The sequence below is a fragment of the Rapidithrix thailandica genome (assembly GCF_039710355.1).
GTDB lineage: Bacteria > Bacteroidota > Bacteroidia > Cytophagales > Flammeovirgaceae > Rapidithrix > Rapidithrix thailandica.
Map to the genome: position 1 here is coordinate 1 of NZ_JBDKWZ010000013.1, position 115,343 is coordinate 115,343.

Sequence of the window (115,343 nt, forward strand, 5' to 3'; positions counted from 1 at the left end):
TTCCGAACAGAGAAGTTAAGCCCTGTCGCGCTGATGGTACTGCCGTAACAGGTGGGAGAGTAAGTCATCGCCAGTCTTGTCTTTTTTTACAGCAGCCTATCTCAAGATAGGCTGCTTTTTTTTACCCCCGCCACTTGATGTTGCAGCCAAGACTCGGTCGCTGATTCGCTGAAATATACCCTTTCTAATAAGGTGCTGCTCTTATGGTTCTAAAAAGTATCAGTATACAAAAGGTTTTGGAGTAAAAAAAATATGTGCCTCATCTCCGGAAGGAGGAAGCACATCTGGTTGTGTAATTTTTTTCAATAGCAAACCTCCGTTATTCTTGCCCTATTTTGTTTAAGAGTTTTTTTCTGAATTGTCTTTCGGCAAAATATAACGCAGCCACTTGCCGGACGGAAATAACCTTTAAAAACTTATCAAAATATTTTCTGTTGATTTCAACCTCTTCTTCTTTCAGTTGAAACATAGTTTCGATATCGCTTTTGAGTTGGGCATCACTTTTGGCCAAAACCCCCACTTTCAGTTTATGGATCTTTCTTTGATTCATTCTTTTCTCTTTTTCAAACTCCTCATAAATAGGAAAAAACTGAATGGAATCTTCCTGGCTTAGAGCAAGGGTTTCTTTAATGAATTTGACCTTGATTTGATGTATCCTGTCAGCTCTGGATTGGGCCTGAATGGTTGTGGATACAGCAAATAACAATAACAGACTTAGAGTGTATTTCATAAGATTATAATATTTCTTCTTCAACAAATGCTTCGTCAATAATATCTTCAATATTTAATTGATCGAATTCCGAATGTTCCAGTGAGAGGTTATGCTGTTTGTATGTTTCAAGGATTTCTTCCTCGCTGACTTCATTCAAAAGTAAATACGCTTGTATTTCTTCTTGCTTCAAACCCGAAAGCAGCTCTTCCCATTGGGTTTCAACAGTGTGGGAGTTGCTTGGCTGGTCATTAAGATAGAAATGCGAGATGCCGATATAAATACAGGCAAAGAGTGCAAAGGCAGGCAGCGTAAGCTTTAGAAGAGGTAGTTGCCAAAATGCCTTTTGGGGAGATGGTGTTGTAATCCTTTGCTGTATTTTGTACGGAAGTTTATCAAAATAATCATCCGGTACTTTGAATATGTTCTTTTTGTCAAAATCTTCAATTTTCATAAGTCCTCGAAATTAACAGGGTGATCATCTGCGACAAGGATAATTCTCCCGGGAGATAAATTTATTTACCCATCCATAGCTCCTTACATTCTTTAGATGGAATATTTTCCCAAAAGTTTAATGCTTTTTTAAGTATTCTTCAATTTTTTTTACTGCGTGATGGTAAGATGCCTTTAGAGCGCCAACCGAGGTTCCAAGAATTTCCGACATGTCTTGATAGGACATATCATCAAAGTACTTCATATTAAAAACCAGTCGCTGTTTATCCGGTAATTTGAGTAGAGCTTTCCGGAGTTTGAGTTGGACTTCATCACCGGACAGATAAGCATTTTGCTCCAGCTTTTCTGCCAATTCACTGGCTATATCGTGAATTGGCAGAAAAAACCGCTTTCGCTTTTTCGTCAGAAAATTGAGACATTCATTGGTGGCAATGCGGTAAATCCAGGTATACAGTTGTGATTGTTGCCGGAACGTATTGAGCTTTTCCCATACTTTAATGAACACCTCTTGAGTTAAGTCGTCTGCATCTTCATGGCTGATGACCATTTTACGAATATGCCAATACACTTTTTCCTGATACTTTTTCACTAATAGGTGAAATGCATAGTGTTGGGTATCGGCCTGACAAAATTTTTCTAATAACTCAAAGTCTTTTAAAGACATGGATAATCGTTTAGCGGCACATAAGATCTTTAAGGCAAGAATTAGACAGAATTATTGCAAGAAGGTTTAATGGAGGCCAAAGAAATTCTTAGAAAGGATAAGGAGTACATACAAAAACAGCGTCAAAGTTTCCTCTGACGCTGTTTTTGTATCAAAATGTGGATGGTTTTATTTTCCCGTTTTCTCTTTAAACATTTTGAATCGGCTAGGCAATGTCTTTTTAGGCCAATAATTATTGCTCATATCCGTATCGGCTGTTTCCAACATTGGATCCAAAGCGATGTTGGTAATTTTTTTATTTCTGACAAATACTTTCGAAATGTTTTCATCATTGTAACGCCATACTTCCGCCGGAAGCTTGATCAGTTCATTACTACCGTCTTCGTAGGTAAACTCTAAAATGACAGGCATTACCAAGCCTCCCTTATTTGTGAAAGAGAGCTCATAGAAGTTGGTGTTATCTTTAATTTGTGCTTTTTGCTTGTCTTCCAATTTGCCATAGAACGCTTGGTATTTTTCAGGATCATCCAATTCTTCTTCAGGAATGTTGCCTTTTGCAGAACCTTCTTCTCCTTCAAATTTATACCGTACTACTTTGTCCAAGCTAACATCCACATGGTCGACAGTGTAGAACCAACCTCTCCAGAACCAGTCCAGATCTACTGCAGAAGCGTCTTCCATAGTACGGAAAAAGTCTGTAGGTGTCGGATGCTTGAAAGCCCATCTTTGCGAGTATTCTTTGAAAGCGACATCAAACAAGTCACGACCCATTACCGTTTCCCGGAGGATATTTAAAGCCGTAGCAGGTTTGGTATAGGCATTCGGTCCGAAGTTTTGAATCTGTTCGGAGTTGGTCATGATAGGACTCAGGTTCTTTTTGCTCATGTTCATATAAGGAACAATGTTCTGAGGCTTCGCCCGGCTGGCAGGAAATGGCTCGCCAAACTCATCTTCAAAGGCCACCTCTGTCAGGTATTCCACAAAGGTATTCAGACCTTCATCCATCCAAGTCCACTGTCTTTCGTCCGAATTGATAATCATTGGGAAGAAGTTGTGCCCGACTTCGTGGATAATCACTCCGATCATTCCGTATTTTGTCCGGTCGGTATAATTTCCTTTTTCATCACAACGGCCATAGTTAAAGCAAATCATCGGGTACTCCATACCGATACGAGCTGCATTTACGGAAATAGCTTTATGATAAGGATAGTCAATGGTATGTTTCGAATAAACTTTTAAAGTATGTGCTACTACCCGGGTAGAGTACTTTTCCCAAAGAGGGTTTCCTTCTTTGGGGTAATACGACATGGCCATGATGGTTTTTCCGCCGATATTCACACCCATTGCATCCCAGATGAATTTACGGGAAGAAGCAAAGGCAAAGTCTCTTACATCTTCGGCATGAAATACCCAGGTCTTTTTACCGGTTAGTTTTTTCTTCTCTTTTTTCTGAGCTTCTTTCTGGCTAACGATCATTACCGGATCTTTGGCCGTTTCAGCATCTTTCAGCAATTTCATTTGCTCGTAGCTCAATACATCTACAGGGTTTTGCAATTTACCTGTTGCACCTACGATGTGGTCTTCAGGAACGGTGATGCTTACTTTATAATCGCCAAAAGGAAGCGAAAACTCTCCTGATCCCAAGAATTGTTTGTTTTGCCAACCTTCGTAATCGTTGTACACACACATTCTGGGAAAGAACTGAGCAATGGTATATAAATAGTTGTCGTCTTTTTCGAAATATTCATACCCTGAGCGGCCACCTAATTCCATCCGGTCATTGATGTTGAAGTACCAGTCAATTTGAAAGGCAAATTGGTCTCCGGTATAAAGCGTTTTAGGCAAGTCAATCCGCATCATCGTTTTATTGATGGTATAGGGAAGGTCTTTTCCTTGCACGTCTTTGACAGCATTGATTTTAAATCCACCGTCAAAGTCTTTCGGCAAGACTTTGCCCATGGTATAGGCATTCATTTTAGGGCGCATGGAGTTGTTAGCCGTACTATAAGAATCCGAATCCTTAGCCCTTACATTTTGGTCCAATTGTACCCAAAGATAAGTGAGAGGGTCCGGCGAGTGGTTGGTATACGTAATGGTTTCGTGTCCGGTAATCGACTGCTTGTCATCGTTGAGCTCAATATCCATTTCATAGTCGGCCTGGTTTTGCCAGTACTCCGGACCCGGAGCACCACTGGCCGTCCGGTATTTATTCGGGCTTCTCAGCAAAGGCCCTAACTGCTCAAACTTATCAGAATGTTGCCTTTCCTGTGCATAGGCTTGCCAACACACCGCAAAAGCAAAAATGAGTGCAAGTGCTTTTTTCATTGTGTAAGGATTGATTTACTGTTCGAATAAATTATCATAGAGAGTTACTCCACCCCCTTTAGGAAAGAGTATTATTTAAATCTTAGGAGATCTACTTCAAATCTACAGGAAGATTATAGCAATGAAGGACAAATCTCTGAAAAATTTCAAGAAAGAGAACCTTGGGAGGTCAAAAAACTAGATTTACGGTAGTAAAAAGCCCCGGATCAATTTCCGGGGCTTTTAAGAATTAGTTATTAGCTAAATTTTGTGTGCGGTTGTTAAATTCTTTCAGACCCGAATCTAAAAAGTCAACAAAGTTATTCACATCCAAATCATAGGCTTGTGGTTTCACCAACAGGTTACCTTCGTAGTCTAAGAGAACATAGAAGGGTTGGGCGTTATTTCTAAACCGGTCAATTTGAATGGCCATGTTCTTTTGCCCAATGGTTTTCTTTACCTTGTTATCGTATGCGGAAGTAATCCAGTCGCTTTCAGGCAAAGCAGTAGGGTCGTCCACATATAAAGCAATGACTACATAGTCCTTTTTCAAACGTTCCAAAACAGGCTTTGCCACCCATACATTGTCTTCCATTTTCCGGCAATTGGCGCAGCCATGCCCGGTGAAATCGATGAATACCGGTTTGCCCGCCTTTTTCGCTGCGGCTAAACCTTGTTCAAGCTCGAAATACCCGTTTAACCCGTGTGGGAGTTCAAACTTATCCTTGTATTTCACTTCTTCATCAGAGGCTAATTGGTAGGTGTTGCCTTCCGTTTGTGTAGGGGCATTGTCTCTTACTACTTGGTGTAAGTCAAAACTATGACGTGTTTGAGGAGGTAAGATTCCTGACAAGACTTTTAAAGGAGCTCCGAACATACCTGGGATCAAATAAATCACAAAGGTGAAGCTAAGCAATGCTAACAGTAACCTGGGAACACTGACATTACTGATAGGGCTATCGTGTGGCAGGCGGATTTTACCTAGATAATATAAGCCCATAAAGGTGAAAATGGCAATCCAAATGGCCACATTGATATCCCTGTCCAAAATACCCCAGTGGTAAACCAAGTCCACCATACTCAGGAATTTGAAGGCAAAGGCCAATTCAATAAAACCTAAAGTCACTTTGACGGAGTTCAACCAACCACCGGATTTTGGCAATTTGTTCATTGTTTGAGGGAAGAATGCAAAGAAGGTAAATGGCAAGGCAAAAGCCATGGCAAAGGCAAACATCCCCGCAGCCGGGCGGATAATCTCTCCACCGGCCGAGTATAACAAAATACTTCCCACAATAGGCCCGGTACAAGAGAAAGAAACCAATACCAACGTAAAAGCCATAAAGAAGGAACCTAAAAAGCCTCCCTTTTCCGCTTGTTGGTCGATTTTATTCACTAAAGAGTTTGGTAATACAATTTCGAACATTCCGAAGAATGACAAAGCAAAAACAATAAAAATGCTAAAAAACAACAGGTTGGGCAGCCAGTGGGTACTGATAATATTGGCTGCTTCCGGGCCCGCAATGGGTGTCAGGATAAACCCTACAATGGTATAGATCAGGATGATGGAAATACCATAGGCCAAAGCCTGGGCTCTTCCCTTGGCTTTGTTTTCACTCCCTTTGGTGAAAAAGGAAACGGTCAAGGGAATCATCGGAAAGACACAAGGAGTGAAGATGGCCGCCAAACCACCCAAAAAGGCAAAAAGCATAAAGGATAATAAGTCTTTGTGCCCTTCGTCTATTTCAGGATTGACTTCTTCGAAATTGGTGATAGAAGGCGAAGAACTGCTTTTCTCTACTTTTTCTTTTGAAGTAGTAGTCACAGGTGTTTCCTGTGGAGTTTCAGTTACTGCCTTCTCCTCTTCACTTTCCGTTTGGGGAGTGTTTTCGTTTGAACTTGTAAGCTCTTTTTCTTCAAAAGCTTCTTCTTCTTTTACCGGGGCAGCAGCAATGGCAATGTCATTTGAGCCAAAAGAAAATTCATCATCGGAGTTGATGCATTTACCATCAATATCGCTACAGGTTTGAAAACTAACTTGTACATTCACTGTAAAATCTTTTTTCAAGACTTTTACCTTCTGTCTGAATTCTCCTTTAGTATAAAATTTAGAGATATCACCTTCCCACAAATCATCGTATTGGGTTTTGGCTCCGATGGGTTTGATCTCTCCTACTAATTCGTAGGAATCATTTTTTTCAAATTGAAAAGTAGTGACCAGAGGGCCTAAGTCCGGATCAAAATCCGAAGAATACAGGTACCAATCCCTTTGAATATCTGCCAGGAAAATCAACTCGATTGTCTCTCCAACTTTTGCCTCTTTTTTTGATACATCGGTTCTCCATGTGGTCGGTTCCAGTATCTGGGAAAATCCTTGTGCAGAAGCCAGGAGCAGAAAAATCCCTGCAAAGAATGCTGTTATCTTATGTTGCCTACTGCCCTGATATTTCATTGCTTTTATTGGTTTGTTTAAAGAATGAGAAAATGATTAATATGGATATATGATAATTCTTTCAAATTTAGTACATAATGCCAAAATTCTAACTACACACGATTGAAATCGGTTCGGCAAACCGGGTGAGCTGTTGCTATCATTCAATGAATTGTAAACTCACAGAAGTGAACTGAAAGGGAGGCCACGTTCCCTGATATTGCTCGATTTTTATTAGAGAAGTAGTTGGTAATTACCCAAGAATTATCTTGTCTGTAAGGCTATGGGCAACACCTTGTGAAGGTGTGGGATGTAGGGTACTCAATGACTTGATTGAGAGCTTTTAATAAAGAATTCCTTGGCTTTTTTAACTGCAATGAAGTTAGCCGCTTACATTGTTCATTAAAAACTCTACTTCCTTAAACTTAAAATAATAGACTTTACTCTTAAGGTCCAGGTCGTGTATGGCCAATTGCCCGGATTGATTAATGCCAAGCACCTGCCCCCGGAAGGTTCTCCCGGAAGCTACTTCTCTGTACTTGCGGATTGCCTGAAAGCCCAACAACTCCTTTTGATAAGTTGCTTTTAGCTGGCCCCATTCCAACCTTTTTAATTCCAGGTATCTATGTTCCAACAGAGGCAAAAGCTCTTCGAGCAGATCGTTCAATACATAGGTTTTTCCCGTAAATTGTGATAGAGAGCCAGCCCTAGAATGTGTAAATTGTTGTTGGTTGATATTCAGCCCTATGCCGGCGATGGAATATTCCAAGGTATGCCCTTGCAATTGATTTTCGATTAGAATACCACAAAGTTTTTTTTCCCGGAAATAGAGATCGTTCGGCCATTTTACTTTTACCTCTGGAGACAGGTGCTGGCTCAGAAAATCCCGGATGCCTAAACTTACCGCCATACTCAATTGAAATTGATCGACAGGTTGGAGAAAAGTAGGAGTGAAAACCAAGGAGAAGGTTAGGTTTTGATAAGGGGAGGATTCCCAGCTATTTCCCCGTTGTCCGCGGGCGGCTGTTTGTTCGGAAGTGATCACAAGGCTCCCTTCCCCGGCTTCCCCTTTCCGGATGAAGTCGGCGGCTATGTCATTAGTTGACTGACATGATGGCAGGTAAATAACTTTTTTGCCCAGAAACGAAGTATTGGTAAAACTTTTATACAAGTATTTTTTAGTTTTGTGTATACTGCAATGCTGCAGAAGAGTAAAACAGAAGTTAATTGATTTTTTTATTAAGAAAAACCTAATTAAGTTCGAGCATATCCCTGGCAGAAGGCGATTTTTTAAGCCCATCTCTGAAAGGAAGACACCATTCCTCTTTAAAGCGTGTGGTAAAAGTAGTAATCTACAGAATTTTAAAAAAGCGAATGATCAAACAAGTCAAAGAAGTAGATTCAAAAGAATTGGCAGAAGCGATAATCTTTGGGATGCAAGAGAAAAAGGCCCAGGATGTAGTGGTGATGGATTTGCGCAAAATAAAAAATGCAATTGCGGATTATTTTGTGATTTGTTCGGGAAGCTCAGATACACAAGTGCAAGCCTTGGCATCGAGTGTGGAAGAACAAGTGTATAAGAAACATCAGGAAGATCCCTGGAAAAAAGAAGGCGTATCCAATTGTGAATGGGTATTGTTAGATTATGTGGACGTAGTGGTGCACATCTTCCTGAAAGACAAACGGCAGTTTTACGGACTGGAAGAACTTTGGGGAGATGCTGAGATCATCAGCTTGGAAAACAAATAGTCGGGAATTAATGTTCTACCAACGGAATACTAGATAGAAGAAGATAATTTCAAAATATTTGAGGATTGAAATATGGCAAATAACCCAAAAAAGAATCTTATCCCTAAAAATAACTCTCCTAAAAACAACTACCAGGTGTGGCTGTTGGTGTCTTTGATCATTGTGATCATCGGTTTGACCTATTTTAGCCGTAGCAAAGACCTGGTAAGCATTAACATGAAGCGCTTTGAGGAGATGCTTGTTGCAGGTGATGTGTCCAAAGTGACCGTAGTGAACAAAGAGTTTGTGGAGGTTACCTTGAATCAGGAAGCGGTGAAAAAAGACCGCTATAAAAATGAAATCGGGCAAGGGAGTCCTTTTTCCATTACACAAGGTCCTCATTACACCATGCGGATCCTGTCTCCGGAGAAGTTTGTAGAGGAATTTGAAAAGTTCCAACAACAGCTTCCGGAGAATAAACAAATTGGCTTGAATGTAGAAAAAAGGGAGGACTTTAGTGGCTGGTTTGTTTCCTGGGCCATTTTCTTCTTATTGATTTTCGGTTTCTGGCTGTTGATGAGAAGGATGACCACCGGAGGGGCCGGAGGACAGATTTTCAACATTGGCAAATCACGCGCAGCATTGTTTGATGCTGAGAATAAGGTGAAGATTACCTTTAGTGATGTCGCCGGCCTGGATGAAGCCAAAGAAGAAGTGGAAGAAGTGGTGCAATTCCTGAGAAACCCTTCCAAATACACTAACCTGGGAGGTAAAATTCCGAAAGGAGTATTGCTGGTAGGCCCTCCGGGTACAGGTAAAACCCTATTGGCCAAAGCGGTAGCAGGAGAGTCGGGTGTCCCTTTCTTTAGCCTTTCGGGTTCCGACTTTGTGGAGATGTTTGTTGGGGTAGGAGCCGCCCGTGTACGTGACCTATTCAAACAGGCCAAAGAAAAAGCGCCTTGTATTATCTTTATTGATGAAATTGATGCTATCGGACGTTCCAGAGGAAAAGGACAAATGCCTGGAGCTAACGATGAACGCGAAAATACCTTGAACTCTTTGTTGGTGGAAATGGATGGTTTTGCCACGGATTCGGGAGTCATCATTATGGGGGCTACCAACCGCCCTGATGTATTGGATTCTGCTTTGTTACGTCCCGGACGTTTCGATCGCCAGATCAGTATAGACAAACCGGACATCAAAGGAAGAGAAACCATCTTTAAAGTGCATTTGCGTCCGATCAAGTTGGATAACGATGTGAATCCTAAAAAATTAGCAGCGTTGACTCCAGGGTTTGCCGGAGCCGAAATCGCCAATGTTTGTAACGAAGCGGCATTGATCGCTGCCCGTAAGGACAAGAAAGCTGTGGAAATGGACGATTTCCAAAGTGCTATTGACCGGGTGATTGGCGGTTTGGAGAAAAAGAACAAAATTATTTCTCCGGATGAAAAGAAAATTGTAGCCTACCACGAAGCAGGTCATGCCGTGTCAGGTTGGTTCTTAGAGCATGCCGATCCTTTGGTGAAAGTAAGTATTGTTCCTAGGGGAGTGGCAGCATTGGGGTATGCTCAATATTTACCCAAAGAGCAGTTCTTATATACCACCGAGCAAATGCTGGACGAAATCTGTATGTCTTTAGGAGGTAGAGCCGCTGAAGAAATTATCTTTAATAAGATTTCTACAGGAGCACTTAGCGACTTGGAACGCACCACCAAAATGGCCTATAGCATGGTGTCAGTGTATGGTATGAATGAAGAAATCGGGCATATTTCTTTCTACGATCCGAAACGCTCCGATTATGCTTTTGACAAACCGTATTCGGAAGCAACAGCTACCAAAATTGATCAAGAGGTGAAGAAACTGATTGATGCGGCTTATGAGCGTACAAAACAGTTGCTACTCGAAAAAAGAGATGCCTTGGAAGCAATTGCTCAAGAACTTTTGGAAAAAGAGATCATTTTCCAAAATGACTTGGAGCGCTTAATCGGAAAACGACCTTTCGAGCATAAAACCGTTTACCAAGAGTTTACCGAAGAGCATGACAATGGAGAAGCTGATGAGGAAGCAAAAAAATCTTTGAATCAAGGTGAAGAAGACAAAGAAAAATTAGAAAAATCAGAGCAAAAATAAAGAACCAATTGTCTTTAAAATATCAGAGCCGCTTTCTTTCGAAAGCGGCTTTTTTATTATTTATCCTAGAAAGGAGCGGAAGAAAGCCAAAATGCAAAAGAACCGTTGGCGATACCCTAATGAGTCAGAAGTACTAAAGGGTCTTGCCCAAGTAATAGAACCATACTCTGATATAATTCCGGTTCCTGTGTTTTAAATTGTTCGGGCTTTTCAAAAAAGCACTCTACCGCTACGGCAAAAAATTCGTGATCGTTTACCTGACCATAAGCCCGGAAAATACTCTTCTCTCCCGATGCAATACGTTCCCGTTTTTTCGTACTGAGCGAAAGCCACTTTTCCAATTGATGTGTGGGCAAAAATTTATATTCTTTATTCAAAATCCGGTTTTCCAACTTTAAGGCATGTGCCATTTCATGCAAGCCCAAGTTGACTCCATCGTGTGGATGTATATACCCCTCTATAAAATTTTTCCATGAGAGGACGATAATTCCCAGCCATGGGTTGACCTCCCCTTGATGGTAGTTGTGGTTAATGGTAGAGTAGTAATCGTCCGGATAAATCAGAATTTTCCGGAAGTGCTTCAAGTAAATATCGGGAAGTCCAAACGTCAACTGAACTGCCGAAGCGGCAATTAATGCTTTCATTTCATCTGTGACCTGGGGGAACCCGCGAGGAAAAAACTGTTTGCTGGAGATGAAATACTGAACTCTTCTTTCAAAGAGCTGCTGTTTTTTGGAGGGTAATCTTTTGTAATAAAGAAAATGCTCGATTAAGGCAGTTTTATAATTCTCCTTTAAACGGATAAATGGGTTATGGATAAACTTTGAGCTATTTTGGTAAAATAGGTACAATGAAATAGTACTGACAAGGATTAGAATGAAATACATAGAAATTATCAAATTAATAAGATGGAAGGCACAGAGGGTTATGTTTACTAAGTACTTGCCTTTAGGTATACTATAAGGCAAATATATATTCAATTTGTACGGGAATGAATATGGTGAGAGTTTTCATTTACAAACTTTCAAAATGTGGTAAAGGAATGCTTGGTAAAAGAAATATGAGAAAAAGCATCTTTGTTTTATCAAAATTGACAACAAAAAATATTTGTTTGGTCTCTCAATTAATTATTTTTATTGGTAATAAAAGCAAGCAAAAATTTTGGGGAGGAAGAAAATGGAAATTACGCTAAAGAAGGGAGATATTACCCAACTTAAGGTGGATGCCATCGTCAATGCGGCAAATACATCTCTTTTAGGAGGTGGAGGGGTAGATGGTGCAATTCACCAGGCTGCTGGGCCGGAATTGTTGCAAGAGTGTAAAACTCTTAACGGCTGTCCCACAGGCATGGCCAAAATCACCAAAGGGTATCAGCTTCCTGCATCTTATGTGATTCACACAGTAGGGCCGGTTTGGAAAGGAGGCAACCACAAAGAAGCCGAGTTATTGGCCAATGCTTATGCTCACAGTTTGAAATTGGCTGAAAAACATCAACTAAAGTCTGTGGTTTTTCCCAATATTAGTACGGGAGTATATGCTTTTCCGAAAGAAGAGGCCGCCCGGATTGCCCTACAAACTGTGAAAGCCTTTGCTAATGAACAAAGTTCTTTGGAACAAGTGATTTTTGTTTGCTTTGATGAAGAGAATTATAAAATTTACGACCAATTAATTAGAGAGCTTGACTAAAAGTACAAGAAAGAGCTTTGCCGGTTAAACAGTCCAAAGCCTTTCCTTTGAAACTCATTAACATAAAAATATCCTATGAACTACCAAGCTGACTTAATCCCAACCCAACAACTTTTTCAACGGTTGATTGATAAGTATGCCACAGAGAACGGAACAGACTGGGTAAAGCAAAAAGCAGAGGCATATAAACAAAGTCCTGCGAATCGTACTTTTTTCCTGATGTTTAGTGCCGCCCCACGTTTTGTCGGCAAAGAACCCATCCCATTTACAACAGAGGAGTTAGCAGAAGCCCAAGCTTTACGTAAGGGATTTGACCTCACTGGTTGGACTATGGACCAATTGGTACGGGTATATTTTGTATTGCACCTTCCGCATAAAGACCAATCGGCCTATGTGCAATTGCTAAATCAAGTATTTGAGATGGCCGATATGCATGAGTTGGTAGCCTTGTACACGGCATTGCCTATATTGCCCCACCCTGAAGCTTTGGCAAAAAGGGCGGCAGAAGGGATTCGTACCAACATGACTGTGGTATTGGATGCCATATGCCTGAATAACCCTTATCCGGCTGAATATTTGGACGAGATAGCCTGGAACCAACTGGTATTGAAATCGGTCTTTACCGAGCGCCCCCTTTACAAAATTTTAGGGGCCGATTCACGGGCGAATGCCCATTTGGCCCATATGCTTTCCGATTATGCTCATGAGCGATGGGCTGCTTCAAGGTTGGTGACTCCGGAGCTGTGGCGTTTTACGGGTCAATTCCTCAATGAGTCGTTACTTCAGGATATGAAGACCTTAGTTGCCAAAGAAGATCCACATGAACGATATGCTGCAATTCTGGCTTGTATGGAGAGTTCTTCCGGCTTGGCAAAAGATCTGCTGAAACACCATCAGGACCTTGTAAAAGAAGTACAAGAAAAACAATTGGATTGGGACCGCCTGGGTGCTGCATATGAAGTTGATAAAGGACCTTTGCCAACAGGTTATCAACAAGCGGGTAGCGGAGTGTCAGTTTCCGATCCGGAAGCATAAGGCAAAAGCTATTCTGTAAAATAAAAGAGGTTTTGACCTTTATCTTTCTCTCTGCATTGTGAGTTTTTCAAAACTAGAAAATGCGGAGATTCCTCATTGATCTTCAATTAAAAAAAATCTAACTATGAACTTAGACAATATCCGGGGAATGAAGTTTTTGGATTCCCATATTCACATGACTTCCCGCACGACTGATGACTATGAAGCCATGAGTAAGGCGGGAGTAGTGGCCATTATCGAGCCTTCATTTTGGTTGGGGCAGCCGCGTACGGAAGTGGGCTCTTTTAAAGATTATTTTAGCAGCCTGGTAGGATGGGAGCGCTTTAGGGCAAGTCAGTTTGGCATTCATCATTATTGTACCATTGGCTTAAACTCTAAAGAAGCGAACAATGAAGCATTGGCTGAACAGGTGATGGAAATATTGCCGATGTATGTTTGCAAAGAAGGAGTTGTAGGGGTTGGAGAAATCGGCTATGATGACCAAACTCCGGCGGAAGACAAATACTTCAGAGCTCAATTGGAGTTGGCAAAAGAAGTGAATTTACCGGTACAAATTCACACACCTCACCGCGATAAACGGGCAGGAACCTCCCGTTCTATGGATGTGGTGGAAGAACACGGCATTCCTCCCCATATGGTGGTGATCGATCATAATAATGAAGAAACCGTGAAAGAAGTACTGGACAGGGGATTTTGGGCAGCCTTTACCATTTACCCTAAAACAAAAATGGGGAAAGAGCGAATGGTAGAAGTATTGAAAAAGTATGGGCCAGAGCGCATTATTGTGGACAGTTCTGCTGATTGGGGAGTAAGCGATCCCCTGTCTGTACCTAAAACTGCCTCCTTGATGTTAAGTCACGGAATCCCGAAAGAGCATGTCGAGCAAGTCTGTTATCAAAACCCTCTGGAGGTGTATAAACAAAGTGGACAGATAGATGAAAATGATTGGTTGAACCCTCAGGGAGTGGATCAGAGAGAGTTGTATAATGGTAACAGTGTGTTGAGAGGTCAGGAACCGATGGTGAATAAGTAAACGATACTGGAATATTTTAATACAAATGTATACATCCTGTACCGGGCTTTTGAAGGCTTGAGGCAGGATGTGTTTTTTCCTCAGATCAGGTTTGTAATCTTTCAGGTGAAATAAGCTTTTAGAGGTTGTAATATGGTTTCTAAAACTGTTATTTAGGAAAATGACAGGCGAGCTTATTTTCTTTCTATCTTTGAAAGATTCAGGAGGGTTTGTCATTTACCTTTGTAAAAATAATCCTACAAAACACAAAAAAGCCTTTTGTGAAAAAGGCCGCTCAATACTATGAAAACAGTTATCGCTTATTTAAGATTAATGCGCCCGGCAAATATTCTCACAGCCATTGCTGATATCATGTTGGGGTATGCCGTTACCGGATCTGTCATTGAAATTTGGAACAGTGAGGAAAAATGGCTGATTAACCCGGATATTTCAGCGTTGCTCTGGTTAGTTATTGCCACAATAGGCCTTTATGGAGGGGGAGTGGTGTTTAACGATGTGTTTGATGCCGAGCTGGACAAAGTAGAGCGCCCCGAACGTCCGATTCCCAGCGGTAAGGCCAGTATCGCGGGAGGAAGTATATTAGGAGCGTTACTCTTGTTGACAGGCGTGCTTGCTGCTTGGCAAGTATCGGCCGTCAGTGCAATATTAGCGTGCGTCACAGCTGCACTCGCTTTAATTTATGATAAAATAGGCAAGCATCACGACTTTTTTGGCCCGTTGAATATGGGGGCTTGCCGGGGAACCAACCTTTTGTTAGGGATGAGTGCCGTAACGGCAACCGTATATCAGTATTGGTACATTGCCTTGATTCCTGTAGTATATATTTCAGCCATCACAATGATTAGCCGGGGCGAGGTACACGGTAAAAACCTAAAGGCCTTGCAAGGGGGGATGGGGTTGTATTTGTTGGTGGTGTTGAGCATTGCCGTTATGGGAGTGTTGGAGCAATATCATTGGCATGCCGCTCTTCCCTTCCTGATGCTTTTTGCCTATCTGATCTTTCCACCCTTGGTTAAAGCCATTCGCAAACAGCGCCCCCAACTTATCGGACGGGCGGTCAAAGCCGGAGTACTTTCGCTGATTGTAATGGATTCAGCCATTGCGGCAGGGTTTGCCGGAATACAATACGGCTTGTTGATTTTATTACTTTTACCGGTTTCGATGTTGCTTGCCAAGGCTTTTGCCGTAACCTAAGCCTTGACAGACCAAGTTTTATAACATTTCAAAGTCAATAGTGCGTTTGGCGATATTGGTATTCTTTACCAATATTTTCACTGGATCACCAATGGCATAGGTTTGCTTATATTTCTTACCAATGACTTGTTTATTTTCTTCATCATAATAATAAAAATCATCTTGCATGGATGAAAGCCGTACCATACCCTCGCATTTGGTGGTATTGAGTTCCACATAAATGCCCCACTCGGTTACTCCGGAGACGATGCCTTCCATCTCTTCATCGATATAGTTCTGCATAAACTCTACCTGCTTGAACTTAATGGAAGCCCGTTCCGCTTCTACCGCCCTTCTTTCCCGCTCGGAGGAGTGTTTGCAACGCTCTTCAAATTCGGCCTTGTCGGCAGCGTTTCCTCCGTCCAGGTACTGTTGCAAAAGGCGGTGTGCCATCATGTCCGGATATCTTCGGATAGGAGAGGTAAAGTGAGAATAATGTTTAAAGCCCAAACCATAATGCCCGAGAGGTTGGGTGGTGTACACGGCTTTGGCCATGGCCCGGATTGCCTGACTTTCGATGATGTTTTGTTCGGGTTTTCCTTCCAGTTCTTTTGCCAGTTGGTTCAACGAACTGGCCAAGTTCGTTTCGTTAAGGTTTAATTCATAACCAAAACGTTTGGCAAAATTGGAGAAATTAGCCACTTTTTCCGGGTCCGGATTGTCGTGAGTCCGGTATACCATCGTTTTGGGTTTGCCTTTCTCCTTTTGTCTGAAAACAAATTCAGCCACTTTTTTATTAGCCAGCAGCATAAACTCTTCAATCAGCTTGTGAGCATCTTTTCTGACTTTCGGGAAAAGCCCCAATGGGCTGCCGGTTTCATCCAAATGGAATACTAATTCTACCGACTCAAAAGAAATGGCTCCGTGTGCAAAGCGCTCTTTCTGGAGTTTTTTAGCCAATTCATTCAAGGTATTGATTTCCGTAGTAAAATCTCCTTCTCCCGTTTCAATGGCTTCCTGTGCTTCTTCGTAAGTAAACCTCCGGTCAGAGTGAATCACTGTACGGCCAAACCATTCGCTTTGTACCTGGGCATATTCATCTAATACGAAGACGGCTGAAAACGTTAACTTGTCTTCATGAGGGCGCAATGAGCACAATTGGTTAGAGAGCTTTTCCGGTAACATCGGTACGGTGCGGTCCACCAGATATACCGAGGTAGCCCGGTTGTATGCTTCCATTTCCAATTCGGTATTGGGCTTTACATAGTGGGTGACATCGGCAATATGGATTCCTATTTCCCAATGACCTTCAGCCGTTTTGCGAATTGAGAGTGCGTCATCAAAATCTTTGGCGTTAAAAGGGTCAATGGTGAAGGTCGTAACCTCCCGCATATCCCTGCGTTTATCGATTTCTTTTTGAGAAATTTTGTCGGGGATATTGGCTGCGGCTAACTCCACATGCTCCGGGAAATTGAACGGTAATCCGTACTCAAACATGATGGCATGGATTTCTGTTTCGTTTTCTCCGGACTTTCCTAATACTCTCTTGACAATTCCTACCGGGTTTTTGTCGGTAGGCGACCATTCGGTAATTTCTACAATCACGCGCTCACCATGCTGTGCTTCTTGTATATCATCCAGATTGACAAACACATCGAAGTGCATTTTTCGATCGTCTACAATAACAAAGGCAAAGCGGGATGAAATTTCGATAGTACCGACAAATTCACTTCTGGAGCGTTTGACTACTTCCGTAACTTCTCCCTCCAGGCGGTTTCTGCGATTGTTGTAGAAGGTGCGAATTTGTACCCGGTCGCCATCCAAAGCACGGTTGAGGTTATTTGAACTGACCCAAATATCTTTTTCCATCCCTTCAACCAGGATATAGGCATAGTGAGGGTTAACATAATCGACCACGCCTTCAAACGAATCCGCCTCTCGGGTTCCTTGAAAGTAGGTGCCCTTTATCCGTTTGATAAAGCCCTCATCAGCCAGGTGTAATATAAAATGTAAAAACTCCTTGCGGGACTTTTTGTCTTTGACTTTAAATGTTTTATATAACGTTTTAATGGATTGCTTTTGGGGGGCTACATTGTTGAGGAAGGAGATGATTTGATTACCTAATTGGGCGGTTACTTTTACCCGTTTGGTAGTTTTCTTTTTCTGTTTTGTTTTATTCTGTCGCTTCATGCGCTTTGGGTGTTAATAAGTTAGTTCTAAAAAATTATTTACAAATTGGTAGGTGTAAATTGCCTAAAATCAAGACAAATCACAAGTCTTTTTAATATCATTGAGGTGCTTGAAAGAAGAGGGAGAAGGATCCCGCATGCCAACGCCTACATTTTTCTGACGGGCTAAAGATACGATAATTTAAGGGACATAAACAAGTAATTGAAGAAATATCAAAAAAATATTCTCAACAATTACCTAGTGTAGGTGAGTTATTTGGCTTATTGTCTTCCTCGAAAAAAGATGGCAAGAGATAGGTAATGCCTTTTCAAAGACATTACCTATCTCCCGCCATATAAGCTTATTGTTTGGCCGATCCTTGCTGCCGGCTTGTTCTAAAGCTGATTTCTTTTGTGGAACTATTGCCTAAGTAGTCCACAGCCCTGATTTTCAAACGATATTTTTTATTGGGCTTAAGTCTGGAAATTTGCCCGGAGTACAGTCGTTCAGCTTGATCATTAAGGGAGTAGTAGATGTTTTCTAAGCCTGCGTATGTATCCGTGGCGGAAAGGAAAATACCTACATGAGCCGGATAAATATCCAGGTTGCCTTTGGTATCAATTGCGCCTACACTGAAGTTAATAAAGATTTTAGGGGCAGAATGATCCGTAAAGAAAAAGAGCCTTTCGACGTTCCGGTTATTCACATTGTCATAGCCAAAAAACTCCAATTGATGTAAGCCCTCTTTTGCCTGGGTTAAAGGCTGGGTGTATTCCGTTTCGGAGAGTTCCCCGTCAAAACTGTAGGTGATTTTCTGTAAACCGGACTCTCCGTCCACCGCTGCAAGTTGGATGGTATTGTTAGGGCCAATCAATAGAGTATCCTTCCGGTATAAGTGTTTTCCATTGATGGAATGTGAAAGTGTGGGGCCGGTAAGGTCTACATATACTTTACTTACATTATGTTTAAACTCTTCATAGCCGGTAGCATTCCCGGATTGTGTCTGGTTGTTCAGGTTATCAACCGAATAGTAGCGGATGTAATGTTCTCCGGTCACATTGGGTAAGTAAAAAGGATTTTGATATTCGAGGAATTCCCCGTTGTCAATAGAATATTTGATTTCTTTGACCCCTACTTTGTTGTCGATGGCAGTCAGTTTAAGTTTGGTCCTTCCGGAAAAATATATCTGGTTGTTGGCCAGGTAGCGATCACCTAATATATCTGCTGCCATCAAAGGAGCGCTTTTATCCAGGTAAAATTCAAAAGTCTTTTCTTGTTCCTTATTCCCTACTTCATCTTCAGAATAATAAGTAATCCGGTGATGGCCTTCTTCCAGAAATGCAAAGTCAATTCCTTTTCCATTGTACACTTTGTACGTCCCTTCGTCAAATTTGTAATAAGTTGCTTTGACTCCGGAGAGTTTGTCATTTTTTAAAAGGTAAATCTTGCTTGAAAGGGAGATTACATTCTCCTTGGTAATGCCATTGACGTTCAGATTGGATACCGGAGCTTCCAAATCTACAATAAATTGTTTCTGCTCGACCGGACTGGCATTGCCCACAAAGTCTACAGCATAAAATTTAACCTCAAACTCTCCTTGTTGGTCCATTTGTACAGGCTCGGTATACGCTATGAAACGTTCGGAGTTGACAGCATAGTAGATTTGTTTTACCCCGGACATTTTATCTTCGGATTGTAGTTGTATGGATAGAGACGAACCATAATAGGTCTTCCCGGCAGCTTGATGTATCTGGGCATCCTGAAACGTATTCTTTATGGAAGGGGCCATGCCATCGGCATAAATCTCCAACATTACCTCTTGATGAGGGGTCACGGTATTTTGAGTCTCTTTATCTACGGCATACCGGGTGCGTATATAATTTAAGCCTTCGGTATCCAGGTAGAGAGGGTCGGCATATTGAGGTTTGGCAGCCCGCGTAAGGCGTTGTTGGGCCGAGTCCGGAGTGCTGGATACCCAAAGGTATACCGGAAGTTTTTTGTTCCAATATAACCTGCCGGCCGAATCTAGGTGATGGGTGGCCTCATGCGGTTGGGCCTGTGCCCAACCTCCACACAAGATTAGAAATAAGTTGGTTAGAAGTAGTTTATTCATAGGACTTAAATGTTAATTCAACGGTAGTGCCCTGGTTAGGTTGGCTTTCTACATGAATCGCACCTTGGCTTATCCTGACAAGCTCAGCACTGAGTACAATGCCTAGTCCGGTTCCTTTTTCTTTGGCTGTGCCATAGGTGGATTTATTACTACTGAAATCAAACAGGGAGTCAATTTTATCTTGTGTCATGCCGATGCCATTATCTGTAATGGACAGGCGTATTTTTTCTGAAAGTTGCGTTCCGCTGATTTTTACCTCTCCTCCGTGGGGGGTAAACTTGATGGCATTTTGCATCAGGTTTCTCACCACAATTTTCAACATATCCGGATCGGCCAAAGCATGAAGTGAAGCAGGGACTTCATTGGACAAACGGATGGACTTGGCTTCTGCCAAAGAGGCTAACAGCCGACTGTTTTGCTCTACTACTTCATACATAGCCACTTTATCAAATTGGGGCTTGAGCTCTTGCATCTGCGTTCTGGACCAATGCAAAAGATTTTCTAATAAATCGGCACTGGCCGAAAGCCGGGTTTTTAATTGTAGAAATATACGGGTGAGCTCTTCCGAAAAATCAAAATCATCGATGATATAAAAAAAACTCTGCAAAGAGCTGATCGGGCTCCTCAGGTCGTGCGCAATGATGGAAAAGATTTTGTTCTTTACCTCATTGGAATGTGCTAATTCTTGCTTTTGCTTCTCTATGGACAAGTTTTGCTCATGCAAGCGTTTGTTTTGCCTGGCGCCTTTGCGAAGAAAGAAAAATAACAGACCGGCAATCGACAGTAAAGAGAGTGAAACAATAATCGAAAGATTCCGGATATAGGCTTTCTCTTGTTTTAGTACCTGATTTTCTTTCTCTTTGAGCAAAGCCTCTGCCGACTGTATTTCCCGCTCGCGCTTGAGAAGCGTAACCTCCAGTTCTTTTTTGGAGAGGTGGGTATATAAGTTCTGGTTTATGGATTCTACTTCGTGGATTTCCTTTTCTTTTTCCTTGATCTCCATTTGTTTTTTTAAGAGTTCTAGCTCTTTGGCTTGTTTTTCGGCCAGTGCCAGCTTTTTTTGAATACTTTCCTCTTTCAGTTCTTGAGAAAGTTTATTGACCTTGTTGCGCTGTAACTGCTCATGAAAGGATTTGTATAATTCAAAATACTTTAAGGTCTGCTCCACATCTCCCTTTTTCTCATAAGTTTCCGATAGCATCCCATATACGCTTTTCATTTGATTCACATCATTGAGTTCCCGGGCTGTGGTAAGTGCTTGTTGTAAATCTTCGATAGCGAGATCGTATTTTTTTAGATTGCTGTAAGCAATAGAGCGGTTGATCAGGGCCGATATCATGCCCACAGGCTCATGGCCGGCTTTCCGGGCGGCCAGGGTTTTGGTGAAGTGTTTTAAAGAGCTTTCATAATCCTGTATATCTCCGTAAAGCATGCCCAGGTTGTTATGAATCATGGCCACACCATTTTCATTTTCCAACTTGGCATTGAGTGATAAGGAACGCTCGTAGTACTGAATAGCCTCATTATAATTGTTATGGTTCCAATAAATAAAAGCGGCATCATTCAGCATTCTGGATGCTTCCTTGTAATTATTTTTACTAAGGTATTCATGGTGTTTGGACAGGTAAGTAGCCACCTTCCCTGAGTCGCTTCTGGAAAGAGGCTGAATTTGGGTGTATCCCAATGAACGTAAACCTACTAATAGGAATAGCGTCAGGATTATAGGTCTCATTCGCAAAGAAGATAGTGTTAGTTTAAGCCTTAAGGTATACTGAAAATCCCTGATTTTTTGCTAGAAAAATTCAACGTTTAAGAGTGCAAATCTAAGTAGTAAAATGAGAAATAAAAGCAGAATGTGAAATAGTGTTTGGATTTATTATAAATTATTTTTTTGAACTGGTATGCAGTGTGTTAGTCCCATCCTTAAATGGTTTTTTTGCTTAAAAAATCAATTTGTTAAATTGTAAATGCCTTTTGGTTGGCATGTAAATTTACGATTTTAACGACTAACTGTCAACATCATGTGGTACCTGCTCCTGGCGGCATTGTGCACCTTTCTCACCTATTTTCATTTCAAGGTTTTTGCGCTGTATAATATAGCCACTCTTCCCGCCTTGTTGACTAACTATGTTGTATGTGTAATAGCGGGCTTGTTATTTTTCCCTATTGAGTCATGGGAGAGTTTGTTACATAAGGATTGGCTTTATTGGGCGGGGTTATTGGGAGCTTTGTTCATCTTGCATTATCTACTCTTGATTTATGCCACGGCCCGAGTAGGCTTAGCAATTATTACCATTGCCAGTAAAGTTTCCTTCACCTTGCCTGTAGTTATCAGCTTGGTCTATATTCCAAGTGTTTATAAAACCTTGTCGTGGCTTAATTATACAGGTGTGGTATTGTCCGTAATAGCAGTGCTATTTATCTCAATTCAAAGAAAATCCGGTAACGAGTCTACACTCTTCAAATTATCTTCATTACGTTGGGCATGGGTAGTTTTCCTTGTAGGAGGAGGTATCGACACACTGATTAATTTTATCAATTACCGATATTTATCAGAGGAAACGGAGGTAAGTTTTCCCATCGCCACCTTTGCATTTGCTCTGTTAACTGGCGTGGTAGCAACGGGGGTAAAACACTCTTTTCTATCTGGGTTCGGGCAAGTTGTGTTGTTAAAGTCATGCTTGGGGGGTGTGAGTTTGGGAGTCGTGAATTTTTTCTCTTTTTATTTCATTTTAAAAGCCCTCCGGTATTTTCAACACCAAGGTTCATTGGTTTTTCCCTTGCTCAATATTTTGGTGATTTTATTGATCGCAGGCATTTCCAAATGGGGCTTTCGTGAAAAACTCTCCCGGCTCAATTTTTTAGGGATTGCCCTGGCACTGTTGTCATTGTTATTTATTGCTTTGTAAATAAATGATTTGTAAAGTAGAGATGTATATTTTAATCGTGTCTACTGTTGAAAACAGGGTAAGGCTGAGGAGAAGAGTGACTTTGACTTGCTAATTAGCTTTCCGTTTTTGTTTGCCATACAGCAATTAACAACTTCGATTAAATTAATATTCCGGTAACAGCATTTCACTTCAAGCTTTCTAATTTCGCTATGTGGAATAAAAGGAAGTGCTGGCAATGAAAAATTACTTTCAGGCAATACAACAAGGCCAAATGGAAGGTTTGGAAAAGCTTTACGAAAGCTATTACCAACGCCTATGCCGTTTTGCTCATTGTTACCTCCATCAGGCTGAAGTGGCTGAAGATGTGGTATCCGAGATATTTTTACAGCTCTGGGAAAAACGCCATACATTGATCGTTCCTGAAAAAGTGGAAACCTATCTATTTGCCGCCACCCGGAACAAATGCCTGAATTACTTGCGGGACCATCAAAAAACGGAAGATTTCTCTCAAGTACAATTGTCACTGACGCTTCCCTCACCGGAAAAAGGCTATATTCACAAAGAGCAACTCGAAAGAGCCCAAGCTTATATCAATACCTTTCCGGGACAACAAAAGAAAATCTTTATCCTCAGTAGAGTAGAGGGCTTTACCTATAAAGAAATTGCCCAAATACTCAACCTCTCTGAAAAGACGGTAGAACATCATATGGGGCAAGCCCTGAAAAAAATGGCCCGATTTCACGTTGCCCGTTCTCTTGAAATTAAGGATTGATGGGGTAAAATACTCCCGAATAATTAGCCGCAAAGCTAGGTTGAGCCTAAAAAAATAGGATACCTCTTTCATTTTCAACCTTCTTTAGCTTCTGTTAACTCTCTTTTAATTTTTCTGATTTTGATTTAACAAACAGTTCACGGAATTGACTAAGGGTAGAACAGGGGTTTTTGTGCCTTACTCATGAAAGCCGCCCATTGATGGGGCTGGTACTATACAACAAACGTAATGACGATGGAGGAGAATTATAAGGACGATCAACTGTGGGAACTGATGGCCAGGGTGCTGGATGGAGAGGCTACGGCATCACAGCGCAATCAATTGGAGCGGATACTGGAAAAGGAGCAGAAGTTAAAACGGAAGTTTGAAGAGTTGAAGGCTATCCGGAAAGCAAAAGTAGAGATCAACGATACGAACCAGTACAACAAAAGATCTTTTGATCAGCTAAAACAAAAACTTGAGACAACTCAACAAAGCACAAAACGAGATTTTAGTGCTTCGGGCTGGTGGCAGTGGGCTGCTGCAAGTGTGGTACTTCTTCTGGGACTGGGTTTATGGTGGCAAATGAACGGTACGGAGCCGGATTATTTAGAACTTACAGCCCCTGTGGGAGAAGTGGCTCAATACACCTTGCCGGATGGCTCGCAGGTATGGTTAAATGCAGGAAGCTCTTTGCACTACCGGAAGGATTTTCAAGATCACCGGGAGACCTTATTGCAAGGTGAAGGTTTTTTTGCGGTGCAGAAGGATGCCGAACATCCCTTTACGGTAAATACCGGCTCCTTAACGACCAGGGTATTGGGTACCTCTTTTCATATACAAGCTTACCCGGAAATGAAGGAAGAGGTGGAAGTAGCGCTGTTTACCGGGAAGGTAGAAGTGGAAAAACAAGGCGGAAAAGTTTTGGCCGTTTTGTCGCCAGGAGAGCAGTTACACTATCAACATGAAATAGTGGCCGTGTCAACATTTGAACAGACTACGGTAGGAGAGTGGCGTTATGGAAAGTTAAATTTTTACCAAGCTAGTTTTGAGGAAGTGATCGCAAAGTTGGAGAGGAAATTTGACGTGGAAATAACCACTCTCGGAACAGCTGGAGACGAGTTCCGGTTAACAGCTAAATTTGATGAAAAAGCCACTTTAAACGAAGTGCTGGAAGGCTTGGCTTACTTACAGTCTTTTGAGTATACGATCCATCAGCAAAACGTGGAGCTTAGGTTTTAAACATGCTTTTAGAATAAATTGAATTAAAACCCTATAAAAAAGGCGAAAGCTCAAGGCTCTCTTAATGTTGCGCAAAATAGAGAACTTGAGCCTTCACAAAACAAATTGAATCTTCTTTAAAATCTTCTGCAATTTATGAAAAAAATGCTACCATGGAAAGCCCATGTACAAAAATGGGTCCTGGCAATGCTATGCCTTATGCTATGTATTGCTCCGCTGACAGCACAACCTTCGGAGGCTCCGAAAGTCAGTATTCAGTTGGAAAATGTGACTACCGAAGCGTTGCTGGCAGAACTGGAAAATCAAACAAATTTTCATTTTGCCTATAACAAGGAAGCCGCTTTCCTTTTCAAGAAAGTAAGTATGCATGCTCGAGAACTTCCTTTGGAGGAGGTGTTGCGAAAATTGAGTGAGCGGCAAGGCCTTTCATATAAAACCATCAACAATACGATTTGGCTAAAAGCCGGAACTTCCCGGACCATCGAATTGATCAAAGGAAAAATCGTAGATGCGGAAGACAATAGCCCTTTGGTAGGAGCCAGTGTGGTGGTGAAGGGGACTTCCATAGGTACCATTAGTGATGTCAATGGTGAATTCCGCTTGGCCAACGTAGAGCAAGGGGTGACTTTGCTAGTGTCCTATATCGGCTATGAAGCTCAAGAGATTGAGGTGAATAGTGAGACCTTGCATATCGCTTTGAAAAGCAATACACGCCAACTTCAGGAAGTAGTTGTCGGTGCCTTGGGTATTGAACGGGAAACATACTCTTTGGGCTATGCCGTGCAAAAAGTAGGAGATGATGACATTTCGGAAGTGCGCTCAGGCAACTGGGTCAATACGCTGAAAGGAAAGGTAGCCGGCTTGAATTTTACCAATGCAGGTACCGGTCCGGCAGGAACTACCCGTATTACCTTACGGGGCGAAAATACCCTGAATTTTGCCAATAACGAAGCCATGATTGTGGTAGATGGTATTCCGGTGAACAGCGGTATGACAGGCAACGGGGAAGGCTCGTATTTGGGAGAAGACTTGCCTGTAGATTACGGGGATGGGATCAGCGATTTGAACCCGGACGATATTCAAAGCATCTCGGTACTCAAAGGCCCGACTGCTGCGGCTTTATACGGTTCGCGGGCGATGAACGGGGTCATCATGATTACCACCAAAACTGCGAAGAAAAATAAAAAATTAGGGGTGAACTTCAGTACGAGTTTCACCTTGGATAAAATTAACCGCTGGCCGGATTATCAAACGGAGTATGGCTCCGGAAGCCGGACGAAAAATCCTCCTCTATACTATTCTTTTGGCAAAACAGAAGATGGAAAAGGAACGCAATCCACACACTCTTGGGGACCCGGATTCGAAGGACAGGATTTTTATCAATATCCGGATACGGATGTCAGAACTGCTTGGCAAGCCCGCGACCATGTGAAAGGTTTCTTTGAAGAAGGAACCACGGTTAACCACAACCTTTCGGTCAGTGGTGCCGGAGAAATGGGAAGTATGCGCCTCTCTTTGTCGCATTTGAAAAATGACTGGATTGTGCCCAATACAGGTTTTGAAAAGAACAGTATTGCCTTGAATACGACTTTTCACCTGAACAAATACATTAAGATTAAGGCTCAGGGAAGCTATATCAAAAAGAAAAGTGATAACCTTCCGGCAGCAGGATACGGCTCGCATTCTCCCATGTATTTCTTTATGTGGAATACCAACAATATCGATGTGAATTGGTTGAAAGATTATTGGTTGGAAGAGAATGTGCTACAGGACAATGCCACCAACCCCAATGCCGATAATCCTTATTTCCAAAGTTATGAGCAAATTGATTCACAAGAGAAGGACAGGGTGATCGGAATGGTGTCAGCCCATATCCAAGCCACAGATGAAATTGATTTGATGCTTCGAACCGGTTTGGATCAATCTGAGGATTTCCGTAGAACGATTCGCCCGATGAGTAGTATTAAGTTTCCCCGGGGGATGTATCGTGAACAAACCGTTTTCTATCAAGAAAACAACTCGGATTTCTTAGCATCCTACAAACCCAAATGGGAAGAATTTGAATTCAAAGCTTCTGTGGGTGGGAACTACCGGAAGTTAATCAAGCGAAACTATAAACTCACAGCCAAGGAATTGAATATCCCCGGGGTGTATAATTTAGGAAATGCTACCACCATGCCCGTCCTGTCAAACTCCCGGTACCGTCATGATGTGTATAGTTTATATGCCTTGTTAAGCTTGGGTAGAAAATGGTGGTATTTGGATTTGACGGCCCGCAATGACTGGTCAAGTACCTTGCCTCAATCGCATAACTCTTTCTTTTACCCTTCTGCCAGTTTGAGTTTATTGGTTTCTGAAATGGTGGATTTAGGAGCGGTAGATTTATTGAAAGTCCGCCTTTCGGCAGCACAAGTGGGGAATGATACCCGCCCGTACAAGCTGGAACGCTACTATTCTTACAGCGAGTTTAATGCTTCCGTATACAATCCTTCGACCATCCCGAACAGCAATCTTTTGCCTGAGCAGGTTACTTCTTATGAGGCGGGAGTGGATTTGAGAATGTTCAAAGGAAGACTCAATTTTGATGCGACCGTGTACCACTCTCAGATCCATGATCAGATCATTGACATTCCTATTGACCCATCCAGTGGCTATAAGAAAGTATTGTTGAATGCCGGGCAAATTAACAATACCGGTTTGGAATTGACTGCAGGTTTCTCCGCGATCCGCACGGAAAAATTCCAATGGAAAACCAATATCAATTGGGCTACCAACCGGGGGAAAGTGGTGGAGTTGGCGGATGGAGTAGAGAATTATATCATGGCGGATGGAATCTATCACCGGGTAACGGTGGAAGCTCGTCCGGGAGAACGATTGGGAGATATTTACGGAAGAGGTTATAAGAGAGCACCTTCCGGAGAAATTATATACGAAGACGGTATGCCTGTGTTGGATACGGAAATCAAAAAAGTAGGAAATGCTTTTCCTGACTGGACCGGAGGCTTGTACAATGAATTTACTTATAAAGGCTTTCGCTTAGGGGTATTATTTGACGTGCGTAAAGGAGGAGATTTGTACTCGTTAACCTATGCCGCACTTTCGTACAGTGGCAAACTGACCAATTCTTTGGAAGGTCGCTATGATCAGAACCTGATTGGAAAGGGTGTGATTGACATGGGGGACGGCACCTATAAACCCAATGACCAACAACCGGATAATATTGGCTACTATTACAATGCCTTGTACAGCCGCGATAATGTGGAAGCAAACACCGTGGACGGTTCTTTTGTGAAACTACGGGAGGTCAGCCTGGGGTGGAATTTACCGAAGAAATGGTTGCAAAACATGTTCATTGACAAAGCTTCGGTATCCTTAAGCGGGCGCAACTTGTTCACTTGGTCTGACTATCCGGCTTTCGATCCGGAGGCGGCCACGATGGATGGCAGCTCTATCCGCCCTGGGTTTGAAACCGGACAATATCCTTCTACGGCTTCTTATACTTTAAAAGTCAATTTGAGTTTCTAAAAAAATAATCTAACACAAAACCCTGAAGGAGCCGTTTTTCGCAATTTCTCCTTCAGGGTGAACATAACCTCTAAAAAGAAGTATCATGAACATAAAAAATACCCTTCTGATGCTGATGAGCGCCTTCATGGTGTTTGCCTGTACCAGTGATTTTGAGGAAATTAATTCTGATCCGAACCGGATACAAGAGAGCCGTCCGGAAAATTTAATGGCCCCGGCTTTGTACGAATTGAACCGCTTGCAAATGCGCTCCGCACATCGCTTGAGTCATGAGTTTATGCAGTATTCCGTACAAACGAACGAAATCAATGAGTTCCACCGCTTTGTTATCCCAACGACTGAGAGTAATTACTTATGGGAAAATTATTATACGACCCTGACAGATGTACAGGACATTTTACTTCTGGGAGAAAAGAATGAAGCGCCTAATTATATAGCCGTTGCAAAAGTATTGCGTGCATGGATCTTTTCTAACCTCACGGATATGTTTGGCCCTATTCCGTTTACAGAGGCGCTGAAAGGGTATTCGGATAAAATTTACCAACCTGCCTTTGACTCTCAAGAGACTATTTATAAAGCCCTGTTGGCAGACTTGGAAGAAGCAAATACCCTTTTTGACGAGGGCAAACCAATAAATGCCGAAAGCGACTTATTGTTTTCCGGGTCTGTAAACAAATGGCGTAAGTTTGCCAATTCTCTTCGTTTGCGTTTGTTGATGCGGGTAGAGAAAAAAGCGGTAATGAATGTGCAAGCCCAAATCAAAGTTATGTTTGACAATCCGGACAAGTATCCTGTATTCAGTAGCAATGAAGAGGCTGCGGTAATGTATTATAGCGAAAACCTGCCTTTTGTCAATCCCTTGAGCAAGTACCGTGAGTTTGAGTTTAACGGCAACAGAGGATTGGCGGAAGCTTTTATAAACACTCTGAAGACCTTTAACGACCCTCGTTTGGAATTAATCGCGACAAAAACCAGTGAAGAGGAGTATACCGGAGTGGTGAGTGCCCGGGGAAAAGGAGAGGGTATTCCGGAGTCTTATTCTACTTATCGACCCGAATTACAAGCTACTACACAATCCGGGATTATTTTCCCTTATGCCGAAGTGGAATTTCTTTGGGCGGAAGCGGCCTTAAAAGGATGGATTAATAGCGATGCAGCTGCGCACTATCAAAAAGGAATTGAGGCATCGATGGCTTATTGGGGAGCAGAGATGCCCGGAGACTATATGAACCGGCCAGGGGTGACTTTTGATAACCAATTGGGAACATTGATCCGTCAAAAGTGGATTGCCTTGTTTTTCTGTGGTTTTGAATCCTGGTATGATTACCGGAGAACGGGATATCCGGTATTGGCAATAGGAGGCGGAGCGGAAAACGATGGCATTGTACCTACCCGGATGCCATATCCAAGTACCTTGCAGTCATTGAATGCCACAAATTATCAGAAGGCCGTAGAAATGCTAGGGGCAGATGACTTGCAAGTGAAATGCTGGTGGATGAAATAATTCCGTAAATTATCATCGGAGCCCGGTCATTGGTAGAGATACTTTACTTTTCATGATAGAGGACTCCTGTTTGGTGAATGAGTGAAATAGTGAATGAGTTACTCAAAAGCCTTTAGGTGAAAAGGCACTTATTGCTACAGGGAAAATTTAATGCCTTAAGATACTAAGTTGAGCATTTCTTGTCATTTCTCCCTAGCTTTCATTCATTTATTCACCATATTACTCATTCACTAAACAACTGAAATAAAGTGCTATCTTTAGAAAAAAATTAAAGAATCAAAATATCCTAAAAAATGCTATCTAAATTTATCCCCGTCAGCTGTTTGGCACTTTGGCTTTTTGGCTGTCAGTCCACACAACAAGAAAGTACTGAAATGAAAAGTTTGATTGTCGCCCACCGGGGAGCTTCCTTTGAAGCACCTGAAAACACCGTGGCCTCGGCCCAATTAGCCTGGCAGCAAAATGCCGATGCGGTAGAAGTGGATATTCATACCTCGAAAGACCAACGGATCATGGTGATTCATGATAAAAATACCAAACGGACCTGTGGAGCGGATATGTTGGTAAAAGAAACGCTTGCAGACTCCCTGAGAGCATTGGAGGCCGGTAGCTGGAAAGATGTAAAGTACGAGGGAGAACCTCTTCCCTTTTTGGAAGAAGTGATTGAAACCATTCCGGCAGGAAAAAAGCTATATGTAGAAATTAAGTGTGAAAAAACAGTAGTTCCCCTTTTGAAGGAAATGCTTGCTCAACATCCGAAAAAAGAACAAATTCTATTTATCGCTTTTGATTACGAAACAATTGTGGCTACTAAAGAGGCTTTTCCTGAAAACAAAGCTTATTGGCTAAGTAGTAAATTGCCGGAAGATTATAAGAGTTTGTTTGAAAAAGTGAAGAAAGACAAACTGGACGGGGTGGATCTGAGCCACAAAGTGATCGATGCGGAGGTCGTCAAAACAGCAGGGGAATTGGGCCTTGAGGTACATACCTGGACGGTAAATGACCTGGAAAGAGCCAACGAGTTACAGACAATTGGCGTGAAAAGCATCACTACGGATAAGCCCGGGGAAATTTTAGGTGGCTTACAATAAATAATATCCTTATAGAAAAGGTACAGGGTTCTGTATTTTTTTCTATGAAGTGAATTAAACTTTTTCTTTTTTTTGAAATGTTTCAAAAACGCCTCCTCTGTGTTACTTTTTTCAACAATAGCTTTGGCTATTCTTTTCAAAAAGTGCCTTGATGAGCTGGTTTTGATTCCATTTTCGGTCAAAAACTATAAGTTTAAACCACTTCTATGCTTTTTCATATGGCTGATTACTACCTTATCAGAAAGTTATTTGATTGGGTTGTGTAGAAGAGGCAGTAGGGTAGGTAGTCTGATTTTTCTTTCCTACTTGTGCTAATAAAGTGTGCCAGCGGATATACAAAAACATAGTTTGTTTCATTGTTACCATCCATTTCCACAACTAACTGTGTTCCGTTGGCACTCATACTATCTCACCGAAAAAATCTGAAAACATGCAGTCTGTTTACTTCATTTTAGTCTTATTTATAGGGCTTATTTCCTGTAAGTCCAGTGAAATGCAACCGGAAACCCAGGAGAATCAACTCAAATCTCCAGAAAACATTGCCGCCAGTGCCATAAGTGTTACCTATACTGCCGAAAGTGATTTTATCAACGGTATGGCTGGCTTTGGTTTTTTATCTGTAGACCAACTTAGCTTAAACCGTTCCGCTACGGCTAATGGTTATAATTCGGTATACGGATTCAATATCCCTGCAAATTATCAACAAGAAGGGTTTAAATGGAACAGTGGCGACCAAGCCACGGAAGATTGGCGACCACAAGGAATCAGTGGGTTTACCCAAAATGGAAGACGCTATTTGGTAGTCACTTGGTATGGAATCGGTCCCTCCAATATTGCAGGGGTTTATAATCAACATAAGGGGGTACGAATCTCATTGATCGATATTACCAATATGAACGATATCAAGTACCGTTTGCTGTTGTTGGTACAGGACAAAGATAATATGAGCAATTCTGACCTTTATAAATCCTCTAACCCTTATGAGCAATTGGAGGAATTTGCACCGGTTACCATTCATGCCGGAGGAGTGGCCTGTTATAACAATTTGATGTATGTAGCAGATACTAAACTAGGAATACGGGTATTTGATTTAAATAAGTTTGTTGAAGTCGAATCAGACCCAAGCAAAAACCGCATTGGAAAAGAAAGTGACGGCACATTGAAGGCATTCAATTACCGCTATGTGTTGCCACAAGTCGGTTATTATAAAATCACCAATGGCTCACCATTTTCTTGCATCTCTCTCGGAAACGTGCCTGGCTCTACTCAAAAAATGCTTTGGACAGGTCAGTATATCAAATCATCCAGCACCAAAACTCCGCAAATCTTTGGTTTCCGCCTGAATAGCCAAGGGCAAATCCAAACCCAAGTTGTGGCAGAAGTGATTACCCCAAAAGACAAATACGATCCGGTAGTTTATAATATGCAAGGCGTTTACCGGATGGGTGATATCACCTGGATGGCTATTACAGGCAAAAGCTCTTATCAAGGATCTACTGCCCGTATGTTGCGTTATCATGACGGTACGGAAGCCGGAGTGCGCTACCGCTGGCCTCATGGGGCAGAAGATTTGTACTATGAAGAAAGTACCGGGTATTTATGGAACTTGACAGAATACGAAAGTTCAAAATATGGCCAGGAAAACCGGGCGGTATTTGCTGTAAAACTTGAAGATTATCTGTAAACAATAAAAAACACCGGATGAGCAGTGGACTTCACGGGTTCATCCGGTGTGATCTATAACGAGGGATTATTCCACTGTAGGGTTTTCTAGTTTGATCAGGCTGGATAACAACATTTTTGTGCGGTGTTTTTTATTTCTTTCGTTTTGGTATTCGACCAAAGCTTTATTTCTCGAAGGAATAATTTTTAAAATGGTACCTTCAAATACTCTGGGAACCTCTTTCACCTGAGGTTTTGTATCAGAGTCAAATAGCAAAATGTACTTAGTGAATTTTACGGTTTCTCCCACTTCAAATTTCCTGTTTAAAACCTGTGTGGAATCTTTGAGTTTGGCTTGAATTTGCCAGACGAATATTTTACTCGCAGTATAAATTCCTTTCAGGTTTGTATAACCGATAATGACGGTGTTATCACCTCCTATATCCAGCAGTTTTCCTTTAAAGATTTTACTGCCTTTTCTATTTTTAAATAAGACTTCTTCCCCAATTTCATAGCCTTTTAATTCTATCTTTTTCTCTCCCACTTCCTTAGAAACTGACCAGGCAGCGGTAGAGTCATTGCTTAAAATATCAGCCGAGACAATGACTTTGGTACTTTGTGTGAAAGGGTTAATGGATTTTTTAAAATCAATGGTGAAGTTTCCGTAAACCTGGCCCGGCTCTAACGGATAGTTGAGGTACATGTTCTTTTTGGCTTCTAATACCAAGGCATCTTTTGAGTTGCCTCCGATTCCCAGGAATTTCTTAGTCTCGGAAGTGCCATAAGCGAGGCCTACAGGGCGGCTAGTAGCGGAAGTTCCGGAAAGGTTACCATAATGAAATGCGCAAGAAGAGAGGAATAGGGTACCAATAATAATGTAAAGGGTTGATTTTAACATAGTTAATGAAAATATGGTTTATCAAAGAAGTAATACCTTTTAGTGAGTACTACTTCTTTGACAACTTATGCAGACTTCTTGACAAAGAATAATGATGGTAGCAGTTGCTAAAAGTGGGAGGGTAATCCACCGGGTGGATGATGCTGTTCACCCGGTGGATTAGTTAAATTATTCATTGGTAGTGTTTTCTATTTTGCGAACTCTTGAAAGGGGGACTTTTACTTGAAGTTTCTTTTCTTTGTTATCTTGATATTCAATAAGTGCTTTTGATTTTTCCTTTATAATTTCTAAAATTACTCCTTTTTCTTCAGTATAATATTTTTTGAACATCACTTTATCTCCTACTTTTAATTCCTTTTCAGCCGTTTTTTTCTCAACTTTTTGGGTGAACTTCTCATTTTTTTCCACTTCAAATTGTAAGTCCCAAGCTGGTATACTTTCAGTTTTATAAATCCCATATTGATTGGTATACCCCACTAAGAATGGACCGTCTTCATCTTCTGAGTTAAGAATTTTCCCTTTTAAGGGAGCTTCTCCTTTTTTACTTTTTATGATCACTTCCTGCCCGATGGAAAAGCCGTCTATTTGCAATACTCTCTCTCCCAATTCATCTGATATTTTCCAGGTAGCGGTAGAGTCATTGCTTAAAATATCAGCCGAGACAATGACTTTGGTGGTTTGTGTGAAGGGGTTAATGGAATTTTTAAAATCAATGGTGTAATTCCCATACACTTGTCCGGACTCAAGCGGGTAGTTGAGGTACATGCTTTTTTTGGCTTCCAGTACCAAGGCGTCTTTTGAATTTCCCCCGATTCCAAAAGCCTTACTGGTTTGAGCAGTACCATAGGCCAATCCTACCGGTTTGTAACTAGGGTCTAGCACTACGGTAGTCCCGGAGAGGTTGCCATTGTGAAATGCACAAGAAGTAAAAAAAATAGTACTGAGAAGAATGAAAATAGTAGACTTTAACATGGATGATTTAGTTTATAAATTTCAATTACTAATTGGGAACCTAGATAAATTTGAAGTAGGCAAAAGTATCGGTTTATAGGTAATTATTAGAAGCCTTTGGACTTTAATTGGAGGTGAGTGATCTTTTAGAAGGATTACTGTTTTTTCACAAGAACCCTTTAACTTCGCAGTAGTGATTATTATATTTTGGTAAATACATGAATGACAGTGTGTTAAAAGTAGGATTGGTACAGCAAAACTGTTCGCCTCACCGGGAGGAAAATATTGCGAAAACCATTCAAGGAATTGAAGCCTGTGTTGCACAAGGAGCTGAGTTGGTGACCTTGCAAGAGTTGCACACCAATATTTATTTCTGTCAGGCAGAAGATGTCAATCAGTTTGATTTGGCGGAAGCTATCCCGGGGCCGTCAACGGAAGAATTTAGTGAGGTAGCCCGGAGGCTTCGGATCGTATTGGTGACATCTTTATTTGAAAAACGGGCACCGGGAATTTACCACAATACGGCTGTCGTGTTTGAAAAGGACGGTTCCATTGCCGGAACGTATCGCAAAATGCATATCCCGGATGATCCGGCCTTTTACGAAAAGTTTTATTTTACTCCGGGGGATTTAGGTTTTCAGCCTATCCAAACTTCTGTGGGGAAGTTAGGCGTGTTGGTATGTTGGGATCAATGGTATCCGGAAGCCGCCCGGCTGATGGCAATGGCCGGAGCCGAGCTTTTGATTTATCCTACGGCCATCGGATATGACCCTTTGGATGATCAAAGTGAAAAAGACCGCCAACGCAATGCTTGGATAATTTCACAAAGGGCACATGCCGTAGCAAACGGTCTGCCTGTGGTGAGCATTAACCGGGTGGGGCATGAACCGGATTTTGCCGGAATTACACAAGGGATTGACTTTTGGGGGCATAGTTTTGTATGCGGCCCACAAGGAGAGTACTTGCTTCAGGCTTCAGGGGATAAAGAAGAAAATCTGGTGGTAGAAATTGATAAAAAACGTACGGAAGATGTAAGGCGTATCTGGCCATTCTTTCGCGACCGTAGAATTGATGCTTATCAAGATCTTACCAAAAGGTATTTATAAGCAAAAAAGTCCGTTCATCTTTGAATATATGAACGGACTTTTTTGATTCTGGATAGAAGTATACTGTTCCACTTATGTACTGGAAATAACAGGATCCGCATTGTTCCATTTAGGAATGCGTATTTCAGTAAGCACTTGTTGATTTTCATTGACAATCTGGAAGGAGGCCTTTTCATTGTAGAGCAATTTTAACCGTTGAATGGTGCTTTTCAGGCCATACCCCTCTTGCTTGCCTATTGGCTTGTATTGACCGGAGTTCCGGATTTCAAACACCAAAACCTCATCATTATCCACTTTGGTGGTGATGTTGATAAAACCTCCGTTTTTAAGTTTTGAAATTCCATGTTTGATCCCGTTTTCCACAATTGTCTGAATCATAAGAGGGGGGACTTTGTATTGCAGACTTTCTTCCTGGATATGGTATTCTACCTTCAGGCGTTCCTCAAAACGGGTACTTTCCAAAGCCAAATAATCTCTTACAATCTTAAATTCTTCCTCAAAAGGGATTACTTTTTTCTTATCCATCAACAGAGAGTTGCGCAGGATGTTGGAGAGTTGATACACAGAAGCTTTGGCTTTGACCGGGTCTTCGTCAATCAACGCATTTACCGTATTTAATGCATTGAAAATAAAATGAGGGTTGAGCTGAGAGCGTAGTTTATTGAGTTCGAATTCATTGACCAAGGCTTCCCATTTGAGATTTCGATTGTAACTGGAAACATAATGGTAAAGGAAATAACATACGGACCAACTGAAAAATAAAAAAGCTCCGCCTAATAGGGACGTGATCAGGTTACTGGAAGTGAGCTGTGATTGTAAATATTGTTGATTGATCAAGGATGTGATACCCAATGCAATAGGAATAAAGAACAAAGATAACAGGAAAGAGGTGAGGATAATTCTTAACAGCAATTTGCCGAAGAGGAGTTTGATCCAATGATTTTTTACAATATAATTTCTATAAAAATGAGAAAGAACTAATAGACAAAGAGTGGTTACCACGGTATCGACCAGCACCTGTTGTGAAAGGTTGCCATTGGTGGACTGTAAAAAGGTCAAGTAGGCGCCATAGGTAGTCCATCCCCCTATTTGGCAAATCCAGTAGAGGATTCTTTTGGAAATACGCCAGCCTTTATTCAAAGCATGAAAATGATAGCCACTTTCGGAAAATAGGAGCTGTTCCACCGGAGTGGAAGGAAGGTTACCGGACAATGTATCTTTTTTCATGTGCGTCTTCTGCTTTATAGATAAAAAGCCTTACTGAATTGTAAGGCTTTTAAGTTATGATTTACTGAGAAATCCTTCAAAGAGATTTCTATAATCCCCATGATTTCGCAGATTAAAGGTATTATTCTTCTTCTGGCAGGGCCTCACCATCGTCTAAGATGAAAATTGTGGTCCGTCTGTTGAGCTGGTGCTCTTCTTCCGTGATGGCATCTTCCACTACCGGTAAGGTGGCTCCGTAGCCTTTCGCTTCAATCCTGTCAGGATTAATTCCTTTGGACACAATATAATCTACGGCAGCCTTAGCCCGCTTTTTGGACAAGCGTATGTTGTATCCCCGGGTCCTTTCCCGGCTATCCGTATGAGAACCTAATTCTATGCGAATGTCAGGGTTGGATTTTAAGAATGTCACTAATTTATCCAACTCTTTGGCGGCATCCGTACGGATGTCAAACTTGTCATAATCATAGTAGATATTTTCCAGGGTAAACATTTTCCCGGTTTCAATACCTCTAAAGATGTCTTTGGCCAAATGGACTTCAGACTCCAGGACAATATCGGTTTCAGGTTCGGTCAGGTCTTTTTGATCCACTTCTTTCCCTGCTGTCGGATATTCAACTTCTTGTACCAAAAAGCTGTCTTTTTCGGCCACAATCGTATAGGTGACACCCATCAAAAGTTTAGGTTCAAAGCGGTATCTTCCTACAGAGTCCGAATACGTAGAGTCAATTCGCTCACCTAAGTCGTTAATCAATGCTAAGGCTACATTGGACAACAGCTCATTCTCTACCTCTTTTTCTTCATAAGCCGTACCTGCCAAATAATAATTCACTTTCTTCAATTCCGGGGTTTCATCCACGAAATAGTAGATATCGTCATCCCCTTTGGCCGTTGCTGAGTTGCGGTTTGAACTGAAAAAACCGGTTTTCGGATCTTTAAATGTGAGGGCAAAGTCATCTGCGGGAGAGTTATAGGGTTTGCCCATGTTTTCAATATTGATTTTGCCGGATTTCCGGGTGGCTACAAAAATATCCAAGCCTCCGATACCCGGGTGGCCGTCAGAGGCAAAATACAGTTTTGCATCGCGCGACACAAAAGGAAACATTTCGTTCCCGGAAGTATTGACTTTACTACCCAAATTACTGACCCGGGCCCATTGTCCACGGGAGTTTTTTGTTGCCCGCCAAATATCCAGTCCGCCATAACCTCCCGGACGGTTCGAAGCAAAATAAAGCGTTTTACCATCCGCAGAGATGGCCGGACATCCGTCCCAGGCATCTTTTGCGCTGATGGGCAGCACTTCAGGTTCCGACCATTCATCATCTTCCAGGCGGGAGATGTATAAATTAACTTCCTGATATTCTTCTTTCTTTTTACCACTGTTACTCCGGGCAAAAATCATGGTTTTTCCATTGTGAGAGAAAGTAGGAGAGGCCTCGTGAAATTCGGGCAAGTTAATAAATTCATTAAACCGCTCTACAGTGCCATTGCATAAGTCTTGATCCTGAATGTTGTAATAAAATAAATCTGTAAATCCGGTACCTGTGGCTTCATAGACTTTTTCTGCATCCCGGTTGGAGGTAAACACCAATCTATCCTGATAAAATACAGGCGCGTACTCCGAGTTGCTGCTATTGAGTGCTTCGCAATTGGTTACTTTGATATATTCGTGTTCTTCCAAGAGAGGTGCCAGGTTTTTTATGATTTCAATTTCTTCTTTGGCCCGTCTGCGCTTATTCAGGTCCCCTCCGGAGGTGAAATATTGTTGGAATTTAGCAGAAGCTTCTTCGTACCGTCCATTGGCCTTTAAGGCATAGGCATGATGAAAAATCACATCGTTTTCGGTAAATCCGGCTTGAAGGGCTTGTGTATAGTAGGGTTCGGCTTCCCAGATGCGGTTAGAAAGGCGGTAGCATTCCCCGATGTAAAAGTTGATCCGGCCGGCATTTTTAGAATTGCCTTCTTTCATGGCTTTTTCAAAGACGCCTATTGCTGTATTGAATTCGCCCCGGTCGTACTTTTTCCGGGCTGTTTTAAACGTTGAAGAGCATCCCCAGGAAAAAAGGATCGACAACGAAACAAAGTATAGGGTGAATTTCTTCATATCCTGGTTGGGTTGTTTGTATAGTAAAGATCTACTCTGGGCTTTTTTTCTAAAATATGACCAGTCCCAAATGGGGGCTAATACATTTTAAAGATGATTAATATAAAAATAATAAATTTTTTTACACCGTAGGGAATCCCCTTGTTAATTTGCCTATATACATGGATCAGTAGTTATTCTACCTTTCGTAAAATTCTATCACCAATTCACTTATGTATTCCACCTCGGCTTCAGTAAGCTCTGTATAGAATGGTAAGCGCAATAGCTGTTGACTGTATTTCTCAGCATTGGGTAAAGCCAAAGACGCATAATGTTGTGTATAATAGCGGGTTTGATGCAAAGCGATATAGTGAAAAGTGGATTCCACTCCACGTTCTTTTAAGAAAGCAATCAAATCCCTTCTTTCTGTGGCACTATTACAAACCAAATAAAACAGACTTGCATTGTGCTGAAAGTCGGCTGTTACCTTGGGTAGTTCAATCTTCCCGGCCTCAGCCAATGGTTTTAGTGCTTGATAATAGCGCTCCCATAGTATATGCCTTTGTTGTTGTATGGCTTCCAGTCCTTCTAACTGGGCCCATAAAAAGGCGGCTGTAATCTCAGATGGTAAATAGGAAGAGCCTATATCTACCCACTCGTAATGACTGACCTTTTTGGCAAGGAAGTCCGTTTTATTGGTTCCTTTTTCTCTTAGCACTTTGGCCCTTTCCACCCACTGAGGGTTGTTGACTACCAGAGCTCCTCCTTCACCGGAAATAATATTCTTTGTCTCATGGAAGGACAAGGTGGCCAGCTTTCCAAAACTGCCTACACTTTTTCCTTTGTAATAAGCCTGGATTGCATGAGCCGCATCTTCAATGAGCTCCAAAGAATATTGCTGGCTTATTTCCAATGCTTTATCCATATCACAAGCAAATCCGCCATAATGCACCAATACAATGGCCTTGGTACGTTTATTAATCAACATTTCGGCCTGCTCTAAGTCTATGTTGGGGTGATCCGGTTTGCTGTCACAAAACCGCACTTTTGCTCCTCTGAGCAAAAACGCATTTGCCGTAGAAACAAAGGTATATGCCGGCAAAATGACTTCGTCTCCCTCTTTGATATCGAGCAACAAGGCGCTCATTTCCAGCGCATCGGTACAGGAAGAAGTCAAAAATACTTCAGGAAACGCAAAGCGCTTTTTTAAGAATTCATGGCATTGGATGGTAAAACGACCACCTCCGGCCACTTTCTTACTCTCCAATACTTGTTGGATATAAGTTTGTTCTTTTCCGGTAATATATGCCTTGTGAAAAGGGATTTGCTTCATGGATTACCTGATTACAACACCACAAGATCGCCCTGCCTACCCATAAGACACTGATTGGAGATCATTGGTTGAGATAAAAAAATAGAATTTATTCCAAAGGAGAGGGAAACGAGTCGTCTACCCTTTGAATAATTGAGTGTCTATCGTGCCTTTAAATACTTGTTGGGCCGGTCCGGTCAAGTAAATATCCTGATATAGGTGGTTTGTTTGTTGAAAAGCGATTTGAAGGTTTCCTCCCAAAGCTTCTACATCGATCGGGCTTTGCATACCTTGTTGATTGGCAGCAATAGCTGAAGCTGTTACCCCTGTGCCGCAAGAAAGAGTTTCATCTTCTACCCCTCTTTCGTAAGTCCGTACTTTGATGGAATTGTTATCGGATTTTTGCACAAAATTAACATTTGTTCCTTCCGCAGCAAAGCGGTCGTTATAGCGGATTTTTTGTCCTTCTTTGACTACGTCTATATCCTCTATGTTTTTCACAAATTGAATATAATGTGGAGAGCCTGTATCCATAAAAAAGAAATCTTTGCCTGTCTCAATCTCTTCCACATTACCCATTTTTAGATGAACCAGTCCTTCTTTCACAAAAGCTTGATGGGGTCCGTCTACTGCAATAAAAGAGGTTTGTTTGTCAAATATGCCTAAAAACTTCGCAAATGCAACGATACAGCGTCCTCCATTTCCACACATCGAACCTTCATGGCCGTCAGCATTGAAATAAACCATTCTAAAATCGTAACCTTCGGCATTTCGAAGTAAGATCAAGCCATCGGCCCCAATACCAAACCTTCTATGACATAGCCAGTTTACTAATTGATAATTAGCAATATCAAATTGCTCTTCCCGGTCATCAATGATGACAAAGTCGTTACCGGTTCCCTGATATTTATAAAAGTTTACTAACATCTTTTTGCTAAGTAATAATCTACCTTATAGATCTTTGTACGTTCCGTTAGGAGTGTTTGAATCTAATATATGGGAGATAAGTTTTTTTGTCTTTCTCTCTGTACAAAGATGATAATTTTATGATTGTATACCTACGAAACAGACAATTTTGGTTTGTTTCTTGCGCGGGTTAAAGCTCTCATAAACTGACGGATATTCCATTTAAAACAGAACCCTGGCATGCGCTTTCGACAATTCATTATTGTATTACTATTTAGTTTAATCGTATCGTTTTTTCAAGCTTGCCGTCCCAGGTGTCCTATTACCAGCTGCCGGGTGAAGATGATCCATACACATCAGATGATAGGAGGAAAATTAGTGAGGGGTAGTAAGTGGCATCAAAAACAAAATGCTAAATATGGAGAAAAGCACCGGAAAGGGGCAAAAGCCAACATAAGTGGAACTGCGAATAAAAGAAAGCCGCCTAAAGTGAAGAAAAAACGGGGAAAGAAAGCTAAGTGTGTAGAATAAATAGCTTTGGGTATAAAAATACAAAAACCGACAAGCGACTTTTCCCAGGTCGCTTGTCGGTTTAAAAAACAGTTGTTTAACTAAATTCTTTGCCTTTTTTCTCTTTGGCTTCCGTCAGGTATTGTTTGATCCGTTGCTCTTCGTCTTTATTACATATCAGTAAGACATTGTCTTTTTCGGCTACGATGTAGTTAGACAAACCCTGTACTACTACCAACCGGTCACTGGGAGTTTTAATGATACAGTTGGTTGTGTCATAGGCCAATACATTGCCATGGAGTACATTTTGGTGTTCGTTTTTTTCTGAAAGCTCAAAGAGTGATTTCCATGTACCCAAGTCAGACCAACCAAGGTCACAAGGCAATACATATACTTCATCCTTTGCTTTTTCCATGATTCCGTAATCAATGGAAATGTTTTTACACATATAATAGGTTTCCTTGATGGTTTCTTTTTCTTGCTCTGTATAGTAATGATGAGAGATCTTTTCAAAGAGGTCACCGATGGAAGGAAGGTGCTTTTTAAACGCTTTTAGAATTGCCTGCACATGCCAAATGAAAATCCCGGCATTCCAAACAAAATCCCCACTTTCCATAAAAGCTTGGGCCAATTCCAGTTTTGGCTTTTCAGTAAAGGTTTTGACTTTAGACAGAGCTCCCATGGGTTGGTTGAAAAGCACCTGAATATAGCCGTAACCTGTATCCGGTCTGCTGGGTTGGATTCCGAGTGTCGCCAGGATATCTTGATTTTTGGCGGTTTCGTCTAATACGGTCGTGACTGCCCGGGTGAATTCTCCTTCTTTTAAAATGATATGGTCGGCAGGCGAGATGACAATATTGGCATTGGGGTTTTTAGCCGCAATCTTATAACAAGCATAGGCAATACAAGGGGCTGTATTACGCATTATGGGTTCTAGTAATATTTGTTCGTCAGGAATAAAGGGTAATTGCTCCTTTACCAAATCGTAATAAATATCATTGGTGACAATATATATGTTTTCTTGAGAACAAACCTCTTTAAAGCGGTCGGTGGTTTGTTGAATCAAGGTTTTTCCTGTTCCCAGGATGTCTTGAAACTGCTTGGGGTGGTTTTGCCGGCTAAATGGCCAAAAACGGCTCCCAATGCCTCCGGCCATAATCACCACATAATTATTTTTCATGTCAATTCAATATTTTTTTAATAGTTCTAGTGAGTTTTAAGTTTTATTACTGAAAATGAGATTGGCTTATTTTATTGAAAATTGAAATAAGGATACAACATTTCTATTAAAGTTAAAGAAAGATAATATCTTCCAATACCTTTTCTTTTACATGTTGATTAAGCAATTGTACGATTTTAGTCTTTGACATGTTCAGTTCGCTTTTCAAAGGGGCAGAGTTGATTTTTACAAACAGTGTTTTGTCTTTGATGAAAAGATTTGTAGTACGCTTAGCCACTGTATTTCCCATGACTTCCGCCCATGAATTGATAATCACGGCATTTTTATACCGCTTCTCCAAACGATACACCTTCAAAAGTTTTTGAATGGCTGATTTGATCGGCAATGATTCCAAATCCCTTTTTTGTAGTAAGGGATCGTTGTATGATTTATATTTCATAAAGCTCGTATTTTCAAAAATTTGTGTGTTAGTGGTGAGTAATGAGAAACAGGCTATATGGTGAAGTGGTTTACACTTATAGTTTTTGGCCGAAGATGGAATCAAAACCGGCTCATCAAGGCACTTTTTGAAAAGAATAGCTTTAGCTATTGTTGAAAAAAGTAACACAGAGGAGGCGTTTTTGAAACATTTTTCAGGAAAAAGAAAAAGGTTAATTCACTTCACTATATAAAAGTTAAGCACTTAGTTGCTCAATATCAAAAAAAATTGTTTCAGCATGTACTTGTTTCATTAATTGGCGACTGCGTTCTTCCCGGGCGTCTGTGATGAACACCTGTCCGAATATATGTTCTGTAATCATTTGCAAGAGTTTAGCTATTCGGAGGTCATCTAATTTATCAAATATATCATCCATCAACAAAATAGGTTTCCGTCCTGTAGCTTGATGCATTACTTCGAATTGCGCCAGTTTTAAGGCAATTACATACGACTTTTGTTGTCCCTGTGACCCAAATTTTTTTAAAGGGTATTCCTCAATGCTAAAGTCAAAGTCATCTTTATGTATTCCCGAAGTTGTACGTTGCAGATGCATATCTTTTTGCAGGTTATTTCGAAAATGTTCTTCGAAACCCGATACTTTTACCTGACTGCTATAGTTAAGGGCCACTTGTTCTTTGGCTGCACTAATGTATTGATAGTGTTTTTCGAAAAGAGGTTGGAAGGTTGTGATAAATGCTCTCCTTTGTTCGGCAATTTTTTGAGAAAGGTCGATCAGCATATGATCATATGGTTCCAGTAAGTCCTGTTCAAAGTATCGCTGTTCGGCAAATTGCTTGAGTAGGATATTACGTTGTTTTAGTGCCTGATTGTAGCAAATCAGTTGTTCTAAGTACGGTTTGTTGATTTGGGATATAATACTGTCAAAGTATTTTCTACGGGTTTCGCTACCTTCCCTGATCAAGTCGGTATCATTGGGTGCAATGAGCACACAAGGGAATTGTCCGATATGTTCGCTGACTCGTTCGTATTCTTTTTTATTTAAACGGATAGATTTTTTCTTTCCCGCTTTTAATCCGCAAGATACCTGATACTCTTTTTCATTTTTAAAAAAAGTACCGTGCAGGGCAAAAAGAGGGGCCTGGTGACGGATATTTTGAGCATCTATTGCATTAAAAGCACTTTTGGTAAGGCATAAGTAGTGAATCGCATCCAGTAAATTGGTTTTTCCTGATCCGTTTGCTCCTGTAAAGCAATTTATTTGAGCGGAGAAATGGAGTTCACTTTCCTCATAATTCTTGAAACTAATAATTCGTAAGTCCTTCAAATACATAATTGCTCCGTCTAAACATTCGAGATGTCAAAATTAAGCACCAAAACTCCATCCTACATAATTTTAGTGAATTACTTAAGAAGTAAAAACATCTTCCAGCCAAATATTTTTGACTCTTAGTCCAATGGATATTTGGTATCAATTGGAAAATTAAAAGGTGATACTAGGATGGCTTCAAAGATAGGCTAAAGAAAAGAGCTTTAAAGCAATGACATAAAAAACTCCTGATATCGTAAAGATTTCAGGAGTCATGTCCGTTATAGGTAACTAAAATATATTAGCTCTCTTTGATATAATTGTTAGAGTGAATAAATTTTGATTTACGAGTGTAAATCACTTGACGGTTACTGTTACTAGGATGCGAAAAATCGACCATTCCAAAACCATGGCTGGTTAATTCTCCAAAACCACATTTGAAAATAAACTCCTGAACTTCAGGTGCGGCATATAAAGAAAACGGAAAGGTATACCCTCGCACTTCCTTGATGCTTTTGTTATCTACCAAGGTGTAGATCCTGGCAAATTTCTTTTCAGCTTTATTGATCTTATTGAGATAAATTTTATCCGGTATCAGCTGAAAACGGAAGAAAGATGCGATATCTTCATTACTATACTTCCCTGTCTCTTCCATTCTTGTCATTGTAGATTCATACAACAAATCCGAGAAATCATCTGTGGTAGGGTGAATGAATTCCTTGTTGCGGTCATTGTTGTGTTGATTCAAAACCACCAAAGGCGAAATACATAAATATTTGTTAGAGGACTGTAAATCCGGCAAGATTTCCTCTTCTACCAGCTCTGGCACTAAGATCAAATTACCTAAGGCTACCCGGTCATGCAAAAATAACTTTTGAATGAATAGTTCGGCAAAGCTCTTTTTAAATGAAGAAAAGACGAGCGTTACCCGTTTTGAGTAGTAATGTAAGCCTTCATGCCCCACTTTGGTTTGTCCTTTTAAGCCAGAAAAGTTAAAGAGCTCCTTACCTAAAACCTTCTGATCGTTTCCCAAAATTTCATTAATCAATATTCTGATTAACTTTTGATGGTGAAAGGGCAGGACGGCTCCCTTGTTGATCAAACTAAAAATAATCCTGATTCTCAAGGTTAAAAAAGTTTGGTTATTACTAGGTGAAAGATTGTATTCTATGAATGTTTGTGATTAGCCTTTTACTCATTATGCCCTTAGGAATGAAAAAATGCTTAGTGTCTTTATAAAGGGCATTTTTAAGTTAAAAAATTGATTATTCCTAATAGTTAAAAAAGCTAAAGTTGATGCTGCTTTATAAAAACTTTGAAAAGTTATAATAATTAAAGAAATAATGAAAACTTATTGCCCATTATTTTTTTAAAAACTTATCATAAGTGTATTAAATGCCTGATTTATGTGCAAAACACCTCTTTTTTCACCTGAAAAGGCCTGGGTTTTCTGTGTTGAGACACCCATTAAATTTCGATTATTTGATACGATTTTGTATATGGGAGCTCTGTCGAATGCTTATTTCTAACTACCAACTAATAGGGTATGTTATTGAAGGTAGTCAGGGAATTTTCCTTATTTTAAACCTTGTAAGTTTTTCGGGACTTTTGTTTCGGAAATATTCGCAAAATGTATGATGCCGTATGGGCTTTTTCTCCCTGATAGCGCTTAAATTTATTCTCAAATTTTCTACCTTTGTGTACTGTTATATTATGATGTCCAACCTATGCAAAGAAAACGTGTTTCTTTCATTCTACTCTCCTTTGCATTAGCATTTTTGCTGGGACATGCCTTGGTGCCTCATTGTCATTCTACAAGGGAGGACATTGCTATCAGCACCCAAAAAGAATTGGATTTTACTCAACTGTTGAAATCTATTTTCTCTTTGAACCTCGGGCATGACCATTTGGATAACTATACTTCCAATACGCAAAAGGATGCAGTGGATATTGACAAATTATGCATCGGTCATAGTTTTGAACCAAGTACTCTGGCCGGGAGATTATTGACCTTGGATGCTGTTGCATTCATTTCGCCCTGCTATGTGCGAGTGAATCGCTTTCCCGTCTCTCAATACCTGAATGCCTCCCTCCTGTATAGAGGTCCCCCCTATTTAGTTTAGTTTTTCACAAAGGACTTTTTTAATCTAGGCAGATTTCGTGTGTGTAGTATACAGCACCTGACAGGCTTGTGTCATTGCATGAGGCTTTTATTTAAGTAACCCTTAAATCAAAAGAAGAATTCAAAGATAATGGTACCCTGTAGTGGTGGGTTGTACCTGAGAGTGAAGACTGTCGGTTTGAATCTGTTTTCAGAAAGTCCATTTGTATCCCTTTCCATTGATTTACAACTAAACTTTTAGTAATAGTATTCATGATTGACCGAATTATTCATTTTTCAGTCAATAACAAATTGCTGATTGGGCTTTTTGTTATAGGCTTATTGGGCTGGGGGCTGTATTCCCTGAAGCAGATCCCTATGGATGCTGTACCGGATATCACAAATAACCAGGTACAGGTCGTAACCGTTTCGCCTGCCTTGTCCCCTCAGGAAGTAGAAAAATTTATTACCTATCCGGTCGAAATTGCCATGGCAAATATTCCGGATGTTACCGAAATCCGTTCGATTTCCCGGTATGGCCTTTCTGTCGTGACCATTGTATTTGAAGAAAATGTAGAGGTATTGAAATCCCGGCAACTTATTGGTGAACAACTCCAACTTGTGAAAGGAGAGATTCCCGAAACATTGGGACAACCGGAATTAATGCCTATTACTACCGGACTGGGTGAAATTTATCAATATACCCTGGATGTACAACCGGGGTATGTCTCTCAATACTCAGCGACTGATTTGCGAACCCTGCAAGACTGGATTGTTAAAAGGCAACTTTCCGGAACTCCCGGAATTGTGGAAGTGAGTAGCTTTGGCGGGTTTTTGAAACAGTATGAAGTCTCGGTAAAGCCTGAGAAGCTCCGGGCTTTTGACATTACGTTGGATGAAGTGGTAGGGGCTTTGGCCCGGAATAATGAAAATACCGGTGGTAGTTATATTCAAAAGGGTCCCTATGCTTTTTATTTGAGAACGGAGGGCTTGTTACAATCGGCTAAAGAAATAGAAAAAGTAGTGGTGAAAACGGCTAAAAACCTCCCTATTTTAATAAAAGACGTAGCTGAAGTCAAAATAGGTGCTTCTCCCCGTTTTGGAGCCATGACCAAAGATGGAAAGGGGGAAGCTGTAGGAGGAATTACCTTGATGCTTAAAAATGCCAATGCCTCGGAAGTCACCGAAAGAGTGAAAACCCGAATTTCGGAAATTCAGAAGTCTTTGCCTGAAGGAATTGTGATTAATGCCTATCTGGACCGGGCCGATTTAATCGATAGAGTGATCAAGACGGTAAGAAATAACTTAGTAGAAGGGGGGCTGATCGTCATTTTTGTACTGGTGATCTTGTTAGGCAATCTGCGGGCGGGGTTGGTAGTGGCTTCGGTGATTCCTTTGTCCATGTTGTTTGCACTTGCCATGATGAATTTATTTGGAATTTCGGCCAATTTGATGAGCTTGGGAGCCATTGATTTTGGCTTGGTGGTAGACGGGGCCGTCATCATTGTGGAGAGTGTAATTCATGTATTGTATGAACGGCATAAAAATAAAACCCTCTCTTCCCGAGAAATGAATCAGACAGTGATCCAATCAGCTTCACAAATCATGAAATCGGCTGTATTCGGAATGGTCATTATTCTGATTGTATATATTCCCATCATGACCCTGGTAGGTGTGGAAGGAAAGATGTTCAAACCCATGGCCTATACCGTGAGCTTTGCCATTCTGGGCGCATTGATATTGTCATTGACGTATGTGCCGATGATGTCGTCTTTGATTTTGAGCAAAAAGGTTGAGACCAAGGTAACCATAGCCGACAGGATTATCGCCTTGGTTCAAAAATTATATTTACCGGCTATTCATTTTGCGCTCAAGTTCCGGAAGTTGACCGTGAGTGTGGCCTTAGTGATGCTGATCAGTAGTATTTGGTTGTTTAGCAATATCGGTTCTGTGTTTATTCCTACCTTGGAAGAGGGGGATCTGGCAATGCAAATGACTTTGCCTCCAGGCAGTTCACTCAATGAAAGTGTTAAAACGGCGAGTAAGGCTGAGAAGGTTTTGTTAGAGCATTTCCCGGAAGTAAAACATGTAGTGTCTAAAATCGGGACGGCTGAAGTGCCCACGGACCCTATGGGGATTGAAAACGGGGATATTATGATTACCCTAAAACCTAAAGAACAGTGGGAAAGTGCCGAGTCCAGAGAAGAGTTGGTAAGTAAAATGAAAAAGGAACTGGAAGTAATTACCGGGGCCGTATTTGAGTTTACCCAGCCCATTCAGTTGCGTTTCAATGAGTTGATTACCGGTGTGAAATCAGATGTTGCTATTAAGATTTATGGGGATGATTTAGACGTGTTGGCAGAAAAAGGAAGTGAGGCGGCAGCAATGATTGAAGGAATTCAAGGAGCTGCAGACACACGGGTTCAACAGTCGGATGGCTTGCCACAAATTTCCATTCGATACGACCGGGATAAAATGGCCTATTACGGTTTGGATGTTTCAAACCTGAACACGGTAGTGAATACGGCCATGTCAGGGCAGTCGGCTGGAAATATTTATGAGGGAGAACGCAAGTTTGACTTGGTGGTTCGACTCGAACAGCAAGCTAGGGAGCAACATCAGGTGTATCAGCAACTATTTGTAAGAACTTCGTTTGGTACACAAGTTCCGGTGAGTGAAGTGGCAAATATTGATCAGACGGAGGGGCCGCTCCAAATATCCAGGGACAATACCCAACGCTTTATTTCAGTCGGTGTGAATGTCCGGGAAAGGGATATTCAAAGTTTGGTCAATGAAATACAGCAAACCCTGGAAGCGAAACTGGAATTACCCTCTGGGTATTATATCGTTTACGGAGGAGCTTTTGAAAATTTACAAAGAGCTACCAATCGCTTGAAAATTGCGGTGCCGGCAGCATTGTTATTGATTTTTGTCCTCTTGTATTTTGCTTTTAGCTCAATCAAAGAGGCGTTGATGATTTTTTCAGCCATTCCTTTATCTGCTATCGGTGGAGTATGGGCTTTATGGTTGAGAGATATGCCCTTCAGTATTTCTGCCGGGGTAGGTTTTATCGCTTTGTTTGGTGTGGCCGTGCTGAATGGGATTGTATTGATCAGTTATTTTAACCATCTGAAAAAAGAAGGGGTTACCAATCTGAACGAACGAATCATTTCAGGAACTACCACGCGGTTGCGTCCGGTATTGATGACGGCAATGGTCGCTTCCTTAGGCTTTTTACCTATGGCGATTTCCACCTCTGCCGGTGGAGAGGTACAACAACCGTTGGCTACCGTTGTAATCGGCGGTTTAGTGACAGCTACAGTGCTTACACTCGTAGTTTTACCCGTCATTTACAGCTTTGTAGAAAGTGGCATTCGCGTCAAAATATCTCCGAAAATTCTATGGCTTCCTCTATTGGGTGTATGGTTTATTCCTGAAGTGAAAGCTCAATCCGATGAAGGGAGGAAGCTTACCTTGGAAGAGGCATTGGAAATGGCTATTTCTAATAATCCTACTGTTAAAAATGCACAGTTACAGGTAGATGCGGCTAAAGTAGAGCGGCAAACTTCATTGGATATAGGCAATACTGTTGTGGAATATCAACGTGGGCAAATCAATTCGGAAATCTCTTCTGATTACAATTTTACCATTGCACAAGAATTCGGCTCTCCGATAAATTATTTTGCCAAAAAGGGATACCTGCGTCAGCAAGAAACCCTAAGAAAAGCAGAAAAGAATTTGACGGAAAATGCTGTTCGGAGAGAAGTAACCAGTATCTATTATAAATGGAATGCTTTAGAGCAGAAATATGCTTTGCTAAACGACTACCTCCAACTGTATGAAGACTTTGTAGAAGTGAGTAAACTCCGCTTTGAAACAGGAGAAAGCAACTTGCTATCCAAAGTAGTAGCCGAAACGAAAAAGCAACAGTTGGAAGTCAACTTGCAAGAGTTGAAAGTAGAATTGAATACCATGCGGAAGCGACTGCAAAGTTTGTTGTTTGCCGAAGAGAAGGTTATTCCCGTAAGCCCTGGCAAAGCAAAATACAATCCAAACGATTTGGCAATAGAGGGGATTGAAAGTAGCTCACTGGCTCAATATTATGCTGCAAAAAGTTCGCTGGCGGCCAAACAATTAAATATGGAAAAAGCCAAATGGAGTCCTCGCTTTTCAGTTGGTTATTTCAATCAAAAGATGAATGGGGTAAAAGGGTTTACCGGGTGGCAAGCAGGCATTGCATTGCCTCTGTGGTTTTTACCTCAAAAAGCCAGGGTGCAATCGGGGAAGTTACAACGTGAAGTAGCAGAAAATGAATCGGTATATGCCCGTTTTCGATTGAAAAAAGATTGGCAAATACGTCAAACTCAAGTTCAAACCCTGGAAGAGAAGCTGAGTTATTATACGGAGTCGGCACTTCCGCAGGCAGCTTTGATCATTCAAAAATCCAAAGAGCTTTACGAAAATGGAGAGATCGCTTATTACGAATATGTGCAAAACCTCTCCGAAGCCATGCAATTACAAAGTTCTTATTGGGATACGTTGAATGCTTACAATCAATTGATGATAGAGTGGGCGTTTATGACAGAATAGCGATTGTGAGTGTATCGATTTAAAAATGTATAAAATTTTCAAATTAATAAATAATGAAAAATATTCTTTGGTTTATCAATATAATACTGGCATTGTATGCATGCTCGCCTTCCGGTTCAAAACCTGTAGAAATGCTCGAGGATGCAAAGAAGCCTGAAGTGACAGATGTACAGCAAGTACAATTGAATGCCGCGCAGATACAGATGGCTAATATTCAATTGGGGGAAATAGAGAAGAAAACGGTCGCGGCCGAAATTGTCTGTAGGGGAACATTGGGGGTGCCTCCGGGAAACCGCTATAAAATTACCCCTCCAATGCCCGGGTTTGTTAGCCGGATTAATTTACTTCCGGGGCAAGCGGTTCGCCGAGGTCAAGTACTATTGACTTTGGAACATCCTGAATACATTGATTTACAAAGTGAATATTTGAAAGTAAAAAGTCAATTATCGTATCAGGAAAAAGAATTGGCCCGGCAGAAGACCCTGGCAGAAAAAAATGCAACCGCTCAAAAGAATTTTCAGAAGGCAGAGGCTGATTTTTTACGCTTGAAAGCGGAGTTAGGGGGATTGTCGGTAAAATTAAAACTGTTGAATATACAACCGGATCAGCTCTCTGAAGAGAAGATTTCTAAGTCTATCCGTATTTATGCGCCCAGTAGCGGCTACATTACCCGGATTCACGTGAGTAATGGGGACATGGTAGGTCTGGAAAATTCGATTATGGAAATTGTGGATAAAAGTCATTTACATGCGGAATTACAAGTGTTTGAACGGGACCTTGTACATTTGAAGGAAGGTCAGGAAATTCAAGTACAGGTTGCTAATGCATCTTTACCGCCTTTGAAAGCTTTTGTAAAGCTGGTCGGGCAAGAGATAGATGGGGAGAGTAAAACAGTGGATGTACATGCGCATTTGGAGGAAGTACCTGAGATCTTAAAACCTGGTATGTGGGTAAATGCTACTATTTTGTCGAAAGCAAAAAATGTATGGACCCTGCCCGAAATGGCTTTAGTCAGAAATCAAAAAGAGTATTTTGTTTACCAGGAAAATCAAAGCGGTAGCTTTGAAAAAGTACCGGTAGTGATAGGACAGCGACAAGGAGATATAGTAGAAGTGAAAGAGGGTATTCAGCAGCTGGAAGGAAAAAAAGTAGTGATAGAAGGGGCTAATTATTTGGAGGCTTCTTTGCAAGAAATGGATGCTGAATAAGTAAACAATAGACCTTCCAGGTTTCAAAATCTGGAAGGTCTTCCTTTTTAGCGTTATTGTTGGTTATAACCTACAATAGGGTCGATGCTGGATACCGCTACAAAGTGATACCCGGATCTTGCTTGTGCATAAACCTGTTGGGCCATTGGCAATAACTTTTCGTTTTTAGCCATGGCTTCGTAAATAGGTTTGATAAATTTTCTTCTCCCTACCGTTTTCAGAAAGCTTTTTAATCTTGGGTAGGCCGGGCTGTATTCGTATTTGACTACCAACATTAACCATTCAAAAAGCACCTCATTGTTTCCTGTTTTGGTAAACTGAAAACTTTTGTCCAATGCGGCCATTTGTTCGCTGTTCAATTCCCCGGGCATTTTTCTTAAGAAATGTACCCACTGTTGGTACACCCAACCTTTGGTTTGTAACTCGCCGGCAGTAGTCCCCTCATTGAATTTAGCTACTTCTTTTTCCACTTGTTCAAATTTGTCTGAGTGGATTTTCGGACAGTTTTCAGGTAAACCCGAATTGTAAACCCACTGCTCGATCCGCAAGCTTTCTACGGTAGAGTCTGGTAGGTTTTGTAATAAGTTTTTGTCTAAATATTTTAAAAAGGCCTCCGTGGTGATGGTTTGGAAAGCATGCGATTCGAAATACTGATTTAAGAAAGCATCCCATTTCTCACGTCCGGCAGTAAATTCCAATAATTTCAAGAAATAAAACCCTTTGTCATAGGCGATGGCGGTCATGCCTTCGTCCGGATCACGGCCCGAAAGGCTCAATTTTAATTTGGTATCGTCCGAATAATTCATTTCTTCCATTTCGTGTACCAAATCCTGATAGCTGATCAAGGCCAACATATCGGCAATGTCCTTTCCATAAATGGCTTCCATGATGCGGTTTTCAAAATATACGGTAAAACCTTCATTCATCCAGAAATCGTCCCAAGTGGCATTGGTTACCAGATTTCCGGACCAGGAGTGCGCCAGTTCATGTGCAATGAGTGAGGTAAGAGAACGGTCGCCAGCCAGAATGGTAGGGGTGGCAAACGTCAAGCGAGGATTTTCCATTCCGCCAAAGGGAAAACTGGGAGGAAGTACGATCACATCGTATTGTTCCCATTGGTAAGGGCCATATAGTTTTTCGGCTGCTATTAACATATCTTCCATTTCGGCAAATTCATATACGGCTTTTTCCAAATCTGCGGGTTCTGCGTATACTCCGGTGCGTTTGCCGATGGCTTTGAAAGTAAGGTCTCCTACCGATAGTGCTAATAAATATGCAGGGATAGGTTGGCCCATGTTAAACTCGTATACCCCTTCTTCCGAAATTTCTTTAGGGTTTTTTGCACTCATTAAGGCCATCAAGCCTTTAGGTACTTTTACCTTGGCATCATATGTAAAACGTATTCCGGGGCTGTCTTGGCAAGGTACCCAAGTACGCGCCAATATGGCTTGCGATTGCGTAAAGAGGAAAGGTTCTTTTTTGCCGGTAGTCTGGGAAGGCGACAACCATTGTAGTGCACTGGCTTCAGGGGAAGTGTGATAATGCACTACCAAACTTTGTGTGAAAGTATCTATTGATATTTCCAGCGCACTGCCCAAATAGGGAATTTCTTCATGCAAGGTGTAGTTGAGTTCCCGGTCGCCAACCATTACTTTTTCGATGGTGAGTCCGCGGGTGTCTAAGAACAAGCGTTCACTTCCATGGTTTTCAAAGTCGATTTTGGCAGTCCCGGACAAGGTTTTTTGCTTGAAATCGACTTCTATATCCAAGGATAAGTGTTTCATCACAGCCTCTTGAGGATTGGCAAAAGTGTGCTTGTCTTCCACAGTCACTGCAGGTTCGTGTTTTTCTTCCATCGTTTTTTTCTTAGGTTGTTCACAAGAAAATAACATGAGCCCAAGGGCACATGCCAGCAAACTGAGCTTCTTCATAGTCAAGTTTATTGGAAATCTGATATTGATAAAATGAGACATAAATTTTCAGAAAATCATTGTTTGTATTACTGAATAGGGCTTCCTTCCAACCTTTGAAGAAGGTAGATTTTTCCTTTCAATTCCCTGCTTCTACTTCAAAGATAAAGCAAATCCAAATTCTGAGAGCAATTTCGCTAAATCTTGGCTAACTTTACAGATTCACAATTGGTTATCTTGAGGTTCATCAAAAAAGCTAACAAAGTGCACAAACAACAAGGGCTTACGATTGAGAAAGAAACTCAACAAGAAGAGGAATTTATCGAAATCTACGGTGCCAGAGAGCACAATCTGAAAAATATTGATATTTCTTTTCCGCGCCATAAACTGATTGTCATCACAGGCATCAGTGGCAGTGGAAAGTCATCTTTGGCTTTTGATACTATTTATGCCGAAGGGCAGCGAAGGTATATGGAGAGCTTTTCTGCCTATGCCCGCTCGTTTATCGGCAATATGGAGCGGCCGGATGTGGACAAGATCAATGGCTTGAGTCCTGTCATCTCAATTGAACAAAAAACCACCTCCCGCAATCCGCGCTCTACGGTAGGGACGGTGACAGAAATTTATGATTTTATGCGTTTGCTGTATGCCCGGGCAGGGGAAGCCTTTTCCTATGTAACCGGGGAAAAAATGATTAAGCAAACCGAAGATCAGATTATTCAATTGCTTTTAAAGCAATACGAAGGGCAGAAGATGGTGGTGTTGGCTCCTGTGGTAAAAGGCCGTAAAGGACACTACCGCGAATTGTTTGTGCAATTGAGGAAGCAGGGATTTAATAAAGTGCGGGTGGATGGAGAGATTTCCGAGTTACTGCCCAAAATGCAAGTGGACCGCTATAAAACTCACGACATTGAAGTAGTGGTAGACCGGGTAGTGGTAAAAGGGGATGATAAGTACCGCTTGACACAATCGGTAAATACCGCAATGAAAATAGGCAAAGGAGTGATGATGGTCTATTTGCCGGAAGAGTCGGAGAATGCCGTGAAGCACTTTTCGAAATTTCTGATGTGTCCTACTTCGGGGGTTTCCTATGATGAGCCTGCCCCTAATTTATTTTCTTTTAACTCTCCATACGGGGCTTGTCCGCAATGTAACGGATTGGGTGTCATAGAGGAAATTACCCGGGAATCAATCATTCCTGACGATACATTAAGCATCAGCCGTGGAGGGATAGCTCCTTTGGGAGAATACAGGGACATCTGGATCTTCAAAAAAATTGAGGCTATCTTCAAAAAAAATAAACTGAGCATTAGTACTCCGATCAAGGATTTGCCCGAAGAAATGATGGAAATGTTGCTTTTCGGATCGGAAGAAGATGTGGCCGTGAAGTCCGTGAAGCACCCCGGAACCATGTGGCATACGAAGTTTGAAGGAATTATTAGTTTCTTGAGAAAACATAAGGATTCCGGGTCGGATAAAATACAGAAATGGGTAGAAGATTTTACGGTTACCTGTACTTGTCCAGCCTGTGAGGGAACCCGCCTGAAAAAAGAATCGGTACATTTCAAAATCGGCAATAAAAATATCGCGGAGCTGGCTGAGATGGATATCCGGAAGTTGGGCGAATGGTTTGAAAACCTGGAAGACCGGATGTCGGAGCGGCAAAAGCGTATTGGCTTGGAAGTGCTCAAAGAAATTCGCAAGCGCATCAGCTTTTTATTGGATGTGGGCCTGGTTTACCTGACATTGAACCGGCCGTTGCGTACTCTGTCAGGGGGGGAAGCCCAGCGGATTCGCTTGGCCACCCAAATCGGTACGCAACTGGTAGGGGTTCTTTACATCTTGGATGAACCCAGTATTGGCTTGCATCAACGGGACAACGTGCGCTTGATCAAAGCTTTACAAGATTTGAGGGATTTGGGGAATTCGGTAATTGTGGTGGAGCATGATAAAGACATGATGTTAGCCTCGGATTACATTCTGGATATAGGGCCGGGAGCCGGAATTCACGGAGGACGGATTGTTGCCAACGGTACACCGGAAGCATTTATCGGGCAGCATAGCATGACGGCTCAATTTCTGAATGGGGAGCGAAGTATCGAAGTGCCTGAAAAACGAAGAGAAGGCAGTGGAAAGTCTATTGAGATCAAAGGGGCGAACGGGAATAATCTGAAAAACGTAAAAGCGACCTTTCCTTTAGGGAAAATGATCTGTGTTACAGGCGTTTCCGGAAGTGGGAAATCCACTTTGATTCACGAAACGTTATTCCCTATTCTGAATCAACATTTTTATCGTTCCAGAAGAGAGCCTCTTGCTTATGAAAAAGTATCGGGACTGAAACATATCGACAAAGTAATTGAGGTAGACCAATCACCTATCGGAAGAACTCCGCGCTCGAATCCGGCTACGTATACGGGCATGTTTACGGATATCCGCTCAATTTTTGCCTCTCTCCCCGAATCCAAAATACGGGGATATAAGCCAGGGCGCTTTTCCTTTAATGTAAAAGGAGGGCGTTGCGAAACGTGTCAGGGGGCCGGAAAGCAATTGGTAGAGATGGATTTCCTGCCGGATGTGTATGTGGATTGCGAAACTTGCAAAGGCAAACGGTATAACCGGGAAACCTTGGAGGTTCGCTTTAAAGGCAAATCGATTTCGGATGTGTTGGACATGACTGTGGAGCAAGCTGTTGAGTTTTTTGAAAATCAACCGAAAATCTTGCGGAAAGTAAAAGCTCTTTTTGATGTGGGATTGGGGTACATTACCTTGGGGCAACATGCCACCACTCTTTCCGGGGGAGAGGCCCAACGGGTGAAGTTAGCAACCGAACTGTCCAAAAAAGATACGGGGCAAACCTTCTATATCTTGGATGAGCCTACTACCGGTTTGCATTTTCAGGATATTCAACATTTGATGGATGTTTTAAACAAATTAGTCAGCAAAGGCAATACGGTATTGGTGATTGAGCACAACCTGGATGTAATCAAAGTGGCCGATCATATCATCGATTTAGGTCCGGAAGGAGGTAGTGAAGGGGGAACAATCTTATGTACCGGTACCCCTGAAGAAATAGCCAAACACCCGGAGAGCTATACCGGTAAGTTTTTACAAATAGAATTAAACAACAAATAGCTTTACTTTCGGTAAACTGGCATTCTAGTCTGTAAGTATACGAAAAGCCCAAAACGGATAATTTCTGTTTTGGGCTTTTGCTTTCCGGGTAATACTCTTTGGGTATTTATACATATCCCGGCAGGCTTTGGCTAGTCAGCTCATGCTTTGAAGTAGAGTATGGAGAACAAGTGAAAGTTGAAGAACAGTCGCGAAGTACATGCTCAAAATCTATCCGGCACTTTTCTTTTCTTTGAAAAATTGTAGCGATTTACGCACTGTTCAGTTCAATCACGTTATCGCCTGAATGGGGCATAGACCACAATGGGAGTTAGTTTGTCACCGAAATCAAAATAAAGGGGATGATAAAGAAGATAAGAATTAGATACAAAAAGCCATAAAGGCGGTTTTGTACTGTGAGGTTTCCCAGTTTTTTTGCCAAAAAGATCGGAATACGCCTGATTTGGGGAAGAGGGTAGAGAAGGATCACCCCAATTACATTAAACAGTAAATGGGCAATGGCCAGGCTGATGGCTGCATTGGAAGTAGATACCGCTGCGATTAAGGCCGTAACCGTGGTTCCGATATTGGCCCCCATTAGATAAGGGAAGGCTTTGGACAAGCTGATTTTGTTGGTCGCTACCAAAGGAACAATCATGGAACTGGTCAAGGAGCTGGATTGAACCAAGGAAGTTAGTACAAATCCGGTTGCCAGCGATTTGTTATTGGAACTAAAAAATAAGAACTCGGTAGTTTCCTGGGTGTCTTTAATCAATACCCTCTTAATCAAAGAGGCAAAAGCTTTAATAGAAACAAACAAACCGATGAGTGCAATGAAAAAGATAAAAATCGAATGATTGCCAAATAACTCGGCAATGGTGCCTTCCACCGATTTTACCATTTGAATTACCCAAAAAGGCTTTTTAGGGGTAGTGGCCGCTTCAGAAGGGATCAGGTTGGTAATACTCAAGGAAAGGGAAGAGAGCCAACCCGTAAAATATTCTAAGGGAAAAAGAATCATCACGGTGATGATATTGAAAAAATCATGAAGAGTAGCTGCCGATATGGCTTTCCGGAACTCTTTCTTTTGGGTAATATGGCCTAAAGAAACAAAGGTACTGGTAACCGTGGTGCCGATATTGGCCCCCATGACAATGGGAATGGCTTGATGAATGCTTAACATTCCGGATGCTACAATGGTAACTACCAAAGAAGTAACCGTAGAACTGCTCTGCATGATGGCGGTTGCCAAAAGGCCTATAAAAATAGCCACAAAGGGGTTTTCAGAAGCTTTGGTGAGCTCCTGGACGATCTTGTTTTCAAACTGAAAAGAAATTCCTAATAATTCTAATGAAGTTAAAAACAGGAAGCCAATCAGTAATACCAGTACAACTCTTAGCAAGAAAGTACTTATAGAAAACTTCGATTTTAATTCTTTTATGATCTCCCCTATCATTGCAATCTTTTAAACAATAAAAATCCACTTCTTTGTCAAAGGTACTTGACAACTTGTTTCAATAAAACGGTGAATGTAGTAACTTTTTACAGTTTCTCTTCTCTTATAATTTCATTTGCAGTAGGGATTTTTAGTTAAAAAAACTCAATATAACTTTAAAAATACCCCAATGCCTGATTATTAATGATTTTAAGAGTGGATTTAATCAGTCGTGTGTAAGTTTGCAAAGTTAAACTGATCTTCCATTGATTTGCAGTTCTTTAGGGTTAACAAATAGTTAATTCTTATGGGAAAGCCATCGGGTTGAGTACCGATTTACGATTAATAATTATACTTTTCTTATGAAAATTTATCTGATTCCCAGTTTGCTGTCGGAAGAAACCGTACACTTACTGAGTCCTTATACCAAAGAGATCGTCAGTCAAACCACGCATTATTTAGTGGAAAACATACGTACAGCAAGGAGGTTCATCAGTGCCATGGATGCAGGGGTGAATATCCGGGAATTGAAATTTTTTGTTTTAGATAAAAAAACAAAATACGGAAGTGTGGAACGGTATCTGAGAAACTTGCCTTCCAATACTTCGGTGGGGGTGATATCGGAAGCCGGATGTCCGGGGGTAGCAGATCCGGGGGCGTTGGCCGTACAAGTAGCCCATCAGTACGGATGGGAAGTAGTGCCCGTACCAGGTCCTTCTTCCATACTTTTGGCCTTGATGGGCTCCGGCATGAACGGGCAGTGTTTCACCTTTCAAGGCTATTTGCCTGTGGACAAAAATAAACGGAAATCCGTATTGCAGCGCCTGGAAAATGAGTCTGCTAAGAAAAGTGTGACCCAAATTTTTATGGAAACACCATACCGGAATAATCACCTTTTTGAAGATGTTTTAGAGAGTTGTAGTACCGGAACACGTCTGTGCGTAGCCGCCAATCTTACGGCCCCTGACCAGTTTATTCGCACGTTAACCGTGGGCGAGTGGAAAAAGAAAAAGCCGGATTTACACAAAAAACCTACTATATTTTTGTTGATGGCGTAGAGAGTTTCCATATACAAGATTAAAGTCCAATAACTTTTCAAATCGTTATTGGACTTTAATCTTGTATATATTTTTCAAAAGAACTAGTTACCACTGATAAAGGAGTCGGATACGGTATCAGCCAAGTTGTTTAAATGTTGTAGATGGGTTACATCGTTACGCTTTTCTATAGAATAGTTGCCCTTTTCGTAATGGAGTAAATATAGACAAAGGTTTTGATGTTCGAATTGGTCCATCTGACTGAGATCGTGGCCTATTAGCCAACTTAATAAGATCCGGATGGCCCGCCCATGCATACAGATCAGGACATTTTGTTCATAGGGATTTGACATGATGTATTTCCAGGCAATCTGTTGCCGGGTTTGGACTTCCAAGGGGCTTTCTCCTTTCTCTACTTTCAGGTGTAGTTGCCCTTTTTTCCATCCCTCAATCATTGTATAGTACTGCCGGTCGTCCTCTTCGGTGATGATACGGCCCTCTTTCACCCCCCAACTAATTTCATTCAACCCTTCCAGTTGTTGCCAGGAAATGCCATCTTCAATGAAACTCCATACTGATTGGTGAGTCCGTTTGAGTTTGGAAGTATAGATCTTATCAAAAGGAAAATCTTTGAAATGTTGATGGAATGCACGGGCTTGCTTTCGGCCTAAATCATTTAAGCCGGCATCAATACCACAGCCTTGTACTAAACCAAGTTTGTTGTACTCTGTCTCCCCGTGTCGAACGATATAGATTTTCTTCGATGTCAAATTTTTCTAGTTTTGTGAAAAGTAATAGAGTTTTTTCAAATTATGATTATTACATTGGTTAGTTGATTGATAATCAGTGAAAAGTGTAGTTTTGTTTTTGCGGTTTTTTGATAAATAAACCGGGGTATATGCCTTTGATTTTTAACGAGTTATCTGCGTAAAAAGTCTGAAATTTGGCAAAGATTAATTTTTAACCTCTTAATAACAAATTAAATTTTTGTATGATTCCTAATACAGTTAGCTTAGAAGCGCTCAATCAGCCGGGCGAACATATGGGCACCCACCTGGGTATTGAGTTTACAGAGCTGGGCGACAATTACTTATGTGCCCGGATGCCTGTAGATCACCGTACCAAGCAACCGATGGGCCTCTTACATGGGGGAGCTTCGGTGGTACTGGCTGAAACCTTGGGTAGTGTTGGTGGCAATTTATTGGTAGCACATGAAAATAAATATTGTGTGGGAGTGGAAGTGAATGCTAATCATCTGAAGAGTGTAAAAGAGGGCTTTGTTATGGGAAGAGCGGAAGCTGTACATATAGGACGGAAAATTCAGGTTTGGGAGATTAAAATTACCAATGAGCAGGGGCAATTGACGTGCATTAGTCGTTTGACATTGGCAGTAATGAACCGCTAAATAACTGAATCCTGAGGGGGAGAGAACGAAATTTTTGGAAAGAGCTATAAAACAATGAGAGATTACCTCTTCTTTGTTTTATAGCTCTTTTTTTGACTGAAAATAGTGATTAGTCCTGTATGGCTTTTTTATTATACAATAAGAAACCGGCATTAAGCATAAAGCCCCAACGGAACTCAGGATCGGAATAATAGTTAACCATAGCACTCATGGGGCCGAAAGGGCTGTGATAAACGGCTATAGCTGCTGCGGCATAGTCCAAGGAGTTATTTTGGGTGCTTAAATAAGCCGTTTGATCAATTCTTTCTTTAAGTGTTTTGGCACTGGCAAATCCGTAGCCTTCCAGTCGAAAATCCAGTGATTTGCTCAGTTGCCAGATTTGGCGCAAGCCTAATGCCAAATAGTCATACCCCCGGAAATCTTCACTAAAGAGCGATTTGCTATCAATAAAAGGGTAGAAAGCAGGTGCATTGATCATAGAGGCTTGGTAGTTTTGGAAGAAGGGTTGGTTGGACGTCAGTGCCTCTAACAAGATTCCATGTTTGAGTTTCTTCCCAAAATACTGTTCGTATTTCAATGTAAATACATACCAGTCTCTCTGTTCGGTGAGCTTCTGATTATAAACGGAAGTGCTACCCGGGCGAAGCGTTTCCTGCCCACTGACAAATTTGGCGGAAAGCTCAAATTCCATTCCGCTACTGGCAAATTGTTTCCGGTCCAGTGTGCTGCGGAAAAAGCGGCTTGTGTAAGTCCAGCCTTCAAATTTGGTAATGTCCTGACTGTCTTCTGTTTGGAAGTTTTCCGTATTGAAATAGGCATCATCTTTATTTACATACCCCGCACTAAAGGATAAATTACTCAGCTGGTTTACCGGAAAGCCCAATGTTAATTCTCCGTAACGATCAATTTGATTGAGGTTGGGATTCATCTTTTGTGTGGAGAATACATTTTTGACAATATCATAATCCCATTGGTTATAAATATAGCTTCCTTCCAGGTAGAAAGGGATATCAGTAGGGATAAATACCCGGAACAAACCGTTGGTGGACAGGTAAAAATTCCCGGCATAAAAGTTTGTGTACAAAGTGTATTTCCAGCTATCCAGAATATTGAGTTGCATATCGGCATACACAGTACTGATGTTTCTGCTGGCCAAGTTTCCTCCTAAGGATACATCCAGTTTACGGGAAGGGTTCATGTCAAAAAGGAAGCGGTAATTGTCCAAAGTATCATGTTCAACCCGGGGATAGAGATCTTTGAAGAAGTTATCCGAATTGAGCATGTAATATCCTTTTGTCACATTTTTGATACTCGTATTTTCTTTCTTTTTGGTTTTTAACAGGTTTCTTACAAACCGCTGTTGGCGCTTGTTTAAGCCTTCAATTTCAATAGCCGAAATGTTTTTTTGACTGAAGTTGGTAAGTTCATGAAAGCGGTTATCCCTTTTTGCCCGGGTTTGTTGAAAGGTTTTGATTTTAATACTGTCCAATTGCTCTTGGGCGCTTTGGTAGCCAATCTTGACAAACTCATCCACTTTGTAGAAGTCCAGCGGGGAATAATGGTCGATCGGTACATTGATCAACACATCTTTATTTTCTAACCGGCTGGGGTCTGAGCTGTCCATAATCATGTATTTTAGCGAGCCCTTGATCAATTCCTCCGCTTCTTTTTCGGGATATTGATCGTATTTCAAGGTAGAGACATTGACTCCAATGATGACATCCGGGGAAAACTCATCAATCATCACGTCTATCGGAAAGTTATTGTAAAGTCCTCCATCGTAAAGGTATTGGCCTTTCACTTTGACAGCTCTGAACATCAGTGGAACCGCCATAGTAGCGCGGATGGCATCACTGATATGCCCGTCTTTCATCACCACGGGTTTTTGAGTGAAAATATCGGCTCCTACACAGCGAAAAGGGATAGACAGACTGTCGAAATTATAATCGGCTGCTTTGATAACCCGGTGAAAGTAACTGGCCAAAGCGAGATTTAAAGGGGCATCGTTCACCAAGTTGGAATTGATGGATGCATTAAAATTGGAATCCAGCGAAACCTGAAAGTTTAAGAAAGAAGCATTGTTCCACTTTCTCACGCCCAGGTAGCGGTTGTTACGGCTGATTTTCCCATATGCCCAGGATTGAAAGTCTTCCGTACGTACCAAAGAGTCAATCTCATCGGCATTAAATCCGGCGGCATACAAGCCTCCTACAATTCCTCCCATAGAGGTTCCTACAATATAGTCTACGGGGATTTGGTTTTCTTCCAGGCATTTTAATACGCCCACATGAGCCAAGCCTTTGGCTCCCCCTCCACTTAATACTACGCCTACGGTTTTGCGGCTCTGCCCGAAGGACAGCGCATAAATATTTAGTGCTAAGAATAAAAAACAATAAAAGGACTTCATGAAATTCAGTTATCAGTCAGACAATGATCATAGAAATAAAAAAGAGAAGCAACCTTCCTTACAGGGCAGTTACCGGTTCCACAATTTGATGCGAACTTCCTCAAAAAAGGAGGTTACCCGTTTGGTATTTTATCGCATTGAGAACATTACAAAAGAAGTGAAAGTAATGAAAAAATTAATCTTAGTACTTACTTTTCAAGGAAATAAGTAATAGGTCAAAATTCTTTCCATTATTCCTTGTCCGGAAAAACGTTGTGACGGGTTACAGAAAAAGAAAAAAATTACCCATAACGAAAATTCTTTGGTAATTTGGCTAAATAATTATATTCTCGCGCCTTGTTGAAATCTGGTCTGGTATTGGAACCGGACTTCAACAGGATGCTTATTTGATTTAGCCGGCAGCAGGCCTGTATAAATCAGCTCACCGTTTTTTATCTGTTTTTTTGTTTATTGTGAAGTTGTATCATGACTAAAAATCTTCAAATCATTGCCGGGGAATTGCAAATCACCCCAAAGCAAGTAGAAGCTACGGTAACGTTGTTGGACGAAGGGGCTACCGTACCATTTATCTCTCGTTACCGGAAGGAAGTTACCGGAAGTTTGGACGAAGTACAAGTAGCGGCCATTCGCGACCGGATTACTCAGTTGAGAGAGTTGGATAAGAGAAGAGAGACCATCTTAAAAACGGTCGAGGAGCAAGGGAAACTCACCGATGAGTTAAAAGCGAAAATTGAACAGGCAGAAACCATGGCAGAGCTGGAAGATCTTTACCTGCCTTATAAACCTAAGCGAAGAACACGTGCTACCATGGCCCGGGAAAAAGGATTGGAACCTTTGGCTGAGAAAATCTTTACCCAGGAAAAATTTGACCTGGAATCGGAAGCACAAAATTATATTGATGCCGAAAAAGGAGTGAACAACCTGGAAGAGGCTTTGGCCGGTGCCCGGGATATCATTGCCGAAAAGGTAAACGAAGACCAGGAAGCCCGGAAATCGGTTCGGAAACTCTTTGAAAATGAGGGGGTTTTTGTGACCAAAGTGATTCCGGGTAAGGAAGAAGAGGGTTTGAAATACAAAGACTACTTTGATTGGAACGAGCCGGTCAAAAATGCGCCTTCTCATAGGGTGCTGGCAATGCGAAGGGCGGAAAAAGAGTTAGTCGTGTCGTTTGATTGTGCCCCTTCAGAGCAGGAGGCCATCGATGTATTACAAGGTAAATTTGTAAAAGGAAGCGGATCAACTGCCGAGCAGGTGCGTTTGGCGGTAAAAGATAGTTATAAGCGCTTGATGAAGCCTTCTATGGAAACAGAAATCCGTTTGTCTACAAAAAATAAAGCGGATGAAGAAGCCATCCGGGTGTTTGCGGAAAACCTCCGTCAGTTGCTATTAGCAGCTCCTTTGGGCCAAAAGGCTATTATGGCGATTGACCCGGGCTTCCGTACAGGATGTAAATTGGTCTGCTTGGACAAACAAGGAAAATTATTACACTACGAGGCTATTTACCCCAACGAACCTCAAAAGCAAACCGCCAAAGCCGGAGCTACGGTAAAACATTTGGTGGAAACTCATGCTATTGAGGCCATTGCCATCGGAAACGGTACGGCTAGTCGTGAGTCAGAAACGTTTGTAAGAGGTCTCGGTTTGTCTTCAGACATATCGGTGATTGTAGTCAATGAAAGTGGGGCCTCGGTGTATTCTGCTTCGGAAATTGCCCGTGAAGAGTTCCCTGATCACGATGTCACAGTAAGGGGCGCAGTGTCTATCGGAAGGCGATTAATGGACCCCTTGGCAGAATTAGTGAAGATTGATCCCAAATCTATCGGTGTAGGACAATACCAACACGATGTGGACCAGTCGGCCTTAAAACACAGCTTGGACGATGTGGTAGTCAGTTGTGTAAATGCCGTAGGGGTAGAGGTGAATACTGCCAGTAAGGAATTGCTGACCTATGTGTCAGGACTGGGGAGTTCTATTGCGAAAAATATTGTAAAGTATCGAGAAGAAAACGGCCCGTTTAAAAAGCGTTCCGAGCTGAAAAAAGTGGCCCGCTTGGGAGATAAAGCCTTCGAACAGGCTGCCGGTTTCTTACGGATCCGCCATGCCGAAAATCCATTGGATCACAGTGCCGTACACCCGGAGAGCTACCATATTGTGGAAAATATGGCGAAAGACCTGAATTGTTCGGTAAAGGACTTGATGGAGAAAGCAGATTTGCGCAAACAGATCAATTTGAAAGATTACGTCACAGACACCGTAGGGTTACCAACCTTGAACGATATCCTTAGCGAATTAGCGAAACCCGGACGCGATCCCCGGGAGCAGTTTGAGGCTTTCCAATTTGCCGAAGGCATCGAAAAACCGGAAGATTTGCAGGTGGGGATGAAGTTGCCTGGTATCGTGACCAACATCACGGATTTTGGTGCCTTTGTGGATGTTGGAGTACATCAGGACGGTCTGGTGCATTTAAGCCAAATGGCAGATCGCTATGTCAAACATCCTACGGAAGTGGTCAAAGTACATCAAAAAGTGGAAGTGCGGGTGATTGATGTAGATTTACAAAGAAAGCGGATCGCCTTGTCGATGAAAGATGAAAATACCAAGGCGAAACCCAAAGCGCAAAGAAAACGCAAAGCTCCCGAACCGGAAACTTCCATGGAGGATAAATTGAAAATGTTACAGTCAAAATTTAAAATGTAATTCTCTCCTCTTAACAAAATCCTTCCAGGCCATGTCCGTCTGGAAGGATTCCTTTTTATTTCACAAACAACCTTCCCCTCTTTCTTTTCATTTAGTCTATAGAAGATATTATGAGTTGCTGTAAACAGCATTTTTTTGATAAATTAGTAGATTAACTAAAACCGGATATTTGTGAAATTACTATTTTTATTGTTGATCGCGACCAGTGGTTTTTCTCTGGAAGTTTATTCCCAAACACTGGAGTATGAGATATTTAAAGGGAAAAAATCGGTGGGTAAATTACAAATACGCCGGAGTAACCTTGCAGAAAAGGTGCGTTATCAGTTAGAGTCCAATGTGTTGATATCTTTTTTGGCTGACTTTAAAGTGGAAACTCAATCGGACATTGTATACCAAGAGGGCTTGCTACATGCTTCCGAAGCCTATATTTACCTGAATGATAAAATCCGGGAAACCAATAAAATACGAAAGAAAGGAAATGGGTATGCAGTAAATAAGGATGATGACGAAGAGCGAATTTTGGCGAATACCTCGATAAAGTACAGTGTGATTAATTTATATTATACAGAACCCGTTGGTATGGATAAAATTTTCTCCGAGCGCTTTGCCGAATATTGTGCTCTGAAGAAAGTTGAAAGCAATGTCTATAAACTAACCCTTCCCAATGGCAACCATACCATTTACCATTATCGAAATGGTCAATGTTATAAAGTGGAAGTGATACGACCTCTGGCTAACTTGGAGTTCCGCTTGATATAATCGGTGAATAGCAAGAAATGAGGTTGGCTTTGGGAAGGTAGCCAAAATTATAGAAGAGGCCTCAAGTGAATTTTGGCCACCGTTTTTGCTTGGGGGCCGGGGAGTTCATTCTTCCTTTATCAACTTTACATATTTTACCGGGGGAGACATATTTTCGTCTATCCGGATAGCCACCAGACTTTCGTATTTTTCCAGAAACTTTGAAAGCTTGCCGTATTTCACTGCCTGATTTTGCAAATATATCCCTACTTCGGCCAAGTTAGCCCATCCGTCTTCTTTAGCGCAATGGTCTACTGCCTCTTTAATTACCGTTTCATATTCCATCTTTTCCATAAGTATGCATTTTATTTAATGAATAGTCACTCTATTACAGATTAAATAAGTGTTTCCTTATTCTAGGAATACCTAAGCTTTTCTATTGTGCCCGGAGGATATACTCTGTCTCTTTCTCAATGCTAAAACTAAGGAAGGCCTTAAGAAGTTTTAGGTGATAGACAAGGAGTGATAAAATAAATTTTTGAATAAAAATGTCAAGCCGGGAATGATAAACAATGAGGATGGTGAGGAAGGATTAAGCCTGACAAATATTCATGGGTAATATTTGTCAGGCCATGGAAAGATTAATTTACCAGGGTAGTGGCATAGTCCATTACTTTGGGTTGTACGAGCCGTTCGTAATCGCTGTATTCCATTCGGATCAATTCGATGTGGGTACCGGCATTGAAGGCAATTTCTTCGTTTTCGGTTAGCGATTGGGCTACATATACCTCCATCCCATACAGGTTGCCAAAGGGAGGCATAGCGCCCACTTCACAGTCAGGAAACAAGTTCTTGAACTCTTGCTCAGTCGCTAATTGTACATCACTAATGTGCAGACAAGCTTTGAGCAATTCAAAGTCTACGCGTTCGGAAGCAGGGAGAACAGCCATGGCCATACGGTTGTTGACTTTTACCATCACTGTTTTGGCTAGTTCTTTACCTTTAATGTGGGCGGAGGCGGCAATTTGTGGAGCGGTAAACGCCTGAGAGTGCGTAATCATCACATAAGGAATTTGATAAGAATCCAAGTAAGTTTTGAGTTTTTTGGAAATCATGATACCTCCAGGTTTTAAATAAACGAAAGGTGAGAATAGAGCAAGCTTAGTTCTCGTTTTGGAAGACTTGATCTAAACTTGCGATAAATAAGGTAAAAATTTTTGATTAAGAATAAAATGATTTTTCTCAAAAAAATATACTTATTTCTTGATTTTACAGTATATGCACATTGTTATGGTTTTTTATTGCGGACAAAGCCATGTTGTAAGACCACTCTTTCCTCAATGTATTTTACGGCATCTGCCGGAGAATCGGTTACATATACCAAATCCAAATCTTCCCGGTTGATAGTGTGTTGGGCCAAGAGTCCGTTTTTGATAAAATCCCGGAAATGCTTCCAAAAATCAGTGCCCATGGCCACCACAGGGAAATTTTGAATTTTACCGGTTTGAATCAAAGTTAAAGTTTCAAACACTTCGTCCAAGGTGCCAAAGCCTCCCGGCATTACGACAAAAGCATAGGAATACTTGATGAGCATCAGCTTTCTGACAAAGAAATAGTTAAACTCTATGGAATGATCCAAGTAGGGATTTTGATGTTGTTCATGGGGTAATACAATGTTGCAACCTATGGAAGTTCCCCCAGCTTCTTTGGCTCCCCGGTTAGCGGCTTCCATGATCCCCGGGCCACCCCCGGTAATGACATTCATTCCCATATGGGCAATGCCGGCACCCAACTCCCGAGCCATTTGGTAATATTTATTGTTTTCATCAAACCGGGCCGAACCAAATACGGTAACACAAGGGCCTACATTGCGTAAATGCCAGTATCCTTTTACCGTCTCAAGCAAAATTTTCCAGGCACTGCGCAATTCCCGGTGAGGACGCTGAGGGCCCTGCAAAAAGTATCTTTCGGATTTGAGTCTTTTTTGCAAATAATATTCTTCAATCTGCTTATCTGTATTCATTATTTTATTATTTTTCTTATCCAAAAATAAATGGAATTATGGACATTCGAGTGAAATTTCTGGGTGCTGCTAAAACTGTCACAGGATCGAAATATTTATTGGAGATCGATCAGTATAAACTTTTAATTGATTGTGGCTTATTCCAAGGGGTAAAAGATCTTCGGCTAAAAAACTGGGAACCTTTTCCGGTTGAGCCTTCCTTAATTGATGCGGTGGTCTTAACTCATGCACATTTGGACCATAGCGGTTATTTACCACGCTTGTACAAAGAAGGTTATCAGGGACCCATTTACTGTACTGCGGCTACGGAAGATTTACTGGATGTCTTATTACGCGATTCGGCCAAGTTACAAGAAGAAGAGGCCGCTTATGCCAAAAAGAAAGGTTACTCCGTTCACAAGGATCCCAAGCCCTTGTACGATTCTAAAGATGTGGAATTGGTGTTTCCTGCAATTCAAAGTTATGAATTCCGTCAACCTGTAAAAATTAATGAGGCCATCACCGTTACGTTTTACAATGCCGGCCATATTTTGGGAGCGGCTATAGTGGAAGTGCTGGTAAAAGGGCAACACCAAACCAAAAAGATTATTTTTTCAGGGGATTTGGGCCGGTACGATGATGCGATTCTCTACGACCCTGAGCCGGTGTCGGAAGCAGATATCTTATTCATCGAATCCACCTACGGTAACCGTAAAAATCCCTTACAAGAGCCGGTAGAGCGTTTGGCGGAAATTATTAACCGGACTTGTGAACGCAAGGGTTGCTTGTTGATACCGGCATTTGCCGTGGGGCGTACACAAGCTATGTTGTATTATTTGAAGGAAGTGCTGGATCGTCAATTAATACCTGAAATGAATATCTTTATGGACAGTCCGATGGCTATTACTGCTACGGGGTTGTACCGCAAGCACCATATCTATCACCGATTAACGGACCGGGACTTTCGTGAAGACGAGTCTTTTATGACTCTTCGAAAGCATTTACATATCGTCCGCTCAGCAGCCGATTCGATTGCTTTGAATGAAATCCGCTCAAATGCAATTATCCTCTCGGCCAGTGGAATGATGAATGGCGGGCGAATATTGCATCACCTCTTTCATCGCCTGCCCCGAGAATCTGACACCTTGCTGTTGGTGGGATATCAGGCCGAAGGCACCCGTGGAAAACGGATCATGGACGGAGAAAAAACGGTGAGAGTCTTCGGGCAACCCATTCCTGTAGCGTGTAAGGTGGAGTTTTTTGAAGGGCTTTCGGCTCATGCCGATCAGGACGAATTAGTCCGTTGGCTGGAAGGGTTTCAATCATCACCCAAGCGTACTTTTTGCGTTCATGGGGAAGAGCAGTGTAGTGAGGAGTTTGCGGCTCTGATCCGGCAAAAATTTTCCTGGAATGTAGATGTCCCTTCCTTTATGGAAAGAGTGGATCTATTTCAAGGAATTTAAAAAGTTGAAATGAAAAGGCCTTGTATCTTCTTACAAAACCTCTCAAAAAGGGTGATGAATGGAGTCGAAGGGACGGCTCATATACACCAAGTCTTTGTAAATTATGATATCGTGTTTGATTTTCTTTTTGTATTGCTTTTTGTCTTGGTCATAATAGGTGATGGTGGTGGTAAATTTGGTAGGTTGTCCGGAGTTAAAATACCCATTGGCCGAATCAATCAGTACCTTTAACTCTTTGTTAGGAGCTAAGAATTCGATATTTTGAAAAATTGCCAAAGAAGATAAGTCTTTCGTCCCTTTGAGCCCGATTAGGTTTTGGTCAAACTTTACCGAAACCCGGAAGGCAGGAGCATGGGAATAGTTTTTAATGAGAATGTATAACAAATCTTGTTCAAAAAGGAAATCGATATAGACTTCCGGCCGTGTCAAAAAACCAGTGGGAATGGCGGGGCTGTTTTTCGATAGAGTATCCATAAAACGTAGAAAGGTTTGGTTGTGAGTTACTTATTGAAATAATACGCTACTTATGACTGTCTGGGAAAATCCTGTGGTAACTCATGGATGATTTTCAGAAATGAATTTGAGAAAAAATTCATATACGATAATTTAAGATAGGAAAAAGATTTTAGGAAAGAAACCCCTTATCCGGGAAATTTAAACGGACTGAGAATGGTAAAATACATCTTTCAAGAAAAGGGCCTGTTATCACTTGATGGATGGATTCGCCTTCCAATATTCTCTTGCGAAGTGTTGCACATCTTTACCAAGCAAGTCCCAAAACCATATCCGGACATCTTGTAAAAAAACCTTCCGGACGCCTCCTTGTTCAAACCTGCGGGCAGAAGTAACCATAGGCGGAAAAGCAATGACAAGTTTACCTACCTTTTGGAGGTTATGGCATAGGTAGGCTGTTTCCATCAGTACCTTTGCCGGAAAGCCTCCCACACGATCAAAAGCTTCCTTCCTTGCAAATACCCCTTGATCCCCGTAGAAGCGTTTTCGCCAACGGTAGCGAAGCCGGTTAACCAATTGGATAAAACGGTATATGCCAGAAGTTCGATTAAAGGAAAATTCAAAAGCGCCTCCCACAGTCTCTGGCTGTGAAAGCGCTTTTTTAATTATTAGGTCATAAGCAATTGGGGGAAGACTATCCGCATCCAAAAAAAGCAGAAACTTGCCTCTTGCCAATCGGGCTCCATGATTTAAGGAAGCGTATTTTTTGCCTTTAAATTCGGGAACCGATATCCAACGTACTTCGGGAAATGATTGAGCAATCGTATAAGTAGCATCTTTCGAGCCTGCATCGACCACAATGATTTCGGGAGGGGGCTTATCCCGGTACTGTTGCAGTACTTTTGCCAAAGTCAGCCCCAAATAGTTTTCTTCATTCAGAGTAGGGATAATGATGCTTAACAGGCACATGGCTGTATTTTACAAATTGAAGTGGTTTACACGTATAGTTTTTCATTAAGGTAATATGAATTTATTCTTCTTTTCCTGCAAAATGCTGTTGGATATTTTGTACGGTCAAGTCTACTAACTCCGTTCTCGACTCTATGCTGCCCCAAGCCATATGAGGAGTCAATACGAGTTTTTCCTTGTTTTTAATGTTCAGATAAGGATGTGAAGGCTCCAAAGGTTCTTTTTCAAATACATCGATGGCAGCCGCAGCTATCAAGTGGTCGTCAAGGGCCTTGGCCAAGGCCGCTTCATGGATAATTCCTCCCCGGCTGGTATTGATTAAAATAGAAGAGGGTTTCATTTTTTGGATTTGAGTATAGTTGAGCAAATTATGGGTTTTTTCATTGAGCGGGCAATGCACTGAGATAATATCCGATTCGTCTAAAAAGGTTTCCAGGTCTACTTGCCGGTAGGGTTGTTGTGTGTTTTTGCCGGAGGTAGAATGATAGATTACCTCACATCCAAAAGCCTGAGCAATTTGTGCTACCTGACTGCCAATATTGCCCAAGCCTAAAATTCCGAATGTTTTACCCTGTAGTTGCCAAAATGCTTTTCCCAAGTGGGTGAAAATATGCTGTTGAGAGTACTTTCCGGAGGTGACATACTCGTGATAATACCCGGTTTGGTTGAGCAAATATAATAACAATGCAAAGGTGTGTTGGGCAACGCTATGTGTGGAGTATCCCGCAACATTTTTGACGGAGATGCCTAATTGTTCTGCAGCTTCCAGGTCAACATTGTTCATCCCTGTAGCCATGATACAGATCAATTTCAATTGAGGGGCTTGGGGCAAGAGGGTTTTGTCCAATTTAACTTTATTGGTTAAAACGATATCGGCATCTTTGATCCTTTCGGCGGTTTGATGGGGGAGAGTAACCGGGTAAGCGTCCAAATGCCCGAACTGTTGAAGTTTCGTTAAGTTAGGCACTTCTCCCAAAGTGGAGGCATCTAATAAAACAAGTTTTTTCATAGAGTTATGCTGATTTTGTTGGAGTTTGCATCAGAACCTTTCCATCCGGAAGATCCTACAAGCTCAAAAAATAAATATCTGGCTCAGAAGATAAAAAGGCCCTCCTGATTTCGAAGAAATAAGTACTATTTTTTTTGTGAAATTGAGAAATATGGAAACAAAAAGCTGAAAAAGAGAGTTTTGACCTTATTAAATAAAAGTCTAATGAGTGCACATGATTACAATTCTTTGGAAATAAAGCTGTTTGAATTGCACTTTTTTGTCAATAATTTTTTTTATTTTTAATAAAGGGCAATAGATACATTTTTACTTTCATTCTTCTGAACCTACTACTACATCACTAATACAAGCATTGTACATCAGCCGTTCTTTAACATTATCAGCTAATAACTGATTACCTAGTGTTTGCGGTAAGAATTCAGGGCTTCTGCAAAGTGAAGTTGAAACTTTACAGGGGCTTATTGTGTAAAATTTAGTGTAAGCTAAGGCTATTTGAACCATTACCCAGTTGTTTACTAATCATGAAAATTATGAGTGTTTTAGATAAAATTAAAACCAATTACAACAGTTCGATGACCGAAATGTCGGTTTCAGAATACTTGGAATTGTGCAAAAGCGATCCCAAGGTATATGCCAAACCAGCTGAAAGAATTTTGGATGCGATAGGAGAGCCGGAGGTAGTTGATACAAGGGAAGACCCTCAATTGAGTAGAATATTTTCCAATAAAAAAATAAAAGTGTACCCGGCTTTTAAGGAGTTTTATGGCATGGAAAGTACGATTGAACAGATCGTCTCTTATTTCCGTCATTCCGCCCAAGGCCTGGAAGAAAAAAAGCAGATCCTGTATTTGATGGGACCGGTAGGAGGAGGTAAAAGCTCTCTTGCTGAGAAGGTTAAATACTTGATGCAGGCCAACCCGATTTATGTATTGAAGGCCAATGACCAAGAGAGCCCGGTATACGAAAGCCCCTTGGGTTTGTTTGCCGATTATGCCCAAGAAATTGAGGAAGAGTATGGCATCCCATCCCGCTATATTCCCAAGTGTATGAGTCCTTGGGCGACCAAACGCCTCCGGGAGTTCAACGGGGATGTGAATATGTTTAAAGTAGTGAAACTTTATCCTTCCATCCAAGAACAAATAGCGGTGGCGAAAACAGAGCCGGGAGATGAAAATAATCAGGATATTTCTACTTTGGTAGGAAAAGTGGATATCCGCAAGTTGGCGGATTTTCAACAAAGCGACCCGGATGCTTACTCTTACACGGGAGGGTTATGTTTGGCCAATCAGGGGGTGATGGAGTTTGTGGAGATGTTTAAAGCGCCGATCAAGGTGTTGAACCCCTTGCTAACCGCTACCCAGGAAAACAACTTTAAAGGTACAGAACCGATCGGAGCTATTCCTTTTGAAGGGATCATCCTGGCGCACTCCAATGAGTCAGAGTGGGCAAAATTTGTCAATGATAAGAAAAACGAAGCCTTCTTAGACCGGATTTATAAAGTGCAGGTGCCTTACTGCTTGAGGATTGATCAAGAAGTCAATATTTATAAAAAACTTATCCGGGAGAGCTCTTTGCGTGATTCGGTATGTGCTCCGAAAACCTTGGAAATCCTGGCTTCTTTTGCAGTGATGACCCGGGTAAAAGAACCGGAAAATTCGAATATATTTTCCAAAGTGCGGGTGTACAATGGCGAGACGTTGAAAGAAACCGACCCCAATGCCAAGTCCATTCAAGAGTATCGCGATGAAGCGGGAATCAATGAAGGAATGTCAGGCATTTCTACCCGTTTTGCTTTTAAGGTTTTATCCAAAGTATTTAATTATGACCCGGACGAGATTGCTGCGAACCCTGTTCATTTGTTGTATGTATTGGAACAAGAGGTAATTAAATTAATGATGGATGGAGAAAGTGAAGAGAAATACCTGAACTTTATCAAATCCATTTTGGCCAGCAAATATGCAGACTTTATCGCGGATGAAATTCAAAAGGCTTATATCGAATCGTACAGCACTTACGGGCAGAATATCTTTGAGAAATATGTGATCTATGCCGACCACTGGTTACAGCAAAATGACTATCGCGATCCGGATACGGGAGAAGTGTTAGATAGGGCCGTTTTAAATGAGGAATTGGAAAAAATAGAGAAGCCTGCCGGTATTGCCAACCCGAAAGACTTCCGGGCAGAAGTAACCAATTTTACCTTGCGTTTTAAAGCGAATCACGAAGGACAAAATCCACGCTGGGACTCGTATGAGAAAATCAAAAATGTGATTGAAAAGAAAATTTTTGCCAATACCGAAGACCTGCTTCCGGTGATTTCCTTTACTGTAAAATCAAGCAAAGAAGACGAGAAAAAACACAAAGACTTTATCAAGCGCATGCAAGAAAGAGGTTATACCTATAAGCAAATTCGTATTTTGGTGGATTGGTTTATGCGGGTGCGCAAGACTATGGCATAAGCCGGAGATAACACACTTTACAACGAACAAATTCATCTAAGCCGGTTTCCTATACTTCTAACCAAATAAACTTGATTCACTTTAAGTAAAAATTGCAAATATGAGCACCATCATAGATAGAAGGAAAAACCCCAAAGGAAAGTCCATTAATAACCGGCAGAAATTTTTGAAGCGGGTAGAAGGGCAAATCAAAAAAGCGATTCCCGATATTCTGAGTAAAGAGAGTATCAAGGATAGCAGTCAAGGGGGAAAAGTGCGTGTCCCTATCCGGGGTATCAAAGAGCCTTCTTTTGCCCACGACCCGAAAACAGGCAATAAAGAGTACATCCGGCCCGGCAATGACCGCTTTGTAGAAGGAGACCGCATCCCCAAGCCACAAGGAGGAGAAGGAGCAGGGGGCGGAAAGGGCTCTAACTCTCCGGGAACTACTGAAGATAGCTTTGTGGTGGTGCTTTCCAGAGAAGAGTTTTTAAAGTATTTCTTTGAAGACCTGGAATTACCTAACCTGATTAAAAAATACCTGGAAAATACCGAAGAATTTAAAACCAAAAGAGCGGGCTTTGTAAAATACGGAGTGCCCTCCCGCTTAAATATTAAATCCAGTTATCAGCAATCTTTGGCCCGGCATATTTCTTTAAAAGGAGCTTTTGAAAATAAACTGAAAGAACTAGAGGCCAAGTTGGCCCGGGCACGTTCGGAAAAGAAAAAAGCAGAAGTTGAAGAAGAAATCGTACAGATGCTCGAACGGATTCGTACCATTCCTTTTTTCGAAGAAATTGACATGCGGTACAACAACTTTGAAAAAGTACCCATGCCCATTACCTCTGCGGTTATGTTTTGTATTATGGATGTATCCGCCTCTATGGGGTACAGAGAAAAAGATATCGCCAAACGCTTCTTCACACTACTGTATATCTTTTTGACCAAACAGTATAAAAGTGTGGAATTGGTGTTTATCCGGCATCATACCGAATCAAAAGAAGTGGATGAACATGAGTTTTTTAACTCCAGGGAGAGTGGAGGAACCATAGTGGCCCCCTCCTTAAAAATGATGCAGAGCATCATTCAAGAGCGCTACCATACCGGGCAGTGGAATATCTATTGTTGCCAAGCCAGTGACGGGGATGTATGGTCCGATGAAGATGCCTACGAATGTGCCAAAATTGTTAAAACAGATTTGATGCCTGTGATTCAATACATGGCTTATATTGAAATTAACAGCCATGGAAGCGGAGGTTCATTATGGCAGGCTTATAAGCGAATCAGTGATGAACATATTTTCTCCATTCGTAATATATACGATGTCAACCAAATTTGGCCGGTATTTAAGGGCTTGTTTAAAAAGAGAAAAGTATTAGAAACTTCCTAACAAGTTGAACTTTGGTCCAAACTTTAAACACCAACTATGGCAGATAAAGAAACATACAGAAAGTTGTTTTGTAATTCCAATTGGGGGTTTGAAACGATAAAAGCTGCCGATGAAGTAACTTCAAGAATCGGAAAAGAAGTTTTTAAACTGGATACTTATCCTAACCAGATCGAAGTGGTGACTTCCGAGCAGATGCTGGATGCCTATTCATTAATTGGTTTGCCTACCAGTTACCCTCATTGGAAATTTGGAAAAGACTTTGTCGTCAACCAAAACAATTATACCAAAGGACGTACGGCACTTTCCTATGAGATGGTGATTAACTCCAATCCATGTATTAGTTATAACATGGAGAATAACACCACTTGTATGATGACCCTGGTAATTGCCCACGCTGCTCAGGGGCATAATGCTTTCTTTAAAAACAACTACATGTTTAAAGATTGGACTTCGGCCGATTCTATCATTGACTATATGGTTTTTGCCCGAGACTATGTCTTAAAATGTGAGGAGGAGTTTGGTTCCAGGGAAGTGGAGTTTGTACTGGACGCCTGTCATGCTTTGATGAACCATGGGGTGGATAAATATAAAAAGCCTTCAAAACTTTCGCCCAAAGAAGAACAGGAGCGTTTGCGAAAATTGGTCAACGCCAAACGGGAAAATTATAATGAACTTTGGGATACTTTGCCCGAAATAGAAAAGAAATTTCACAACGAGCGTTTCAAAAAGCGAGAAAAATTTCCCCAGGAGCCAGAAGAAAATATCTTGTACTTTATAGAAAAAAATGCCCCTAAACTGGCGGTGTGGAAGCGGGAAATCGTGCGTATCGTCCGGAAAGTAGCCCAGTATTTTTATCCGCAAGCACAAACCAAAGTGATGAATGAAGGATTTGCTACATTTATGCATTATCATATCATTCACCAGATGTTCGAAGAAGGATATGTGGACGATGGGTTTATGTTAGAGTTTTTGCATAGTCATAGTTCCGTATTGTACCAGCCGGATTATAAAAGCCGTTTTTTTTCCGGCTTGAATCCTTACACCTTGGGGTTCAATATCTTTATGGATATTAAACGGATTTGTATGAATCCTACCCCGGAAGACAAACAATGGTTTCCGAATTTAGCGGGTAAAGATTGGCTGGAACAAGTGCATTATGCCATGGAAAACTTCCGTGACGATAGTTTTATTTTGCAATACCTTTCCCCTAAAGTGATTCGAGATATGAAATTATTTGTGATTTCGGATCGCGAAGATGAAAGCGAATATGAAGTATCGGCTATTCATAACGAAACCGGTTATCGCAAAGTCAGAGAAACGTTAAGCAATTCCTATAGCCGGACAAACTATGTTCCGGATATTCAAGTAGAGAAAGTGGAGCTCTATGGTAGCCGTAAGTTGCATTTGGTACATAATATGGTAAATAGCCGAAAACTTGATCCGGATGAAGCGGAAAGCACTTTGGAACATATCCGTTATCTCTGGGAATTTCCTGTACAATTGCGTTCAAGAAACAAGGTCGGCATCAATGAAGATGCATTTAAAGTTGATTAGTAGAATAGATCTTCATTTAAAAAAATTAAAGGGGTAGCTTTCTATGAAAGCTACCCCTCTTTGTAACAATATAAAAGCCGTTTGAACTTTTATTTTTGTGCCGTTAAATTTTTTTGAGAGAGTCCCTACTAACTGATTTCTCCTAAACATCCCGATAATTCTCCCTGTGATACCAGTAATTCTTCCTTGTATGTGTTTAATTTTGTAGTCATATAAATTGTTGATTTTTTGTTAAAATCTTCAGTTAATTTTACTATCATCGCCTTGAGTAGTTAATTGGTGTCATAATTTGTAAAATCGCTAGGTGTTTTTTTGAAACAAGAAGGTCTGAATATAGAATCCTTACTTCATCGTATTGGGCAAAATAATGACGAAGCTGCTTTCAAAGAGCTTTTTCATCACTTTTATGCGCGCCTGATTCAATATGCCATCACCTTGCTCCAACATACACCGGAAGCAGAAGAAGTGGTTCTGGACGTTTTTACTAAAGTCTGGAATAAACGGGGGCAACTTAATACAGTCGAAAACTTTGAAAAATACCTTTATATTTCGGTGAAAAACCGGGCAATTGATCAATTGCGTAAGCGCAAAAATCATTACCAAACAGACCTGCCTACCTTGGAGTTGAAAGAACTCATCACTCACCACAACCCTGAAAAAGCCTTACTGGAACAAGAACTGTTGGATAAAATCAACAAAGCAATTTTAAACCTTCCCGAAAAATCCCGGATGGTTTACCGTATGGTCAAAGAAGAAGGCTTGAAGTACAAAGAAGTTGCCGAATTGCTGGAGTTGTCACCTAAAACGGTTGACAATCATATTACTACAGCCATGAAAAAAATCCGTTTGGAAGTGATTAATTATTTGGGGCAACAGCAAAACAGGCCCAATAAATGGGAAGATTTGAATGTATTATTACTCCTCCTTTCACTTTTTTTTTAAAAAATAGTATACCGACTAGGGAATTGTTTTCTGCGCTTCGTCCTATTAGCATAGTCAGAAGAAAATCGGGTAAAGATGCCCAACCTATTAAACAGGTTAATAACTGATAGGGAAGAAATTTTTAGAGACGTTAACGCTAACGAATGGAGCATAATTACGATATAGATTCTATTATTGGTTTGTACTTGTCAGGTGAAGCGGATGATCAGACAGTAGCACAACTGAACCGTTGGCTTGACGAAACACCGGAAAATAAAATCTATTTTCAAAAAGTACAGGCCTATTGGCAAAATACTGAACTGAAAGTAGAGCCCCTCCATCCGGAACTGGCCTATCAAAAGTTAAAGTTGCGGTTGTCCGGTGAAGAAAAGCCTGGTGGGCGTGTAGTGTCATTACCTTCGAATCTGCATAATAAAAATGAAAAGTGGTATCGCTATGTAGGTGTTGCAGTGGTGCTATTGGTATGTTTGGGAAGTGCTTTGTATTTCTGGTCTCGTCCTCAAGAAGTACTTGTTGAGCAAGAAGAAATAATCCCTTTGTTAACCAAAGAGAACCCACTTGGCCGGAAATCCATGATTACCTTGCCCGATAGCTCGGTAGTTTGGCTTAATGCTTCCTCTAAACTAACCTTTCCCCAAAAATTTGTTAACAACGAACGTATTGTACAATTAGAAGGAGAAGCTTTTTTTGAAGTTGCCAAGGATTCATTGCGCCCATTTATTGTAAAGGCAGGAGGAGTGCAATCAAGGGTATTGGGTACTTCGTTTAATGTACGGGCTTATCCGGGCGAGCACGAAGTAAGTGTGGCTGTATGTACTGGCAAGGTGGAAGTCTCACCTGCCGATATTGCCATGGAAGATTCGTTTGTACTGATGCCGGCAGAAATGGCTTCGTATCATAAAACCCGTCTGATTGCCCAAAAAAGTTCTTTTGACCTGGAGATGATTACCGGTTGGAAAGATGGGATCATTCAGTTTCGGGAAGCTACATTCTATGAAGTCGTAGAGCAGTTAGAGCGCTGGTATGGGGTTGAGTTTGTGATTTACCGGAAAGCCCCTATCAAAAAAGGGTTTAACGGACGGTTTAAAAATCAGTCGCTGGAAGTAGTGTTGGAAGGGATAGGTTTTGCTTCCGATTTTTCTTATCAAATAAAAGGAAATAAGGTAATTATCAGATAATCATTTGTTTATGAAATTATGATTTTTTGAATATACAACTGATACCAATTAACATAGAAGAGGAATATACTTATGAAAATGAAATTTGAACGTAGATTATATGAACTCAAGTTAATGTAGATTCTTTCAACGAGCAATGAAAAGAAAAAGACCGGTGCGGCAACACCGGTCTAAAAATTCTGAACCTCTCTTCTCAGATGCGGGAATAAGGCAATCACTCAAACTGAGAAGTACAGGGCATTTTATTGTTTTATAAAATTTAACAAAACACCTAAAAATATGAAATGGAGGTTACTTAGACAAATTTTAATTATGTCAAAGTGGGCATTTACGGGCATTTTTTTACAAGCCCTCCTATGTGGGGTGCTGTTGGCCAATGATGGTGAAGCTCAAAAAGTCAGTTTAGAAGATGTATATCTTACATTACAAGTAGATAATGTGAAATTGGAAGATGTCTTCAGGAAGATTGAAAAGGAGACGGCATTCAGTTTTTCGTATAACAGTGGTATTATTGACCACCATAAGCGTATCAGTGCTGATGTACAAGGGGAATCCTTGGCAACACTGTTGAGATTGCTTTCCAAAGAAGCCAATTTGAGCTTTAAGCGTATCAATGACAATATTTTTGTAAACCTGCAAAAAGAGTCGGAAGCGCCTGAACTTATCGAAGTGGAAGAGGCTCCGGCTCAAAATATCCAGATCAAAGGTGTGGTAACTTCTGAAGAAGATGGGCAACCATTGCCTGGTGTTACGATTCTGGTAGATGGAACCACCATCGGAACCACCACGGATTTTAATGGTGAATACCGTTTGAACGATGTACCGGAAGATGCCGTGTTATTGTTCAGTTTTATTGGTTTTACGACTCAACAAATTGAAGTCGGAAGCCGGTCGGAGATCAATGTGGTGATGCTTTTGGATGCAAAGGAGTTGGAAGAAATTGTGGTAGTAGGATATGGAACGCAAAAGAAAGCCGATGTAACCGGTTCGGTGAGTTCGGTAAATGCCGAAACGTTGAATAGCCGTCCGTCTACCAGTGCTGTGGAAGCGCTTTCCGGACGCGTGGCCGGGGTGAGTGTCACTACAAATTCAGGCCGCCCGGGTGGAAATACCCGTATCCGTATCCGGGGATATAATTCTATTAACTCCGGGAACGAACCTCTTTTTGTGATTGACGGTATTGCCGGTGCAAGTATTGATAACGTAAACCCTTCGGAGATCGAATCTATTGAAGTGCTGAAAGATGCTTCTGCTACAGCTATTTACGGAGCCAGAGGAGCTAATGGCGTAGTGATTGTGACCACTAAGCGTGGGGAAGATGGCAAAGCGCGGATTACGTATAACAATAACTTCAGCATTGGAACACTGGCCAGAAAAGTTGATGTCTTAAATGCGGCAGAATATATGGAAGTAGAAAGAAGGTCTTATGATAAGAGTAAAGATCCTCTGCCTGCTTATGACGGAAAACTGTTTGACGAAAATGGTAAGCCGCTTTACGATACTGACTGGCAGGAAGAAACAACCCGTACTGCTTTCTCTCAACGACACGATTTCGGTATCACCGGAGGAAATGAGCAAAGCCGCTATGGATTGTTTTTAGGGTATTTGGATCAAGAAGGGATCTTGTTGAACAGTTACTTTAAACGCTACAATGCTCGCTTTACTTTGGACAACAATGTAAACGACTGGTTGACAGTTGGGGGTAACTTAGCGATCAACCATACGAAAGACCGTAGAATTGATGGGAACGTTGGAGGCTTATCTGAGTTGCGCCAAATGTTGGAAACTTTGCCAATTATTCCTGTTAAACACCCTGACGGAACATGGGGCTCCAACGCTGACCGTGAAGGTACCGAACAAGGAGAAAACCCGGTAAGGCTGTTGGAAGAAACTAACGATACCCGGAATACCACACGGGCTTTAGGTAAAATTTACGGTAATATTCAATTTGCTCCTAACTTGGAGTTCCGTACTAACTTTGCTGTGGATCTCTCGAATTTTAAAAATAACAAATACGAAGGTCGAGGTTTACATTCCATCAGTAAAGACCAGAGAGGTAGAGCTCAGGTAACAAGTGGTTTTGCCACCTACTGGCAATTTGAAAATTACCTTACCTGGAAAAAGCGTTTGAATGACGCACATAATTTCACAGTGATGTTGGGGGGGAGTTGGCAAGAATACACTACGGAGCAGGTGTATACTAAAATTGAAGGGTTTAACGATGACTTTTTCCTATGGAATAATTTAGGAGCAGGTGCATCTGTACAACCTTCTAGTTCTGATAAGGGCCGTTGGGCAATCAACTCTTACTTTGCCCGGGTAAATTATAGCCTCTACGATCGCTATTTGTTAACCGTAACCGGACGGTATGACGGTTCATCCAGGTTTGGGAAAAATAACAAATTTGCGTTCTTCCCTTCGGCAGCTCTTGCCTGGAAAGTATCGGAAGAAGGGTTTTTGAAAGGTTCTTCTGCCATCTCCGATTTTAAACTTAGAACTAGTTTTGGTGAAACGGGTAATACGGAAATCGGTCTGTATCAATCCATGGCGGCTTTAGGAGAGCGTACTGTTGTATTTGATGGAAATCGTGGAATCGGTGTGGGTCAGTCTCGGATGCCTAACCCGGATTTGAAATGGGAACGTACGGCACAATTTGATGTAGGGGTTGATTTAGGCTTTTTGAATGACCGTATTGCCGTTACATTCGACTACTATATCAAGACCACGAAAGACCTTCTCTTATCTTCTCCGGTATCCTATATCACAGGGCATGGAAGTGTGTTGCAAAACATGGGAAGTGTAAGAAACAGCGGTATTGAATTGATGTTGAACACTCGCAACCTGGATGGTGCTTTCAAATGGACCACCATGGTAAACTTCTCTAAAAACAAAAATGAAGTACTTTCCTTAGCTTCCGATCAATCAGAGATCTTCCCGGGACCCTGGTTTTTAGGACAAACCAATGTGATTCGAGTAGGGCAGCCAGTCGGTTCATTTTACGGATACATTCGCGAAGGGGTATGGAGTCAAGCAGAAGAGGAGCTGGCTGCGAAATACGGTGCTAAACCAGGCGACTTGAAATTTAAAGATTTGAATAATAACGGGCAGATAGACGGAGGTGACCGGACCATCATTGGAAATGGTTTGCCGGATTGGGAAATGAACATGGTGAATACCTTTAGTTACAAAGGTTTTGACCTCTCTATCGAATTGCAATCAATGTATGGGAATGATATTTTCAACCTTACCCAACACTCTATGTTGGACCGTACTACTCTGGCCAATAGCTACAGTGATGTATTGAATGCATGGACGCCTGAGAATCAAAATACGGATATTGCTTCTTTGAGACGAGAGGGATACAGGTCCGAATTGGATACTAAAAAAGTGGAAGACGGTTCTTTCCTTCGCTTAAAGAATATCAGCCTTTCATATAATATCCCTGTGGAGAAAATCAACTTCGTCAACATTTCCTCCCTGCGGGTAACTTTCAGTGCGCAGAATTTGTGGTTACTGACAGATTACTCCGGATATGATCCTGAGACCACTACCTATGGTGATGCATTTGCACAAGGTATTGAGTTTTTCCAATATCCTAAGCCTAGAACCTACAACCTAGGAGTAAGCGTGCAATTTTAATCAGTGCTTTCCCTATTAAGTATTATCAATTGCTCGATAGGGAAAGGCTACCCATCAGGTTTGTTTTTTTAAGATATCAAATTTGAATTCAAGAAAATGAAATATATAAAATATCTATTAGTAGGAATACTGCTGAATTTGGCTTCTTGTTCCGGCTTTTTGGATGAAGATCCGGCTACTTTCTTTTCTCCGGAAAATTATTACACCAAGCCTGAGCATGCTCAGGCAGCCGTAAATGCCGCATACAGTTATACGCTCAATTATTATACAGCGAGTGGTACCTATGCCGGTACTCCGCATTTTATGTTGGAATTTCTGACCGGACAGGCCATCACTAAAGTCGGGCAGAACCAGTCCAATCACCAATTCATTGGGTTAAGCTACAATAACGACAATGAATATATCCGGAACTGGTGGCAAATCAGCTACTATGGTGTACACGCTTCTAACTTGGTATTGAAATATGTACCGGGTATTTCAATGAATGAGGGCGACAAAAACCGCAATTTGGCAGAAGCTCATTTTCTGAGAGCCTTCTATTATTTTAATTTGGTCCGTTTGTTTGGTGAGGCTCCTTTATTAATCGAGCCGATTGAAGATTTAGGTTCAGCTCAAGATGCTGAAAAAGCCTCTCAAGAGGAAATTTATGAGCTGATTGTAGAAGACTTAAAAGCTGCTGAAAATACCGCCTCTTTACCCGATACGGATCGTACCGGAAGAGTTTCCAAATTAGCTGTTAAATCTCTGTTAGCCAAAGTGTATTTGACAATGGCGGGCTATCCGTTACAAAAAAACGGATATTACAAGCTGGCTGCTGATAAGGCTAAAGAAGTGATTGAATCAAATCAATATGCGTTGTTTGACGAGTATGGAAAGCTGCACAACAAAGCCTTTGAAAATATGGGAGAGCATATTTTTATGGCGCAGTTCTACCCGGAAATCCAACAGCATTTGAACCATGCGTATACCTTACCTTTTCAAATGGATATTTCAATCGTAGCGGATGAATTCGGAGCATTGTTGCCGGAAGAAGAGTTCTATAATAGCTATGCAGCGGGCGACAAACGGGTGGAAGAACAACAGTTTTTCTATACGGAGTTCACTCCGATAGCCGGTAAAAATAAAGGAAAGAAGGTTACTTTTGGCTATCCGGCTATCTTCAAACATTTTGATTTCGATGCGGAAAATACAGCACGTCAAGCCTTGAATTATCCCATCTTGCGTTATGCGGATGTATTGTTAATCTATGCCGAGGCACAAAACGAAGTAGGTAGAACTGCTTTGGCAGAACAAAGCTTACAAGAGATCCGGGAGAGAGCTGGGTTTGTAGGAGAAAACTTTAACGGCTTGTCCCAAAGTGAGTTCCGGGAAGCTGTTTGGAGAGAACGTAACTGGGAGCTTTGCTATGAAAACCAAACTTGGTTTGACATGCTTCGCACCAGAAAAGCTTTCAATGTAAAAACAAAAGCATTTGACGATTTTGTAGGACATATCAACCTTTCCAGTGGAAAGGCCTTACAGGCAAACAATTTGTTATTGCCCGTACCGGAAAGAGAGACCAATATCAATCCGGACTTAAAAAATTAGACTGACTATTTCAATACTTTTATTACTCCAATTAACATAAATCTAGCAAAAAGTCTGGCCCGTTGGGCTGGACTTTTTTTCATTTTTGAAGTACGGAACATTTAAGGCCTTTTGCTAAAAAAACTCTTTATTGAATAAACTTAGCGTCCCGGCTTTTTTCTACTTTATAGAACATCAATTGTGACATGAGTTGTGCCCGCTTTTTTGCCTCTTCGGCTTTTTCTCCTTCAAATAATTCATTGACCGTTTCTTCAAAGAGTTCCACCCATCGTTCAAAATGAACTTGTTGAAGAGTTGCTTTCCGATCCAGATCAATATGTTTGACAATGGGGTTACCTTTATAGACAATCTTATCAAGCAAGACGGTTTCCCAAAAATCACAAATCACCGGAATATGGGCCTCCCAGTCCAATTGTACTACCTTGATAAAAAAATGACCGATCAAAGGGTCTTGTATTGCTTTTGTGTAGAAGCAATGGATAAGTTGTTCGATTGCGGCCCGGTTATTAATGTCTTCTTTCATAGGAATCGGTATCGATTCATCCTAAATAGGAGATTTTTATGATAAGTCTAATAGCCCTTTTGGGAGTATTTACTTCCTTACACTCACCTCACTCAGGGGTTATCCCATATTACAATTGCAGTTTTCCAGGCAAGTCAAAATGCTTGTGACTTGTTTTTCCTTGAGAGAATAGTAAATATTTTTTCCCTCTCTCCGGGCACTCAACAACCCCTTCAGTTTCATATTGGATAAGTGGTGTGAAGTTAGGGACTGCTCACAATCTAATTTTTCACAAAGTTCACTTACCGAAAGTTGTTCATGATCATTGAGTAATCCGATAATTCTAAGCCTTACCGGGTGGGCAATAGTTTTGAGAATAAAGGCTGCTTTTTCTAATTTTTCTGCTGCTAATTCCATAGGCTAAATATATGAACATAACTTCATGTTTAACCCCCCTGCGGTAACTTTTGTTCAGTGGGATCGCAAAAGGCCGATTAAATACCAAGCGTTTTTTTAAGGGTTCAATGCCCAACTACTGTTAATTTTTTCAAAGTTTTTCTAACTTATGACTTCAAATTTATAAACATGTAGCTCAATTTAATAGGCATATATATTATTTTACAAAAATCCTATACCTACTTTAATCAAATAACAACAGGCGTATGGGTGTATTAGACAATTCCCCGGCTGTTAACAAAAAGAAAACCAGGAAGTGCTTTACAGAAGATATATCTCAAGTAAATGACACTGATTTTTTTAGGGAAAGAGGAGAATTATAAGCAATGTCTTTTTTGTGTCGCAGACGGCCATCTTAATTAATTATCAAACAATTGTGGAGCTCATAGACAAAAGTAAAGAAGAACTGATAGAGGAAATACTTAGCCTTCGGCAAGCTGTATCCCTTCAGCAGGAAAAGGAAGAAGCAAGTGCATATAATACGTACCTTAAGCAAGTACCGCTTCTTCTCCGAAGTACAAACCTTAATCATCAGTTTAATTTTTTTAACGATTATTGGCAACAATTTGCCGGAAAGCCCTCCACAGAGCTCGAAAATGAGGGGTGGTTGACTTATGTACATCCGGAAGACCGGCTAGCCCTGCAAGAAAGTTTGCACCACTGTTTTCTTGAAAAGAAAAAGTTTGAGGTAACTTTTCGCTTTCAAACGAAAGAGGGCACTTATCGTTGGCTGTTAGAGAAAGGAGCCCCTCAATGGACATTACAAGGCGACTTTCTCGGGTTTACGGCCTCGGCTATGGACATCACTTCCCGTAAGCGTATCGAAATGCAGATGAGCTATCGGAAGATGGTAAAATACTCTGAGGAACGCTTGCATAAAGCCCTTGTTCATGCGCGGTCCTTTGCTTTGACTATTGATCAAAAAGCAGAAATAAAATTTGTCAATGACTATACCTGTCAACTGTCAGGATGGGATGAAGCGGAATTGTTAGGAAAAAACCTCTTTGAAATATTCACTCCTAAATACTCCCCAAAAGAATCTGTGGGGTCAGTAGAGAAATTGCTACATGCTTTAGAGGCGGAGCTTTTTACTTGTAGAGGACAGTTTTTAGCCATTCGCTATAATACCATTGTACTTCATAATGAACAGGGAAGCATTGCGTCCATCACGGTAGTAGGAGAAGATATCTCTGAAAAAGAAAAAATGTCTCAAGCTTTGCGGGAAACCAATCAGTTGTTGAGGGATTTGTTTGATGGCGCAAACGACCTGATTTTTATTTTCAATGAAAAACGCCAGTTTCTCTTTGTAAACAATGCATTCAAAAAAACATTGGAATACAATCATGAAGAAATTCAACAACTTACCATAGACCATTGCATTGTACCGGAAGCAAAAGAACAGACTGAAACGGCCATTAAGCTGTCAAGAGAGTTAGGGAAGATTAACGGAGAAACACAGTTCTTGACTAAAAGTGGCAGGGAGCTTCATCTGAGCGGGACTATCAGTTATAAACTGGATCAACGCAGGGGAATTTATACGGCTATTTTGCACAATGTCACTGATAAAATCCGTGCGGAAAAGGCCCAAAGTTTATATTACAGCATTGCCAAGCTGGTAGAAAAAGGCACGCCACTTCAGGACTTGTATCATAAGTTTTATTTGTATTTGAACGATGCCATTGGGGTGGATAGCTTTATGATTGTGTTGAAAAATGAACACGATGATAATATTACCGTCCCTTTTTATATCAATTCCAGCTATGCCTCCAATGACTATATCCAAGGCTTAAGTTTTGTCAAACATGCTATTCAGTTTGACAGGCCGATGTTTTTGCGGGAAGAGATTATCCGTAAAATCATTGTCAGCAACCGGATAAGTCAATACGAGCCTATTCCCAAAGTGTGGCTGGGTGTGCCCTTAATGTTGGAAAAAAGAGTGATAGGGCTGATTGTAGTGCAATCATTCAAAAGTGCAAGGGATTACAACAAACGGCATCTGGAGTTGCTGAGTTTTATTTCCGGGCAATTGACAACGGCAATTCTCCGCTATCAAAACGAACTGAAAATCAGTAGTCAGTCGGCACGTTTGGAAGCGATATTTGAAAGTGGATCTCACTTGATGTGGTCTGTTGACCGTAGAGCACATCTGTCCCGTTGTAACCAGAACTTTGCGGATAAGCTTTGGGAGTATTTTAACTTTATGCCAAAGTACCGCTCCAATTTACGAAGGGTTTTTTACAAACAACCAAAGGCTTTTTACCAACTATGGAAGACTAAATACAGCGAAGCTTTCACAGGGAATGCGCAGCAATTTGAGATTAAAATAATTGCGGACAATAGTGAGGAGCATTGGTGGGAAGTTTTTTTAAACCCGATTATTTCCCGGGATCAAGCCATCAACGAGGTATCGGGAATGGCCATGAACATTACCCAAAAGAAAGTGACGGAAATCGGTTTGGCTGAAAGTGAGGAAAAATTCAGGAATATTTTTGAATCCCTACAGGATGTCTATTTCCGGATCAATATGCAGGGGATTTTTACTATGGTAAGTCCATCGAGTTACGAGCTTACGGGAGAGTCGCAGCAGGATATGATAGGCCGCCCTATGACGGATTTTTATGTTGACCGGAAGAAGCTTCCTTTGTTGGTAAGTCAATTAAAGAAACAGGGCAACGTAAAAAACTTTGAAAGCGAATTTATTGATAAAGAAGGAAAACGAAGAAACATCATTTCGAACTTCCGGATGATTTATGACCGGCAGGGACAGCCGGCTTCTGTAGAAGGAATGGCCAGAGACATTACCGAATTGAAACGTGCCACGGAAGAAATCAAACAAGCCAAAGAATTAGCCGAGCATTCGCTGGAGGTGAAAAGGCGCTTTCTATCAAATATGAGTCATGAAATCCGTACACCGATGAATGGTATTATCGGTATGATTGACTTGATGGCAGATACCGTGCTTGACCAACTACAACGGGAATATATTTCTACGATCAAGAAGTCTTCCGAAACCCTGTTGAATATTCTAAACGATATCCTGGATTTGTCAAAGATCGAAGCGGGGAAAATGCGGCTACGCAAGTTACCGCTGGATATTCACAGTGTATTGGATAAGTTGTATGCTCTATTCTCCCAGCAAGCTTTGGCAAAGGATACGGTATTGTCTTACAGCATCGCCCCGGATGTACCCCGGTATCTACTGGCGGATGAAACCCGGCTCTTACAGATCCTTTCCAATCTTACTTCCAATGCTGTCAAGTTTACGGAAAACGGATCGGTACTGATCCGCTTGACTTTACTGGCGTCCAATTTTCACCGGCATACGCTAAAATTTGAAGTGATAGACAGTGGTATTGGCATTGCCCAAGCGGATTTGGAAATCTTGTTTCAACAGTTTTCCCAACTGGATAATTCATATACAAAACAGTATGGAGGAACAGGTTTGGGCTTGGCAATTTCCAAAGAGTTGTGCCACCTGATGGGTGGGGATATCAGTGTTGAATCACAACGAAACAAAGGGAGTAACTTTTGGTTTACCATTAACGCAGAAGAATGTTCTGAGTCGGAGGTACAGGCATTGAAAATGTTGCAAAAAGAGCCCGAAAATGAAGTGTTGCAGTTTTCTCCCAAAGTATTGATTGTGGACGATAATCCGGTAAATATCAAAGTAGCGGGCAGCATTTTAAAAAAAGCCGGTTGTCAAGTATTTACGGCTACCAGTGGCCAGGAGGCTTTGCAATTATTGGAACAAGAAGCGCTGGACATGATTTTTATGGATGTGCAAATGCCCGTAATGAATGGAATTACCGCCACCCAAAAAATCAAACAGAACCCTGGGAAAAGGCATCTCCCGGTGGTTGCCATGACTGCTTTCTCCTTACAGGAAGAACAAGAAGAGTTTCTGAATGCAGGTATGGATGACTTTATCTCTAAGCCCATCAAGGCAAATTTTCTAATTGAAAAAGTAAAAAAATGGGTTCCGGATAGGAATTCAGTTGCATCTTCGGGATTGGATGCTAAATTTGAGGTCGTGCATAACGCTGGGGATATCCTGAATATCGGAACGGTCACGGAGTTGAAAAAATACGGAGGGAATGCATTGCTTTCAGCCGCCTATCAGGAGTTTGAAACAGAAGCAAGCGTACTAATCGGAAAGTGTGTGGAAGCCGTACAAAAACAACAACTGGCAGAAGTGAACCAATTGCTTCATACTATCAAAGGAACGTCAAGTACGCTGGGGGTGGAAAAGCTCGCTCAACATGCTGCCTTAATGGAACTGTATATCAAAAATCATCAGTACGATGCTTTGAATGTCGAAGCCGAACACTTGGTTTTTCTGTTTGAAGAATTTAAAAATAACTATAAAGAAATTTTAAAACTATAATCAATTTCATCACCCCATTAATATACTGAATTATGGCTGAAGTAAAACGCATTCTGGTAGCGGAAGATAGTTCTGTTATCCAAAATATCACGAAGAAAGTCCTCCAATTTCAGAATTACGAAATTAAGTCTGCAAAAAACGGAAAGCAAGTACTTGACTTACTTAACAAAGAAGTGTTTCATGCGATTTTATTGGATATCAATATGCCCGTGATGGATGGGATGGAGTGTGCGAAAAAAATCAGGTCCATGGAGGATAAAAACAAAGCGGACATCCCCATTGTGGCAATTACGGGAAATGCGAAAAACTATTCGATAGAAGATTTTAAAGCTGTGGGTATTAATGAATATTTACCCAAACCGCTTAATTTTGATAACCTGGTAGATACAGTGAACCGGATTACCGGGAGAATTTGATTCGAACCAATTGCTTAACGAACCCTCTTTTTTTAGAGTAGTATGCTGTATGGCAGTAAAATTTACGAAACATTTTTTGAACAAGCTGGAAGAGCTTTTCAGTGAGTCGGATTATATCTTACGTTATGAGAAAGGAAACTTTCAGTCGGGGTACTGTGTGTTAAAAGACAATAAAATCGCTATTGTCAATAAGTACTATCCCCTGGAAGGTAAAGTCAATTCCTTAGTAGATATCTTGCGTTCAATAGAGTTGGATACCAAAGGCTTTTCGGAGAAAAGTGAAAAATTGTATCAGGAGATTACCCAAGAGGATAACCCTAAAACCAAGCCATAACCTTGAAGATTACATTTTTAGGAACGGGTACTTCACAGGGAGTGCCGGTCATATTGTGTGATTGCCCGGTCTGTCAATCAGTGGATTACCGGGATCAGCGTTTGAGAACCTCCATTCATTTAGAAGTGGATGGGCTCAGTTTGGTGATTGATACCGGGCCGGATTTTCGTCAGCAAATGTTGCGGGAGCAAATTCAACGGGTGGATGCTTTATTGTTTACACATCAACATAAGGACCATACAGCCGGGTTGGATGATATACGGCCTTATTATTTTCACCGGCAAAACGATATGCCCGTATATGCGCAAGAGGAGGTTATTGAGCATTTGGCACAAGAGTTTAGCTATATGTTTGAAGAAAAGCGTTATCCGGGAGTGGCAGGGTTGGAAATACATGCTATTGACCAAGCACCTTTTACCATTGGAACGACCGAGATCACACCCATTGAAGTGTTGCATTTTCAATTGCCCGTATTGGGGTTCAGAATTCACGACTTTACATATATTACCGATGCAAACTATATCAGTGAGGTAGAATTGGAAAAGGTAATGGGTTCGGAGGTATTGGTCATCAATGCGTTGCAGAAAGAGGACCATCACTCTCACTTTACCTTACAAGAGGCGATTGAGATTTCAAAGAAAGCCCAAGTAAAACAGACGTACCTGACACATATTAGCCACCGGATGGGTAGGCATGCAGAGGTGGAAGGTGAATTGCCGGAAAATATTAAACTGGCTTATGACGGTTTGCGCTTGAATTTGTCTTGAGACTCTTTACAATACAAAGGATACAACGTTTTATCAGGTCGACAGGGAGCTGCAACGTGTTAATCTTCCGGAAGGTAAAAATCGAATTGCAATTCATTCATACATTTAAAATGTCCCTTAGGGCATTTATCATAGCCGATTTTAGAACAAGGGCGGCAAGAGAGCTTCGCATTCTCAAAGATGACAAAGTTTTGTGTATAGGGGTACATACCAAATAAAGGAGTCGTATTTCCCCAAATAGAAAATATCTTTTTGTTAAATGCCGCAGCAATGTGCATTAGCCCTGTGTCATGAGTAAATACGGCTTGTGCATCCCGGACAATCGAGGCGGATTGGTTCAGACTGAATTTTCCGCAACCATCAAAAATGATCGTTTTTTTACCCAGTTGTTTCAAGCCTTCTTCGAAAGGTAAATTGTGTTCCCTCTTCTGAAAGAACTCTTCCACTTTTTGTCCCATCTCCTGATCTTCCTTTCCGCCCAGCAAAATAATGGGCCGGGCAATCCGGTCACAAAGTTCGATAATCTTTTCGAAGGGAAGTTTTTTGGTGGTGTGTTGGCCACCAATGGCAAAGGCCATGTAGCCATTGTGGTGGGTTGCAGGCAACCATTCTTTTTCAACCACATCTTTTTCCGGAATAAAATAGTCCAAACCTTTATTGTCATTGGTGACTCCCAAAGGCTTTACCGTTTCCATGTAGCGGTCTACGATGTGTACATTCGGCATACGGTTTACTTTCAGATTGACCAGTAACCACTTTTCCCAGTTCAACTTGTTGAAAGAATGCGATTGAACCCCTAAGCGGGTTTTGATCATCAGAGTCCGGAGGTTTTTATGCAAATCGATGACACAACTAAAATTTTCCTTCTTTAAAGAGCGTATCAGACTGCCTAAGTCTTCGGTCAAATAATGCATTTGATCGATGTAGGGATTCTCTTCAAAAATACTTTTGTATTGGGCTTTGGTACAATAGTGTATTTCAGCATGCGGAATCTGCTTTTTGAGGCAACGTATTACCGGAGTGGTCAACACAATATCACCAATAGATGAAAAGCGGATGATGAGAATTTTTACTTTAGGCATAGCTTGTAAATCCATTTGAGCGCAAATCAATATAGAAATGACTTCTGGAGCAAGAAATCAACCCTGAAATACGGTGAGGATGGATATTTTTAGAAAAAAAGTGAGTAGAAACATCAAGTGCCACGCTCTATACAGAAAAGTTAGTAAGGGGCTATCGCTAAAAACGGGGGTGTTGAAACCCGGCCAAGTAATCCTTTTCCCTGTCTTGTGCTTTCATCGTTTTTTTGGTTAATTTTGGATGCAAGTTGGCTCCTGTAGTTATTTGTGAGTAAACACAACCGTCTTAAATAGTTGGGTTTGCTGATTAACTTGTTGATAACGATTGGTTTATCATGTTTTTGAGACGGTTGTCAATAGAGCAAAAGTACATGGGAGTATAAAAACATTCATTTAACACAAACCATAGCGTCATGGCAGATCAGGATAAAGATAGAGTACAACAGGAAGAGGGAAATGTGGACTGGGAAAGCCTGGAAAAAAAGAGTGAACGCCAGGACAGAAGAGAAGAAGAATACGATGAGGAGAAGGTAAAAGATGCGGTAAAGAATTTAAGTGAAGAAGAAAAATCAATGCCTTATCCGGATGACTTTTTGGCTGATATTAATCTTCTGATGGATGAAATTAAAGAGAGTCGGGGAGGGCAGCTTTATTCGGAGGAAGATCATTTGGACGAAGAAGAATAGTATCGGTTTACTTTACTGATCGGGGAGGATATTCCTTTAACGGAAATCGTTTTTTGGGAACAAATGCTATGAGTTACCGGTAGCTTACCCACGTTAAAAATTTATATAAAACTGTTACACCGGGCAATCTTGCGCCTCTTAGCCTGGTGTTGGTAATTTGTTTCACCTTATTAATTTTTGTACCATGAATGCAGCGCAATTGAAAGAGTTAAAGGCCAGGGTAGAGGCCTTGAGGGGGTATCTTTGACTACGATCACAAACTCAAAGAAATACAAGAAGAAGAGCAGATAACCACCCAGCCGGGCTTTTGGGATGATCCTAAAGAAGCGGAAAAACTGCTCAGAGCGATTAAAGTCAAAAAAAACTGGGTGACTGATTTTGATAAAGTACAATCTTCTTACGAAGATTTGGAAACTATTTTTGAATTTCACGAAGGGGGAGAAGCTGAGCTTTCGGAAGTAGAACAAGAGGAAAGCAAGTTGATTATAGCATTGGAGAGCCTGGAAGCAAAGAAGATGTTGAGCAATGAAGAAGACCAACTCAATGCCGTATTGGAGATTAACCCTGGGGCAGGAGGAACGGAAAGCCAAGATTGGGCTGAAATGCTGATGCGGATGTACATCATGTGGGGAGAAGCAAAAGGCTATAAAGTGAAAGAAGTAAACTACCAGCCTGGTGAAGGGGCCGGAATCAAATCGGCAACCTTGGAGTTTGAAGGGGACTTTGCATATGGATATCTGAAATCCGAAATTGGTGTGCACCGCTTAGTAAGGATTTCACCTTTTGATTCGGGGGGAAGGCGTCATACTTCTTTTGCCTCGGTTTTTGCCTATCCGGTGGTGGACGATTCCATTACTGTGGAAGTCAACCCGGCAGATATTACTTGGGAAACATTCCGTTCGGGAGGGGCCGGAGGGCAAAACGTCAATAAGGTAGAGACTGCCGTGCGTTTAAGACACGCTCCTTCAGGCATCATTGTGGAATGCCAACAAGAGCGCTCTCAGTTGCAAAACAAGGAGAAAGCTATGAACTTATTGAAGTCGAAGCTGTACCAATTGGAGCTGGCAAAACGCAGTGAAGAAAAAGCGAAAATTGAAAGCTCTAAGAAGAATATCGACTTTGGTTCACAAATCCGGAGTTATGTGATGCATCCTTACAAATTGGTGAAGGATAACCGGACAAGTGTAGAACGCACAGATGTGCAAAACGTAATGGACGGAGATATTGATGATTTTATCAAGGCTTTTTTAATGAGCCAAAACTAAAGGGCTTTAGGCCTAATTTTAAAGAGATGGGGGGAGAGGGGGATGATGTCTATTTGAACCTCTCTTCCGGCTTTTAAGCCCTTTGGCAAATCCATGTTTTCATCTTTTTATAGGGACAATAACTTGTGGACTAAGTGATTGCAGATCAGGTGTCTTTTATAAGAAAGTAAAATATTGAAAATGAGAATTTTATACACTCTGAGTTGATTTTCAGAGTATTTGTAAATTAACAGAATACATCAACCTAAATTCAAAACAACACTTATGAACAATCAAACGACTGAGATCCGTGAAATGCTACAAGAGCTTGGAATCAAGGAAATTAACCCACAAGGTGCTACCGGGCAAGTCTGGCTGGATGATAGCGAGCGGGAAGTGAGGGATATTATCTCTCCGGTAGATGGGGAGAAGATTGCTTCTGTGAAGTTGGCCACTAAAAAGGATTTAAATCAAATTATTGAAACCTCTCAGGAGGCATTTAAGGTATGGCGAAAAGTGCCGGCCCCACAACGGGGAGAGATCATCCGTCAAGTAGGCCAGGAGTTGCGAAAGCATAAAGAAGCTTTGGGAAAACTGGTTACCTACGAGATGGGAAAAATCTATCAGGAAGGATTGGGTGAAGTGCAAGAAATGATCGACATCTGTGACTTTGCTGTAGGACTTTCCAGACAACTGTATGGCTTGACGATGCATTCGGAGCGTCCGGACCACCGGATGTACGAGCAGTACCACCCACTTGGACCGGTTGGAGTTATTTCAGCTTTTAACTTCCCTGTGGCTGTATGGTCTTGGAATACGATGTTGGCAGTGGTGTGTGGAGATGTATGTATCTGGAAGCCTTCTGAAAAAACTCCATTGACGGCCATAGCCTGTCAACATATTGTCAATAAAGTCATCAAGGCGAATGACCTTCCGGAGGGAATTTTTAACTTGGTAATCGGCGATGCGGAAATCGGAGCGGCTATGTCGGCGGATGCCCGTTTGCCGTTGATTTCAGCGACCGGTTCTACGCGAATGGGTAAAAAAGTAGGAGAAGTAGTAGGAGCCCGCCTTGGCAAATCATTGCTGGAATTGGGAGGTAATAATGCCATCATCATTACGGAACATGCCGATTTGGAAATGGCCATCCGGGCAACGGTTTTCGGTTCGGTAGGTACTTGTGGGCAAAGATGTACCTCCACGCGCAGGTTGATCGTACACGAAAACGTATATGAAGAAGTAAAAGACCGTTTGTTGAAGATCTATCCCACCTTGGCAATCGGTAATCCTTTATCTGAAGGTACTTTGGTAGGGCCTTTGATTGATAAGGATTCTGTTGAGAATTTCAAAAAAGCATTGCAACAAGTACAAGAAGAAGGAGGTAGAGTATTGACAGGCGGTGAAGTACTGGAAGGGGAGGCATATGCATCCGGAAATTATGTAAAACCTGCTATTGCGGAAGCTCAAAACCACTTTGATATTGTACAAACAGAAACCTTTGCTCCGATTTTATACCTCATCAAATACAAAGGAGAAGTAGAAGAAGCACTGAGCCTACACAATGATGTGAAGCAAGGTTTGTCTTCGGCAATCTTTTCTACCAATATGCACGAAACGGAGTATTTTCTTTCTCATGCCGGGTCTGATTGCGGAATTGCCAATGTCAATATCGGAACTTCCGGTGCGGAGATTGGAGGTGCCTTTGGCGGTGAAAAAGAAACCGGAGGAGGACGTGAATCAGGTTCTGATGCCTGGAAAGTTTATATGAGACGGCAAACGAATACAATGAACTACGGAAAACAATTACCGCTTGCCCAAGGAATTAAATTTGATATTTAGTTGTAGGAATATTAAAATTGTCTTTATTTTTATTAGGCATATTTTTTTATTATACTTACTGCAGCATAAATATTGCAATCCAATTAATAGAGAACCAGTTTAGAATTAATTTTTTTTTATCAATATCTAATGGCAAGTAAAAAATATTTTTCGGTAATGCTGATTGATGATAATGAGATTGATAATCTCATTAATCAAAAAATGATTGAGGCTTCTGATATTAGTGAGAACATTTATGTTCACTCCGGAGCCAAAAGTGCTATAGAGTTTTTGAGGAATATCGAGAAGTTGTCAGGGTATGCAGCCAAGATATTGCCTGAGGTCATCTTCTTAGATATTGATATGCCTTTGATGGATGGGTTTCAATTTTTGGATCTGTTTGACAAACTCAACGAGGAAACCAAGAAAAAATGCAAAATTGTGATGTTGACTTCTTCGATTAACCCTCAGGACATCAGCAAGTCGAAGAATTATGCATATGTGAAAAAGTATATTAATAAACCGCTCACTCAGCAAAACCTTACTTCCTTAGATATTTAATACTTTGCCTGCGTCAATAATCAAGAAATGAGATAAGGAATAATTGTGTTTCCTTGTTCCTTTCTTGATTAGCGGCTTCGGTAGTTGAAAATAAAAAAAGTCTTCAGTTCGATAAACTGAAGACTTTTTTTATTTGGACTCTCTAACGGGCCCATCTATAGTAAGTTTTCGATAAAGGTATCATCCATGCGGATAAATCGTGTAGGGTTAAATAGGCGATTGTGATTGATGGAAGTATACTTTTCAATCAGTGCCCGCATTTTCCCCGGTTTGTCCCTTTTCGATTCGCTAATAGCCGTTTTGAGTATCTTAATGAACAGGACAATGTCTTCACAGTTTTCTTTTCCTAAAATGCGGATTTGTCTTTGTATACTGTTGACCAGCTGGTTGAATAACTCAAAATCCTTTTGACAACAATACTGAAGGGCCAATATGGTTTTGATTTCCAATAAGGCGTAGGGGTATTTTTTCAAACTTACTTCGTTTAGCAAGTTGTTTACCCACCGGGAGGCCTCATCGTGTTTTTTGACATAGTAGCATGACAGCGACCGGTACATCACATAGTTGATATACATAGGAACATTTTCCTTGTCACAGTCAAAAGAAGAAAAGAAGCTTTCGTTTTCTTCATACAGTTGCTCTTCTGTCTCAAGGCGTAAATGCCTTTCCAGTTTGGTTTTTAAAAACTGCGGAGGATAAGTGTACAAGCTGTAATTGGTGAGTAAGGAAGCCATTTCTTCATTTACTTCATCAAAGTATTTTTCAGCTTTTCTATATACTTTATAGTAATTGTAATATTCCAGGCGTAGATATTCAAAGACTAACTTTAAGTGGAAGTAGATCGAATCCAAGTAGTAGTTTTCGAAAATATGTTCAATTTTGTCTAAAATATCCTCAATTGGTTCTTTCTCATCGTCCGGAGACTCTCCTTTTTCGATGAATAGACGGTGAAAAATGCTCAGACAACTTTGATATACATACAAGCGATGCGACTGGTACAAATTGCAAACATTGTCCATCTCTTGTGCCAAGAGATCTAAGCCCATTTTATCCACCTCTTCTCCCGACAGGGTAAAGTTCCCGAATTTCTTGAGGTATTCAGCCAGAAGGTCTTCCGCTTTGTCTACTGCAAGCATATAGGCTACGTGCTTGTTATACAGTTGAGAATAGTGGAAATACTCCGGAGAGTTTATATGTAATTTTTTAAGGGTCTTGTAGACAATTGTCAATTCATTGGAGAGGTCATAATCCAACAGCTCTCGCTCTAATTTTTTGAGCGTGGCAACTGAAATGGCCTTTTTTTTCGTGAAGATGACTTCGTTGATATTTGCTACTTTTTTCAACAAATCCGTCCGGGGACTTTCCATTTGTTGCAGCAAATATTCTTCAATTTTTTGATTTAGTCTGGACCGGAGGGTATAGTAAGCGTTAGTATTCACATCTAACTCTTTCATGATTTTAGCATCAGAAAGAGGCTTTTCCCTCATTGAACGAAGAAGGTATGCTGATTTGTCAGCATTACTTTCTACTAAAGAAGCATGAATTGCATCAAAATCGTGGTCAGACAACTGCTTTATGATGTGTTTTAACTTGGCCATATAACTCAGGTGTCATTAAAAAAATACCGAAAAGCAATGAGAATGTAGAGAAAAAGATAAAAAAATAGTGGAGAATACCGGATTCGAACCGGTGGCCTCTTGGCTGCCAGCCAAGCGCTCTAGCCAACTGAGCTAATCCCCCAATATTTAGAAGTGAAGATATGAAATATTTTCCTTTGCGCAAATATATAAACAAAATCTTACAAAACCCTTCTGGCACTTACAAAATATTTTTTCCAATAGTCAGAAAACAAATCATCCTCTCGTACTCCCTTGCTTGACGAAGCATGTATAAAGATAACGGAATTTTTGTTGTTTATTTTACTTACTAACCCTACATGGGTTATTTTTTTTCCTTTTGGCTGCCGGAAGAATAACAAGTCCCCGGTTTGAAGTTCATTCATGCGAATCCGTCTGCCGGTTTTGTAAAGTCCGGATGTGTTACGAGGTAATGCGATTTTGACAGATTGATAAGATACATAGACCAAGCCGGAACAGTCAATTCCCCGTTTAGTGGTCCCTCCTAAGCGGTGGGGAGTACCCATATATTCATATGCTTTATTCAGAACTTTTGTAGATTTTACTTCTTTTTTATTGGATTTTCGATTGTACTTACTCCCGGTCGACTGTTGGGTAGGTTTACATGAGTAAAATCCTATTGTGATCAAAACGGAGAAAATGAAAGTCAAATTACGCATGATAATACATTTATTGGATTAATTGTTAAATGTTCATTAAATACTCTTTGCAGGTTGTTATGTATCAGGATATTACATGGTTTTATTTGGGAGCCGTTTAAGGCGTTTTTAAGGAAGAAACTTAGTGTAATCAATAAAAAGAGGTGTACTTTGAAACTACTAATTTGATTTTATTCCCCTAATTTTCCTACTGCTTTTAACCAACGTTCGGGTAATATTCCTTTGTTGGCTAGCTCATAATCTTTATAGCTGCATGGTATGATAATATTTCGTTGAACTTCACCCGAAGTGTGTTTCAGGCCAACTTCCATCCACCATTTTTCGGTGGATTTACTTTTGTAGAAAACCAAATCCTGGCCCGTATCCCCCAAATGGACGATGTATTTTACATGAAAGTTACTTTTGAAGCTGTATTCAATTTGCCGGTGTCCGAAGCCTTCGATAAAATACCATAACATCACCGCTACGGTTTGAGCAGTATGGTGCTGAGGGTCAAGATCTGCATTGTACTCGTAAATGCCCAACGAAGTCAACTTTTCATTTAATCCTGCATACCAACAGATTTGACAGGCTTCTTCGCTCGTCAAACCAAAGGCAAATGCCTGAGCATTTCCGGGGGCATCGCTGGCTTTGATCGCAGAAAGGTCAAAGCTTAACATGTCCCCACTGCGTATAATGGGTTCGATTTCTTCCAAGTTTCCATGGATTTGACCCACACTGGTCATATCAAAATTTAGCTTTTCGAGTGTGTTGAGTACCTCTATAGGGTTAAGGTACCGTTGGTAGGCCAAGTGATTGTAATCGAAAAGATAGTTAGGTTGATGCATTAAAATATCCGTGGTGTGGTTACCCGTTTTGGTTTTCGCATTCACATCCAAGTCCACCTTGGAGTCAACAGTGACTACGGAAATGATCTTGTCCAGGCTTTCATACCCCCTAAACTGTGCATAATCCAGGTCGTGGGAGCCTCCCAGAATAACTGGTAAGGTATTGTGACTCAATAATATTTCGCAGACTTCTTTGAGCCGTAGGTAACTTTCTTCTAAAGTAGGGCCTAAGCGTAAGTTGCCTAAGTCTACGATTTTACACTCTTTGGTAAAGGGTTTTAAGCGATAAAACTCCTTTCTTAATAGAGACAAAGAATCTTTGTTTGGTGCCTGGTAAGAAGCTCCTCTGTATTCCATTACTCCCAATAGGGCAATGTCTGCTTCTTTCCATTCAGGTAATTGATTGCCGTATATGTTTATCTTGGAAGCCAAACCTTCCAAGGCCGTATATTTTTCTAATTGCCCTTTTCCTAAGGCCTCAAAAAAAAATTCAAAACTCATTGCTTCTCAGGTTAAGTATACACGAAATCTACATGAGGTTTCATTGTGTAAGCCCTTATTAATGACCAGGTATAAACTAAATTTATGTTTTTTTGAGAATTATCTGAAAATTCCACTTGGACAAGGTAATTTTGAAGTATACCTTCTTCCATTCTTATAGGCGTGAAAATAAATAAAAAGCTTTTAAAAGTAAGTAGTCCGGTTTTTTAGAGCAAGAATCAGACAAAGGACTATTTTTTTTGAAAAGCCAAGAATGACCTTCGCCAATCAGGGGGGAGGCTTTATGGAAAATTACCCTGTTGGGAGTGCAGTAATAAAAGTTAAATAGACACTAAGATAGTTAATACCAATTGATTCATTAATTACCCGAATGTATAGAGCGATGAAGCTTATTCCCTTAAAAGTAGCTAGCCTTTTCACTATTCTTTTATGCTTGGGGGGGTACGTCCAGGCACAAGTAGATACGACCGTTTTTCGAATGGCTGACCCGGCCATGATGCAAACCTTAGAAAAAATTTCACCGGAATTACTTCACACTTTACGAAGGCCGCATATTTCCCGAGCCTACACTCAGAAAGTGAGCCTGGCCAATTTAGCTCTGATAGATGATAAAACCATTCACCTGCCTCAGAAATTAAAAGTGAAAGAGTATAAGGAAGTGTCAGGCTTACGGCTCAGAGATTTGTTCTGGACACAGAAAGGAAGTGTATCGTTTGATTTTTCAAATGTGGGACTTGTCAACTGGCAAGGTGGCGGTGAGCCGAGTATCTCTTTGGGTGGTCGCTTGGAGTACGAAAATAAAAGGGAATCCAAAGCCTCCCGTTGGACCAATCAATTCCGCTTTGATTATGGAGTGGCCAAACTGGGAGACCGCGACTTCCGTAAAACCCGGGATGAAATATTTTTTGCCACACAGTTTAATGGCCGTTTTAACAGGCATTGGAGTTTTAGTAATACCTTGAACTTCAAATCTCAGATTGCCGAAGGTAAAAAATATGATGGAGATGATAATGCCACCAAAATTTCGAACTTTATGGCTCCCGGATATTTGCAAGCTACTATGGGTATCCAGTACGAAGACTTGGATTATTATAAATCGTTCGACTTTACAGTAGTGGCTTCGCCTATCGCTGGTAAGTTGACATTTGTGTTGGATGAGGAACTTTCAGAGCAAGGGAAATTTGGGGTGGAAAAAGGGAAAAAAGTACGTTCGGAGATGGGTTTTAACCTGCATTCTACCTTTAATGCGGTGTTGCTTGAGCGAATCAAATTTCTAAGTAAAATGAACTTCTTTAGCAACTTTGTGAACTTAGGAAAGTTTGATGTGGATTGGGAAACTTCTTTTGATATGCGTATTAACAAATACCTGAGCACAGTTTTAGGTACTCGCCTAATTTATGATGAGGATATGACTACGGATATTCAATTTCAACACGTATTAAAATTAAAACTTGAATATCAACTTTAGAAATAAGCGAAAGGGGTTTTATCCGAAAGATATTATATTAATTTTATTGAAAACTATTTGTACAGACATAAAGACTTTTAAAACTAATGAGTTTGTTAACTGTAGGATCTGTAGCTTTTGATGCTATTGAAACACCATTCGGAAAAACCGATAAAATCATTGGAGGAGCCGCTACTTATATCTCTTTGGCTGCTTCTTATTTTACTCAAAAGGTAAATATTGTGGCAGTGGTGGGAGAAGACTTTCCTCAGAGCGAAATCAGCATGTTGGAAGAACATGGGGTAAACTCGGAAGGACTCCAAATCAAACAGGGCGAAAAATCTTTCTTTTGGTCCGGAAAGTATCACAACGATATGAACTCTCGTGAAACGTTAGTGACAGAACTAAATGTATTGGAGAACTTTGATCCGGTAGTGCCGGATAGTTACCAAGAGTGTGACTATTTGATGCTGGGTAATTTGTCTCCGATAATCCAACGGCAAGTGATTGAACGCTTACATAAAAGGCCCAAGTTGATTGTGATGGATACCATGAATTTCTGGATGGATATTGCCCTTCCGGATTTGCTAGAGACCTTGAAGGTGGTGGATGTCTTGTCAATTAACGATGAAGAAGCCCGGCAACTCTCAGGACAATATTCTTTAGTGAAAGCGGCAAAGAAGATCATGGAAATGGGGCCTAAGATCTTGATTGTGAAAAAAGGAGAGCACGGAGCTCTTTTGTTTAAAGAAGATCATGTTTTCTTTGCTCCTGCTTTGCCTTTAGAGGATGTTTTTGACCCTACGGGAGCCGGAGATACCTTTGCCGGTGGTTTTATCGGGTACTTGGCTCAAACACACGATATTTCATTTGAAAATATGAAACGGGCAATTATTTACGGATCTGCCATGGCATCGTTTTGTGTGGAAAAGTTTGGAACCGAGCGCTTACTTAACTTGAGTGAAAAGGAGATTACCGACCGGGTTCAACGATTTATTGATCTCGTTCAGCTGGAAGGATCTATATAAAGTATGAAGGAAGAGACAAAATCCCCCCTTGGATACATTATCCAAGGGGGGATTTTGTTGAACCTGTATTGGATTATTTTTTGAAAACGATAATTCCGGTAAAGATCAAAAGTAAAGTGACCCCGGCATACGTCACATACCTCATCCAGGATTGCTCTTGAAGGCTTTGTAATTCATTGCTTTCAGTCTCCAAAGAGCTATAGAAACTACCCATATCGTTTGAAGCAATGTATGAATTTTTCTTACTTTCCCCGGTAACTTGAATGGCTAACTCTGAACGAAGTGTATCATACTTTTTTAAACGGGAATTAAAATACACCCATTGAAAAGCATCGCCCAAGTGATACTCGCCAGGTTCTTGAGGCTCAATAAAATACTGGATATTTTTCGTGCCGTAAACAGTCCCGTTGGCCCGGTTGATTTTCTGGTTGATGCTAGGTGGGTAGATGGTTAGTTTTCCTTTGGTGTCCGGTTTGGGTTCTTTAATGGCAGAGATATTCCCTTCCCCCTTGATTTTGAACTCGTATACAAAGCTTCTGCCGGTTCTAAATTTATCTGAACCCAGTTTTTCTTCCAGGCGATAGTCTCCCACGCTCACTTGGTCTCTTAAGGGGTGAGTAGGCAACTCTTTTACTCGCACGGTTTTCGGTGCCGAATAGAATACTTTATAGTCTTCTTTCAGGTCTCTGCCGAAAAAGGAAGGGGTTTTGGACTCTTTGTATTTGACCATTTTGAGTCCTACTGAAGGAATTTTGATAGTTTGTTGGTTTAAAGGATAAAACGATGCCTCATAAATTTTGTATTGCCGGTATTGCTTTCCGTTGATGGTTACATATTCCGGGTTGATAGATTCTACTCCAAAATTCTCCTCCCAACAGTTAGAGGGTTTTACTTTTTTGAGGATTTCGGTCAGTTGGTCACCAACTTTGTAGAAATCCATACGGGCCTTATTTTTCAACGATACATAGAAAGCGATGGAGGTAGTAAAACCTTCTCCTACATAAACTTCATTTTTATTAGTGGAAATAGCAAAAAAAGCATCTTCTTTTACATCTACGAACTCTTTGTTTTCATTTCTCTTGCCGAAGCCCCAAAAATCAGCAAAAGGATCGGACTTCTGGGCTGAAATGGGAGCACCTACTTTAATGGTAGCCCCGGAAGAACGGGCTTCTTTCCCATTGATAGTGATTGTAAAAGGCTTGAGCGTGAAAGTGCCCTCCCCGGTAGGATAGTAATTTTGAATAATACTTTGAGACATGCTCACCTTGTTGTTGACGATATTGGTAGAAGAAGAGGAAGAGGTCCCACTTTTACGAAAGCCAGGTATTTCGGGAAAACCGGAATATTCCTTTAAACGCTCATTTTCAATGGTAATGGTGATTTGGAACATTTGGTTTGACCCTATTTCAGTATTACCAAGCTCTACACTCACTCCTTGTCCCCAAGCCAATATCCAGGGAACAAAAACGTTGGTAATTACTAAAAACCAGAACTTATTTGATTTTAACATAGACGTAGTTGGATTATACTCGGAATGCCCCCAATAACATTGAATACATATGTAAAATTTCTCAAAAATTTTTATATTATACTTACTTTCTAGTTCTTTAACATTGTTTAACAGTTAATCAACTGAACCATGCTTGAATACTCAAAAACTATCTTGGAAAAAGTATCATTTGACAAGTTATTGTTTGAAAAGGAGCTCAGAAAAGCAATCGGTGCCCTAGTGGATCAAGAAACGAATGAATTAAATCAATGGTGCCACTCCAATTATGGTCATCTTTATCCAAAGGTGATTAAGACATGTTTTAAGACCTATTCGAATTAACGAAATTACAACTAACAATAACGCTTTTAAATACAGGCTACTCTTCCGGGGGTAGCCTTTTTAGTTGCCTTTAACAACCTGTGTAGCAGCGGCTGCGAATTGTATGTTTCGCTTCAAACCTTCAAATTTAGTGCGTTTTACTGGGGATTTTTTAAAAATTGTGCGAAATATTTCTTCGGTAAGTTCTTGCCAGTCATTCCTGTTTAAATTATCCATGTCCGGAGCAGGTAGAAACTCATCGACTTTATGAGGTTTGGAAAAACGGTTCCAAGGGCATACGTCTTGACAAATATCACAGCCAAAAATCCAGTCTTGCATTTTTCCTTCAAAGGTATCCGGTATTTGCTCTTTTAATTCAATGGTCAGGTAACTGATACATTTACGCGCATCTACTATATAAGGCTGGGGAATAGCCTCCGTTGGGCATGTATCCATACACCGCGTACAGCTTCCGCAATAGTCCTTGACGGGGCCATCAGGAGGTAAATCCAAATCGATGATGAGTTCGGCCAGAAAGAAAAAGCTCCCTCTTTGCTTGTGTAATAAGAGACTGTTTTTGCCGATCCAGCCCATGCCGCTTTTTTTTGCCCACGCCCTTTCCATCACCGGAGCCGAATCAACAAATACCCGTCCGTGTACTTCACCTACCGTTTCCTGGATAAACTGCATTAGACTTTTTAACCGGTCTTTGATTACAAAATGGTAATCCTTGCCATAGGCATATTTCGCAATTTTATAATTGTCAGAGACGTCCATCACCCGTTGCGGAAAGTAATTCATCATAAGGGTGACCACAGACTTGGCGCCAGGAACTAAAAGAGTAGGGTCCAGTCTTTTATCAAAATGATTGGCCATATAAGCCATTTGGCCGTGCATTTGTTGATTGAGCCAATTTTCTAAACGGGGGGCCTCTTCTTCCAAAAACTCCGCTTTAGCCACTCCGAAAAATTCGAAACCCAGCTCTAATGCTTTTTGCTTGATTTGTTGTTTGTAGTTGTCTGCCTTTAGCACATCCATAATGCTGCTCCTGATTCTATTTTTACAAAGGTCTGAATTTTAGAAAAGAAGTACTGAGTACAAGGGCAATTATCTTGAGAGGATTACGGAATACTTGTTGAAATATAAAACCGGATTTCTGTATTAATTTTAGGAATCTGCCGGTTAGATTCAACAAATATTTTCAGATTTTTGTAAATTGATCCATCAAACCAAAAAGTGTCTATGCCCAATCTATCACCACATAAGAAAATTATTGAATTGGTAGATGAGAATTATACCTTGGCAAAGGTCTTACATTCTTTTGGGATAAAGTTTTACAAACATTCCGAACAAACCCTCGAAACCATTTGTAAATCTTGTTCTTTGGGATTGGATCAACTTGCGAAACGCCTCGATGAGCTTGAAAATAACCGGGAAATTTACCTGGATGAAAATTTACAAGTAGCGTCTATTACTGTCATATTACAATACCTCCGGCATGCCCACCATGTATTTGTGCGCTATAAACTACCTTATATGAATGAGTTGATCGCCAATGTTCAGCCAAAATATTTTACCAACCGGACATTGGCAAAAGACCTGAAGTTTATCTTTCCTCATTTTGTAGAAGATTTTGTCAAGCATATTTATGAGGAAGAAGACACCTTGTTTTCTCATATCATGAAATTACAACAGGCTGTTAAAGGGGATTTGGGTTTATATGATTTGTATAAAATCACTCAAAAATACTCTATTGAAGCTTTTGCCGAGCATCATATGGAAGAGGACGATGAGATGGATGGAATCCGGGCATTGACTAATAATTATCATATGGATGAGCATACGACTGTTTATACCAAAGTGATTTATTGTGAACTGATTGCCTTTGAAAAAGATTTGGCCTTCCACTCAAGAGTAGAGAACCATATTTTGTTTCCCAAAGCCTTAGAGTTGGAAAAGGAAGTGAATCATCAACTTAATATAAGGGCCGGACTCAACTAAATCACTACTTGGATGTTACCAAAAGCCCCTGTACGCTACTTCTTTGGGTACAGGGGCTTTTGGTATTTTAAGAATATGGATTCAATATCGCTGCTTTTCTATGGTCTTTCCTTCTTCGTTGTACATTTTCCAAAGCCCGGTGCGTTGGTCGTTTTTAAACTTTCCTTTTATTTTCAGCTCCCCATTGGAGTAGTATTCCCGGTAGGTTCCGTTTTTCATGCCATCTTTGATCGGTACTTCTACTTTAAGCGTACCGTCTTCATGGAATTCTTTGTGTTTACGGGCATCCAGGTCATCCAGGCTGATTTCCTCAATCGGAATCAATTCTTCTTCTTCGATTTGTTCTGGGGCAATCATTGAAAATGCATCGTTGGCCTCTACAGAGGTATCACCTAATTGGACTAATATAATAGGCTCATGTTTTTTATTTGCCAGTCGTAATGTAGCTTCTTTTTCTTGTTGCAATATCGCATCAAGGTCAGAATAAGAAGAGTTGATCCTGGTTTCAAAATACCGTCCTCTACCAGTAAGCTGAAAACCAATATCCGAAAAGCAGACAATATAATCCCTATTCTTTTTCAGGGAAGTCCAGGTTTCATTACTGACCAGGCTTTTCAGGTTGGGATGCAGAACAGGCGTTTGTACATACAGAAATACATTGGAGTCGTCATTGAATTCATCATAAAAGTCATTGAATTGTTTAGACTCTGCCAAGGTGTTTTTTTCGGTATAATCGTCAATAATGCCTCTGAGGGTTTGTGGATGATTACTAAAGATTACATAGGAGTCGATAATGGTGTAGTAAGGCTTTTCCAGTTTTTCAAAAAACTTACCCAATATCAAGCGGAAAAAACCTTTGACAGAGATAAAGTTAATATCATGCCCTTTGTATTTGACTGCTTTGAATTTGACGGGGGTTTTCTTCCGGATTTTTTCAGCGACAAAATCAAGGTTTTCTTTGGCTTCGTCACCATTATGTGCTTGTAATACTACGGCAAATTCATTGTCTTTTCCCAAGCCGGAGGGCTGGGTCTGTATAAACGCAATTTCATTATCGATCCAACTGATAAAATGTTCCTTAAGGTTGATATCTAAAAAGCGTTCAACTTTCTCGATATTTTTTTGATACTCTTCATAATCTTCGACACTATGTTGAGCAATTTGTTGAAATTTTTCATAAAAGTCTTCAAAATTGTCAAAGCTGAGTCCCATATAAAATGCTGTGCGTATAGGGGCGACTTCTACAGCGTTGGTTTTGCCAGTGCCCGATTGCAACATGGCCAACAAATAGGTGTCTAAACTATCGTTGAGGTTGGTAGCTCCCTCCATTTTTAAGATATGATCATCTTTTAAATCAAAAGACAATCCGGAAAATTTCAATTGCTGGCTAATACTTTCCAAATACTCTTCCGAACCTTCAGTGTATAAGCTCATATAGTCTTTCAGGTAAGGGTAGCTAATGTAAAAGCGGAACATATCTTTTCCTGAAACTTCCTTATATACATCCAGAAATTGTAAATCCCGGCCAAGTTGAGGCTCTTTCAACTGATTAATTGATGCTTCTACTAATGAATGAGTATAGGAGAGTACCAATAAATTGTCTATAAAAGTCAGAAATAGCGTTTCGTTGGTAGCTTTGTCAGTAATTTCGGTAAGTTCCTGTCCGTGATATTCCCGTTGGGTTACTTTAAAGTCGCTTCCCAGAAAAGTACTGATGTAATTTTTGAGAAGTTTGAGTTTTGAGGCTTTTTGGAGGTCTACCACATATAAAAAATCATATGCATCATTCCGGTACATATGTGCTGAGATCCACACAGACCTTGACCCTAACATGGAGAATACTGTGGCGTTTTCCTGAATCAACGAATCCAGGCCATCTACGCTTTCGGTAAGTTCGGCAAAGTAATCATTCCGTTTCAAATGTTGCCAGGCTTTGCTGCTACTGATTTTTTCCCAATTATTGATGGGTTCGTTGGTTTCAATGACAAATACAGCATCTTCCGGTATCAAATAAAGGGGTTGAAAACTATCAGAGGGTTGTATAAACCAAACAAACACTCCATAAAGGAGAATACCTGCAAGTCCAAGGGATAAACCCCATATGACATACTTTTTCATGACTAAGAGAATACTATTGGTTATTTAGTTGAACATGTTAACGTTAGGCAATGATCACCAATCAACGATAACTACATCAATTCCTCCTCATGCCTAAGAGGATAAGAAGGAACAATGTCCTGACAAGTATGGGTTTATACTCAAAATGTATACCGTCAATGGAAATATGATGTATTGCATAAACATAATGCGATGCTAGTAGTTTTTTAAATAGGTGAAGATTGTATCTTACAACAGACAGACAAACTTCAGAAAGAAAATCTAAAATGTTTATGCAAAAACTGGTATTTTTCTTCTTGCTTTTATTCGGAGGGTTTAAAGTAAATACAAATCCGCCACTACTCAAAATAGTCGTGAAGAATATTCAACAGCCACAAGGTTCGGTGAAGGTGGCTTTGTTTTTAAGTTCGGAAAGTTTTCTGAAAGACTATTCGATCGGAAAAGTGAAAAAAGTTACTCAAACAGGAACTGTAGTCGTGGAGTTTGAGTATTTGCCTAAGGGTACATATGCAGTGAGCGCCATTCACGATATCAATAACAATGGAAAGTTGGATAAGAACTTTTTGGGGATTCCCAAAGAGCCTTATGGGTTTTCGAACGGTGCACAGGGAAAATTCGGCCCCCCTGCTTTTGAAGAAGCAAAGATAAATTTCAGGGAGGATGATGAAGTGGTAGAGGTTAGCCTTCGGTAAATAGGGGAAGGTATAAGTCAGGCCAATGCGTCGTCTTCTATAGGTGATTTGGAGGGGTCCTCCACATCGGGAGGAAGAATGTAAACGCCCGGTGGTAAGTCCAAAGGGGGGACATCATCACTGTTGTCCCAACCTCCGTCACCTCCTTGGTCTCCGTCATTGTTATCCCGGTTATTTCTTGGTTTGGCAATTGTCTGTGAGAGCAAAAAGCCTATTATCACCAAGTATATCATAGCAAATAGCATAGTATTTAGAATGGCCATGGTGAGAGATGATGAATGTGAATATTAGCACCCTTCTTATTCCTTGATTGGAAGATACTTAATTATTTAAAAAGCATCAATCAGAAGGTGCTCTTCATAAAGATAAACTACTGAAAACCTGATCCAGTTTACTTACTCCGTGAATTTTTATTTTGAATTTGTCTTGGTTCAAACCTTTAAGGTTGAATTTGGAAATATAAATCACTTTAAAGCCCAGTTTTTCCGCTTCCATAATGCGGTTTTCGATCCGGTTGACGGCCCGTATCTCTCCTCCCAGCCCTACTTCTCCGGTCAGGCAAATGTCATTACTGATGGCCACGTCCTGTAGTGAAGAGATGATCGAAGCGCATACTGCTAAATCAATGGCCGGATCTTCCACTTTTAAGCCTCCTGTAATATTGAGAAATACATCGGTAAAGTTGACTTTATACCCTCCTCGCTTTTCCAATACCGCCAACAACATGTTCAAGCGCTTTATATCAAACCCCGTGCATGTCCGCTGAGGGTTACCGTATACGGAGGGGCTGACCAGCGATTGGATTTCAATAAGTAAGGGGCGGTTGCCTTCCAGAGTTGCACCTACCGCAATGCCGTTTAGTTCGTCTTCTCGTTGTGAAAGCAGTATTTCCGAAGGGTTGCTTACCTCCCGGAGGCCATGCCCAAGCATTTCATAAATCCCTAATTCAGAGGTAGAGCCAAAGCGGTTTTTAGTAGTTCGCAGAATACGGTAGCTGGTATGCCGGTCTCCTTCAAATTGCAAAACGGTATCCACCATATGTTCCAGGATTTTGGGGCCTGCCAGGTTGCCATCTTTGGTAATATGCCCTATCAGAAACACCGGAGTATTGGTTTCTTTGGCAAACCGGATTAGTTCGGAAGTACATTCTTTAATCTGTGAAATACTTCCGGCAGCCGAATCCACATAGGAAGAGGTGAGGGTTTGGATGGAATCGATGACCAGAATCTCCGGCTTGAGTTGTTTTACCTGTTGGAAAATATTTTGCGTGCCGGTTTCGGTCAGAATAAAGCATTGCTCGGAATCGAAAGGCAGCCTTTCGGCCCGCATCTTGATTTGCTGGGCACTTTCCTCACCGGAAACGTACAGGACCTGCAAATTTTGGAGCGAAAGGGCGATTTGTAACATCAACGTTGATTTTCCTATGCCGGGCTCACCACCGATCAGTACCACCGAACCAGGCATGATTCCTCCTCCCAACACGCGTTTTAGTTCGCCATCGGAAATCGGAATGCGGTGTTCTTCCCGAATGGTAATTTTGGAAATAGGTTGGGGGCTGTTTGTTTTGCCGGAACTTCCTGTAGATTCTTGCCATTCTTTCTTGTTCTCTTTTTGGACTACTTCTTCTACAAAGCTGTTCCAAGCGTTACAAGAAGGGCATTTTCCTTGCCACTTGGCGGATTCATACCCACATGATTGACAGAAAAATAGTGTTTTAACTTTTTTAGCCATGGTTTTAGTTCTTCGAGGACCTTATACAAATGGGCCGGATGGCGAATGAAAATAATGCATATATATGCTATAGGAGACGGGTCTGTTTTTTCACCTGCCCATTCCGGTATTTAATATAGGTAGACAGCGAAATCTTCTTCTGTCAACCGGACTTCCACATGTTCGTTAATCGTTGTGGAGAGTTCATAGCCCACATAATCGGCCGATACGGGAAATTTTCGATGACTGCGGTCTACCAGTACAGCTACTTGTAACTTAGGTAAAGGCAAGTTGAAAAATGGCCGCAGGCTGTGTGCTAAGGTTTTACCGGTGTTCAATACATCATCGACTACAATTACAGCATGTTGTCGGATATTTTCCAATGCAATATCCAACGATACCTCGGGTTGGGTGTTTGCATTTTTGTCCAATTGGATTTTGACCAGTTGCACCTTCAGTGGTGAAATGTTTTCCAGCTCTTGGGCAATTAATTGTGCCAGATTATAGCCCGTTTGCCAAATGCCGGCAATTACCAAAGAACTTTCTTCAAAGTTTTGTTCATAAATTTCATAAGCAATTCGCTTGACCTTTTGTTGAGTTTGCTTTTGACTCAATATCTTGTTTTCAGGTATGGCTATCGGACTCATATATTTATCTGAACATTTAGATGAAAGTAGAAGATTGTAGTGACCTGTTCATAGGTTTGTTCACCGTTTTTTCATGAAATTATTGAAAAAGAAATGTGCCAACCGGCATAAAAAATCTCTATCAATAGAGAAGTAAAAGCTGCAAATTAAGTTCCTGTCCATCTCTATAGAGGAAAACATATGAACGTACTTCCATGCTTTTGTCAAATATTCATGGTATGGATGAATATTTGGAGCGGAGAAGTGGGATAAAGTTAGACAAAGTTAAGGAATGCTTCAAAAAATAAAGCAGACCTTGCGGAGAGGTGCTTGTACGAAGGCTTATTCAGAATAAAATAGTTGCCGGTCTATTTTTCAGCAACTCTTTATTTTAACAACAAGTAGGCTAAAGTTAACAAGACAAATACAATGACGATTCGCAGCATGGAGGCATTTTTAGACGTGTTATGCTGCCTGCGAAAAGTGCTGCGGAAGCGTTGACGCAACAGTTCGGAGTCGTAATGTTCTCCATTGTTTGTGCTCGGTTTTTCGATCTCCCGTTTGATCATGGAAATCCTGCTTTCCAGCTCTTCTTTTACCGGATCATAGTACCGAGGCTCGTAGTGAAACTGCTTGTATTTATACCTTTTAAAAAATGAAATTTTCATATATAAACGTCTTAAAATCTGAATATCAGCTACTAAAATAACTGAAGCCCTTTCCTGATTAGTTCAATACTAGGAATTATCCTGAAGATTTGTAAAAATAGAGAACAAGATTGATTAATTTTATATCCGGTTCAATTTATACTTCCGGGAAAATGGCCAAACTTTTGCCTGTTTTCATCGGAAATACTCAAAATCCAGTTGATTATTGCCGGTAGTTTACCACTGACATCTTTTCTGCAAGTGTACCTTTCGGGTTGATGCTTTTACAGAATACTTATGATTGCCGAATTCCTTCAGTAGGAAGAAACTGCCGGAGTAGGATTAACATTTTTTGTGGATTTATTTTTTAGTAAACGGATTGAATCAAAATTTTTAAATGTTATTCCCAACAGCAAGAGGGGGATAGTGAAATACCTGTAAAGAGGGTTTCATATTTTGATTGCTAAGAGATTAAATCTTAATTATTTAGTGTTTTTTGCTATTTCTTCAAAGTAGAACAAGATTAACGTTTATCACAATGTCGAGAGAAGAAAACTGTACTGTGGAACAATCGCCTGGATACCCCATGATGAAAGCTGCCTTTTTGCTCATGTTGATGAGCTTACTATTAGCATGTTCCAAAGGAGAAGCTACTGATACGGAGAAAAAATCTTCTGAAAAAACCAAGGCTTCTCAAAAACAACATGACGCATATCTAAAAAAGCAGGAAGCATGGGTGGATAGTATCTACCTTACCATGAGTTTGGACGAAAAAATCGGACAATTGTTTATGGTACCGGTGTATTCCAATAAAAACGAACAGTACAATTCTTCCATGGAGAAGTTGATTGAAAAATATCATGTGGGTGGAGTGATTTTTATGCAGGGAGGCCCGGCACGGCAGGCAATCTTGGGCAATCGCCTGCAGGAGATTGCTAAGATCCCTTTGTTAGTAGCAATGGATGCCGAATGGGGATTAGGCATGCGTTTGGATTCTGTGATCAGTTTTCCGAAACAAATGACCTTAGGAGCAATTTCGGATGATCGTTATGTATATGACATGGGCCGGGAAGTGGCAAGACAGTTGAAAAGAGTGGGCGCTCATATGAATTTTGCCCCGGTGATAGACGTCAACAATAATCCGAATAATCCCGTCATCGGATATCGTTCTTTTGGAGAAAATAAAGAAAATGTAGCCCGGAAAGGAATTGCCTATATGAAGGGTATGCAACATCATGGTGTGATTGCCAATGCGAAGCATTTTCCCGGACATGGCGATACGGATACCGACTCTCACCACGCTCTCCCCGTTATTAACCATTCTTATAACCGTCTGGATGATATAGAAATGTATCCCTTCAGGCAATTGATCGCGGATAGTTTAATGAGTGTGATGGTGGGGCATCTGCATATTCCGGCATTGGATAGTGCTGAAAATGTGGCTACTTCCCTTTCAAAAGCCGTAGTCACGGATTTGTTACGGGAAAAGCTCCACTTTAACGGCTTGATTGTCACTGATGGCTTGGGTATGAAGGGAGTCGCAAAGTATCGCTCTTCCGCAGAGGTGGATCTGATGGCCTTGTTGGCAGGTAATGATATGTTGTTGATGTCAAACAGTGTGTCAGAAGGGTTTAAGTTAATCAAAGATGCCATTGTCAAAGACAGTACTTTTACGGAGGAAACCCTGGAACGCAGTATTAAAAGAATCCTGGCAGCAAAATATTTTGTAGGACTGAATACATATAAACCTGTAGAAACCCAACATGTTTATGAGGATGTGAATCACCCGGCCGGTGTAGCCGTTAAGTCCAAGCTGTATGAGCAAGCAATCACCGTAGTTAAAAATAAAAAAATGCTGATCCCTTTCTTTAAGGTAGACAGCCTGGATTATGCCTCAGTAGCCATTGGGACCAGTAAGCAAAAT

At 41.0% G+C, this 115,343-nt stretch carries 88 protein-coding genes, 1 tRNA gene and 1 rRNA gene (1 of these 90 running past the window's edge); 46 read left to right on the forward strand and 44 right to left on the reverse strand.

The genetic code is table 11. The features are described 5' to 3' along the window. A 5S ribosomal RNA gene (gene rrf, locus AAG747_RS29235) occupies positions 1–76 on the forward strand; the annotation flags it as partial. A gap of 243 nt (positions 77–319) precedes the next feature. On the opposite strand, the gene AAG747_RS20185 is transcribed toward rrf, so the two are convergent. The 6 genes from AAG747_RS20185 to AAG747_RS20210 all read right to left on the reverse strand — a co-directional run bounded on the left by AAG747_RS20185 (position 320) and on the right by AAG747_RS20210 (position 7,729). Further along, entirely contained in the window at positions 320–730 is a 411-nt protein-coding gene (locus AAG747_RS20185; RefSeq protein WP_346823031.1) for a hypothetical protein, read from the reverse strand. A gap of 4 nt (positions 731–734) precedes the next feature. Then, a complete protein-coding gene (locus tag AAG747_RS20190; RefSeq protein ID WP_346823032.1) occupies positions 735–1,163 on the reverse strand; it encodes a hypothetical protein in 429 nt (142 codons plus the stop codon). A 117-nt stretch (positions 1,164–1,280) separates the two neighbouring features. Then, entirely contained in the window at positions 1,281–1,826 is a 546-nt protein-coding gene (locus tag AAG747_RS20195; protein ID WP_346823033.1) for an RNA polymerase sigma factor, read from the reverse strand. 168 nt (positions 1,827–1,994) lie between these two features. Next, positions 1,995–4,151, reverse strand: coding sequence for a M1 family metallopeptidase (locus tag AAG747_RS20200; RefSeq protein ID WP_346823034.1), 2,157 nt, complete (start codon positions 4,149–4,151; stop codon positions 1,995–1,997). Between the two features lie 229 nt (positions 4,152–4,380). Next, the gene (locus AAG747_RS20205) at positions 4,381–6,579 is read right to left on the reverse strand and encodes a protein-disulfide reductase DsbD family protein (protein WP_346823035.1); all 2,199 of its coding nucleotides are present in this window, start codon (positions 6,577–6,579) and stop codon (positions 4,381–4,383) included. 361 nt (positions 6,580–6,940) lie between these two features. Next, on the reverse strand, positions 6,941–7,729 hold the full coding sequence (locus tag AAG747_RS20210; RefSeq protein WP_346823036.1) for a biotin--[acetyl-CoA-carboxylase] ligase: 789 nt from the start codon (positions 7,727–7,729) through the stop codon (positions 6,941–6,943). 203 nt (positions 7,730–7,932) lie between these two features. On the opposite strand from AAG747_RS20210, the gene rsfS reads away from it, so the two are divergent. Beyond that, the gene (gene rsfS, locus AAG747_RS20215) at positions 7,933–8,307 is read left to right on the forward strand and encodes a ribosome silencing factor (RefSeq protein WP_346823037.1); all 375 of its coding nucleotides are present in this window, start codon (positions 7,933–7,935) and stop codon (positions 8,305–8,307) included. Between the two features lie 72 nt (positions 8,308–8,379). Then, positions 8,380–10,416, forward strand: a complete 2,037-nt coding sequence (gene ftsH, locus AAG747_RS20220; RefSeq protein WP_346823038.1) for an ATP-dependent zinc metalloprotease FtsH — start codon at positions 8,380–8,382, stop codon at positions 10,414–10,416. Between the two features lie 116 nt (positions 10,417–10,532). Here ftsH and AAG747_RS20225 read toward each other — a convergent pair whose 3' ends face one another. Then, positions 10,533–11,303 carry a zinc-dependent peptidase gene (locus AAG747_RS20225; RefSeq protein WP_346823039.1) on the reverse strand — a complete coding sequence of 257 codons (771 nt, stop codon included), beginning with the start codon at positions 11,301–11,303 and terminating at the stop codon, positions 10,533–10,535. Positions 11,304–11,592: 289 nt separating this feature from the next. On the opposite strand from AAG747_RS20225, the gene AAG747_RS20230 reads away from it, so the two are divergent. The 4 genes from AAG747_RS20230 (at position 11,593) to eboC (ending at position 15,364) form a co-directional block, all read left to right on the forward strand. After that, positions 11,593–12,102: an O-acetyl-ADP-ribose deacetylase gene (locus AAG747_RS20230; protein ID WP_346823040.1), complete on the forward strand. Its 510-nt coding sequence runs from the start codon at positions 11,593–11,595 to the stop codon at positions 12,100–12,102. A 75-nt stretch (positions 12,103–12,177) separates the two neighbouring features. Then, on the forward strand, positions 12,178–13,137 hold the full coding sequence (locus tag AAG747_RS20235) for an EboA domain-containing protein (RefSeq protein WP_346823041.1): 960 nt from the start codon (positions 12,178–12,180) through the stop codon (positions 13,135–13,137). Positions 13,138–13,261: 124 nt separating this feature from the next. Then, positions 13,262–14,170: a TatD family hydrolase gene (locus AAG747_RS20240; RefSeq protein ID WP_346823042.1), complete on the forward strand. Its 909-nt coding sequence runs from the start codon at positions 13,262–13,264 to the stop codon at positions 14,168–14,170. A gap of 282 nt (positions 14,171–14,452) precedes the next feature. Beyond that, positions 14,453–15,364 (forward strand): UbiA-like protein EboC, encoded by a 912-nt coding sequence (gene eboC / locus AAG747_RS20245; protein WP_346823043.1) that lies wholly within the window; start codon positions 14,453–14,455, stop codon positions 15,362–15,364. A gap of 18 nt (positions 15,365–15,382) precedes the next feature. Here eboC and rnr read toward each other — a convergent pair whose 3' ends face one another. The 3 genes from rnr to AAG747_RS20260 all read right to left on the reverse strand — a co-directional run bounded on the left by rnr (position 15,383) and on the right by AAG747_RS20260 (position 21,357). After that, positions 15,383–17,533 (reverse strand): ribonuclease R, encoded by a 2,151-nt coding sequence (rnr, locus tag AAG747_RS20250; RefSeq protein ID WP_346823044.1) that lies wholly within the window; start codon positions 17,531–17,533, stop codon positions 15,383–15,385. A 340-nt stretch (positions 17,534–17,873) separates the two neighbouring features. Next, the gene (locus AAG747_RS20255) at positions 17,874–19,625 is read right to left on the reverse strand and encodes an OmpL47-type beta-barrel domain-containing protein (protein WP_346823045.1); all 1,752 of its coding nucleotides are present in this window, start codon (positions 19,623–19,625) and stop codon (positions 17,874–17,876) included. Beyond that, positions 19,618–21,357, reverse strand: a complete 1,740-nt coding sequence (locus AAG747_RS20260) for a tetratricopeptide repeat-containing sensor histidine kinase (RefSeq protein WP_346823046.1) — start codon at positions 21,355–21,357, stop codon at positions 19,618–19,620. Before AAG747_RS20260 ends, AAG747_RS20255 begins: the two co-directional genes overlap by 8 nt. Positions 21,358–21,646: 289 nt before the next feature. Between AAG747_RS20260 and AAG747_RS20265 the strand changes: the two genes are divergently transcribed. The 7 genes from AAG747_RS20265 (at position 21,647) to AAG747_RS20295 (ending at position 32,313) form a co-directional block, all read left to right on the forward strand. Beyond that, positions 21,647–22,534: a hypothetical protein gene (locus tag AAG747_RS20265; RefSeq protein WP_346823047.1), complete on the forward strand. Its 888-nt coding sequence runs from the start codon at positions 21,647–21,649 to the stop codon at positions 22,532–22,534. Positions 22,535–22,751: 217 nt separating this feature from the next. Next, positions 22,752–23,288: an RNA polymerase sigma-70 factor gene (locus AAG747_RS20270; RefSeq protein WP_346823048.1), complete on the forward strand. Its 537-nt coding sequence runs from the start codon at positions 22,752–22,754 to the stop codon at positions 23,286–23,288. Positions 23,289–23,522: 234 nt separating this feature from the next. Further along, positions 23,523–24,509, forward strand: a complete 987-nt coding sequence (locus tag AAG747_RS20275) for a FecR family protein (RefSeq protein WP_346823049.1) — start codon at positions 23,523–23,525, stop codon at positions 24,507–24,509. A gap of 135 nt (positions 24,510–24,644) precedes the next feature. Further along, positions 24,645–28,034 carry a SusC/RagA family TonB-linked outer membrane protein gene (locus tag AAG747_RS20280; RefSeq protein WP_346823050.1) on the forward strand — a complete coding sequence of 1,130 codons (3,390 nt, stop codon included), beginning with the start codon at positions 24,645–24,647 and terminating at the stop codon, positions 28,032–28,034. An 85-nt stretch (positions 28,035–28,119) separates the two neighbouring features. Then, positions 28,120–29,538, forward strand: coding sequence for a SusD/RagB family nutrient-binding outer membrane lipoprotein (locus AAG747_RS20285; protein WP_346823051.1), 1,419 nt, complete (start codon positions 28,120–28,122; stop codon positions 29,536–29,538). A gap of 293 nt (positions 29,539–29,831) precedes the next feature. Then, entirely contained in the window at positions 29,832–30,629 is a 798-nt protein-coding gene (locus tag AAG747_RS20290; RefSeq protein ID WP_346823052.1) for a glycerophosphodiester phosphodiesterase family protein, read from the forward strand. Between the two features lie 430 nt (positions 30,630–31,059). Next, complete coding sequence (locus tag AAG747_RS20295; RefSeq protein ID WP_346823053.1) at positions 31,060–32,313, forward strand: hypothetical protein; 1,254 nt, start codon at positions 31,060–31,062, stop codon at positions 32,311–32,313. A gap of 66 nt (positions 32,314–32,379) precedes the next feature. Here the strand turns inward: AAG747_RS20295 and AAG747_RS20300 are convergent, their stop codons facing one another. Together AAG747_RS20300 and AAG747_RS20305 are read right to left on the reverse strand one after the other, a co-directional pair. Beyond that, positions 32,380–33,189 carry a DUF6567 family protein gene (locus AAG747_RS20300; RefSeq protein ID WP_346823054.1) on the reverse strand — a complete coding sequence of 270 codons (810 nt, stop codon included), beginning with the start codon at positions 33,187–33,189 and terminating at the stop codon, positions 32,380–32,382. 168 nt (positions 33,190–33,357) lie between these two features. Further along, entirely contained in the window at positions 33,358–34,161 is an 804-nt protein-coding gene (locus tag AAG747_RS20305) for a DUF6567 family protein (RefSeq protein WP_346823055.1), read from the reverse strand. A gap of 197 nt (positions 34,162–34,358) precedes the next feature. Between AAG747_RS20305 and AAG747_RS20310 the strand changes: the two genes are divergently transcribed. After that, positions 34,359–35,246, forward strand: coding sequence for a carbon-nitrogen hydrolase (locus AAG747_RS20310; protein ID WP_346823056.1), 888 nt, complete (start codon positions 34,359–34,361; stop codon positions 35,244–35,246). A gap of 72 nt (positions 35,247–35,318) precedes the next feature. On the opposite strand, the gene AAG747_RS20315 is transcribed toward AAG747_RS20310, so the two are convergent. The 4 genes from AAG747_RS20315 to dapF all read right to left on the reverse strand — a co-directional run bounded on the left by AAG747_RS20315 (position 35,319) and on the right by dapF (position 40,792). After that, the gene (locus AAG747_RS20315) at positions 35,319–36,473 is read right to left on the reverse strand and encodes a sensor histidine kinase (RefSeq protein ID WP_346823057.1); all 1,155 of its coding nucleotides are present in this window, start codon (positions 36,471–36,473) and stop codon (positions 35,319–35,321) included. Between the two features lie 121 nt (positions 36,474–36,594). Beyond that, positions 36,595–38,574 (reverse strand): CHU_0125 family OmpA-like outer membrane integrity protein, encoded by a 1,980-nt coding sequence (locus AAG747_RS20320; RefSeq protein ID WP_346823058.1) that lies wholly within the window; start codon positions 38,572–38,574, stop codon positions 36,595–36,597. A gap of 178 nt (positions 38,575–38,752) precedes the next feature. Then, a complete protein-coding gene (rffA, locus tag AAG747_RS20325; RefSeq protein ID WP_346823059.1) occupies positions 38,753–39,886 on the reverse strand; it encodes a dTDP-4-amino-4,6-dideoxygalactose transaminase in 1,134 nt (377 codons plus the stop codon). Between the two features lie 117 nt (positions 39,887–40,003). Next, positions 40,004–40,792, reverse strand: coding sequence for a diaminopimelate epimerase (gene dapF, locus AAG747_RS20330; protein ID WP_346823060.1), 789 nt, complete (start codon positions 40,790–40,792; stop codon positions 40,004–40,006). Between the two features lie 219 nt (positions 40,793–41,011). Here dapF and AAG747_RS20335 point away from each other — a divergent pair, with 219 nt between their 5' ends. Next, positions 41,012–41,302: a hypothetical protein gene (locus tag AAG747_RS20335; protein ID WP_346823061.1), complete on the forward strand. Its 291-nt coding sequence runs from the start codon at positions 41,012–41,014 to the stop codon at positions 41,300–41,302. Between the two features lie 76 nt (positions 41,303–41,378). On the opposite strand, the gene AAG747_RS20340 is transcribed toward AAG747_RS20335, so the two are convergent. The 4 genes from AAG747_RS20340 to AAG747_RS20355 form a co-directional block, all read right to left on the reverse strand. Beyond that, a complete protein-coding gene (locus AAG747_RS20340; protein ID WP_346823062.1) occupies positions 41,379–42,461 on the reverse strand; it encodes a mannose-1-phosphate guanylyltransferase in 1,083 nt (360 codons plus the stop codon). Positions 42,462–42,573: 112 nt separating this feature from the next. After that, positions 42,574–42,900: a DciA family protein gene (locus AAG747_RS20345; protein ID WP_346823063.1), complete on the reverse strand. Its 327-nt coding sequence runs from the start codon at positions 42,898–42,900 to the stop codon at positions 42,574–42,576. Between the two features lie 235 nt (positions 42,901–43,135). Next, the gene (recF, locus tag AAG747_RS20350) at positions 43,136–44,230 is read right to left on the reverse strand and encodes a DNA replication/repair protein RecF (protein WP_346823064.1); all 1,095 of its coding nucleotides are present in this window, start codon (positions 44,228–44,230) and stop codon (positions 43,136–43,138) included. A gap of 277 nt (positions 44,231–44,507) precedes the next feature. Continuing rightward, on the reverse strand, positions 44,508–45,332 hold the full coding sequence (locus tag AAG747_RS20355) for a CRISPR-associated endoribonuclease Cas6 (RefSeq protein WP_346823065.1): 825 nt from the start codon (positions 45,330–45,332) through the stop codon (positions 44,508–44,510). 601 nt (positions 45,333–45,933) lie between these two features. On the opposite strand from AAG747_RS20355, the gene AAG747_RS20360 reads away from it, so the two are divergent. The 3 genes from AAG747_RS20360 to AAG747_RS20370 all read left to right on the forward strand — a co-directional run bounded on the left by AAG747_RS20360 (position 45,934) and on the right by AAG747_RS20370 (position 52,105). Beyond that, positions 45,934–46,329 (forward strand): hypothetical protein, encoded by a 396-nt coding sequence (locus AAG747_RS20360; protein WP_346823066.1) that lies wholly within the window; start codon positions 45,934–45,936, stop codon positions 46,327–46,329. 251 nt (positions 46,330–46,580) lie between these two features. Further along, entirely contained in the window at positions 46,581–50,897 is a 4,317-nt protein-coding gene (locus tag AAG747_RS20365; RefSeq protein WP_346823067.1) for a CusA/CzcA family heavy metal efflux RND transporter, read from the forward strand. 53 nt (positions 50,898–50,950) lie between these two features. Further along, positions 50,951–52,105, forward strand: coding sequence for an efflux RND transporter periplasmic adaptor subunit (locus AAG747_RS20370; RefSeq protein ID WP_346823068.1), 1,155 nt, complete (start codon positions 50,951–50,953; stop codon positions 52,103–52,105). Between the two features lie 53 nt (positions 52,106–52,158). On the opposite strand, the gene AAG747_RS20375 is transcribed toward AAG747_RS20370, so the two are convergent. Beyond that, positions 52,159–54,036: a M1 family metallopeptidase gene (locus AAG747_RS20375; protein ID WP_346823069.1), complete on the reverse strand. Its 1,878-nt coding sequence runs from the start codon at positions 54,034–54,036 to the stop codon at positions 52,159–52,161. A gap of 243 nt (positions 54,037–54,279) precedes the next feature. Here AAG747_RS20375 and uvrA point away from each other — a divergent pair, with 243 nt between their 5' ends. Then, positions 54,280–57,147: an excinuclease ABC subunit UvrA gene (gene uvrA, locus AAG747_RS20380; protein WP_346823070.1), complete on the forward strand. Its 2,868-nt coding sequence runs from the start codon at positions 54,280–54,282 to the stop codon at positions 57,145–57,147. A 310-nt stretch (positions 57,148–57,457) separates the two neighbouring features. On the opposite strand, the gene AAG747_RS20385 is transcribed toward uvrA, so the two are convergent. Beyond that, entirely contained in the window at positions 57,458–58,582 is a 1,125-nt protein-coding gene (locus AAG747_RS20385) for a Na/Pi symporter (protein ID WP_346823071.1), read from the reverse strand. 341 nt (positions 58,583–58,923) lie between these two features. On the opposite strand from AAG747_RS20385, the gene AAG747_RS20390 reads away from it, so the two are divergent. Then, positions 58,924–59,619 (forward strand): SAM-dependent methyltransferase, encoded by a 696-nt coding sequence (locus AAG747_RS20390; RefSeq protein WP_346823072.1) that lies wholly within the window; start codon positions 58,924–58,926, stop codon positions 59,617–59,619. An 83-nt stretch (positions 59,620–59,702) separates the two neighbouring features. On the opposite strand, the gene AAG747_RS20395 is transcribed toward AAG747_RS20390, so the two are convergent. After that, positions 59,703–60,368 carry a histidine phosphatase family protein gene (locus tag AAG747_RS20395; protein ID WP_346823073.1) on the reverse strand — a complete coding sequence of 222 codons (666 nt, stop codon included), beginning with the start codon at positions 60,366–60,368 and terminating at the stop codon, positions 59,703–59,705. 221 nt (positions 60,369–60,589) lie between these two features. On the opposite strand from AAG747_RS20395, the gene AAG747_RS20400 reads away from it, so the two are divergent. Beyond that, a complete protein-coding gene (locus AAG747_RS20400) occupies positions 60,590–61,003 on the forward strand; it encodes a hotdog fold thioesterase (protein WP_346823074.1) in 414 nt (137 codons plus the stop codon). Positions 61,004–61,112: 109 nt separating this feature from the next. Here AAG747_RS20400 and AAG747_RS20405 read toward each other — a convergent pair whose 3' ends face one another. Next, positions 61,113–63,410, reverse strand: coding sequence for a patatin-like phospholipase family protein (locus AAG747_RS20405; RefSeq protein WP_346823075.1), 2,298 nt, complete (start codon positions 63,408–63,410; stop codon positions 61,113–61,115). Here AAG747_RS20405 and AAG747_RS20410 point away from each other — a divergent pair. The 3 genes from AAG747_RS20410 to AAG747_RS20420 all read left to right on the forward strand — a co-directional run bounded on the left by AAG747_RS20410 (position 63,409) and on the right by AAG747_RS20420 (position 66,866). Then, on the forward strand, positions 63,409–63,621 hold the full coding sequence (locus tag AAG747_RS20410) for a hypothetical protein (protein WP_346823076.1): 213 nt from the start codon (positions 63,409–63,411) through the stop codon (positions 63,619–63,621). The genes AAG747_RS20405 and AAG747_RS20410 overlap by 2 nt on opposite strands. A 254-nt stretch (positions 63,622–63,875) precedes the next feature. Beyond that, a complete protein-coding gene (locus AAG747_RS20415) occupies positions 63,876–66,107 on the forward strand; it encodes a Tex family protein (RefSeq protein ID WP_346823077.1) in 2,232 nt (743 codons plus the stop codon). Between the two features lie 171 nt (positions 66,108–66,278). Further along, the gene (locus AAG747_RS20420; protein WP_346823079.1) at positions 66,279–66,866 is read left to right on the forward strand and encodes a DUF6134 family protein; all 588 of its coding nucleotides are present in this window, start codon (positions 66,279–66,281) and stop codon (positions 66,864–66,866) included. 105 nt (positions 66,867–66,971) lie between these two features. Here the strand turns inward: AAG747_RS20420 and AAG747_RS20425 are convergent, their stop codons facing one another. From AAG747_RS20425 to AAG747_RS20435, 3 genes are all read right to left on the reverse strand, one after another. Continuing rightward, a complete protein-coding gene (locus tag AAG747_RS20425) occupies positions 66,972–67,199 on the reverse strand; it encodes an OST-HTH/LOTUS domain-containing protein (RefSeq protein ID WP_346823080.1) in 228 nt (75 codons plus the stop codon). Positions 67,200–67,486: 287 nt separating this feature from the next. Then, a complete protein-coding gene (locus AAG747_RS20430) occupies positions 67,487–67,960 on the reverse strand; it encodes an aminoacyl-tRNA deacylase (RefSeq protein ID WP_346823081.1) in 474 nt (157 codons plus the stop codon). A 173-nt stretch (positions 67,961–68,133) separates the two neighbouring features. Then, a complete protein-coding gene (locus tag AAG747_RS20435) occupies positions 68,134–68,868 on the reverse strand; it encodes an LOG family protein (RefSeq protein WP_346823082.1) in 735 nt (244 codons plus the stop codon). Between the two features lie 38 nt (positions 68,869–68,906). On the opposite strand from AAG747_RS20435, the gene AAG747_RS20440 reads away from it, so the two are divergent. Then, positions 68,907–70,310 (forward strand): MBL fold metallo-hydrolase RNA specificity domain-containing protein, encoded by a 1,404-nt coding sequence (locus AAG747_RS20440; protein WP_346823083.1) that lies wholly within the window; start codon positions 68,907–68,909, stop codon positions 70,308–70,310. A gap of 42 nt (positions 70,311–70,352) precedes the next feature. Here AAG747_RS20440 and AAG747_RS20445 read toward each other — a convergent pair whose 3' ends face one another. The 3 genes from AAG747_RS20445 to AAG747_RS20455 form a co-directional block, all read right to left on the reverse strand. Continuing rightward, entirely contained in the window at positions 70,353–70,784 is a 432-nt protein-coding gene (locus AAG747_RS20445) for a hypothetical protein (RefSeq protein ID WP_346823084.1), read from the reverse strand. Between the two features lie 231 nt (positions 70,785–71,015). Next, positions 71,016–71,732, reverse strand: coding sequence for a TIGR04283 family arsenosugar biosynthesis glycosyltransferase (locus AAG747_RS20450; protein WP_346823085.1), 717 nt, complete (start codon positions 71,730–71,732; stop codon positions 71,016–71,018). 61 nt (positions 71,733–71,793) lie between these two features. Continuing rightward, on the reverse strand, positions 71,794–72,741 hold the full coding sequence (locus tag AAG747_RS20455) for a D-2-hydroxyacid dehydrogenase (protein ID WP_346823086.1): 948 nt from the start codon (positions 72,739–72,741) through the stop codon (positions 71,794–71,796). A 530-nt stretch (positions 72,742–73,271) separates the two neighbouring features. Between AAG747_RS20455 and AAG747_RS20460 the strand changes: the two genes are divergently transcribed. The 7 genes from AAG747_RS20460 to AAG747_RS20490 all read left to right on the forward strand — a co-directional run bounded on the left by AAG747_RS20460 (position 73,272) and on the right by AAG747_RS20490 (position 85,469). Then, the gene (locus AAG747_RS20460; protein ID WP_346823087.1) at positions 73,272–75,200 is read left to right on the forward strand and encodes a PrkA family serine protein kinase; all 1,929 of its coding nucleotides are present in this window, start codon (positions 73,272–73,274) and stop codon (positions 75,198–75,200) included. Positions 75,201–75,300: 100 nt separating this feature from the next. Further along, complete coding sequence (locus AAG747_RS20465; RefSeq protein WP_346823088.1) at positions 75,301–76,569, forward strand: YeaH/YhbH family protein; 1,269 nt, start codon at positions 75,301–75,303, stop codon at positions 76,567–76,569. A 36-nt stretch (positions 76,570–76,605) separates the two neighbouring features. Further along, positions 76,606–78,123 carry a SpoVR family protein gene (locus AAG747_RS20470; protein WP_346823089.1) on the forward strand — a complete coding sequence of 506 codons (1,518 nt, stop codon included), beginning with the start codon at positions 76,606–76,608 and terminating at the stop codon, positions 78,121–78,123. A 312-nt stretch (positions 78,124–78,435) separates the two neighbouring features. Beyond that, the gene (locus AAG747_RS20475; protein WP_346823090.1) at positions 78,436–79,065 is read left to right on the forward strand and encodes an RNA polymerase sigma-70 factor; all 630 of its coding nucleotides are present in this window, start codon (positions 78,436–78,438) and stop codon (positions 79,063–79,065) included. A 143-nt stretch (positions 79,066–79,208) separates the two neighbouring features. After that, on the forward strand, positions 79,209–80,243 hold the full coding sequence (locus AAG747_RS20480) for a FecR family protein (RefSeq protein ID WP_346823091.1): 1,035 nt from the start codon (positions 79,209–79,211) through the stop codon (positions 80,241–80,243). Between the two features lie 279 nt (positions 80,244–80,522). Continuing rightward, complete coding sequence (locus tag AAG747_RS20485) at positions 80,523–83,882, forward strand: TonB-dependent receptor (protein ID WP_346823092.1); 3,360 nt, start codon at positions 80,523–80,525, stop codon at positions 83,880–83,882. Positions 83,883–83,978: 96 nt separating this feature from the next. Further along, a complete protein-coding gene (locus tag AAG747_RS20490) occupies positions 83,979–85,469 on the forward strand; it encodes a RagB/SusD family nutrient uptake outer membrane protein (protein WP_346823093.1) in 1,491 nt (496 codons plus the stop codon). A gap of 127 nt (positions 85,470–85,596) precedes the next feature. On the opposite strand, the gene AAG747_RS20495 is transcribed toward AAG747_RS20490, so the two are convergent. Together AAG747_RS20495 and AAG747_RS20500 are read right to left on the reverse strand one after the other, a co-directional pair. Further along, positions 85,597–85,992 (reverse strand): group III truncated hemoglobin, encoded by a 396-nt coding sequence (locus AAG747_RS20495; protein WP_346823094.1) that lies wholly within the window; start codon positions 85,990–85,992, stop codon positions 85,597–85,599. A 99-nt stretch (positions 85,993–86,091) separates the two neighbouring features. Then, entirely contained in the window at positions 86,092–86,388 is a 297-nt protein-coding gene (locus AAG747_RS20500; RefSeq protein WP_346823095.1) for an ArsR/SmtB family transcription factor, read from the reverse strand. Between the two features lie 415 nt (positions 86,389–86,803). On the opposite strand from AAG747_RS20500, the gene AAG747_RS20505 reads away from it, so the two are divergent. The 4 genes from AAG747_RS20505 to AAG747_RS20520 are packed head-to-tail and all read left to right on the forward strand — an operon-like array spanning position 86,804 to position 92,328. After that, positions 86,804–90,811, forward strand: coding sequence for a PAS domain S-box protein (locus AAG747_RS20505; RefSeq protein WP_346823096.1), 4,008 nt, complete (start codon positions 86,804–86,806; stop codon positions 90,809–90,811). A 32-nt stretch (positions 90,812–90,843) separates the two neighbouring features. Then, positions 90,844–91,227 carry a response regulator gene (locus AAG747_RS20510; protein ID WP_346823097.1) on the forward strand — a complete coding sequence of 128 codons (384 nt, stop codon included), beginning with the start codon at positions 90,844–90,846 and terminating at the stop codon, positions 91,225–91,227. Between the two features lie 49 nt (positions 91,228–91,276). Then, a complete protein-coding gene (locus AAG747_RS20515; RefSeq protein ID WP_346823098.1) occupies positions 91,277–91,561 on the forward strand; it encodes a hypothetical protein in 285 nt (94 codons plus the stop codon). 2 nt (positions 91,562–91,563) lie between these two features. Beyond that, positions 91,564–92,328 carry an MBL fold metallo-hydrolase gene (locus AAG747_RS20520; RefSeq protein WP_346823099.1) on the forward strand — a complete coding sequence of 255 codons (765 nt, stop codon included), beginning with the start codon at positions 91,564–91,566 and terminating at the stop codon, positions 92,326–92,328. A gap of 59 nt (positions 92,329–92,387) precedes the next feature. Here the strand turns inward: AAG747_RS20520 and AAG747_RS20525 are convergent, their stop codons facing one another. Then, on the reverse strand, positions 92,388–93,425 hold the full coding sequence (locus AAG747_RS20525) for a glycosyltransferase family 9 protein (protein WP_346823100.1): 1,038 nt from the start codon (positions 93,423–93,425) through the stop codon (positions 92,388–92,390). 395 nt (positions 93,426–93,820) lie between these two features. Here AAG747_RS20525 and AAG747_RS20530 point away from each other — a divergent pair, with 395 nt between their 5' ends. From AAG747_RS20530 to AAG747_RS20545, 4 genes are all read left to right on the forward strand, one after another. After that, a complete protein-coding gene (locus AAG747_RS20530) occupies positions 93,821–94,093 on the forward strand; it encodes a hypothetical protein (protein WP_346823101.1) in 273 nt (90 codons plus the stop codon). 184 nt (positions 94,094–94,277) lie between these two features. Next, a protein-coding gene (gene prfB / locus AAG747_RS20535; protein ID WP_346823102.1) for a peptide chain release factor 2 occupies positions 94,278–95,358 on the forward strand; the annotation gives its coding sequence in 2 pieces (ribosomal slippage) (positions 94,278–94,337 and positions 94,339–95,358; 1,080 coding nt in all). A 264-nt stretch (positions 95,359–95,622) separates the two neighbouring features. Next, on the forward strand, positions 95,623–97,176 hold the full coding sequence (gene amaB / locus AAG747_RS20540) for an L-piperidine-6-carboxylate dehydrogenase (RefSeq protein ID WP_346823103.1): 1,554 nt from the start codon (positions 95,623–95,625) through the stop codon (positions 97,174–97,176). A gap of 129 nt (positions 97,177–97,305) precedes the next feature. Then, positions 97,306–97,716 (forward strand): response regulator, encoded by a 411-nt coding sequence (locus AAG747_RS20545; protein WP_346823104.1) that lies wholly within the window; start codon positions 97,306–97,308, stop codon positions 97,714–97,716. Between the two features lie 155 nt (positions 97,717–97,871). Here AAG747_RS20545 and AAG747_RS20550 read toward each other — a convergent pair whose 3' ends face one another. The 4 genes from AAG747_RS20550 to AAG747_RS20565 form a co-directional block, all read right to left on the reverse strand. Beyond that, entirely contained in the window at positions 97,872–99,314 is a 1,443-nt protein-coding gene (locus AAG747_RS20550; protein ID WP_346823105.1) for a hypothetical protein, read from the reverse strand. 68 nt (positions 99,315–99,382) lie between these two features. Further along, positions 99,383–99,456: transfer RNA gene (locus AAG747_RS20555), tRNA-Ala, on the reverse strand. A 58-nt stretch (positions 99,457–99,514) separates the two neighbouring features. After that, complete coding sequence (locus tag AAG747_RS20560; RefSeq protein ID WP_346823106.1) at positions 99,515–100,012, reverse strand: C40 family peptidase; 498 nt, start codon at positions 100,010–100,012, stop codon at positions 99,515–99,517. A 170-nt stretch (positions 100,013–100,182) separates the two neighbouring features. Continuing rightward, a complete protein-coding gene (locus tag AAG747_RS20565) occupies positions 100,183–101,340 on the reverse strand; it encodes a formimidoylglutamase (protein ID WP_346823107.1) in 1,158 nt (385 codons plus the stop codon). 382 nt (positions 101,341–101,722) lie between these two features. On the opposite strand from AAG747_RS20565, the gene AAG747_RS20570 reads away from it, so the two are divergent. After that, complete coding sequence (locus tag AAG747_RS20570) at positions 101,723–102,808, forward strand: DUF3078 domain-containing protein (RefSeq protein WP_346823108.1); 1,086 nt, start codon at positions 101,723–101,725, stop codon at positions 102,806–102,808. Positions 102,809–102,894: 86 nt separating this feature from the next. Beyond that, on the forward strand, positions 102,895–103,815 hold the full coding sequence (locus tag AAG747_RS20575) for a PfkB family carbohydrate kinase (RefSeq protein ID WP_346823109.1): 921 nt from the start codon (positions 102,895–102,897) through the stop codon (positions 103,813–103,815). A gap of 73 nt (positions 103,816–103,888) precedes the next feature. On the opposite strand, the gene AAG747_RS20580 is transcribed toward AAG747_RS20575, so the two are convergent. Continuing rightward, entirely contained in the window at positions 103,889–105,325 is a 1,437-nt protein-coding gene (locus tag AAG747_RS20580; RefSeq protein ID WP_346823110.1) for a BatD family protein, read from the reverse strand. A gap of 381 nt (positions 105,326–105,706) precedes the next feature. Next, entirely contained in the window at positions 105,707–106,663 is a 957-nt protein-coding gene (gene queG, locus AAG747_RS20585; protein WP_346823111.1) for a tRNA epoxyqueuosine(34) reductase QueG, read from the reverse strand. A gap of 204 nt (positions 106,664–106,867) precedes the next feature. On the opposite strand from queG, the gene AAG747_RS20590 reads away from it, so the two are divergent. Then, complete coding sequence (locus AAG747_RS20590) at positions 106,868–107,626, forward strand: iron-sulfur cluster repair di-iron protein (protein WP_346823112.1); 759 nt, start codon at positions 106,868–106,870, stop codon at positions 107,624–107,626. Between the two features lie 81 nt (positions 107,627–107,707). On the opposite strand, the gene AAG747_RS20595 is transcribed toward AAG747_RS20590, so the two are convergent. Beyond that, positions 107,708–109,744: a DUF3352 domain-containing protein gene (locus AAG747_RS20595; RefSeq protein WP_346823113.1), complete on the reverse strand. Its 2,037-nt coding sequence runs from the start codon at positions 109,742–109,744 to the stop codon at positions 107,708–107,710. A gap of 272 nt (positions 109,745–110,016) precedes the next feature. On the opposite strand from AAG747_RS20595, the gene AAG747_RS20600 reads away from it, so the two are divergent. Beyond that, the gene (locus AAG747_RS20600) at positions 110,017–110,436 is read left to right on the forward strand and encodes a DUF2141 domain-containing protein (RefSeq protein ID WP_346823114.1); all 420 of its coding nucleotides are present in this window, start codon (positions 110,017–110,019) and stop codon (positions 110,434–110,436) included. Between the two features lie 17 nt (positions 110,437–110,453). On the opposite strand, the gene AAG747_RS20605 is transcribed toward AAG747_RS20600, so the two are convergent. From AAG747_RS20605 to AAG747_RS20620, 4 genes are all read right to left on the reverse strand, one after another. Beyond that, on the reverse strand, positions 110,454–110,699 hold the full coding sequence (locus AAG747_RS20605; RefSeq protein ID WP_346823115.1) for a hypothetical protein: 246 nt from the start codon (positions 110,697–110,699) through the stop codon (positions 110,454–110,456). A gap of 94 nt (positions 110,700–110,793) precedes the next feature. After that, the gene (gene radA, locus AAG747_RS20610; RefSeq protein WP_346823116.1) at positions 110,794–112,167 is read right to left on the reverse strand and encodes a DNA repair protein RadA; all 1,374 of its coding nucleotides are present in this window, start codon (positions 112,165–112,167) and stop codon (positions 110,794–110,796) included. A 110-nt stretch (positions 112,168–112,277) separates the two neighbouring features. Then, entirely contained in the window at positions 112,278–112,793 is a 516-nt protein-coding gene (locus AAG747_RS20615; protein ID WP_346823117.1) for a phosphoribosyltransferase family protein, read from the reverse strand. Positions 112,794–113,158: 365 nt separating this feature from the next. Beyond that, positions 113,159–113,440: a hypothetical protein gene (locus AAG747_RS20620; RefSeq protein WP_346823118.1), complete on the reverse strand. Its 282-nt coding sequence runs from the start codon at positions 113,438–113,440 to the stop codon at positions 113,159–113,161. Positions 113,441–113,957: 517 nt separating this feature from the next. Between AAG747_RS20620 and AAG747_RS20625 the strand changes: the two genes are divergently transcribed. After that, a protein-coding gene (locus AAG747_RS20625; protein WP_346823119.1) for a serine hydrolase domain-containing protein crosses the window boundary here: on the forward strand, positions 113,958–115,343 show its beginning. 1,683 nt of this gene lie beyond the right edge of the window; 1,386 of the gene's 3,069 nt are visible here — the first part of the coding sequence; its start codon is at positions 113,958–113,960; the stop codon falls past the right edge of the window.

Bases quoted from the DNA above. Each gene is read 5' to 3' on its own strand.
- AAG747_RS20560 (WP_346823106.1), bottom strand. From the start codon at position 100,012: ATGCGTAATTTGACTTTCATTTTCTCCGTTTTGATCACAATAGGATTT.
- AAG747_RS20315 (WP_346823057.1), bottom strand. From the start codon at position 36,473: ATGAAAAAAGATACATTGTCCGGTAACCTTCCTTCCACTCCGGTGGAA.
- AAG747_RS20255 (WP_346823045.1), bottom strand. From the start codon at position 19,625: ATGAATAAACTACTTCTAACCAACTTATTTCTAATCTTGTGTGGAGGT.
- AAG747_RS20565 (WP_346823107.1), bottom strand. From the start codon at position 101,340: ATGAGTTTTGAATTTTTTTTTGAGGCCTTAGGAAAAGGGCAATTAGAA.
- AAG747_RS20455 (WP_346823086.1), bottom strand. From the start codon at position 72,741: ATGAAAAAACTTGTTTTATTAGATGCCTCCACTTTGGGAGAAGTGCCT.
- AAG747_RS20515 (WP_346823098.1), top strand. From the start codon at position 91,277: ATGGCAGTAAAATTTACGAAACATTTTTTGAACAAGCTGGAAGAGCTT.
- AAG747_RS20595 (WP_346823113.1), bottom strand. From the start codon at position 109,744: ATGAAAAAGTATGTCATATGGGGTTTATCCCTTGGACTTGCAGGTATT.
- AAG747_RS20495 (WP_346823094.1), bottom strand. From the start codon at position 85,992: ATGAAAGAAGACATTAATAACCGGGCCGCAATCGAACAACTTATCCAT.
- recF (WP_346823064.1), bottom strand. From the start codon at position 44,230: ATGTATTTGAAGGACTTACGAATTATTAGTTTCAAGAATTATGAGGAA.
- AAG747_RS20310 (WP_346823056.1), top strand. From the start codon at position 34,359: ATGAATGACAGTGTGTTAAAAGTAGGATTGGTACAGCAAAACTGTTCG.
- AAG747_RS20375 (WP_346823069.1), bottom strand. From the start codon at position 54,036: ATGAAGAAGCTCAGTTTGCTGGCATGTGCCCTTGGGCTCATGTTATTT.
- AAG747_RS20575 (WP_346823109.1), top strand. From the start codon at position 102,895: ATGAGTTTGTTAACTGTAGGATCTGTAGCTTTTGATGCTATTGAAACA.
- AAG747_RS20190 (WP_346823032.1), bottom strand. From the start codon at position 1,163: ATGAAAATTGAAGATTTTGACAAAAAGAACATATTCAAAGTACCGGAT.
- AAG747_RS20470 (WP_346823089.1), top strand. From the start codon at position 76,606: ATGGCAGATAAAGAAACATACAGAAAGTTGTTTTGTAATTCCAATTGG.
- AAG747_RS20570 (WP_346823108.1), top strand. From the start codon at position 101,723: ATGAAGCTTATTCCCTTAAAAGTAGCTAGCCTTTTCACTATTCTTTTA.
- AAG747_RS20200 (WP_346823034.1), bottom strand. From the start codon at position 4,151: ATGAAAAAAGCACTTGCACTCATTTTTGCTTTTGCGGTGTGTTGGCAA.
- AAG747_RS20490 (WP_346823093.1), top strand. From the start codon at position 83,979: ATGAAATATATAAAATATCTATTAGTAGGAATACTGCTGAATTTGGCT.
- AAG747_RS20345 (WP_346823063.1), bottom strand. From the start codon at position 42,900: ATGAAATATAAATCATACAACGATCCCTTACTACAAAAAAGGGATTTG.
- AAG747_RS20605 (WP_346823115.1), bottom strand. From the start codon at position 110,699: ATGGCCATTCTAAATACTATGCTATTTGCTATGATATACTTGGTGATA.
- AAG747_RS20460 (WP_346823087.1), top strand. From the start codon at position 73,272: ATGAGTGTTTTAGATAAAATTAAAACCAATTACAACAGTTCGATGACC.
- AAG747_RS20510 (WP_346823097.1), top strand. From the start codon at position 90,844: ATGGCTGAAGTAAAACGCATTCTGGTAGCGGAAGATAGTTCTGTTATC.
- amaB (WP_346823103.1), top strand. From the start codon at position 95,623: ATGAACAATCAAACGACTGAGATCCGTGAAATGCTACAAGAGCTTGGA.
- AAG747_RS20275 (WP_346823049.1), top strand. From the start codon at position 23,523: ATGGAGGAGAATTATAAGGACGATCAACTGTGGGAACTGATGGCCAGG.
- AAG747_RS20365 (WP_346823067.1), top strand. From the start codon at position 46,581: ATGATTGACCGAATTATTCATTTTTCAGTCAATAACAAATTGCTGATT.
- AAG747_RS20415 (WP_346823077.1), top strand. From the start codon at position 63,876: ATGACTAAAAATCTTCAAATCATTGCCGGGGAATTGCAAATCACCCCA.
- AAG747_RS20435 (WP_346823082.1), bottom strand. From the start codon at position 68,868: ATGAATACAGATAAGCAGATTGAAGAATATTATTTGCAAAAAAGACTC.
- AAG747_RS20270 (WP_346823048.1), top strand. From the start codon at position 22,752: ATGAAAAATTACTTTCAGGCAATACAACAAGGCCAAATGGAAGGTTTG.
- AAG747_RS20445 (WP_346823084.1), bottom strand. From the start codon at position 70,784: ATGGATACTCTATCGAAAAACAGCCCCGCCATTCCCACTGGTTTTTTG.
- AAG747_RS20235 (WP_346823041.1), top strand. From the start codon at position 12,178: ATGAACTACCAAGCTGACTTAATCCCAACCCAACAACTTTTTCAACGG.
- AAG747_RS20185 (WP_346823031.1), bottom strand. From the start codon at position 730: ATGAAATACACTCTAAGTCTGTTATTGTTATTTGCTGTATCCACAACC.
- AAG747_RS20525 (WP_346823100.1), bottom strand. From the start codon at position 93,425: ATGGATTTACAAGCTATGCCTAAAGTAAAAATTCTCATCATCCGCTTT.
- AAG747_RS20295 (WP_346823053.1), top strand. From the start codon at position 31,060: ATGCAGTCTGTTTACTTCATTTTAGTCTTATTTATAGGGCTTATTTCC.
- AAG747_RS20620 (WP_346823118.1), bottom strand. From the start codon at position 113,440: ATGAAAATTTCATTTTTTAAAAGGTATAAATACAAGCAGTTTCACTAC.
- AAG747_RS20405 (WP_346823075.1), bottom strand. From the start codon at position 63,410: ATGAAGTCCTTTTATTGTTTTTTATTCTTAGCACTAAATATTTATGCG.
- AAG747_RS20240 (WP_346823042.1), top strand. From the start codon at position 13,262: ATGAACTTAGACAATATCCGGGGAATGAAGTTTTTGGATTCCCATATT.
- AAG747_RS20195 (WP_346823033.1), bottom strand. From the start codon at position 1,826: ATGTCTTTAAAAGACTTTGAGTTATTAGAAAAATTTTGTCAGGCCGAT.
- AAG747_RS20500 (WP_346823095.1), bottom strand. From the start codon at position 86,388: ATGGAATTAGCAGCAGAAAAATTAGAAAAAGCAGCCTTTATTCTCAAA.
- AAG747_RS20360 (WP_346823066.1), top strand. From the start codon at position 45,934: ATGCAAAGAAAACGTGTTTCTTTCATTCTACTCTCCTTTGCATTAGCA.
- radA (WP_346823116.1), bottom strand. From the start codon at position 112,167: ATGGCTAAAAAAGTTAAAACACTATTTTTCTGTCAATCATGTGGGTAT.
- AAG747_RS20430 (WP_346823081.1), bottom strand. From the start codon at position 67,960: ATGATTTCCAAAAAACTCAAAACTTACTTGGATTCTTATCAAATTCCT.
- AAG747_RS20590 (WP_346823112.1), top strand. From the start codon at position 106,868: ATGCCCAATCTATCACCACATAAGAAAATTATTGAATTGGTAGATGAG.
- AAG747_RS20390 (WP_346823072.1), top strand. From the start codon at position 58,924: ATGAAAATTTATCTGATTCCCAGTTTGCTGTCGGAAGAAACCGTACAC.
- AAG747_RS20370 (WP_346823068.1), top strand. From the start codon at position 50,951: ATGAAAAATATTCTTTGGTTTATCAATATAATACTGGCATTGTATGCA.
- AAG747_RS20545 (WP_346823104.1), top strand. From the start codon at position 97,306: ATGGCAAGTAAAAAATATTTTTCGGTAATGCTGATTGATGATAATGAG.
- AAG747_RS20290 (WP_346823052.1), top strand. From the start codon at position 29,832: ATGCTATCTAAATTTATCCCCGTCAGCTGTTTGGCACTTTGGCTTTTT.
- AAG747_RS20385 (WP_346823071.1), bottom strand. From the start codon at position 58,582: ATGATAGGGGAGATCATAAAAGAATTAAAATCGAAGTTTTCTATAAGT.
- AAG747_RS20480 (WP_346823091.1), top strand. From the start codon at position 79,209: ATGGAGCATAATTACGATATAGATTCTATTATTGGTTTGTACTTGTCA.
- AAG747_RS20550 (WP_346823105.1), bottom strand. From the start codon at position 99,314: ATGGCCAAGTTAAAACACATCATAAAGCAGTTGTCTGACCACGATTTT.
- ftsH (WP_346823038.1), top strand. From the start codon at position 8,380: ATGGCAAATAACCCAAAAAAGAATCTTATCCCTAAAAATAACTCTCCT.
- AAG747_RS20440 (WP_346823083.1), top strand. From the start codon at position 68,907: ATGGACATTCGAGTGAAATTTCTGGGTGCTGCTAAAACTGTCACAGGA.
- AAG747_RS20580 (WP_346823110.1), bottom strand. From the start codon at position 105,325: ATGTTAAAATCAAATAAGTTCTGGTTTTTAGTAATTACCAACGTTTTT.
- AAG747_RS20530 (WP_346823101.1), top strand. From the start codon at position 93,821: ATGGCAGATCAGGATAAAGATAGAGTACAACAGGAAGAGGGAAATGTG.
- rffA (WP_346823059.1), bottom strand. From the start codon at position 39,886: ATGAAGCAAATCCCTTTTCACAAGGCATATATTACCGGAAAAGAACAA.
- AAG747_RS20205 (WP_346823035.1), bottom strand. From the start codon at position 6,579: ATGAAATATCAGGGCAGTAGGCAACATAAGATAACAGCATTCTTTGCA.
- AAG747_RS20280 (WP_346823050.1), top strand. From the start codon at position 24,645: ATGAAAAAAATGCTACCATGGAAAGCCCATGTACAAAAATGGGTCCTG.
- AAG747_RS20225 (WP_346823039.1), bottom strand. From the start codon at position 11,303: ATGTATTTCATTCTAATCCTTGTCAGTACTATTTCATTGTACCTATTT.
- AAG747_RS20260 (WP_346823046.1), bottom strand. From the start codon at position 21,357: ATGAGACCTATAATCCTGACGCTATTCCTATTAGTAGGTTTACGTTCA.
- AAG747_RS20615 (WP_346823117.1), bottom strand. From the start codon at position 112,793: ATGAGTCCGATAGCCATACCTGAAAACAAGATATTGAGTCAAAAGCAA.
- AAG747_RS20450 (WP_346823085.1), bottom strand. From the start codon at position 71,732: ATGTGCCTGTTAAGCATCATTATCCCTACTCTGAATGAAGAAAACTAT.
- AAG747_RS20300 (WP_346823054.1), bottom strand. From the start codon at position 33,189: ATGTTAAAATCAACCCTTTACATTATTATTGGTACCCTATTCCTCTCT.
- AAG747_RS20285 (WP_346823051.1), top strand. From the start codon at position 28,120: ATGAACATAAAAAATACCCTTCTGATGCTGATGAGCGCCTTCATGGTG.
- AAG747_RS20320 (WP_346823058.1), bottom strand. From the start codon at position 38,574: ATGAAGAAATTCACCCTATACTTTGTTTCGTTGTCGATCCTTTTTTCC.
- AAG747_RS20410 (WP_346823076.1), top strand. From the start codon at position 63,409: ATGAAATTCAGTTATCAGTCAGACAATGATCATAGAAATAAAAAAGAG.
- dapF (WP_346823060.1), bottom strand. From the start codon at position 40,792: ATGTTAGTAAACTTTTATAAATATCAGGGAACCGGTAACGACTTTGTC.
- AAG747_RS20400 (WP_346823074.1), top strand. From the start codon at position 60,590: ATGATTCCTAATACAGTTAGCTTAGAAGCGCTCAATCAGCCGGGCGAA.
- AAG747_RS20465 (WP_346823088.1), top strand. From the start codon at position 75,301: ATGAGCACCATCATAGATAGAAGGAAAAACCCCAAAGGAAAGTCCATT.
- eboC (WP_346823043.1), top strand. From the start codon at position 14,453: ATGAAAACAGTTATCGCTTATTTAAGATTAATGCGCCCGGCAAATATT.
- AAG747_RS20340 (WP_346823062.1), bottom strand. From the start codon at position 42,461: ATGAAAAATAATTATGTGGTGATTATGGCCGGAGGCATTGGGAGCCGT.
- AAG747_RS20600 (WP_346823114.1), top strand. From the start codon at position 110,017: ATGCAAAAACTGGTATTTTTCTTCTTGCTTTTATTCGGAGGGTTTAAA.
- AAG747_RS20425 (WP_346823080.1), bottom strand. From the start codon at position 67,199: ATGGAAAAGATGGAATATGAAACGGTAATTAAAGAGGCAGTAGACCAT.
- AAG747_RS20265 (WP_346823047.1), top strand. From the start codon at position 21,647: ATGTGGTACCTGCTCCTGGCGGCATTGTGCACCTTTCTCACCTATTTT.
- AAG747_RS20485 (WP_346823092.1), top strand. From the start codon at position 80,523: ATGAAATGGAGGTTACTTAGACAAATTTTAATTATGTCAAAGTGGGCA.
- rnr (WP_346823044.1), bottom strand. From the start codon at position 17,533: ATGAAGCGACAGAATAAAACAAAACAGAAAAAGAAAACTACCAAACGG.
- queG (WP_346823111.1), bottom strand. From the start codon at position 106,663: ATGGATGTGCTAAAGGCAGACAACTACAAACAACAAATCAAGCAAAAA.
- AAG747_RS20335 (WP_346823061.1), top strand. From the start codon at position 41,012: ATGCGCTTTCGACAATTCATTATTGTATTACTATTTAGTTTAATCGTA.
- AAG747_RS20230 (WP_346823040.1), top strand. From the start codon at position 11,593: ATGGAAATTACGCTAAAGAAGGGAGATATTACCCAACTTAAGGTGGAT.
- AAG747_RS20305 (WP_346823055.1), bottom strand. From the start codon at position 34,161: ATGTTAAAGTCTACTATTTTCATTCTTCTCAGTACTATTTTTTTTACT.
- rsfS (WP_346823037.1), top strand. From the start codon at position 7,933: ATGATCAAACAAGTCAAAGAAGTAGATTCAAAAGAATTGGCAGAAGCG.